At 70.9% G+C, this 83,219-nt stretch carries 65 protein-coding genes and 3 pseudogenes; 39 read left to right on the top strand and 29 right to left on the bottom strand.

Translation table 11 applies throughout. The features are described 5' to 3' along the window. The 4 genes from treS to ACGFY9_RS18365 all read left to right on the top strand — a co-directional run. Positions 1 to 1,372: maltose alpha-D-glucosyltransferase (treS, locus tag ACGFY9_RS18380; RefSeq protein ID WP_393755245.1), on the top strand; the 1,372-nt coding region annotated here is incomplete at its 5' end. A 28-nt stretch (positions 1,373 to 1,400) separates the two neighbouring features. Then, a complete protein-coding gene (locus ACGFY9_RS18375) occupies positions 1,401 to 2,768 on the top strand; it encodes a maltokinase (RefSeq protein WP_393755244.1) in 1,368 nt (455 codons plus the stop codon). A 5-nt stretch (positions 2,769 to 2,773) separates the two neighbouring features. Further along, positions 2,774 to 5,341 (top strand): 1,4-alpha-glucan branching enzyme, encoded by a 2,568-nt coding sequence (glgB, locus tag ACGFY9_RS18370; protein ID WP_393755242.1) that lies wholly within the window; start codon positions 2,774 to 2,776, stop codon positions 5,339 to 5,341. Positions 5,342 to 5,353: 12 nt separating this feature from the next. Continuing rightward, entirely contained in the window at positions 5,354 to 7,027 is a 1,674-nt protein-coding gene (locus ACGFY9_RS18365) for an ATP-binding cassette domain-containing protein (protein WP_393755240.1), read from the top strand. 25 nt (positions 7,028 to 7,052) lie between these two features. Here ACGFY9_RS18365 and ACGFY9_RS18360 read toward each other — a convergent pair whose 3' ends face one another. Further along, a complete protein-coding gene (locus ACGFY9_RS18360) occupies positions 7,053 to 8,444 on the bottom strand; it encodes an aminotransferase class V-fold PLP-dependent enzyme (RefSeq protein ID WP_393755239.1) in 1,392 nt (463 codons plus the stop codon). Between the two features lie 167 nt (positions 8,445 to 8,611). On the opposite strand from ACGFY9_RS18360, the gene ACGFY9_RS18355 reads away from it, so the two are divergent. Then, positions 8,612 to 10,516: an AMP-dependent synthetase/ligase gene (locus tag ACGFY9_RS18355; protein ID WP_393755238.1), complete on the top strand. Its 1,905-nt coding sequence runs from the start codon at positions 8,612 to 8,614 to the stop codon at positions 10,514 to 10,516. A 15-nt stretch (positions 10,517 to 10,531) separates the two neighbouring features. Here ACGFY9_RS18355 and ACGFY9_RS18350 read toward each other — a convergent pair whose 3' ends face one another. Next, positions 10,532 to 11,356: a methyltransferase domain-containing protein gene (locus ACGFY9_RS18350; protein ID WP_393755236.1), complete on the bottom strand. Its 825-nt coding sequence runs from the start codon at positions 11,354 to 11,356 to the stop codon at positions 10,532 to 10,534. 249 nt (positions 11,357 to 11,605) lie between these two features. Between ACGFY9_RS18350 and ACGFY9_RS18345 the strand changes: the two genes are divergently transcribed. The 4 genes from ACGFY9_RS18345 (at position 11,606) to ACGFY9_RS18330 (ending at position 16,192) form a co-directional block, all read left to right on the top strand. Then, positions 11,606 to 12,982 carry an NAD(P)/FAD-dependent oxidoreductase gene (locus ACGFY9_RS18345; protein WP_393755235.1) on the top strand — a complete coding sequence of 459 codons (1,377 nt, stop codon included), beginning with the start codon at positions 11,606 to 11,608 and terminating at the stop codon, positions 12,980 to 12,982. 47 nt (positions 12,983 to 13,029) lie between these two features. Continuing rightward, positions 13,030 to 15,285 (top strand): FUSC family protein, encoded by a 2,256-nt coding sequence (locus ACGFY9_RS18340; protein WP_393755233.1) that lies wholly within the window; start codon positions 13,030 to 13,032, stop codon positions 15,283 to 15,285. Between the two features lie 28 nt (positions 15,286 to 15,313). Next, positions 15,314 to 15,493 carry a hypothetical protein gene (locus tag ACGFY9_RS18335; protein ID WP_393755232.1) on the top strand — a complete coding sequence of 60 codons (180 nt, stop codon included), beginning with the start codon at positions 15,314 to 15,316 and terminating at the stop codon, positions 15,491 to 15,493. A gap of 249 nt (positions 15,494 to 15,742) precedes the next feature. After that, positions 15,743 to 16,192: a cyclic nucleotide-binding domain-containing protein gene (locus tag ACGFY9_RS18330; RefSeq protein ID WP_366492431.1), complete on the top strand. Its 450-nt coding sequence runs from the start codon at positions 15,743 to 15,745 to the stop codon at positions 16,190 to 16,192. Between the two features lie 2 nt (positions 16,193 to 16,194). On the opposite strand, the gene ACGFY9_RS18325 is transcribed toward ACGFY9_RS18330, so the two are convergent. Then, positions 16,195 to 17,505 carry an MFS transporter gene (locus ACGFY9_RS18325; RefSeq protein WP_393755230.1) on the bottom strand — a complete coding sequence of 437 codons (1,311 nt, stop codon included), beginning with the start codon at positions 17,503 to 17,505 and terminating at the stop codon, positions 16,195 to 16,197. Positions 17,506 to 17,585: 80 nt separating this feature from the next. Continuing rightward, positions 17,586 to 18,197, bottom strand: coding sequence for a LysE/ArgO family amino acid transporter (locus ACGFY9_RS18320; RefSeq protein ID WP_393755228.1), 612 nt, complete (start codon positions 18,195 to 18,197; stop codon positions 17,586 to 17,588). A gap of 69 nt (positions 18,198 to 18,266) precedes the next feature. On the opposite strand from ACGFY9_RS18320, the gene ACGFY9_RS18315 reads away from it, so the two are divergent. Beyond that, positions 18,267 to 19,169, top strand: a complete 903-nt coding sequence (locus ACGFY9_RS18315; protein WP_393755289.1) for a LysR family transcriptional regulator ArgP — start codon at positions 18,267 to 18,269, stop codon at positions 19,167 to 19,169. Positions 19,170 to 19,405: 236 nt separating this feature from the next. Here the strand turns inward: ACGFY9_RS18315 and ACGFY9_RS18310 are convergent, their stop codons facing one another. Then, entirely contained in the window at positions 19,406 to 20,113 is a 708-nt protein-coding gene (locus ACGFY9_RS18310) for a TetR/AcrR family transcriptional regulator (RefSeq protein WP_393755226.1), read from the bottom strand. A gap of 126 nt (positions 20,114 to 20,239) precedes the next feature. On the opposite strand from ACGFY9_RS18310, the gene ACGFY9_RS18305 reads away from it, so the two are divergent. After that, on the top strand, positions 20,240 to 21,460 hold the full coding sequence (locus ACGFY9_RS18305; RefSeq protein WP_393755225.1) for a saccharopine dehydrogenase family protein: 1,221 nt from the start codon (positions 20,240 to 20,242) through the stop codon (positions 21,458 to 21,460). A gap of 41 nt (positions 21,461 to 21,501) precedes the next feature. On the opposite strand, the gene ACGFY9_RS18300 is transcribed toward ACGFY9_RS18305, so the two are convergent. The 9 genes and pseudogenes from ACGFY9_RS18300 to ACGFY9_RS18260 all read right to left on the bottom strand — a co-directional run bounded on the left by ACGFY9_RS18300 (position 21,502) and on the right by ACGFY9_RS18260 (position 30,341). Continuing rightward, positions 21,502 to 23,328: an ATP-binding protein gene (locus ACGFY9_RS18300; protein WP_393755223.1), complete on the bottom strand. Its 1,827-nt coding sequence runs from the start codon at positions 23,326 to 23,328 to the stop codon at positions 21,502 to 21,504. Next, positions 23,325 to 24,023, bottom strand: a complete 699-nt coding sequence (locus tag ACGFY9_RS18295; protein WP_393755221.1) for a response regulator — start codon at positions 24,021 to 24,023, stop codon at positions 23,325 to 23,327. The genes ACGFY9_RS18300 and ACGFY9_RS18295 overlap by 4 nt, the downstream gene beginning before the upstream one ends. Before the next feature lie 18 nt (positions 24,024 to 24,041). Next, a complete protein-coding gene (locus ACGFY9_RS18290) occupies positions 24,042 to 24,794 on the bottom strand; it encodes a L,D-transpeptidase family protein (protein WP_393755219.1) in 753 nt (250 codons plus the stop codon). A gap of 41 nt (positions 24,795 to 24,835) precedes the next feature. After that, complete coding sequence (locus ACGFY9_RS18285; protein ID WP_393755217.1) at positions 24,836 to 26,260, bottom strand: M1 family metallopeptidase; 1,425 nt, start codon at positions 26,258 to 26,260, stop codon at positions 24,836 to 24,838. A 486-nt stretch (positions 26,261 to 26,746) separates the two neighbouring features. Next, on the bottom strand, positions 26,747 to 27,811 hold the full coding sequence (locus tag ACGFY9_RS18280) for an enoyl-CoA hydratase/isomerase family protein (RefSeq protein WP_393755215.1): 1,065 nt from the start codon (positions 27,809 to 27,811) through the stop codon (positions 26,747 to 26,749). Continuing rightward, positions 27,808 to 28,173 (bottom strand): annotated as a pseudogene (locus ACGFY9_RS18275) (acyl-CoA dehydrogenase family protein); the annotation flags it as partial. The pseudogene ACGFY9_RS18275 and the gene ACGFY9_RS18280, both read right to left, overlap by 4 nt. Before the next feature lie 118 nt (positions 28,174 to 28,291). Beyond that, positions 28,292 to 29,494 (bottom strand): annotated as a pseudogene (locus tag ACGFY9_RS18270) (oleate hydratase); the annotation flags it as partial. Between the two features lie 13 nt (positions 29,495 to 29,507). Continuing rightward, positions 29,508 to 29,747: pseudogene (locus tag ACGFY9_RS18265) on the bottom strand (SDR family NAD(P)-dependent oxidoreductase); the annotation flags it as partial. Positions 29,748 to 29,876: 129 nt separating this feature from the next. Continuing rightward, a complete protein-coding gene (locus ACGFY9_RS18260) occupies positions 29,877 to 30,341 on the bottom strand; it encodes a PaaI family thioesterase (RefSeq protein WP_393755213.1) in 465 nt (154 codons plus the stop codon). A gap of 241 nt (positions 30,342 to 30,582) precedes the next feature. Between ACGFY9_RS18260 and ACGFY9_RS18255 the strand changes: the two genes are divergently transcribed. Next, on the top strand, positions 30,583 to 30,924 hold the full coding sequence (locus tag ACGFY9_RS18255; RefSeq protein WP_393755287.1) for a DUF3592 domain-containing protein: 342 nt from the start codon (positions 30,583 to 30,585) through the stop codon (positions 30,922 to 30,924). Positions 30,925 to 31,137: 213 nt separating this feature from the next. Here ACGFY9_RS18255 and ACGFY9_RS18250 read toward each other — a convergent pair whose 3' ends face one another. Next, the gene (locus tag ACGFY9_RS18250) at positions 31,138 to 32,256 is read right to left on the bottom strand and encodes an FAD-dependent oxidoreductase (protein WP_393755211.1); all 1,119 of its coding nucleotides are present in this window, start codon (positions 32,254 to 32,256) and stop codon (positions 31,138 to 31,140) included. A gap of 53 nt (positions 32,257 to 32,309) precedes the next feature. Between ACGFY9_RS18250 and ACGFY9_RS18245 the strand changes: the two genes are divergently transcribed. Beyond that, positions 32,310 to 33,002, top strand: coding sequence for a TetR/AcrR family transcriptional regulator (locus tag ACGFY9_RS18245; protein ID WP_393755209.1), 693 nt, complete (start codon positions 32,310 to 32,312; stop codon positions 33,000 to 33,002). Between the two features lie 89 nt (positions 33,003 to 33,091). Beyond that, positions 33,092 to 33,526: a VOC family protein gene (locus ACGFY9_RS18240; protein ID WP_393755207.1), complete on the top strand. Its 435-nt coding sequence runs from the start codon at positions 33,092 to 33,094 to the stop codon at positions 33,524 to 33,526. Between the two features lie 28 nt (positions 33,527 to 33,554). Here the strand turns inward: ACGFY9_RS18240 and ACGFY9_RS18235 are convergent, their stop codons facing one another. Then, positions 33,555 to 37,811 (bottom strand): CHAT domain-containing protein, encoded by a 4,257-nt coding sequence (locus ACGFY9_RS18235; RefSeq protein WP_393755205.1) that lies wholly within the window; start codon positions 37,809 to 37,811, stop codon positions 33,555 to 33,557. A gap of 43 nt (positions 37,812 to 37,854) precedes the next feature. On the opposite strand from ACGFY9_RS18235, the gene ACGFY9_RS18230 reads away from it, so the two are divergent. The 4 genes from ACGFY9_RS18230 (at position 37,855) to ACGFY9_RS18215 (ending at position 41,040) form a co-directional block, all read left to right on the top strand. Then, the gene (locus ACGFY9_RS18230; protein ID WP_393755204.1) at positions 37,855 to 38,199 is read left to right on the top strand and encodes a hypothetical protein; all 345 of its coding nucleotides are present in this window, start codon (positions 37,855 to 37,857) and stop codon (positions 38,197 to 38,199) included. Between the two features lie 5 nt (positions 38,200 to 38,204). Then, positions 38,205 to 39,116: a hypothetical protein gene (locus tag ACGFY9_RS18225; protein ID WP_393755203.1), complete on the top strand. Its 912-nt coding sequence runs from the start codon at positions 38,205 to 38,207 to the stop codon at positions 39,114 to 39,116. Positions 39,117 to 39,485: 369 nt separating this feature from the next. After that, complete coding sequence (locus tag ACGFY9_RS18220; protein ID WP_393755202.1) at positions 39,486 to 40,439, top strand: serine protein kinase RIO; 954 nt, start codon at positions 39,486 to 39,488, stop codon at positions 40,437 to 40,439. 250 nt (positions 40,440 to 40,689) lie between these two features. Further along, the gene (locus ACGFY9_RS18215) at positions 40,690 to 41,040 is read left to right on the top strand and encodes a DUF488 domain-containing protein (protein ID WP_393755201.1); all 351 of its coding nucleotides are present in this window, start codon (positions 40,690 to 40,692) and stop codon (positions 41,038 to 41,040) included. A 31-nt stretch (positions 41,041 to 41,071) separates the two neighbouring features. On the opposite strand, the gene ACGFY9_RS18210 is transcribed toward ACGFY9_RS18215, so the two are convergent. Beyond that, the gene (locus ACGFY9_RS18210; protein ID WP_393755285.1) at positions 41,072 to 42,745 is read right to left on the bottom strand and encodes an FAD-binding dehydrogenase; all 1,674 of its coding nucleotides are present in this window, start codon (positions 42,743 to 42,745) and stop codon (positions 41,072 to 41,074) included. 46 nt (positions 42,746 to 42,791) lie between these two features. Next, a complete protein-coding gene (locus ACGFY9_RS18205; protein ID WP_393755200.1) occupies positions 42,792 to 43,418 on the bottom strand; it encodes a TetR/AcrR family transcriptional regulator in 627 nt (208 codons plus the stop codon). A 146-nt stretch (positions 43,419 to 43,564) separates the two neighbouring features. On the opposite strand from ACGFY9_RS18205, the gene ACGFY9_RS18200 reads away from it, so the two are divergent. The 3 genes from ACGFY9_RS18200 (at position 43,565) to ACGFY9_RS18190 (ending at position 46,332) form a co-directional block, all read left to right on the top strand. After that, positions 43,565 to 44,194 (top strand): alpha-ketoglutarate-dependent dioxygenase AlkB, encoded by a 630-nt coding sequence (locus ACGFY9_RS18200; protein WP_393755198.1) that lies wholly within the window; start codon positions 43,565 to 43,567, stop codon positions 44,192 to 44,194. 143 nt (positions 44,195 to 44,337) lie between these two features. Beyond that, positions 44,338 to 45,087 (top strand): MBL fold metallo-hydrolase, encoded by a 750-nt coding sequence (locus ACGFY9_RS18195; RefSeq protein WP_393755197.1) that lies wholly within the window; start codon positions 44,338 to 44,340, stop codon positions 45,085 to 45,087. Between the two features lie 9 nt (positions 45,088 to 45,096). Next, positions 45,097 to 46,332 (top strand): DUF4032 domain-containing protein, encoded by a 1,236-nt coding sequence (locus ACGFY9_RS18190; RefSeq protein WP_393755196.1) that lies wholly within the window; start codon positions 45,097 to 45,099, stop codon positions 46,330 to 46,332. A 6-nt stretch (positions 46,333 to 46,338) separates the two neighbouring features. Here ACGFY9_RS18190 and ACGFY9_RS18185 read toward each other — a convergent pair whose 3' ends face one another. Then, entirely contained in the window at positions 46,339 to 47,370 is a 1,032-nt protein-coding gene (locus ACGFY9_RS18185; protein ID WP_393755194.1) for a LacI family DNA-binding transcriptional regulator, read from the bottom strand. Positions 47,371 to 47,542: 172 nt separating this feature from the next. Here ACGFY9_RS18185 and ACGFY9_RS18180 point away from each other — a divergent pair, with 172 nt between their 5' ends. Next, a complete protein-coding gene (locus tag ACGFY9_RS18180) occupies positions 47,543 to 48,340 on the top strand; it encodes a TIM barrel protein (RefSeq protein WP_393755193.1) in 798 nt (265 codons plus the stop codon). Between the two features lie 3 nt (positions 48,341 to 48,343). On the opposite strand, the gene ACGFY9_RS18175 is transcribed toward ACGFY9_RS18180, so the two are convergent. Then, positions 48,344 to 49,225, bottom strand: coding sequence for a universal stress protein (locus tag ACGFY9_RS18175; RefSeq protein WP_393755192.1), 882 nt, complete (start codon positions 49,223 to 49,225; stop codon positions 48,344 to 48,346). 61 nt (positions 49,226 to 49,286) lie between these two features. Between ACGFY9_RS18175 and ACGFY9_RS18170 the strand changes: the two genes are divergently transcribed. The 5 genes from ACGFY9_RS18170 (at position 49,287) to ACGFY9_RS18150 (ending at position 56,280) form a co-directional block, all read left to right on the top strand. Then, entirely contained in the window at positions 49,287 to 49,640 is a 354-nt protein-coding gene (locus ACGFY9_RS18170) for a VOC family protein (RefSeq protein ID WP_393755191.1), read from the top strand. A 120-nt stretch (positions 49,641 to 49,760) separates the two neighbouring features. Continuing rightward, positions 49,761 to 51,437, top strand: coding sequence for an FAD-dependent oxidoreductase (locus ACGFY9_RS18165; RefSeq protein WP_393755189.1), 1,677 nt, complete (start codon positions 49,761 to 49,763; stop codon positions 51,435 to 51,437). Then, positions 51,434 to 52,891, top strand: a complete 1,458-nt coding sequence (locus ACGFY9_RS18160; protein ID WP_393755188.1) for an ATP-binding protein — start codon at positions 51,434 to 51,436, stop codon at positions 52,889 to 52,891. Before ACGFY9_RS18165 ends, ACGFY9_RS18160 begins: the two co-directional genes overlap by 4 nt. Next, positions 52,888 to 53,238 (top strand): UBP-type zinc finger domain-containing protein, encoded by a 351-nt coding sequence (locus ACGFY9_RS18155; protein ID WP_393755187.1) that lies wholly within the window; start codon positions 52,888 to 52,890, stop codon positions 53,236 to 53,238. The genes ACGFY9_RS18160 and ACGFY9_RS18155 overlap by 4 nt, the downstream gene beginning before the upstream one ends. A 78-nt stretch (positions 53,239 to 53,316) precedes the next feature. Next, positions 53,317 to 56,280, top strand: coding sequence for an AAA family ATPase (locus ACGFY9_RS18150; RefSeq protein ID WP_393755186.1), 2,964 nt, complete (start codon positions 53,317 to 53,319; stop codon positions 56,278 to 56,280). A 3-nt stretch (positions 56,281 to 56,283) separates the two neighbouring features. On the opposite strand, the gene ACGFY9_RS18145 is transcribed toward ACGFY9_RS18150, so the two are convergent. The 4 genes from ACGFY9_RS18145 to ACGFY9_RS18130 are packed head-to-tail and all read right to left on the bottom strand — an operon-like array spanning position 56,284 to position 62,928. Then, the gene (locus ACGFY9_RS18145) at positions 56,284 to 57,510 is read right to left on the bottom strand and encodes an SGNH/GDSL hydrolase family protein (protein WP_393755184.1); all 1,227 of its coding nucleotides are present in this window, start codon (positions 57,508 to 57,510) and stop codon (positions 56,284 to 56,286) included. Continuing rightward, positions 57,507 to 59,882: a glycoside hydrolase N-terminal domain-containing protein gene (locus ACGFY9_RS18140; protein ID WP_393755183.1), complete on the bottom strand. Its 2,376-nt coding sequence runs from the start codon at positions 59,880 to 59,882 to the stop codon at positions 57,507 to 57,509. The genes ACGFY9_RS18145 and ACGFY9_RS18140 overlap by 4 nt, the downstream gene beginning before the upstream one ends. A 20-nt stretch (positions 59,883 to 59,902) precedes the next feature. Then, the gene (locus ACGFY9_RS18135) at positions 59,903 to 61,699 is read right to left on the bottom strand and encodes an alpha-galactosidase D (RefSeq protein ID WP_393755182.1); all 1,797 of its coding nucleotides are present in this window, start codon (positions 61,697 to 61,699) and stop codon (positions 59,903 to 59,905) included. A gap of 56 nt (positions 61,700 to 61,755) precedes the next feature. After that, on the bottom strand, positions 61,756 to 62,928 hold the full coding sequence (locus ACGFY9_RS18130) for an ROK family protein (RefSeq protein WP_393755180.1): 1,173 nt from the start codon (positions 62,926 to 62,928) through the stop codon (positions 61,756 to 61,758). A 135-nt stretch (positions 62,929 to 63,063) separates the two neighbouring features. Here ACGFY9_RS18130 and ACGFY9_RS18125 point away from each other — a divergent pair, with 135 nt between their 5' ends. Beyond that, entirely contained in the window at positions 63,064 to 63,807 is a 744-nt protein-coding gene (locus ACGFY9_RS18125) for a hypothetical protein (RefSeq protein WP_393755179.1), read from the top strand. A gap of 48 nt (positions 63,808 to 63,855) precedes the next feature. Here the strand turns inward: ACGFY9_RS18125 and ACGFY9_RS18120 are convergent, their stop codons facing one another. Continuing rightward, positions 63,856 to 65,658 carry a M4 family metallopeptidase gene (locus ACGFY9_RS18120; protein WP_393755178.1) on the bottom strand — a complete coding sequence of 601 codons (1,803 nt, stop codon included), beginning with the start codon at positions 65,656 to 65,658 and terminating at the stop codon, positions 63,856 to 63,858. Between the two features lie 305 nt (positions 65,659 to 65,963). On the opposite strand from ACGFY9_RS18120, the gene ACGFY9_RS18115 reads away from it, so the two are divergent. From ACGFY9_RS18115 to ACGFY9_RS18075, 9 genes are all read left to right on the top strand, one after another. Then, entirely contained in the window at positions 65,964 to 67,247 is a 1,284-nt protein-coding gene (locus ACGFY9_RS18115) for a serine hydrolase domain-containing protein (RefSeq protein WP_393755176.1), read from the top strand. A gap of 201 nt (positions 67,248 to 67,448) precedes the next feature. Continuing rightward, positions 67,449 to 68,804 carry a CAP domain-containing protein gene (locus ACGFY9_RS18110; protein ID WP_393755174.1) on the top strand — a complete coding sequence of 452 codons (1,356 nt, stop codon included), beginning with the start codon at positions 67,449 to 67,451 and terminating at the stop codon, positions 68,802 to 68,804. Positions 68,805 to 68,870: 66 nt separating this feature from the next. Then, a complete protein-coding gene (locus tag ACGFY9_RS18105) occupies positions 68,871 to 69,548 on the top strand; it encodes an AIM24 family protein (protein WP_329352489.1) in 678 nt (225 codons plus the stop codon). Positions 69,549 to 69,750: 202 nt separating this feature from the next. After that, on the top strand, positions 69,751 to 70,797 hold the full coding sequence (locus tag ACGFY9_RS18100) for a tetratricopeptide repeat protein (protein WP_393755283.1): 1,047 nt from the start codon (positions 69,751 to 69,753) through the stop codon (positions 70,795 to 70,797). Further along, positions 70,794 to 71,822, top strand: coding sequence for a polyprenyl synthetase family protein (locus ACGFY9_RS18095; protein ID WP_393755172.1), 1,029 nt, complete (start codon positions 70,794 to 70,796; stop codon positions 71,820 to 71,822). Before ACGFY9_RS18100 ends, ACGFY9_RS18095 begins: the two co-directional genes overlap by 4 nt. Before the next feature lie 82 nt (positions 71,823 to 71,904). After that, positions 71,905 to 72,864 (top strand): threonine/serine dehydratase, encoded by a 960-nt coding sequence (locus ACGFY9_RS18090; protein WP_393755171.1) that lies wholly within the window; start codon positions 71,905 to 71,907, stop codon positions 72,862 to 72,864. A gap of 351 nt (positions 72,865 to 73,215) precedes the next feature. Beyond that, positions 73,216 to 74,868 carry a protein kinase gene (locus ACGFY9_RS18085; RefSeq protein ID WP_393755169.1) on the top strand — a complete coding sequence of 551 codons (1,653 nt, stop codon included), beginning with the start codon at positions 73,216 to 73,218 and terminating at the stop codon, positions 74,866 to 74,868. A gap of 115 nt (positions 74,869 to 74,983) precedes the next feature. Continuing rightward, a complete protein-coding gene (locus ACGFY9_RS18080; RefSeq protein WP_393755281.1) occupies positions 74,984 to 76,006 on the top strand; it encodes a hypothetical protein in 1,023 nt (340 codons plus the stop codon). A gap of 111 nt (positions 76,007 to 76,117) precedes the next feature. Beyond that, on the top strand, positions 76,118 to 76,765 hold the full coding sequence (locus ACGFY9_RS18075) for a DUF2238 domain-containing protein (protein ID WP_393755279.1): 648 nt from the start codon (positions 76,118 to 76,120) through the stop codon (positions 76,763 to 76,765). Here the strand turns inward: ACGFY9_RS18075 and ACGFY9_RS18070 are convergent. Together ACGFY9_RS18070 and ACGFY9_RS18065 are read right to left on the bottom strand one after the other, a co-directional pair. Continuing rightward, positions 76,698 to 77,183, bottom strand: a complete 486-nt coding sequence (locus tag ACGFY9_RS18070) for a DUF6328 family protein (RefSeq protein WP_393755167.1) — start codon at positions 77,181 to 77,183, stop codon at positions 76,698 to 76,700. The genes ACGFY9_RS18075 and ACGFY9_RS18070 overlap by 68 nt on opposite strands. A gap of 45 nt (positions 77,184 to 77,228) precedes the next feature. Next, entirely contained in the window at positions 77,229 to 78,212 is a 984-nt protein-coding gene (locus tag ACGFY9_RS18065; protein WP_393755165.1) for an aldo/keto reductase, read from the bottom strand. 136 nt (positions 78,213 to 78,348) lie between these two features. On the opposite strand from ACGFY9_RS18065, the gene ACGFY9_RS18060 reads away from it, so the two are divergent. Both ACGFY9_RS18060 and ACGFY9_RS18055 read left to right on the top strand, forming a co-directional pair. Then, entirely contained in the window at positions 78,349 to 80,082 is a 1,734-nt protein-coding gene (locus ACGFY9_RS18060) for a cholesterol oxidase substrate-binding domain-containing protein (protein WP_393755164.1), read from the top strand. Between the two features lie 42 nt (positions 80,083 to 80,124). Further along, positions 80,125 to 81,063, top strand: coding sequence for a squalene/phytoene synthase family protein (locus ACGFY9_RS18055; RefSeq protein WP_393755162.1), 939 nt, complete (start codon positions 80,125 to 80,127; stop codon positions 81,061 to 81,063). 1 nt (position 81,064) lies between these two features. On the opposite strand, the gene ACGFY9_RS18050 is transcribed toward ACGFY9_RS18055, so the two are convergent. Next, positions 81,065 to 81,655: a TetR family transcriptional regulator gene (locus ACGFY9_RS18050; protein ID WP_393755161.1), complete on the bottom strand. Its 591-nt coding sequence runs from the start codon at positions 81,653 to 81,655 to the stop codon at positions 81,065 to 81,067. Beyond that, positions 81,652 to 83,145: an MFS transporter gene (locus tag ACGFY9_RS18045; protein ID WP_393755159.1), complete on the bottom strand. Its 1,494-nt coding sequence runs from the start codon at positions 83,143 to 83,145 to the stop codon at positions 81,652 to 81,654. The genes ACGFY9_RS18050 and ACGFY9_RS18045 overlap by 4 nt, the downstream gene beginning before the upstream one ends. Positions 83,146 to 83,219 lie beyond the last annotated feature (74 nt).

Raw genomic sequence — 83,219 nt, 5'->3', positions numbered from 1 at the left:
CTTCGTCATGAACCACACCAGCGACCAGCACCCGTGGTTCCAGGAGTCGAGGAAAGACCCCGACGGGCCGTACGGCGACTACTACATGTGGGCCGGCGACGACAAGCAGTACCCCGACGCCCGCATCATCTTCGTCGACACCGAAGCCTCCAACTGGACCTTCGACCCCGTCCGCAAGCAGTACTTCTGGCACCGCTTCTTCTCCCACCAGCCGGACCTCAACTACGAGAACCCGGCCGTCCAGGAAGAGATCCTGGCCGCCCTCCGCTTCTGGCTCGACCTCGGCATCGACGGCTTCCGCCTCGATGCCGTCCCCTATCTCTATGCGGCCGAGGGCACCAACTGCGAGAACCTGCCCGCCAGTCACGACTTCCTGAAGCGCGTCCGCCGCGAGATCGACGCGATGTACCCGGACACCGTGCTGCTGGCGGAGGCCAACCAGTGGCCCGAGGACGTCGTCGACTACTTCGGCGACTTCCAGAGCGGCGGCGACGAATGCCACATGGCCTTTCATTTCCCGGTCATGCCACGGATCTTCATGGCCGTACGCCGTGAGTCCCGCTACCCCGTGTCCGAAATCCTTGCCAAGACCCCGGCGATTCCCTCGGGTTGTCAGTGGGGCATCTTCCTGCGCAACCACGACGAGCTGACCCTGGAGATGGTCACCGACGAGGAACGCGACTACATGTGGGCGGAGTACGCCAAGGACCCCCGCATGCGCGCCAACATCGGCATCCGCAGGCGCCTCGCGACCTTGCTGGACAACGACCGCAACCAGATCGAGCTGTTCACCGCCCTGCTCCTGTCCCTCCCCGGCTCGCCGATCCTCTACTACGGCGACGAGATCGGCATGGGCGACAACATCTGGCTCGGCGACCGCGACGCCGTCCGCACCCCCATGCAGTGGACCCCCGACCGGAACGCGGGCTTCTCCTCCTGCGACCCCGGCCGCCTCTTCCTGCCGGCAATCATGGACCCGGTCTACGGCTATCAAGTCACCAATGTCGAGGCGTCGATGTCGTCGCCCTCCTCGCTGCTGCACTGGACGCGCCGCATGATCGAGATCCGCAAGCAGAACCCGGCGTTCGGCCTCGGCTCGTACACGGAGCTGCAGTCGTCGAACCCGGCGGTGATCGCGTTCCTGCGCGAGTACGAGGACGATCTCGTCCTGTGTGTGCACAACTTCTCGCGGTTCGCGCAGCCCACCATGCTCGATCTGCGGGAGTTCGACGGCCGGCACCCCGTGGAGCTGATCGGCGGGGTGCGGTTCCCGGCCATCGGTGAACTGCCGTATCTGCTGACGCTCGCGGGGCACGGCTTCTACTGGTTCCGGCTCCCGCGAACCGCTTCCCGTATCGGCCGACGACTTTGAGGATGTGCCGGCGAAAGGACGCGTCACCATGCCGAAGACCGCACCGCTTCGACTGAGCAGCCCCGGCGTCGACAGGCCTCCGGCCACGCTCGCCGGGCTGCTGCGCGAATGGCTGCCCGGGCAGCGCTGGTTCGCCGGCAAGGACCGGCCGGTGGCCGACCTCGACGTGCTGTCCACGACCGAACTCTTCCCTGGCTGCCTTCACTTGCTGGTCCACGCCTCTCATACGCCTGTGCCCTCGCCGGGTGGCACTCCCCCTCCCGGCGACTGCTACCAACTCCTGCTCGGGGTCCGGGAACACGTCTCCCCGCGCCTCGCCCGGGCGTACATCGGGTGTGTTCAGGAAGGCCCCTTGGCGGGTCTCGCGGTCTACGACGCGCTGCAGGATCCGCGGTCGGCGGAGCTGTTGCTGGAGCGGTTGCGGCATCCGGGGACGACGGGTCCCCTGCATTTCGAGGCGGACCGGTCGGTGTCCGTGCCCGCCGGTCTCACGCCTCGGCTGCTGGGTGCCGAGCAGTCCAACTCCTCGCTGGTGTACGGCGATCGGTTCATCCTGAAGGTGTTCCGGCGTATCCAGCCCGGCGTCAATCCGGACCTGGAGCTGCCGGGGGCGCTGGCCGCGCAGGGCTGCAAGCGGGTCCCGGCGCCGGTGGCGTGGTTCCGGACGGCGGAGCCGCGGGCCGCGACGCTCGGTGTGCTCCAGCCGTTCCTGCCGGACGCCTCCGACGGCTGGGCGCTCGCCCTGCGCGCGCTCGCCGCCGGTGACGAATTCACCACCGAGGCCCACGAGTTGGGGCAGGCCACCGCGGATGTCCATCTCGCGCTGGCCGCGGCCTTTCCGTCCGGTGGCCATCCCCTCGCCGAGAACGACCGTACGGCGGCGGCGATGACCGAGCGCCTGGAGGCGGCCGCGCACTCCGTGCCCGCGCTGCGGCCGTTCGTGCCGGGGCTGCGGACCGCGTTCGGCGCGCTCGTCGGCCGTGACGCCGGGCCGGCCGCCCAGCGCATCCACGGCGATCTGCATCTCGGGCAGGTGCTGCGGGCCGGCCGCGACTGGTTCGTCATCGACTTCGAGGGCGAGCCGTCCAAGCCGCTGGCGGAACGGCGCAGCGCGCAGTCCCCGGTGCGGGACATCGCCGGCATGCTGCGCTCCTTCGACTACGCGGCCCGGCAACGCCGGCCCTGGCGCCCGGAGTGGGCGCGCCGCTGCCGGGAGGCCTACTGCGCGGGCTACGCGGCCCGGGCCGGCTGGGACCCCCGCACCAAGCACGCCCTGCTGCGCGCGTACGAGACGGACCGCGCCGTGTATGAAGTGCTGTACGAGGCCAGACACCGTCCGGACTGGCTTCCCGTACCCATGGCGGCGATCGAGCGTCTCGCCGTCCGAGGAGGCTGAACTCCGTGGCCCTGCACGACACTTCACCTCAGGAGGCGGGCGGTCCGCCCACGACCGGCGGCCCGGAGACGGGCGAACCGACCGGGCCTGCCGCACCGGACACCTGCGGCCCGGCCTTGCCCGGGCTGCCGGAGACCACCGGCCGGACCGTGACCGAAGCGCCGGAGACGAACAGCTCACCCACAACCGCCCGCCCTGAAACAGGTGAACCGAGCGGGCCCACCGCACCGGACGCCTCCAGCCCGGCCGTACCCGGCCCACCGGAGACCACCGGCCGGACCGTGACCGAAGCGCCGGAGAGGAACGGCTCACCCACGACGGCCGGGCGAGCGCACGAGGGTCCGTCCGGCACCGTCTCCCGGCCCGCAGTCGCCTCGCCCTCGCCCCTTCCTCCGGCTCCCCTGGGCGCGGGCGGTCCCCCGGCATCCGCTCCCCTGGACCCGGCCGACCGCGACCGCCTCCTCCACGGCGCCCACCACGACCCGCACGCGCTGCTCGGCGCGCATCCGGTGCCGGGCGGGATCGTCTTCCGGGCGCTGCGTCCGTACGCCCGTGCCGTGAGCGTCCTGATCGACGGCAAGCGCAGCCCGCTCACCTCGGAGGGCGGCGGCCTCTTCTCCACCGTGCTCCGGCTCGACGAACTCCCGGCGTACACACTGCTGGTGTCGTACGTGGAGGGCGACGAACACGAGGTCCACGACCCGTACGGCTTCCTGCCCGCCCTCGGTGAACTCGACCTGCACCTCATCAAGGAGGGGCGGCACGAGGAGTTGTGGAAGGCGCTCGGCGCGGAGCCGATGTCCCACGGCGGGGTGACCGGTACCCGCTTCACCGTGTGGGCGCCGAACGCCCAAGGGGTGCGCGTCGCCGGGGAGTTCAGCTCCTGGGACGGTACGGCCTTCCCGATGCGGTCGCTCGGTTCGTCGGGTGTGTGGGAGCTGTTCCTGCCGGGTGTGGGCGAGGACGCCCGCTACAAGTTCGAGATCACCTCCCGGAACGGCGACCGCTTCCTCAAGGCCGACCCCATGGCCCGCCGTACGGAGGTGCCGCCCGCCACGGCGTCCATCGTGACGGCCTCGCACTACGAGTGGGGCGACGAGGACTGGCTCGCCCGCCGGACGGAAACGCCGCTCCACAAGGCGCCCTTCTCCGTCTACGAAGTCCATCTCGCCTCCTGGCGCCAGGGCTTGACGTACCGTCAGCTCGCCGCCGAACTCCCCGCCTACGTGAACGAACTCGGCTTCACCCACGTCGAGTTCATGCCGGTGGCCGAGCACCCCTTCGGCGGTTCCTGGGGCTACCAGGTCACCGGCTTCTACGCCCCGACCTCCCGCATGGGCACCCCGGACGACTTCAAGTTCCTGGTCGACGCGTTCCACCAGGCCGGTATCGGCGTGATCATGGACTGGGTCCCGGCACATTTCCCCAAGGACGACTGGGCGCTGGCCCGGTTCGACGGGGAGCCGCTGTACGAACCCGGGGACGCGCGGCGGGCCGAGCATCCGGACTGGGGGACGTACGAGTTCGACCTCGGACGGACCGAGGTGCGCAACTTCCTGGTGGCGAACGCCGTCTACTGGTGCCAGGAGTTCCACATCGACGGCCTGCGCGTGGACGCGGTCGCCTCGATGCTCTACCTCGACTACTCACGCGACTCGGGCCAGTGGACCCCGAACGTCCATGGCGGGCGCGAGGACCTGGACGCGATGGCTTTCCTGCAGGAGATGAACGCGACCGTGTACCGCAGGGTGCCCGGTGTCGTGACGATCGCCGAGGAGTCGACCGCCTGGGACGGGGTGACGCGGCCGACCGACACCGGCGGTCTTGGCTTCGGGTTCAAGTGGAACATGGGCTGGATGCACGACTCGCTCGACTACATGTCGCACGAGCCCGTCCACCGCAAGTTCCACCACAACGAGATGACGTTCTCGATGGTGTACGCGTACAGCGAGAACTACGTCCTGCCGATCTCCCACGACGAAGTAGTCCACGGGAAGCAGTCGTTGGTGTCGAAGATGCCCGGCGACTGGTGGCAGCAACGCGCCAACCACCGTGCGTATCTGGGATTCATGTGGGCCCATCCCGGCAAGCAACTCCTCTTCATGGGCCAGGAGTTCGCCCAGGGCGCGGAGTGGTCCGAATCCCACGGCCCCGACTGGTGGCTCCTCGATCCGGCCTACGACGCCGCCCCCGATCACCGGGGCGTCCAGGACCTCGTCCGGGACCTCAACGCGGCCTACCGCGCGACTCCCGCTCTCTGGCAGCGCGACACCGACCCCGGCGGCTTCCGCTGGGTGATGGGCGACGCGGCCGAGGACAACGTCTTCGCGTTCCTGAGGTTCGACGCGGAGGGCTCCCCGCTCCTCTCCGTCAGCAACTTCTCCCCGGTCGTGCGCCATGACTACCGTCTCGGTGTCCCCGACGAGGTCCCGGCCTGGCGGGTGACCCTCAACACCGACTCCGCGCGCTACGGCGGCAGCGATGTCAGGAACCCCGACCCGGTCAAACCGGAGGACGGCCATATCCTGCTCACGATCCCGCCCCTCGCGACGGTGTGGCTGACACCGGGGTGACATCCTGCTCCCATGCCGACGCCGATCCACTCCCAAACCACCCGTGTAACCGGCCTGCACCTGGAGTTGCGGGACGTCACGCAGCAAGTGCGGGGCGCCGGGCGGGTGTTGGACGACGTGACGTTCGAGGTAGCGGCCGGACGCCTCCTGGTCATCGCGGGCAGCAGCGGCGCGGGCAAGACCGTACTGCTGCAGACCCTCGCGGGGCTCCGGGCCCCGACCTCGGGGGACGTCCTGCACGACGGTGCCCAACCGGGCCCGCCCGGGCCGGAGTTCGGGTTCGTGCCGCAGGAGGACGTGATCCACCATGAGCTGCCGTTGCGGCGCACGCTGGAGTACGCGGGACGGCTGCGGATGCCCGGCGAGACGGTGTCGGCGCGGGTGACGGAGGTACTCGACGTCCTCGGCCTTGCCCAGCGCGCCGACACACCGGTGCGGGCGTTGAGCGGCGGGGAGCGCAAACGGGCTTGTATCGCCGCCGAGTTGCTGACCCGGCCCCGGGTGCTGTTCCTCGACGAGCCCACGTCCGGGCTCGATCCGGTCACGGGCGCCGCGCTGTTGGCGACCGTGCGCGGTCTGGCCGAGTCCGGGACCACCGTCGTCCTCACCACCCACGTGCTGGCCGATCTGCCGCGCTGCGATCAGGTCGTGTTCCTGTCGCCGGGCGGGGCGGTCGCGTTCGTGGGGGCTCCGGACGCGCTGCTCGGAGCGTTCGGTGCGGAGACGGCGGAGGACGTGTACGCGGCGGTGGCGGACGGGAAGCGCGCCGAGCGGCCTGTCCCGGCCCAGCGCACGGAGCGCGTCCCGGCACCTGCCGCGCACCGTCCGCCGCGCGTCGGCGCCGTGCGTCAGTGGGCGCTGCTGACACGTCGTACGACGGCGTTGTTGGTGCACAACCGGCTGTCGGTCGCCGTGTTCGTGGGGTCGCCGGTGATGATCGTGGCGATGTTCGCGGTCCTGTTCCGGGCGGGTGCGTTCGATCCGGCGGCGCCCGATCCGGGGTCCACGGCGATGATCATGTTCTGGATCGCGTTCGGGGCGTTCTTCTTCGGGCTGACGTACGGACTGCTGCAGATCTGCACGGAGTTGGCGGTGCTGCGCCGTGAGTGGCTGGCCGGGGTGCGCATCGGACCGTACGTCGCCTCGAAGTTGACCACCGTGCTGCCGGTACTGGCCGGGGCGGACGCGCTGTTGCTGGCGGTGCTGCGGACGCTGGACCGGTTGCCTGCGGCGGGCTGGGACACGTACGCCTCGCTGTTCCTCACCAGTGTGCTGGCCTCGGCCGCCGCGCTCGCCCTCGGGCTGCTCACCTCGGCGGCGGTCACGGACCCGGGCCAGGCGACCCTGATGCTGCCGCTGCTCTGCTTCCCCCAGGTGCTGTTCTCGGGGGCGTTCGTGCCGGTGCCGCGGATGGCGTCGGCCGGGCAGGCGATCAGCTGGGCGATGACCAACCGCTGGGCGTTCGAGGCACTGGGCGGTGCGATCGGCCTGGAGAGCCTGTGGCGCGACGGCAACTCCCCTGCGGGACCACCGCTGTTGCGCTCGTACGGCGACTCGTTCGCACATCCGGCCGGGCGCGGCTGGCTGATCCTGGCGGGGTTCGCCGTGCTGTTCCTGGCGGCGACTTGGGCGGTGCTGGTGCGCAAGTGCCGTCAGGGGGTGGCTGCGGCGCGCTCCGGGCGGTGAAGCGCTCCGCTCCAGGACCAGCCGCTCAACAGCCCGCCCGGTCCGCGAGACCCGCCACCGTCGGCACTCGGTCCCGGTACGTGTTCGCGACGAACTCCAGAAACGTTTCCACGTCCCTGGGCTGCGAGGAGACGCCCACCGAGACCCTGACCGCACCGGCGGACGGCAGCCCCAGAACGTTCAGGTAGTCCTCCAGGGAGCCCATTGGTCTACGGGCCGCCGAGCGCAGGCTGCGTAGCGGCAGGGCGAACGCGGCTTCCCCGGCGCCCGGGTTGCAGAAGCAGCCGTAGCGGAGGGAGATGCGGTGGTCGGCGCTGTCCTGGGAGACGACGCGTTCGTCGATCACCCGGCCGTCGGCGTCGAGGAGGTTGAGGGCGACGGTGCCGTCGCGGGCGGGGCCGGTGTCGGTGGGGCCGTAGACGCGTGTCATCGGGGAGCCGTCGCTGTGACGTAACTCGGCGACGCCTGCGAGGAGTTGGCCGGTCAGGCGGGTCACGTGGTCGTGGACGCGGTCCATGCCGATGGTGTCGATCCACTCCAGGCCGGCCGTGATGTCGGGTATGGAGAGGAAGTTGACGGTTCCGTCCTCGAAGGCAGCTTCGCCGTCGGCGAGGACGTGCCACTGTGCCTGGGCGCTCGCGGCGTAGATGGTGCCGCCGGAGAACCAGGGGCGGCGCAGCCGGGCGAGGGCCTCGCGGCGGACGACGAGGCTGCCTATGCCGGTGGGGTAGCCGAACACCTTGTACCAGCTGACCACGGTGAAGTCCGGGTGGTGGCGGGACAGGTCGAGGGGGTTGGTCGGCACGAACGCGGCGGCGTCCAACAGGACGTCGTAGCCGTGCTCCTGGGCCGCCGCGATCCAGTCCAGGGAGTGCCGTACGCCGGTGAAGTTGCTCTGTGCCGGATAGGCGAGGAGTCCGCGTCCGCGGCGGCGTCTGCGGGCCGTCAGCGCGGTGTTCAGTCGTTCCTCGTCGATCGCCAACTCCTGGCCGTGGACCGGGACGTACTCCGTCTTCGCGCCGCCCGCTCGCGCGTACTCCCGCAGTCCGTTCACGGAGTTGTGGTTGTCGAGGAGCATCACGAGCCGGCCGCCTGGTGCGAACGGGTACGACTCGCCGATCAGGCGCAGCGCGGCCGTCGCGTTCGCGGTGAACACGACTGTGTATTCGGCCGGGTCCGCGCGGAAGTGCCGGAGCACTGCGGCGCGGGCCCGGGCGAGCAGGTCGCCCGAGGCGCGGGAGGCGGGGCTCTCCGAGTGGGGGTTGCCGAAGACGCTTCCGGTGATGCGCTCCGCGCTGGCCCGGACCAGGGAGGTCGGGGCGAGTCCGGCGCCCGTGTAGTCGAGATAGGTGTGTCCTTCGGCGTCCAGGTAACCGAAGTCGTGTGCCCTCAACTCGCCGAGATCCACCGCGTTCATGCCCTCGTACCCCCCGCTTTGTCAGGTCGGTCCCACTCAACCATCAAACTCGGCAAGGGCACTTCACGGTTCCCCTCACCAAACGCTCACAGCTGGGCTACATTCGAGCACCGTCGATAACAGTAATGATCGGCAGAGTCACGCCCCGTACAACCCAGGAGCAGCGCATGCGCGACTTCGCCGTCGCTCCACCCCCCACCTCCACCTTCAACGGCGGCCTCGCCGACAGTATCTTCGAGACCGCGGTCCTGAACCCCACCCTCCCCCTGATCGCACGCAAGCCGGACCCCTCTTCCACGGTGTGGGAGGAGGTGACGGCCGTAGAGCTGCGGGACGAAGTCGTCGATCTGGCCAAGGGGCTGATCGCCTCCGGGATATCGCCGGGCAGCCGGGTCGCGATCATGGCCCGTACCCGTTACGAGTGGACCGTGCTCAGCCACGCCCTGTGGGCGGTCGGCGCCGAGGTCGTGCCGGTGCATCCGACGTCCTCGCGCGAGCAGGTCGAGTGGATCCTGCGGGACGCCAACTGCGTGGCCGTGGTCGTGGAGGACGAGCAGGGCATCATGACCGTCGGCACGGTGTGCGCCGCGCTGCCGCTGCTGCGGCACGTCTGGCAGCTGGACTCCGGGGCGCTGGCCCAACTCGTGGAGCGGGGCACGTACATCCCGCAGACCACGGTGGACTCGCTCCGCCGGATCGTGATGCCGGACTCGACCGCGGTCATCGCCTACACGTCGGGCACCTCTGGCCGTCCCATGGGCTGCGCGCTGAGCCACCGCAGTCTGGCCAGCCCCTGCGACACGCTGCTCGCGGGCTGGTCGCACACGGCGGCCCCGCCGGGGGAACAGCCTGCCGTGCTGGCCTTCCTGCCTTTTTCGCACGTGTACGGGCTGATGATCCAGGGGCTGTGCATGCGCGGCGGCTGGCTGATGGCGCACGAGCCGGAGATGACCGAGGCGGCGCTGGTGTCGGCGCTGCGCACCTTCCGGCCCACGTACCTGTACGCGGTGCCGTCGATCTTCGAGAAGATCTACAAGAACTTTCTCCGTACGGCCCAACAGATCGGCCGGGGCGCCCTGTTCGAGCGGGCCGCCGCCACCGCGCGGGACTTCGCGGCGGCCGAGGAGAGACAGAGACTCGGCCGGGGTTCGGGCCCCAGCTTCGACCTGCGGCTCCAACACGCCCTGTTCGAGCGGACCGTGTACCGCAAACTGCGCGCCGGGCTGGGCGGCCGGGTGGTCCGCGCGACGTCGGGCGGCTCTCCCCTGAACCGTGAACTGTCCTTGTTCTACTCGGGTATCGGCATCCTCGTGCACGACGGCTACGGCCTCACGGAGACCGCCGGCGGGATCACGATGCAGCCGCTGGGCCGGGAGAAGATCGGCACCGTGGGGCAGGCGCTGCCGGGCACGGAGATCCGGGTCGCGGAGGACGGGGAGATCCTCGTGCACGGCCCTTCGGTGTTCCAGGGCTACATCAACGACGAGCGGGCGACCCGGGCCGCGATGCACGCGGGCTGGCTGGCCACCGGGGACATCGGGCGGCTGGACACCGAGGGGTATCTGACGATCACCGGCCGCAAGAAGGACATCATCATCACCAGCAGCGGCAAGAGCGTCGCGCCGGCCGCGCTGGAGAACCGGCTGCGGATGCACCCGCTGATCCATCAGGCCGTGGTCGTGGGCGACGACCGTCCCTGTGTGGGGGCGCTGCTGACCCTGGACCCGGAGTTCGTGGCGCACTGGCGGGCCGGTCTCGCGCTGCAGAGCGACGCGCGGGGCCGGGAGGCGCGGGAGGAGAACGCGCTGCGGGAGGAGATCACCCGGGCCGTGGCTGCCGCCAACAGCCCTGTGGGGCGCGCCGAGTCGATCCGGGTGTTCCGGGTGCTCCCGAACCCGTTCGACGTCGCGGGCGGGCTGCTGACGCCGTCGATGAAGCTGCGCAGGGACGCGATCGTGCGGCACTACGCGTTCGAGATCGACGCGATGTACCAGGCACGCGCGCGTGCCCCGCAGCAGTCGGCGGACGAACAGCTCGCGGGCTGGGACGACGCGGACAACGTGTTCCGCTAGGTCACCGGGCGGAGGTCACTCCGGGCGGTGGGCGACGACCGCGAACATCGTCACGGACATGTGCAGCGCGCCCCGCTCGGCGGCCTCGGAGAGGTCCGCGTAGGCGCGGTCGCGCTGGGCCTCGGTCAGTGCGCCGCGGCGGACCGCGGACTCGCCGAGCATGCGGATCAACGGCCAGGCCACCGAGCGGTGGTCCTGGAGCAGCGCCTGTGAGCCGCGGTCGTCGACGACGAGTCCGGCGGCGCTGAGCTGGCCGACGAGCCGGCGTCCCGAGTAGGGGTTGGCCGCGCTGGTGAGGGCGCCGGAGGTGAACGCGGCCGTGACCTCGGGGTCGCCCGGGTGCAGGATCGTGGTCGCCCAGTCGGTGTCGAGCAGGGCCACCCGCCCTCCGGGGCGCAGGACGCGGGCGATCTCGGCGACGGCCTTGTCGGGTTCCGCGAGGTGCTGAAGCACCCGTTCGCACCAGACGACGTCGACGGACGCGTCGGGCACGGGCAGGGACAGCGCGTCGCCGTCCGTGAAGCGGGCCGGGTTCCCGGCCGACGCGGCGCGTTCCTCGGCGACCGCGCGCAGTCCGGGGTTGGGTTCGACGCCGAGCGCCGACCCGTTCGGGCCGACGGCCGCGGCCAGTTCACGGGTGGTCGAGCCGGTGCCGGCCCCGATGTCGAGGGCGCGTTCCCCGCTGCCCGGGGCGAGGGCCTCGTGGGCCCACGCGCGCAGTCGTCGTACGCCTGGATTGGCTTCCTGGATGTCGAGCGCGGCCACCAGCCGCGTCACGTTGCCGGCGTCGATGTTCTGGGTGCGGAAGCCTGACCCCGGCTCGGGCTGAGTGTGCGACATGGCGTGCACTCTACGGTCCGCGGCGATCGCCACGGGATCGGTCAAAGGTCATTCAGGTACGCCATTTGTTCACACGTCCGCGGCGTACGGAGGGCGTCGGCGGGGCATGCTGGTGCTCCACGCGTTCGTCTGCCTGCCGCGCTCAGCTGGCGGAACGGCTCCCGGCACGGTGGGATCGATTGTGGTGCGAGGCAGCGATCCGGGGCAGGCGTACGGCGTCGAGGCAGACCGCCCGGAGCCGCAGAAGGGATGAACACCGTGACACGACCGAGGATCCTGGTGGTTGGCGCAGGCTTCGCAGGAGTGGAGTGCGTTCGCCGCCTGGAGAGGAAACTGACCCCGGAGGAAGCCGACGTCACACTGGTGACGCCGTTCTCCTACCAGCTCTATCTGCCCCTGCTGCCCCAGGTCGCCTCGGGCGTCCTGACCCCGCAGTCGATCGCCGTCTCGCTGCGCCGCAGCAGCAAGTACCGCACGCGGATCATCCCGGGCGGCGCGATCGGTGTGGACATCAAGGCCAAGGTCTGTGTGATCCGCACGATCAACGACGAGCTCGTGAACGAGCCCTACGACTACATCGTGCTCTCCCCCGGCAGCATCACCCGCACCTTCGACATCCCCGGGCTGACCGATCACGCCTTCGGGATGAAGACCCTCGCGGAGGCCGCCTACATCCGCGACCACGTCATCACCCAGCTGGACCTCGCGGACGCGAGCGACGACCCGGCGGAGAAGGCGTCGCGGCTCCAGTTCGTGGTCGTGGGCGGCGGTTACGCCGGCACCGAGACGGCCGCCTGTCTGCAGAGGCTGACGCACGCCGCGGTCAAGCGCTACCCGCGGATCGACCCGGGCCTGATCAAGTGGCACCTCATCGACATCGCGCCGAAGCTGATGCCCGAGCTGGGCGACAAGCTCGGCAAGAGCGCGCAGGAGATCCTGACCCGGCGCGGTATCGAAATCTCCCTGGGCGTCTCGATCGCGAAGGCGGGCCCGGAGGAGGTCACCTTCACCGACGGCCGGGTGGTGCCGACCCGCACGCTGATCTGGACGGCCGGTGTGGTCGCCAGCCCGCTGATCGCCACGCTGGGCGCGGAGACGGTGCGGGGGCGCCTCGCGGTCACCTCCGACATGAACCTCCCGGGTCACGACGGGGTGTTCGCGCTCGGTGACGCCGGCGCGGTGCCGGACGAGGCCAAGGGCGGGGACGGAGCGATCTGCCCGCCGACCGCGCAGCACGCGATGCGGCAGGGCAAGGTGGTCGCCGACAACGTGATCGCGACCCTGCGCAACCAGCCCCTGAAGCCGTACGTCCACAAGGACCTCGGGCTCGTCGTGGACCTCGGCGGCAAGGACGCCGTGTCCAAGCCGCTGGGCATCGAACTGCGCGGATTCCCCGCCCAGGTCGTGGCCCGCGGCTACCACTGGTCGGCGCTGCGCACGAACGTCGCCAAGGTCCGGGTCGCGACGAACTGGACGCTGAACGCGCTGGCCGGCGACGACTTCGTGCGGACCGGCTTCCAGGCCCGCAAACCGGCCACGCTCAAGGACTTCGAGTACACCGACTCGTATCTGTCGCCGGAGCAGGTACGGGACCGTGTCGAAGGGACCGGCACCCAGGAGCCGTAGCATCGGTGGTAGGGATCTTGGTGTGAACCTGGGGAGAGTACGGCGGCGTGAGGGCAGTGGGACGGGCGGCGTGGGCACGGGTGCGGTATCGCGTCGCGGCGTCCGATCCCGGACTGCTGCGGCTGACGGCCGGGCTGCGGACGGTGGCCTCGATCGCCCTCACGCTGACCGTGCTCTCCTTGCTGCACGCCTCGGTGCCGCATCTGGTGGCCGGCGCGATGGCGGCGATGGTCTCCACGTTCGCCATCCGCGAGAAGCAGCGCGGCCGGCAGGCGGTGACGCTCGCGCTGGGGCTGCCGGTCGCGCTGGCCTCGGTGTCGCTGAGCGCGCTGCTGAACTCGCGGGTGGTCGCCGGTGACGTCTTCTTCGTCCTGCTGATCTTCGGCGCCGTCTACAGCCGCCGGTTCGGCGACCGCGGCACGGCGCTCGGTCTGATCGGCTTCCAGATCTACTTCCTGTCCCTGTTCGTCGGCGCGACCGTCTCCGCGCTGCCGCGGCTGTACGGCGTGATCGGCGTCGCCTTCGCGTGCAGCGCGCTGGTGCGGTTCGCGCTGGTGCCGGAGACACCCACCGGGACGCTCGACCGGCTGCGGCGGGCGTTCCGGGCCCGGTTCGCCCAACTCGTCACCGCGCAGCTCGCGTTGCTCGACGCCGGTCCCGACGACATGGAGAAGGCCCTCGACGACGTACGGGAGGGCACCGCCCGTCTGCACGAGACGGCGCTGCTGATCCAGGGCCGGCTGGAGGACGGCACCTCCGACGAGACGGTGGCACGGCTCGTGCAGCGCCGTATCGCCGACGCCGAGGTCGCCGCCGAACGGCTCGGGCTCCTGCTGCTGACCGCCCGCAGCGCCGAGCGCGGCCACACGCTGACCCTGCATCTGCCGGGCGCACCGGTCCCCCTGGCCGATCAACTGCCGGTGCGGGACGAGGCGACCGACACGCTGCGCCGCGATCTGGAGGCACTGCGCCTGCTCGTCCTGCGGCCGGCGGGCACGGACTCGGGTACCGGGCTGGCGCAGGTGCGCAACCGGCTGCTCGGTTATCGCGAGGAGGAGAACCTGCCGCCCGCCCCGGACGCCGTCCAGGACGTGTTCCGGGGCATCGGCGAGGCGGGACGTGCGGTGCTGGGGCTGCGGATCGCCGTGGACGGGCCGCAGGACGAGTCGGAGGACACGCCCGCGACGACCCGCTCGCGCGAGGAGCTGGACGCGGAGGACGTCGCCATCGCGGGCAGCGAGGAGAGCGAGGCCGAGGACGCGGAGCGCACCGGGCTGCGGCGGCCGACCACGCGGGCGGCCGTGCAGGTGGCGGTGGGGTCGTCGCTGGCCATCATCGGCGGCGAGTTCCTGTCCAGCCAGCGCTGGTACTGGGCGGTGCTGACCTGCTGGATCGTCTTCATCAACACCTCGTCCACCGGCGAGATCCTCGTCAAGGGCTACCGGCGGCTGCTGGGCACGGTCCTGGGTGTCGTCGCCGGTATCGGTCTCGCGGGCCTGGTCGGCCATCACACGTGGACGGCGTTCGTGCTGGTGCTGCTGTTCATCTTCGCGATGTTCTACACGGCACCGCTGTCGTACACCCTGATGTCCTTCTTCGTCACCGCGATGCTGGGCCTGCTCTACACGCTGCTGCACACCTACAGCGCGTCGGTGCTGCTGCTGCGGATCGAGGAGACGGCGCTCGGCGCGGCCTGCGGGGTGGTCGCGGCGGCGCTGGTGCTGCCGGTGCACACGGACCGCCGTACGAACGAACTGCTCGGCACCGTGCTGGCGCGGCTCGCGGACGTCACCGAGGCCGCCGTCGACCAGCTCAGCGGCGGGGCCGCGGCCGAACTACTCGACGAGGCGCGGGACTTGGACCAGGCGCTGGCCGATCTGAGCGCGTCCACGCAGCCGTTGACGCACCCGATCACGCCGTTGCGGGCGCGGCGGGACACCGCGAGATATGTCGTCGCGCTCCTTGAGACCTGCGCCTATCACGCGCGGTATCTGGCGGCGACCGCCGAGCTGCTGCCCACGCATCCGTCGATAGCTGCCGATCCACGGCTGCGTGAGGCGGGTCGCCGGATCGTGCACAACATCGGGGTGATCGGCGCGCACGTCGCCGACGGGGACGACGACGGTGTCGGTGAGATCGAGACCGGGCCGAGCATCGCGTCCCTGCTGCGGCCCGGGACGCCGGGGACCCCGCGCTACGGCCGGGTCACCGACCGCGTGCTGCGGCATCTGCAGCGCCTCGACGAGGCCGTGACCGGCCTGGCCCGGCCGCTCGACGTACCGATCGCGGCGCCGGTGAAGTGAATGCCGCGCGCCTGGGTAGGCGACGGGCATGACTGATGTCGTGGACTCGGACGAACTGTTGCGGCGCATCCAGCGGGCCCGGGCCTTCGCCGCCCGGGAGGTGCAGACGTGGTCGCGACAGGGCGACGCCGTGAGGGAAGTGGCCTACGAGGCGGTTCTGCGGGTGCTGGACGAGATCGTGGCCCCCGGTCGGCAGGCCGCGAAGTGAAACCGGTCACGCGACCGGTTGAACTGGGTACGAAATGCCCTTCGATGGTTTACTGTTCATTCATACGTGGATACGGGGTCGACCGTACCGTCCCCCGCGCCACCGCTTACGGCCCTGGCTGGTCTCCCCCGTCCAGCCAGGGCTTTTTCATGCCCCGATTCCGTCCCCCGAGGTGCCCGGGACGTCGGCAGAGGCTGAAATGGGCGTAGGGAGAATTCCGGATCCGCTGCCGGCGAGGAGCCCTGTGCCATGACCAAAGCGATAAAACTGCTGACCGCCCTGCCCCAGGCCCAGCGCGAACGGCTGATGGAGGTCGCGCGGGAGGTCTCGTTCGCCGAGGACTCCAGGATCTTCGAGGCGGGCGGCACGGCCGACCGCTTCTGGGTAGTCCGCTCCGGCGCCGTCTCGCTCGACCAGCAGGTCACCCCGCAGCAGCGGGTCACCGTGGCCACGCTCGGCGCGGGCGACCTGCTCGGGTGGTCGTGGCTGTTCCCGCCGTACCAGTGGGACTTCGGCGCGGAGGCGTTCAGTGCCGTGCGGGCCTACGAGTTCGACGCGTCGGCCGTGCTCGCCCTGTGCGTGGAGGATCCGCTGCTCGGGCTGTCCCTGGTCCGGATCGTCGCGGAGATCCTCGCGCACCGGCTGGCGATGACCCGCAGCAAGCTGATGGAGCACTACGCGCTCCACCGGCCGGTCTGAGGTCAGACGCGGTAGCGGCGCAGCGCCGGGACCGCGGCGGCCAGGGCCAGCATGATGACGATGACCAGGATGCCGCCGCCCGCGACCGCCGTACGCGGGCCGAGGGCCGAACCGGCCGTGCCGTGCAGGACGTCGGCGAGGCGCGGGCCGCCGGCCACCACGACGGTGAAGACGCCCTGCATACGGCCGCGCATCTCGTCGGTGGCGGCGGACAGCAGGATCGCCCCGCGGAACACCATGGAGACCATGTCGGCGACCCCGGCGGCGGCGAGGAACACCACGCCGATCCACAGGTTGCCGCTGAGCCCGAAGCCGGTGATGGCCGCGCCCCAGGCGACGACCGCACCGATCACCATCCAGCCGTGCCGCCGTGCCCGCGAGAACGTGCCGGAGAACAGTCCGCCGACCACCGCCCCGATGGGGATCGCGGCGAACAGCATGCCGAGGGCGAGTCCCTCGCCGTAGGGGGCGTAGGTCTGGGCGGCGAGTTGCGGGAACAGGGCGCGGGGCATGCCGAAGACCATCGCGATGATGTCGGCGAGGAAGGACAGCAGCAGCACCTTGTGCAGCGAGATGTAGCGGAAACCGGCGGCCACCTCGCGCCAGCCCGCGCGGCGCGGTGTCGCGGACTCCAGCGGCGGCAGCGAGGGCAGCTTGACGACCGCCCAGAGCGTGACGCACAGGGCCAGCGCGTCGATGAGATACAGCTCGGGCAGGCCGATGACCGGGATGAGGACGCCCGCGAGGAGCGGTCCGACGACCTGCCCTGTCTGCATGACGGTCGAGCCGAGGGCGTTGGCGGCGGGCAGCTGCTCGGCGGAGACCAGGCGGGCGATGGAGGCGTTGCGGGCGGGTGCGTTGAGGCCCCAGAAGGCCTGCTGCATGGCGAGCAGCACCATCAGCGCGGTCACCGAGTTGAGCCCGGTGGCCGCCTGGACCCAGAACAGCACCGAGGTCACGGCTATGCCGCTGTTGGTGATCAGCAGCAGTTTGCGGCGGTCCATGCTGTCGGCGAGCGATCCGCCCCACAGCGCGAACACGATGAGCGGCACCAGTCCGGCCATGCTGGCGGCGCCGACCCAGGCGGAGGAGCCGGTGATGTCGTAGATCTGCTTGGGTACGGCGACGGCCGTGAGCTGGCTGCCGACGGCCGTGACGATGGTCGAGGACCACAGGCGGCGGTAGGCGGGGATCTGCAGCGGGCGGGTGTCCATCGCCCAGCGGCGCCAGCCGCGCCGGGGGCCCGTCGCCGGTTCCCGGTCCTTCTGCGACTCGGGTTCCGTGCCGCTGTCGGTGCTCTCGCTCGTGTCCACTGGCTTCCTGGTTGCTCGCTACATCTAATCGACCAGGGTTTACTATCGCAGCACCTGCTGTGGCTGCCGAATCCGCCATCTCACGCTCCGGCCACCAGCGTTGCGCCGAGACCGATCATCGTCGCGGCGACCAGGCCGTCCAGCACCCGCCAGGCCGAGGGCTTGGCGAGGAAGCGGCTGAGCAGGCGGGCGCCGAAGCCGAGCGCGGTGAACCAGCACAGGCTGGCGCAGACGGCACCGAGTCCGAAGGTCCAGCGCAGCGGGCCGCGGGCGGCGGCGATGGAGCCGAGCAGGAACACGGTGTCCAGGTAGACGTGCGGGTTGAGCCAGGTCATCGCCAGGCAGGTGAGGACGGCCCGGCGGCGCGAGCCGGTCGACTCGCCCTCGGCCCGCAGGGCGGCGGGGCGGAAGACCCGGCGGGCGGCGAGGACGCCGTAGCAGAGCAGGAAGGCGCCGCCGATGAGCCCGACGGCCTTGAGCGCGCCCGGCCAGGCGACCACGACCGCGCCGACGCCGCCGACGCCCAGCGCGATGAGGAGCGCGTCCGAGAGGGCGCAGATGCCGACGACGGCGAGGACGGCGTCGCGGCGGATGCCCTGGCGGAGGACGAAGGCGTTCTGGGCGCCGATGGCGACGATGAGCGAGAGGCCGGTGCCGAATCCGGCGGCCGCGGCGGAGAGAGCGTTGGTCACGCCCTCGACGCTAGGGACACCGGGAGCTGGAGTACAGCTAAAGATTCTTACGTAACATTAGCGCTCGTGATGGTGACGGAGCTTCCCCTGGACCAGGTACGCACGCTGCTCGCGGTGGTGGACGAGGGCACGTTCGACGCGGCGGCCTCGGCGCTGCATGTGACGCCCTCCGCGGTCAGCCAGCGTGTGAAGGCCCTGGAGCAGCGCACCGGCCGGGTTCTCCTGCTGCGCACCAAGCCGGTGCGGACGACCGAGTCCGGCGAGGTGGTCGTACGGTTCGCCCGCCAACTGGCCCGCCTGGAACGGGACGCGCGCGCCGAGCTGGGCATGAGCGGGGCCGGTGAGGCGACCCGGGTGACAATCGCCGTGAACGCAGACTCGCTCGCCACCTGGTTCCTGGGCGCGCTTACCCGCGTCCCGCGCGAACTCCAGGTCTGCTTCGAACTCCGCCGCGAGGACGAGGCCCATACGGCGGCTCTCCTCCGCGAGGGGCTGGTGATGGCGGCGGTGACCTCGTCGCCGGACGTCGTGCCGGGGTGCTCGGTGCGGGCGTTGGGGCGGATGCGCTATCTGCCGGTGGCGAGCCCGGAGTTCAAGGAGACACATCTGGACGGCGGCCCGCTGCGGGACGCGCTGGCCGAGGCACCGGTGGTGACCTTCGACCGGCTCGACGACTTCCAGGACGCCTTCGTACGGCGGTTGCGGCGCGGGCAGGGCGGTGCGAGTGCGGTACGGCATCTCGTGCCGACCTCGGAGGGGTTCGTCGAGGCCGTCGCCGCGGGGCTGGGGTGGGGCATGGTGCCGGAGATGCAGGCGGCTCCGCTGTTGAGTGCCGGGCGACTGGTGAACTTCGCGCCGTCACGGTCGGTCGACGTACCGCTGTACTGGCAGCAGTGGAAGTTGGACTCGCCTGCGTTGGCGGCGGTGGCGGGGGTGGTCGTGGGGGCGGCGGCGGAGGCGTTGCGGGGCTGAGCGCGCCATCGGTCGTGTAGATGTGCGGCTCCGTTGCGGGGGAGCTGTGTGTCGTTTTTCCGCTGCGGCACCGTTGTGGCTGGTCGCGCAGTTCCCCGCGCCCCTTAAGGGCGCTGCCGCATCGGGGTTGACCTTGCGCGGGTTGATCAGGGGACGCGTGGTCCGGTGCGGCGCCGTCGTGGCTGGTCGCGCAGTTCCTCGCGCCCCTATAGGGCGCTGGACTTTGCGCGGGCTGCTCAGGCGCGCGTGGACTTCAGTTGGGCGGCGGCGCTGTCCAGGAGCATCTCCAACGCCGTCGGGTACGCGCTGTCGGCCATGCGGGACGCCAGGAGCGGGGCCGCCTCGGCGATGCGGGGGTGGGTGGTGCGGGGTAGACGGGCATACGTCGAGCGCCACATGCCCTCGTCGGCGCGGAGCGAATCGCTCGGCAGGGCCAGGGACGCGGCGTCGAGGGCGGCGAAGGCCAGGGTCTGGTCGATGAACGCGTGGTAGATGCGCACGGTGTCCGGGAGCGGGAACCCGGCCGTGCGCAGGACGTCCAACACGGCCTCGTCCGCGGCCAGTTCATTGGGCCGGCCGGTGACCCGGCTCGCGGTGAGCTGGGCGGCCTGCGGGTGGGCGACGTACGCGGCGTGGATGCGCAGGCCGATCGCGCGCAGGTCGGCCCGCCACTCCCCCGTCGGCTCCCAGCCGCGCAGCGCCTGCCCGACGAGGGCGTCACCGATGGCCAGGGTGAGCTCGTCCATGCCGCGGAAGTAGCGGTAGAGCGTGCTCGGGTCGGCGTCCAGGGCCAGGCCCAGGCGGCGGGCGGTCAGGCCCGCGCTGCCGTGTTCGCGCAGCATGCGCAGGGCCGTGTCGACGATCAACTGCTCGGAGAGGACCGTGCCGCTCTTGGTGGGACGGCGCCGTCGCCGCTTCTCCTCGGACACCACCGGTTTCGGCATCACGGCCTCCCTGCGCGTGGATGTGCGTCCTTATGCCAACGCCATTGACCTTATCCGCGCGACCGGCGTTGTATCTCCGACAGGGCCCGCTCACGTCCTTAGTTCGGCAGTGAAGGAGTTCTTGTCATGCGTGTACTGCTCGTGGGAGCCGGTGGTGTGGGGACCGCGGTCACCCGGATCGCGGCCCGGCGTCCGTTCTTCGACGCCATGGTGGTCGCCGACTACGACCTGTCCCGCGCGGAGGCCGCGGTCGCCGCGCTCGGGGCGGACGGCGCCCGGTTCCGCGCCGAGCGGCTGGACGCGAGCGACGAGGTGGCGGTCGTGGCGGCGCTGCGTGCGCACGGGTGCGACGTGCTGCTGAACGCGACCGACCCGCGCTTCGTCCTGCCCCTGTTCCGTGCGGCGCGTGCCGCCGGGGCCGACTACCTCGACATGGCCATGTCGTTGTCCCGGCCTCATCCGGAGCGGCCGTACGAGGAGTGCGGGGTCAAGCTCGGGGACGCGCAGTTCGCGGAGGCGGGCGACTGGGAGAAGGCGGGTGCGCTGGCGCTCGTCGGGATGGGTGTGGAGCCCGGGCTCTCGGACGTGTTCGCGCGGTACGCCGCCGATGAACTCTTCGACGACATCGAGGAGATCGGCATCCGCGACGGGGCGAATCTCACCGTCGACGGCTACGACTTCGCGCCCTCCTTCAGCATTTGGACGACGATCGAGGAGTGTCTGAACCCCCCGGTCGTGTACGAGGCCGAGCGCGGCTGGTTCACCACCGAACCGTTCAGCGAGCCCGAGGTGTTCGACTTCCCCGAGGGCATCGGCCCCGTGGAGTGCGTGAACGTGGAGCACGAGGAGGTACTGCTCGTGCCGCGGTGGGTCGACGCGCGCCGCGTCACCTTCAAGTACGGGCTCGGCAATGAGTTCATCGAGACCCTGAAGACCCTGCACCTGCTGGGACTTGGCCGCACCGAGCCGGTCACGGTGCCGAGCGCCTCGGGACCAACTGCCGTGTCGCCGCGTGATGTTGTGGCCGCCTGTCTGCCCGACCCGGCGACACTGGGCGACCGTATGCACGGCAAGACCTGCGCGGGCACGTGGGTGCGCGGCACGAAGGACGGGGCGCCGCGCGAGGTGTACCTCTATCACGTGGTCGACAACCAGTGGTCGATGGCGGAGTACGGCTCTCAGGCCGTGGTCTGGCAGACCGCCATCAACCCGGTGATCGCGCTGGAGTTGCTGGCGACGGGGGCGTGGAGCGGCTCGGGTGTGCTGGGGCCGGAGGCGTTTCCGGCCGGGCCGTTCCTGGATCTGCTGACGGAGTACGGCTCGCCGTGGGGGCTGCGGGAGCAGTGACCGGCGTCAACTCACTGGACAGCCGGCGAATTGAGTGGGCGTCACTCTCCCTCCGGCGCACCGGAGTTGGGCAGGCGCAGCGTGAACACGGAACCCGCGCCGGGTTCGCTCGTCGCCTCGACCGTGCCGTCGTGGGCGGCGACCAGGTCGCGGACGATGGACAGGCCCAGGCCGCTGCCTCCGGTGCGGCGGCTGCGGGACTGGTCGGCGCGCCAGAAGCGTTCGAAGACGTGCGGAAGGTTCTCGGGCGCGATACCGATGCCGGTGTCGGCGACGGTCAGGACGATGTCGTCGCCGTCGCGCCACGCGGTCACGGTGACGGTGCCGTCGGCCGGTGTGTGACGCAGCGCGTTGGACACGAGGTTGCCGAGGACCTGGCGCATACGGACCGGATCCGCCTCCAGCCAGAGGGAGTTGTCCGTCTTGCCGGTGAGGGCGACCCCGGCCGTGTCGGCGGAGACGCGGTAGGCGGCGACGACCTGGTCGACGAGGTCCTCGACGCGCACGGGTTCGCGGTGCAGGCGCAGAGTGCCGGCGTCGGCGGCGGCGAGGTCCTGGAGGTCGTCGATGACCCGCTGGAGGACCATCGCCTCCTCGTGCAGGGAGCCGAGCAGGGCCGGGTCGGGTTCGACGAAGCCGTCGCGGGTGACCTCCAGCCAGCCGCGGATGTTGGTGAGCGGGCTGCGGAGTTCATGGGCGATGTCGCTGACCATGGCCTTGCGCTGGGCCTCCATGCGTTCGCGGCGTTCGGTGAGGTCGTTGAAGGCCTCGGCCAGGATGCCGGTCTCGTCCCGGGTCTTCACCGGCACCCGGACGTGCAGCTCCGGCGGCTGCTGAGCCGCCTCGGTCAGTGCGCGCAGGGGGCGGACGAGCCGGGTCGCGACCACGGCCGTGACGAGGACGGTGAGGGCGAGTACCCCGGCGGCCGCGCCGACGACCTTGGCCTTGTTCGCCGGGGAGACGGCGAAGCGGGGTGCGGTGGTGTCCCCGCCGCCCAGGAAGAGTTCGGCCACCGGCGCCACGTAGGGGTCGAGTTGGGCGCGGCGGGCGCTGTCGGTGCAGGCCTCCGCCTTGCGGATGTCGGCGGCGTCGCCCAGCTTGTTGTAGGCGCCCGTGACGTAGCGGGAGCCGAGGTTCTTGTCGAAGACGTCGACGCCGAAGTACGGGGCCTTGAAGCTCACGCCTTCCCGCGACAGGCAGGGCTGGGAGCTCACGATCAGGCTCTTCAACGCCTTGCTCTCGGTGGCGGTCGGGGTGTTGAGCTTCCCGTCGGCGCACTGGTCGGGCACGTAGCCGTTGGCGTCGTTGCCGTCCGCGTCGGTGAGGACGGGACGGCCGCTCGGCGTCATCGTGATGGTCGTGTCGATGCCGTTCTGTTTGAAGCACGCCTGGCGGTCCTTGGCCAGCTTCGCCAGCCGGACCCGCTCCTTCGCGGTCACCCGGTACGGTCCGACGACCCGGGGGTCGAGACCGCTGAGCTGTGCGCCGGGTTCCGTGTACGTGTCGGTGTGCAGGGGGTCGACGCTCGCGGCGGCGCGCGGCGGGAGCGAGGTGCCGTGCGGTGCCGAGTCGGCGATGAGGGTGCGGTCGGTGGTCGTGAGGGCGATGCGGCGGCCCATCTTCTTCGACAGTGCGCGGACGGTGGGCGCGACGCCCTTCCACTCGGGGTGGGTCGCGGCGTATCCGCTGAGCTGCGCGAGGATGCGCATGTCGTCCGCGAGGTCCTGGCCCTGTTCCTCCCTGATGGCCCGGGTGGTGGTCGTCACCGCGAGCCAGGCCGTCGCCCCGACCGAGCAGACGGCGATCAGCACGGTGGCGACGAGCAGCCGGACCAACAGCCGCTTGCGCAGCGGTATCCGGGGCCTCACGCGCGACCGCCGCGCAGCTTGTAGCCGACGCCGAACACGGTCAGCAGCCGGACCGGCCGTCGCGGGTCGGGCTCGATCTTCTTGCGCAGGTTCATGATGTGGACGTCGACGGCCCGTTCCGTGGACGCCCGGTCGAGGCCCCGGGTGTACTGGAGCAACTGCCGCCGGGAGAAGACCCGTTCGGGTTCGGCGGTCATGGCGAGGAGGATCTCGAACTCGGCCGGCGTGCAGTCGACGGGCGCCCCGTCGCAGCGCACCTCGTGTCGTACCGCGTCGACGGACAGCCCCGCCGCCCGTACGACGGTGTCCTCCTGGCGCTCCTCGGTGGCGCGGCCGCTGCGGCGCAGGACCGTGCGGATGCGGGCCATCAGCTCGCGCGGGCTGTAGGGCTTGGTCATGTAGTCGTCGGCGCCGAGTTCGAGGCCGAGCAGGACGTCGTCCTCGGTGGAGCGGGCGGTGAGCATCAGGACGGGGATGTCGTCCTCGCCGCGCAGCACCCGGCACACGCCGAAGCCGTCGATCACCGGCAGCATGAGGTCGAGCACCACGAGGTCGGGTCTGAGTTTCCGGGCCGCCTCGATGGCGGCGGCCCCGTCGTGGACCACGGTCGCGGTGTGGCCTTCCGTCAGCAGGGAGCGTCGTATCAGCTCGGCCTGCATCTCGTCGTCCTCGGCGACCAGCACATGTGCGCACACCTGGCGGATCCTAAGCGGTCAGCGGTCGAGGGCGGCGGCGTCGCCCATGACGACGACGGGGTGCCGGGCCGGGTCCAGGGTGCGCAGGAGTTCCTTCATGTGGTCCTCGGCGATGCTGACACAGCCGTGGGTGGGGCCGCCGTGGTCGACGTGGATCCAGATGCCGCCGCCGCGCGAGGCGCCGAGGGGGCGGGTCCAGTCGAGGGGTGAAGTGCCGGGCTGCCGGTTGTAGTTGATGGCGATCACGTAGTCGAAGGACCCTGCGAGCGGTTCGCCCTCGAAGCCGGTGCCGGGCGAGACGAAGCCCGTCCCCTGGTCGTACGACAGCTTGGTGCCGGGGTCCTTGAGCAGTCCGCCCGCGTCGGTGAGCGAATAGACACCGATCGGCGAGCGCAGGTCACCGGCCATGTGGTGGTTTGACCAGCCCTTGAGCGCGTTGTGCGCGGCCCAGCTGACGGTCTGCTCCCAGCCGTCGTCGGTGCGCTCGTACAGGGCGAGAGTGGAGAGGGGGGAGTTCGCGCCCCGCCCGGTCACCAGGACGACCTGTTCGGTCGTCGCCGGTATTCGCGCCAGCATCTTGGGCCCCACGCCCGGGAGTTGCCGGGCTGCCGCCTCGGCGGATATCTCCGACGAGGGCGAGGGTGAGATCGAAGACGAGGAGGCGGGAGTGGGGGCGGACGTGTGGTCCGTCGCCGCCAGCGCACCCCCGCCGCATCCCGTGAGGAGAACGGATGCGGCGACGAGTGCGACCGAGGGAATACGAGTGATCATGAGTCGACGATGACCGACACATGTGAGGAACTCGTCAGCTCCTACGGCTGGGTCGGCTTGCCTTTCGTGTAGAGCCAAGTCTGGAAGAGGGCATCGAGTCGTGTGCCCGATTTCTGCTCCGCCAGGCTGACGAACTGCGCGGTGGTTCCGTGGCCGTAGCGGTGTGCGCCCGCCCAGGCCCGCAGGATCGCGAAGAAGGTCTTGTCGCCGACGGCCAGGCGCAGTTCGTGCAGCGCCATGGCCCCGCGGTCGTACACCGGCGTGCCGAAGATGTTCGCGCCGCTGCCCGGGTCGCCGGGCGGGAACGCCCACAGGCCGTCGGTCGCCTTGCGGGCGTACAGCGCGTCGAAGGTCTGCTGGGCGGTCTTGCCGCCGTGCTGCTCGCTGTAGAGCCACTCCGTGTAGGTCGCGAAGCCCTCGTTGAGCCAGATGTCCTTCCATGCGGTCAGCGACACGGAGTCCCCGAACCACTGGTGGGCGTTCTCGTGCACGAGGGTGCTGAGGTCCGGCGCCGAGTCGTAGATCGGCCGCCCCTGCGTCTCCAGCGCGTACCCGACGTCCGGCGCGTGGTCGACGATCGACCCGGCCGAGCGGAACGGGTACGGCCCGAACAGCTTGCTCTCCCACGCCAGGACGGAGGGCAGTTTCTTCAACACGGGCGCCGCGGCGGCGACTTCACGCGGGTCGACGGCGTTGTACACCTTGACGCCGTCGCGGGTGGTGTACTGCTCGACCTTGAACTTCCCGACCGTCGCGGTGGCGAGGTAGGCGGCCATCGGCTCCGGCGCGTGCCAGCGGAACGTGGTCTTCCCGTGGGCGGTCCTCTGCCCGAGGAGCACACCGTTGGCGACCGCGGTGCGCCCCTGCGGGACCGTGATCGTGAAGTCGTACGACGACTTGTCCTTGGGGTGGCTGTTCGCCGGGAACCAGGTCATCGCGCCCTGCGGCTCGCCGGCCACGAAGGCGCCGTCGTCGGTGGCGATCCAGCCGTCGGCCGAGCCGTCGGGGTCGGTGACCTGCTGGGGGACGCCGTTGTACGTGACGGTGACCTGGAACCGCTGCCCCTTGCGGACGGCCCGGCGCGGGGTGACGACGAGTTCCTGTCCGTCGCGGCGGAAGTCCGCCTTGGCGCGGTCGACGGTGAGATCGGTGACCTTGAGGCCCTTGAAGTCGAGGTCGAAGCGGGTGAGCTTCTCGGTGGCGCGGGCGGTGAGGACCACCTTGCCGTCGAGATGGCGACTCGTCGGGTCGTAACGGAGCGTCAGGTCGTAGTGGGCGACGTGGTAGCCGCCGTTGCCGGAGAGCGGGAAGTACGGGTCTCCCGCGCCGGCCGAACCGATCGTCGCGGCGCCCGCGGGTGCGGCGGCCGCGAGCAGGGCGGTGAGGGCGACGGGGACGGTGGCCACGACTGCGCTGCGGCGGAGGACAGCGGCGCGTCTTGTGGACTGCTGCCGGGGTTGCGTCACATGCGCTCCTACGGGTGAGGGGGGTTGATCATCCGCCTCAGAGACTAGGCCGCCGACTCCCTGTGGATCCCTCTAGTTGAAGCAAACTTGTCGAGCACTTGTTCAGCGGCTGGTGACTGGGCGCGAGGAGCGGCGGTTCCGGAGCGGGGGTGGCGGCGGCCCGGTCGATGGCGCGCAACTCGTCGAGGCTGTCGGCGAGGGTGCGGCCCGCCGGCGCATGGAGGACGGCCGCCTCGGTCTCGTCGGTGAGCCGGAGGAAGTACTCGGCGGAGTGGTTGGTGGCCTGGCACTCCCGGGGTCCCTCCGGCCGGGGGGCCCACAGCGGCTTGGAGTCCCCGCCCCTCCCCGCCGCCCAGGGTGAGGAGCTCGTACGGCACGAACGGCGTCAAGGGAACCGGGTGTTCCCCGCTCCGGTCTCCATCTCCAGGGCGGGGCCGCCCATGTGCCCCGGTCCGATGAACGCTACGGTCGTGCTCACCCCGACGACTACTGGGTGATGTCCGGTACGGCGAGGCCGAGTTCGCGCTCGCCGAGGGGTGCGAAGAAGCGCTCTACGTCCACGTCGGTGACCTCGGCGAGCGTGGGCGGTGACCAGTGCGGGGTGCGGTCCTTGTCGATGACCTGGGCGCGGATGCCCTCCACCAGGTCGGGGGTGGTGAGGGCAGCGCAGGAGACGCGGTACTCCTGGTCCAACACGGCCTCCAGCGCGCCGAGTCGGCGGGCCCGACGGAGTGCGACGAGGGTGACTTTCAGTGCGGTGGGCGACTTGGCGAGCAGGGTTTCGGCGGCCTGCTTCGCCGCGCTGTCGCCGTGGCCGAGGAGGCGCTCGACGATCTCCTCGACGGTGCCGGCCGCGTAGCAGGCGTCGATCCAGGTCCGCGCCTCCGCCAGTTCACCGGGGGGCGCTTCGCGCGCATACCGGGCCAGGACCTCCCGTACCGGCATGTGGGCGAGGTCGTCCAGGAGTTGGGGCAGGAACTCGGAGGGGATGTAGTGGTCGGCGAGGTCGCAGTGCAGGGCGTCGGACGCGCCCACCGAGGCTCCGGTCAGCGCCAGGTGGGTGCCGAGTTCGCCGGGCACGAGGGCGAGGAGATACGTGCCGCCTACGTCCGGTACGAAGCCGATGCCGGTCTCGGGCATGGCGACGCGCGAGCGTTCGGTGACGATGCGGAAGCCGCCATGCGCGGAGACGCCGACGCCGCCGCCCATGACGATGCCGTCCATGACGGCGACGTACGGCTTCGGGTAGCGGGCGATACGGGCGTTGAGCCGGTACTCGTCACGCCAGAAGGCCGCCGACGCCGAACCGTCCCCGTCCCGCGCGTCGTTGTGGATGGCGCGGATGTCGCCGCCCGCACACAGGCCCCGTTCCCCCGCGCCCGTGAGGACGACGGTTTCCACGGAAGGGTCGTGTTCCCAAGCCGTCAGGGCTGCGTCGATACGGCGGACCATCTGGTGGGTGAGGGCGTTGAGTGCCTTGGGGCGGTTGAGGGTGAGGTACGCGGCGCGCCCCTCGACACGTACGAGTACGGAGTCGTCGGCGCCGCTCATCCGAACGCCTCCGTCAGGCCGCGGGCCACGATGACGTACATGATCTCGTTGGTTCCTTCCAGGATCTGGTGGACCCGCTGGTCGCGGACGATCTTCTCGATACCGTATGCGCTCAGGCGGCCGTAACCGCCGTGGACCTGGAGGGCGCGCTCGGCGGTGAGGTCGGTGGCGATGCCGGCGAGGCGGAAGCGCAGCGCCCGGGCGTCCACCAGCCGTCGCCCGAACGCCGACCGGTCGGCGAGGTGGACGACGCCGCGACCGGAGACTGTGCGGGCGCCGCCGAGCCGACAGGCGGCGATGCCGAGACGTCCGCCGTCCAGGGCGACTTGGTGGGTCGGCTGGGCGTTCCATACCGTCTTCCGTCTTTTGCCTGACTGGAGCTGGAGCCAGTACTGATGCAGGTGCTTGCTCAAACCCCGGCATCTCAGGGCCAGTTGGCGTGCGGATGCCAGGGGCGTTCCCGTCCGCTCGTTCGGCAGGTCAGCGGCGGTGCATCGTCTGCAGGGCCTCGACCAGTACCTTCGGGTCGTGCCCGCCCTTGTAGACCGGCGGTGGTTGCCGGTCCAGGCCCAGGAGTTGGGCTACGGCGGTCCAGGCGGTGCGTACCGAGTACTCGACGGTGAAGACGACGTCGTCGGGGACCTCGGCGTACTGGCCGATGAAAGCCAGGTTGGTGGAACCCTCCGGGACGACCTGCGGCCGGTCTCCCGAACTGCGCACCAGGAACTGACTGGTGATGTACGGCATCAGCGCCGGGACGACGATCGAGTGGTCGAGGATCTGCGGGCCCTCCTCGAAGCGGAGGTGGTGCAGGACCTCGTCCAGGATCTCCCGGCCCGTGCACTCGCGCATCGGCTTGCGGACGAAGTCGCCCTCCCTGTCCGGGAAGAGACCGTAGCCCCACCACACGAAGGTGTCCTCGGGCTGCTCTCGGAAGTGCGGCTGATGGTTGAGGACGATGGTCAGCAGCCAGTTGGAGTCCTTGAACGTGATCAGCCCGCCCTTGCCGGCCTCGCTGCCGCTGAACTCCTCCATCAGCTCGAAGAAGGTCGGATCCTTCGTCGTGACCGTGAAGGACGCCCAAGTGGAGTCCGTGATCGAGGCGTTGAAGACCGACGGGTCCCCCAGCAGGCCCGGCCGGCCCGGCCGTTTCGCCGCGAGCGTCTCCCACAGCCGCCACGATCCCGCGTCACCGGAGGTGTCCAGCACGGGCGTGGAGTCGGCCGTCATCGAGCCGTTGGTGACCAACACGAGGTCATCGGGGCCGAGTTCCGTCTCCTCGCTACGGCCCTCCCGCGTCCAGGTGAGCGCCTCGACGGTGAGCGCGTCCCCCTCGGCCAGCCGCAAGTCGGTTACCCGGGTGCCGAGTTGGACGGTCACCCCTTGCTCGGTCAGCCACTTCGACAGGGGGCGGACGATGGAGTCGTACTGGTTGAAGCGGGTCCGGTAGATCCCCGACATGGAGTCGAAGGTCTTGAAGAGGTGCACGGAACGGTTGAGGTAGCGGCGGAACTCGATCGCGCTGTGCCACGGTTCGAAGGCGAACGTGGTGCACCACATCCGCCAGAAGTTCGTGCGGAAGAAGCCCTCGCTGAAGCAGCCGGTGATGCGCTTGCCGTCCAGCAGCCGCTCCGGGGTGCCCACGCACTTCACCAGCTCCAGCCGGTCGCGCTCGGAGAACCCCCATGGAGCGCGTGTCGATGGCGGGGTCCGCCTGCCGGGGCAGGGAGGCCACGGCGCTAGAAATGTTGACGATGCGGGGTGATGGCGAGCGCCGTAGGAGCGGCAGCATCGCGTTGGTCACAAGAATGACGCCGAGGACGTTGATCTCCACGACCGTGCGGACCAGGTCGAGGTCGAGCGTGGTCGGGTCCTGGATCCAGCCCGGCCCCATTTCCCCTGAGATGCCCGCGTTGTTGACCAGGACGTCCAGGCGACGAGGGGCGGAACACACCTGATGGTGCGACAACCAGGAACCGGTGATCAGGAACCACGAGCCGGCCCCGGCCGAGGTGTGTGCGCCGCGGCCCCTCCGGACCCCACGCGCTGTCGCTGCCCCCTCGCATCACCCCGTACGCCGACGCCTGACGCTCCAGTCGAAGCTCCCCCGGCACACCGTCGTCCCCGTCGCGTCGGTGATCTCGGCCCGGGTCGAGAATCGAGCCCGGTCGCTCTCGCCCGACAGCAACGGAAGCAGCGCGGCGCGCGCCTCATCGTCGAGCCGGCACACGGTCAGCAACCGCCCTCGTGCCGGAGCGAGGAACTCCAGGGAGGCGGCCGCTCCGAGGGGCACGACCCCGTCGAAGTCCCCGGGGTCACGGCTCGCGGCGATCATCGCGCCCAGGCCGGCCGCGTCGAGCAGGGCGATGAGTCCGCTGGAGTGAAGTGAACCGATCACGTTCGTCAGTTCCCGGGGAACCTCCGAGGCGATCTCGGCCACGCCGTCTACGGCTCGCAGCACCTCAACTCCCGCGGTGCGATGGGCCGGAACGGGCTCCAGCAGCGTGCGGGCCAGCGCCGTCATGTCCATCGCCGCAGCCTCGCACACGCCCTCGCCGGCAAAGGGAATTCCCTGTGAACTGTTCGACAGGGTCCGTAGACGGGCGGCCGAGGACCACGATCAGCGGACGAACTAGGCACCGACGCCACGTAGTTACGATCGTGTCGAGATCCTGTCCGGCGACATGACGATCGCGGGGGGAGACGAAGCATGCCGCAAGGAGCCGTCATCGCGATGGCCGGATTCACCGGCGTGAGCGGGCGCGGTCGCGCTGCTGACGGGCCTCGTCGGTCCACGGAGGATCCGGCGGCTGCGCCGTACGGGCGTGGACGTGTGGGCAATGGTCAAGCGCACCGGCCCAGTTGGTGATGCCGACCGCCCACGGCCGCTACTCCAGTTCACGACCGAGGACGGCCTGGTCATGGAGGTCGGTTCGCCCGTGCCCGCGCCCAAGCGTCGCCCTCTGGCCGAAGGCAGCCACGTGCTCGTCCGGTACGACCCCGACGATCCTCGCGAGTTGGTGTGGTCCGGACACGAACGGGCGTCCTGGGAGTACGCGTTCTGCGTGCTGACCAGTACCGGATGCGGGTCGCTCGGGCTGAACACGGCCTAGAGGGTGTAGATCGGGCCGGTCCCGATGTCACCGAAGATCACCCCGAGGTCCCGATCACCACCGCGAGCCGCACCGTGTCCCGCACGCTCGCAGGCCGAGCTCCGGCGGCCCCGCCACGGACCCTTCGTCCGCAGGCGCCCGCCACTTCGCCCTGAACCGTGTCGCGTCACGGACAAGGAGGTGATGGGTGCCGGTTGCTTCCGCGCTGGGCGGTCAGGACGGCTGGACCTGGTCGAAGAGAGCGAGGGCTTCGGCGGGGTCCGGGCTCACGAGGCGTTCCAGACCGGCCGTCGTGATCTTCGCCCACTTGCCGGCCCGCGCCCACATCCGCACCTCGAAGGCCCGGACCGCCTCGTCCAGATCTTCAGGGCCGGTGGCGATGCACTCGGCGAGTTCGGCGCCGTCCAGCATCGCGAGATTCGCGCCCGCCCCCAAGGGGGGCATCAGATGGGCGGCGTCGCCCAGCAGCGTCACCCCGGGAACGTGGGTCCAGGTGTGGGACACGGGCAGGACGTAGAGGGGACGGTGGACGAACGCGGTGCCGTGACGGAGGAGGCCGAGGACGGGGTCGGCCCAGCCGTCGAACAGAGCCAGCAGGCTCGATCGCACGGCCTCGACGTCGGCCGGGTCCAGGTCAGTGTGCCAGTCCAGCGGCGCACGGAATTTGGTGTACACCTTCACGTGGCCACCGCTGTTGCGCTGGGCGACGAGGCTTCGGTTCACGCCGTACACGGCCACGGAACCGTCGCCGATCAACCGGGCGAGGTCGGGGTGACGGCTGTCGACGTCGTCGAGGGAGGTTTCGACCGAGGTGACGCCGGTGTAGTGCGGCGTCACCGACGAGACGGCCGGGCGGACCCGGGACCACGCGCCATCCGCGCCGACCACGAGGTCGAACGCCTCCTGCCGCCCGTCGGCGAAATGGGCCCGTACGCCGTCCCGGGCCCCCGGCACCACGTCCGTCACGCCCTTCCCCCACTGGATGTCGAGAGGGCCGAGCAGCAGGTCACGGAGTTGTCCGCGGTCGATCTCGGGATTGGCCCGGTCATCCAGGCCGGGTCGCCAGTCCCGCAGGACGGTCCCGTCCGGGTCCAGGATGCGCATGGCCTGCCCCTCGGGACGGGACAGTTCCTGGAACTCCGCCAGCAGTCCCGCCTTGTCCAGCGCGAGCTGGCCCAGCCCTTCGTGCAGGTCCAATGTGCCGCCCAGAGGGCGGGCGTCGGGGCCGGGATCCCGTTCGAGGATGACGGCAGGATGACCATGCCGGTGCAGAACGCGGGCGAAGGCAAGACCGGCGGGGCCGCTCCCGACCACAGCGATGCGATGTCTCATGTCGATACACCGTATTGCTTCGATACGGCGCATGGCAACAGTACGATGTGAGCATGACTGTGTGGGACAGGCCGGAGCCGCCGACTCGCCCCGTGCCGCTGGACCGGGAGCGGATCGTCGCCGCCGCCGTCGCGCTGGCCGACGAGGGCGGGCTGGAAGCGGTGTCGTTGCGCAAGGTCGCCGCCCGCCTGGAAGCCGGCCCGATGCGGCTGTACGGCTACATCGCCACCAAGGAGGAGCTGTTCGACCTCATGGTGGACGAGGTCCAGGCCGAGATCCTCCCCGAGGAACAGCCCGGTGACTGGCGGGAGGCGCTGCGCACCCTCGCCCACCGCACCAGGCAGGCCGCTCTCCGTCACGAATGGCTGGCCGACCTGCTCGGCGGCCGCCCGGCCCTGGGCCCGAACGGCCTCGCCGTGACCGAGGCCACGCTGGCCGCCCTCGACGGCCTCGCCGACATCGACACCGTCATGCGTGCCGTCGAGACCGTCAGCGCCTACTTCACCGGCGCGATCAGGCGCGAGGTCGCGAACCTGCGGGCCGAGCGCGCCACGGGCCTGTCCAAGCGCGACTGGCAGCGCGCCCACGGCCCGCATGTGACAAGGATGTTGGCCACGGGCCGCTTCCCGGCGCTGGCCAAGGCGGTGCACGACGGCACGGACGTGGACGCCGAGACATCTTTCACGACCGGCCTGGACTGGGTCCTCGACGCCGTGTCCGCCAGACTCACCCGGCCACCGGCGTGACGCCCCGCGTCAGATGCGGGCCGTGTCCTCCGGGCCCTCTTCACCGGCATGGGGAAACCCTCACGAGACCCGATCAGACCAGGAGAGTCATGACAAGCAGGTTCACCGAGTTGGTCGTCGACTGCCGTGATCCGGAGAGGCTCGCGGCCTTCTGGTGCGCGGTCCTGGACTTCGAGGTGATCGACCGGGCCGAGGGCAGGGTCGAGATCGGCTCCTGGGAGCCGACCGCCGAGGAGGTCCGGGCCCGTCAGATGCCGCCCACCCTGCAGTTCATCCAGGTTCCCGAGGACAAGACCGTCAAGAACCGGCTCCACCTCGACGTCAGCCCGATCGACGGCAGCACGGAGGACGAGGTGAGCAGGTTGCTCGGCCTCGGGGCAACCACGACGGATGTGGGCCAGGGCGCGGATCGGAGCTGGGTGGTCATGGCCGATCCCGAGGGCAACGAGTTCGATGTGGTGCGGAGCCTGGCGCCACGGGAGAACCAGGACGCGATCACCGGCACGGTGGTGAACACCTCGTAGCCGCCGCCGAGTTCAGGCCCGGTCCGGGCTACGGCCCGCTGTGGATCAGGGACGCCCACAGGTGTGGTCGGCCGGAGTGTTCGGTGCGCAGTTGCCGGATGACGCGGTGGAGCACGATCGCCGCGTCGTCGGCGGACGGCGTGTCCGGCATCAGTCGGTAGAAGTGGTCGGCCGCGGCGGCCGCGACGTGGTCGTCCAGTGGCCAGAGACTCGCTACGACGTGCCGGAAGCCGGCCAGCTGGAAGGCGGAGGCGAGGTGGATGGACTCGTCCGCGTGCCGACGGCCGACGTGACCGGTGGAGCACGCGGACAGGTAGGCCAGTTCGGCCTCGTGGAGGTCGAGGCGGCCGATCTCCGCGATGGACAGCACACCGTCGTGGAGGTGGAGCCCACCCTCGGACGGCGCGTCGGGGTCGGTGCCCGCGTGGCACGCGAAGTGGGCCCAACTCGCCCTGGGGAGCGCGCCGGTCACACTGCCGGCGGTGGCCTGCTCGTTGGTGAGGAGCGGCATGTCGGGGTGGGCGGCGTGCAGGTTCGCCGCCTCGGCGGCGGTGGCCGGCAGGTCCGGCAGCCTCGGGGTCCGGTCGAGGGCGACCGTGAGCCGGCGCTGAATCGTCGCGGAGGGTCGTCCTTGTGCACGGCCCAGGGTGCGCATGGTGGGCGTGTACGACGAGATCACCCGGTCGAGCGCCCCGGCACCACCGGGGTGTCCGGCCGCGTGCAGCGGCAGCAGAGCGAGTGGCCCGGTCGGCATCCACCACACCCGGGGCAGTTCTCCGTCGGCCGGGCGGAGCCGGTCCTCGATCGCGTCGAGGACCGGCCCGACCGTCGTGTCCCACAGCCGGCCGAGCAGCTCCGTCAGCACCCGCTGGCAGCGCAGCTCGCCGGTGAACGAGCCGGCGTTGTGCGTCACTTCCGTCAGCTCGGCGGCCCACGCCTCGACGTCGGACAGGCGCAGTTCGGGCAGCGGCACCGGCAGCAGAGGCCCGTCGGCGGTGACGACGACAGCGTCGCACCGCTGCCGGCCGGCGTTGAGCAGCACGACCGCCTCACCGGCGCCGGTCGGCCGCAGCCGGGTCCATCGCTGCGGGAGCAGGAACCGGTCCAGTCCCGGCAGTCGGCGGATCTCCGCCAGTACGGCGTCGTGCTCGGCCCACAGGCGTTTACGCCGGTCGATGTGGTCGACGTCCTGACCATCGGGCGTGGCCATGGCCGGGAGATCCGGCGCGTTGAGGGCGTCGCGGACCCGGCTCAGCCGGCCGGCAAGTACCGGGTGCTCGGCTTCGAGGTCGCCGAGGGGTGTCCGCAGCGCCAGCCGGGACGTCAGCAGGATCGACCGGCCCAGCTCGGCGGCCTGGACCGCGCCGCCCGGATCGTCGAGGGCACAGTGCACGGCGATCGTCTCGCCGACCAGTCCGTGGTTCGCACCGAGGCGGTACTCGTGGTCCGCCGACGAGGCCTCCCGTGCCGCGACCAACGGCAGCAGCTCCACTGCCGTGTCGAACAGCAGCCGGGCGGTGTGCGGTTCGTCCAGTACGTAGGCGAGCCGGCCGACCACCCAGCAGGCGCGGAGTCGTTCGAGCGGGGGCGATGTCGTGGCCGCGAGCGCCTCTTCCGCAAGCCGGATGATCCGCGGCCGGTCGACGGTGCTGCCGGCGTCCCACCTCCGCGTGTGGCAGATCGCGAGGAGGTAGATGCGTGAGGCCCGCCGGGGATGGTCGACGGGGGTGGCCGCGACGGTCCGTTCCGCGGCGTCGACGGCGCGGTCCAGGTCGTTCGGGTCACCGGTCCGCTGGAACCGCAGCCGGTGGGAGTTGCCGAGGTTGAACAGATGCTGCGCGCGAAGCGGGTCGCCCATGGGGACGGCGTCGGCCGCCTCCCGCGCCAGGTCGACCGCGCGGTCCAGGTCGGCCGGATCGCCCGAGCGCTCGTACCGTGTCTGATAGGACCGCCCGAGGTTGTACAGGCGCAGCAGTCGGTCGGGGTGGTCGGCGGGGGTGGCCGCGAGCGCCAGGAGCGTGCGGTCGATGGCGCTGTCGAGATCGGCGCCACCGGCGGTCCGGCCGGACCGCGACTGGTAGGCGGCTCCGAGGTTGGACAGGTGCCTCGCCCTGTGCGGGTGGTCCTCGGGCGTGGCGGCCACGGCCTCCTCGTGATGCGCGATGGCACGGTCCAGGTCAGGAAGGCTGCCGCTGTGCTCGAACCGTTGTTGGAGAGCGTTACCGAGGTTGTTCAGGCGCATCGCACGGTCCGGGTGGTCGTCCGGCGTGGCGGCCACCGCGCGTCTCGCGGCTTCGATGGCCGCGTCCAGGTCGGACGTGTCTCCGGTGCGGGTGAGCCGGGACCAGTGGGCGACGCTGAGGTTGGACAGGTGCATCGCCAGGTTCGGGTGGTCGTCGGGCGTGGCGGCCACGGCCTCTTGGTGATGCGCGATGGCACGGTCCAGATCGGCCACGTCCCCCAGCCGGTCGAACCGCCCTCGCAGGCTCGATGCCAGGTTGGACAGGGCCCTCGCGCGGAGGGGGTGATCGGCCGGTGTGGCAGCGACGGCGCGTTCCAGACTCTCTACGGCCCGTTGCGCGTCGGCGCGGTCCCCTTTCCGGTCGGACCGCGCGTCGTACGCGGTGCCCAGGTTCGACAGACGGTGGGCGAGATCCGGATGGCCCTGGGGCGTGGCGGCCACGGCCTGTTCGTAGTGGCCGATGGACCGGTCCAGATCGGCCATGTCCCCCAGCCGGTCGAACCGCGCCCCGTACACGATGCCGAGGTTGGACAGGATCGTCGTGAACTCTCGGTGCCCCCGGGGCGCCGCAGCGGCGGCACGATCGAGGTGGCCGATCGCCCGGTCCAGGTCGGCGACCTCCCCCAGCCGTTCGAACCGCGCGTGGTACGCCATGCCGAAGTTGGACACGTAGGTGGCGCCGTCGAGGGAATTGTCCGGAGCGGCCGCCACCGCTCGTTCGTAGTGTCCGATCGCCCGCTCCAGGTCGGCCAGGTTCCCCGTCCGCTCGAAGCGGTCGGTGTAGGCGGCGGCGAGGTTGGACAGGGCGATCGCTCGGTGCGGGTTGCCGGTGTCGGCGGCGGCCTGTTCCCCGAAGCCGATGGCCCGCTCCAGGTCCGCCGACCGGCCCGCCCGTCCGAACCGTGCCCAGTAGGAGGTGGCGAGGTTGGTCAGGGTCGTCGTCCGGTAAGGGGAGTCAGCGGGAGTGACAGCCATCGCCTGCTCACCGATGTCGATGGAACGGTCCAGATCCGAGACGTGCCCGGTTCCCTCGAACCGCCGCAGGCAGCCCATGGCGAGATTGGTCAGAACCGTCGGCCGGTGAGGGGAGTCGGCGGGAGTGACAGCCATCGCCTGCTCACCGTTGCCGATGGAACGGTCCAGGTCCGAGACGTGCCTGGTCTGCTCGAACCGCAGCAAGTAGGCATTGCCGAGGTTGGTCAAGGTTGTCGCCCGGTGGGGGGAATCGGTGGAGACGACGGCCATCAGCTGCTCACCGCTGCTGATGGAACGGTCCAGATCCGAGGTGTTCCCGGTCCGAACGAACCGCAGCAGGTAGCCCGTGGCGAGATTGGTCAGGGCTGTCGACCGGTGCGGATACCCGGCGGAGGCGACAACGATCACCTGCTCGCCTCTGTAGATGGAACGGTCCAGATCCGAGAGCTGCCCGGTCCGCTCGAAGCGCAGCAAGTAGCTCGAAGCGAGATCGGACAAGGCTGTCGTCCGGTGCGGCGAATCGGCGGAGGCGACAGCCATCACCCGCTCACCGATGTCGATGGAACGGTCCAGATCCGGGAGGTGACCTGTTCGCTGGAACCGCAGCAGGTAGCACGTGCCGAGGGTGGCCAGGTGGAACGCGAGGTTCGGGTTGGCGCCGGGCACGCCGACGGTCCGTTCCCCGAACTCGACGGCCCCGTCCAGGTCCTCGGGCTGCCCGGCCCGCTGGAACCGCAGGAGATGGGTGGCGCTCAGATTGCCCAGGATCAGCGCGGAGTTGGGGTCGCCGTGGTGGAGGGCGGCCACGGCCTCGTGCCCGATGCCGATCGACCGGTCGGCTTCGTACTCCTGTCCCGTCAGCGCGTACAGCGCCCGATGGCACTCGGCGAGGTTGTACAGGCGGGTGGCGAGACGCGGATGGTGATGCGGTGTCAGGGCGAGGACGCGCTGGAACAACGAGACACAGGAACCCAGTTGTGCCGTGTCACCGGTCCTGGTGGCCCGGTCCAACAGGTCGACCGCCTGCTGGTTCAGCAGCTCCGGATCGGGCTGGTGGTAGGAGGACATCACCCATGAGACTATCGGCCGACTGGCGGAAGGAGGAGCCCTGGTGGACGCCGAACGATCGGCACTGACCACGCTGTGCCAGGAGTTCGAGGCGCTGATCGGCGAGACAGGGCTCCACTCCGCGGAACGTCAGGATCTCCTTGAACGGATCGTGGCCGAGGCACGGGCCCGGCGTCCGGTGCTCGCCCTGCTGGGCCAGTTGCTGAACACCGACCGTGAGACCACGCTGCGCACGCTCTCGACGGGGCTGCCGGGGGCCGGGCCGGGCATCGCCCGTCAGGAGGCCTTCCGCTGCCCGGACGGCGCCTGCGACCGGACGGCGGTACCTCTCCCGGCGGGTGCGATCCCGCGCTGCGCCGTCATGGGCCGGCCGCTGGAACGGGGGTAGCCCAAGTGGGCGGTTTCTTCCAGCAGTTGGCCAAGACGCTCGCCGACCGGTGGATCAGCCTGCTCGTGCTGCCCGGTGCGTTCTTCCTCGGCGCAGTGTGGCTGTCCGTCAACCTCGGCCAATCCGACGCGTGGAACGTCGCGTTGTCGACCCGACGGGTCGAGAACACCGCCGACACGGTCAGGGACCTGCCGAGCGGGGCGCAGGCACTCCTCGTCGTGGCCGTACTGGCGGCCGCCTCCGGTGTCGGCTTCGTCGTGCAGGCGCTGGCCGGTGTCACCCGGCGCGTCTGGCTGGGGCAGTGGCCCCGCCCGTTCGCCGCGACCGCGACGGCGCGGACGGCACGCCGACGTGCGCGGTGGCACCAACTCGTGGAGGAACGCCGGGCGTTCGAGGCCGCGAGCCCGGGCACACGCACCCCCGAGCAGCAGCACCGGATCGACACCGCGGCCGACCGCGTCACCCGGCTGGCGATGGCCGAACCGGGCAGGCCGACCTGGATGGGCGACCGGATCCACGCCGTGGAGTCGATCGCGTACCACCGCTACGGACTCGACCTGACCTACGGCTGGTCCCGGCTCTGGCTGGTGCTCCCCGATCCCGCACGCACCGAACTCACCGCCGCGCACTCGGCGTTCGCGGCCGCGGTCGCCACCGGAACCTGGGCCCTGCCCTACCTTCTGCTCACCGTGGTGTGGTGGCCCGCCGTACTGATCGCCGCGGGCATCGGCCTGACCGGATGGGCCCGCGCCCGTTCCGCCGTAGCCGATTTCACCACCCTGACCGAGGCCACCCTCGACCTGCACGGCCGCACGCTGGCGGTCGCGCTGGGAGTCGGCGACCCCTCGGAGGGAATCGGCCCGCTCACGATCGGCGAGGGCGAGCGCATCACCGACCTCGTGCGGAAGGGCCGCTAGCAGAACTCCGTTGCTGTCCGGGCGGGTTGACGTCGGGATGGGGCGGCGCGAGTCGGCCGGGCGATGACCTCACGGCTGCGGGACGGCGACGAACACCTGGGTCCGGCCCTCGCCGACCCGGCCTTCGTCGACGCCACCAGAGCCGGAACGAGCCCGGTACGGAGGATCGCGCCGGAAACCCACGACACCGCAGAGGCCGCTCGACGCGGGCCGACGTAATTCAGTTGCCGCTCCCCATGCCCGCCCCTCACCATGGGCGGGCCACCGGGATCTGCCCGGTGCTCCACGAGAGGAGGCGCGACGTGACCACGACTGTCCTCGGCCTGCCCGCCGACCGCCTTCCTCTCACCTCATGGAGCACCTCCAGCGATGTCTCACGACAATCTCCCGCAACACCCCCAGCACTCTCAACACCCGGTATTTCCTGACGACTTCGTCACCGATCCCCACCGCTACGTTCCGCCGCCGGGCGACGCGGTACAGGGCGACATCGACGACCGGTTCGTCTTCGACTTCCGTACCTACGACGACCTCGCCGACGGCCAGCGCTGGTCGACCTGGCTCAGCGTCGAACCCCTCAGCCGAGGCCCCGAGCCGCTCCCGGACTGGGTAGTGACCTCGCAGGGCGCGATCGACACCGAGCTCGGCGTCCTCAAGACCGGCAAGGAGGCCGACGTCCACCTCGTCGAGCGCGCCGACCCGCTCGACCCGGCCGCCGGGGTGGTCATGGCGGCCAAGCGGTACCGCTCCCCCGAGCACCGCACCTTCCACCGCGCCGCGTCCTACACCGAGGGCCGCTCGATGAAGCGCTCACGCGACGAGCGGGCCGTCAAACGGAAGAGCACCTTCGGCCGCCAGGTCGCGGCCGGCGAGTGGGCGGTGTCCGAATGGGCCGCGCTGGTACGGCTCTGGAACCTTGGGCTGCCCGTTCCCTATCCGGTCCAGATCGACGGCACCGAGATCCTGATGGAGTGGATCACCGTCGTCGACGAGGAGGGCACCGTCCAGACAGCGCCCCGGCTCGCCCAGACCCGCCCCTCACCCGAACTGCTGGCGGCGTACTTCGAGCAACTCACCGACGCGCTCGCGACGATGGTGCAGAACGGCCTCGTGCACGGCGACCTCTCGGCGTACAACATCCTGGCGGCGGGCGAGCGGCTGGTCATCATCGACCTGCCGCAGATCGTCGACCTGGTCGGCAACCTCAACGGCATGACGTTCCTCCAGCGCGACTGCGCCAACATCTGCGGCTGGTTCCGCTCACGCGGCCTCGACGCCGACGAACACGCCCTGTTCGCGGAACTGATGGCACACGCCTTCTGAAACCGGGCGGCCCGTGCCGCATCGGACAACGGGCAACGTCCGCCATGTCGACGACGGCGCACAAACGCCGGTCGTCGGCATAGCGGTTCCGCCGGACGATACTGCGGCGGACGCGCCTCCAGGTCAGGTCCGCCGAGGAGGCATACACAGCCACCCCTCCGCCGACTCAAGTTCCGCCGCGTCGCCCCCACCCCCACTCCCCGCCCGGACGTAGGCTCACCGCACCACCGCCACCCGAGGGAGCCCGCCCGTGACCGTCCGCGTGCGTCGTGTCTACGATCCGCCCGAGCCGGAGGACGGCGTGCGCGTCATGGTCGACCGGCTGTGGCCGCGTGGCCTGTCCAAGGACGCGGCCCGGGTCGACGAGTGGCCCAAGGAGATCACCCCGTCGACCGAACTGCGCCGCTGGTATCACGCGGGCGAGGGTGACTTCGACGAGTTCAGCAGCCGTTACGAGGCCGAGCTCGCCGAGCCCGAGGCGGCTCAACTCCTGCACACCTTGCGGAACTTGGTCCGTATGGGGCCGGTGACGTTGGTGACGGCGGTCAGGTCGCCGGAGCGGAGTCACGCCTCGGTGCTGGCCCGCCTCCTGGAGGGGTGAGGAGACGGGCCGTAGGGCCGGAGAAGTACTGCTAGGCCGTCTGTTTCGCCGCCGCGCGGCCTGCCGCCCGGCCCGAGAAGAGGCAGCCGCCGAGGAACGTGCCTTCGAGGGCGTTGTAGCCGTGTACACCGCCGCCGCCGAAGCCGGCGACCTCGCCCGCCGCGTACAGTCCGCCGATCGGCTTGCCGTCGGCGGCCAGCGCCCGTGAGTCCAGGTCGGTTTGGATACCGCCGAGGGTCTTACGGGTCAGGACGTGCAACTTGACGCCGATCAGGGGGCCGGCCGCCGGGTCCAGGATGCGGTGCGGGGTGGCCACGCGGCCCAGGCGGTCGCCGATGTAGCGGCGGGCGTTGCGGATGCCCTGGACCTGGGAGTCCTTGCTGTAGGGGTTGGCCATCTGGAGGTCGCGGGCCTCGATCTGGCGGCGCACCACGGCCGCGTCCAGGAGGGGTTTGTCGGTCAACTGGTTCATCTTCTCGACCAGTTGCTCCAGATTGCCGGCGGTCACGAAGTCCGCGCCCTTGCGCAGGAAGGCGTCCACCGGGCCCGGGGCGCCCTTGCCGAGGAGCCGGTCGCGCAGGACCGCCTTCTTGTCCTTGGCGGTGATGTCGGGGTTCTGCTCGGAGCCCGACAGCGCGAACTCCTTCTCGATGATCTTCTGGGTGAGGATGAACCAGGAGTGGTCGTGTTCCGCCAAGTCCTCTGTCGTGCGCAGGTACTTGAGGGTGTTGAGCGTGTCGTAGCCCGGCAGGCACGGGTCGGGCAGGCGGCGGCCGAGGGCGTCGAACCACAGGGACGACGGGCCGGGCAGGATGCGGATGCCGTGGCCGGGCCAGACCGGGTCCCAGTTCTGCAGGCCCTCGGTGTAGTGCCACATGCGGTCGCGGTTGACGAGTCGTACGCCCGCCTCGGCGCTGATGTCGAGCATCCGGCCGTCGACGTAGGCCGGGACGCCGGTGACCATCTCGGCGGGCGGGGTGCCGAGGCGCTCGGGCCAGTACTGGCGGACGATGTCGTGGTTGGCGCCGATGCCGCCGGTGGTGACGACCACGGCCTGCGCGGTGAGTTCGAACGCGCCGATCGCCTCGCGGCTGGAGGAGACGCCCCGGGCCGCGTTGTCCTCGGCGAGGACCGTGCCGCGGACGCCGCGCGCCTCGCCCTCCTCCACCACCAACTCGTCGACCTGGTGGCGGTAGTAGAAGGTGAGCAGTCCGTCGCGGGCGGCCTGCCTGGCGTGGTTCACGAAGGGTTCGACGACTCCGGTGCCGGTGCCCCAGGTGACGTGGAAGCGCGGGACGGAGTTGCCGTGGCCGTGGGCGCGCAGGTCGCCGCGTTCCGCCCAGCCGACCGTGGGCAGCAGCTTGATGCCGTGTCCGTCGAGCCAGGTCCGCTTCTCGCCGGCCGCGAACTCGACGTAGGCGCGCGCCCAGCGCACCGCCCACGCGTCCTCGTCGTCGACGCGGTCGAAGCCGGCGCTGCCCTGCCAGTCGTTCCAGGCCAGGTCGAAGGAGTCCTTGATGCCGAGGCGGCGCTGTTCCGGTGAGTCGACGAGGAACAGTCCGCCGAAGGACCAGAACGCCTGCCCGCCGAGGTTGTTGGAGTTCTCCTGGTCGACGAGTGCGACCCGGCGTCCCCGGCTGGTCAGTTCGTGCGCCGCGACCAGACCGGCCAGCCCGGCTCCGACGACGATGACGTCCGCATCCATGGCGACGTTGCCCTTCTCAAGTGGGTTGTCATTCACAAGTGGGTTGTCATTCAGGGGTGTTGCTGCCGTCGGTCAGCAGCGCGGTGAGCAGCTGCTTGAGCCAGGAACGCGCTCGCTCGGCGTCCCTGTCGAGCAGCAGTTGGGTGGTGACGCCGTCGTACGCGGCGATCACCGCGTGGGCGGCACCCTCGATGTCGCCCAGTACGGCGGGCAGTCGGGTATGTCCGCGGGCTCGGGTGAGCCGGTCGGCGATCGCGCCGCGCAGCCGTGCCCGGTGGTCGAGGAGTGTCTGGGCGACGGCCGGGTCCCGGGCCGCGTGCACCAGGAAGTCGGTCTTCACCAGCAGCCAGTCCAGGTCGAGGAGCAGCACGTCGGTGACCCGGTCCACCGCGGCGGGCACATCGAGGTCGGGCCCGTCGAGCGCGAACGCGCCGGCCACCTGGTCGGCGATCAGCTCGGCCCGGTCCCGGTAGAGCGCGAAGAACAGCTCGTCCAGGCTGCCGAAGTTCGAGTAGAACGCGCCCCGGCTGTAACCGGCGGCCTCGCAGACCTCCTCGATGGAGACCCGCCCGAACCCCTTCGCCGCGAACACGGCGAACGCGGCGTCCAGCAGATTGGCGCGCGTGCGTACCCGGCGCCTGGTCACACGCTTGGCCGTCGCCTCCGCCACCATGTCCGGACCTCCACGTCCTTCGTTCGATACGTGAATGTATCCGATGCACCGATGTATCCAAAAGGGTGGGACCTCAGGGAACCGGGCCCCGAAGAGAGCCCCCACCGAATGGGAACAGATATTCGAATAAGGAGTACGCTGGTCCCATGACCGCGCACCACCTCCAGGGCTCTCTCTTCGACCAGACCGACCAGCTCCGCCTCGGCCCCCTCGACGGGACACGCCGTACGGCACTGGGGCTCGGCGCCTGGATCGACGTGCTGCCCGGGTGGCTCGCCGGCGCCGACGCCCTGTTCGAGGAGCTGGCCGCCGAGGTGCCGTGGCGCGCCGAGCGGCGTCAGATGTACGACCAGGTCGTCGCCGTACCGCGACTGCTCGCCTACTACGGCGCGGACGACACGCTCCCCCACCCGGTGCTGGCCGAGGCCCGCGACGCGCTCTCGGCGTATTACGTACGGGAGTTGGGCGAGCCCTTCACCACGTCCGGGCTCTGCTACTACCGCGACGGCCGGGACAGTGTCGCCTGGCACGGTGACCGGATCGGGCGGGGTGCCCGCGAGGACACGATGGTGGCGATCCTCTCCGTGGGCGCGCCCCGCGACCTGATGCTGCGCCCCGTGCGCGGCGGCGAGTCGGTGCGGCGCCCGCTCGGGCACGGCGATCTGATCGTGATGGGCGGCTCCTGTCAGCGGACCTGGGAGCACTGCGTCCCCAAGACCACTCGCGCCGCGGGACCGCGCATCAGCGTGCAGTTCCGCCCGCACGGCGTGCACTGAGGCGGAGAGGCGGCCGCTTCGGATGCGCGCGGGGGCCGCCCCCGGCGGACGGCGCCGGAGGCGGCTTCCCCCGCCCGTGCCCGCCCGGCGGGCGTCTGGTTGGCTGTCCTCCGTCGAGCACCATCACGTACGAGGGGACGGTCATGCGGGCAGAGGTACGCCAAGTCGCCGACGGCACCTATCTGGTGCACGGCAGCAACACCAACTGGGTGATCCTCACGGACGGTGACGCGGCCACGCTGGTGGACACCGGATACCCCGGCGACCGCGAGCTCGTGCTCGACTCCCTTGCCCAGGTGGGCAGTTCACCCAAGGCGGTCCGGGCGGTGCTGATCACGCACGCCCACAACGACCACCTCGGCTCGGCGGCGTACCTGCGCGACACCCACGGCACGCCGGTCCTGCTCCACGAGGCCGAAGTGCCGCACGCCCGCAGGGAGTTCCTCCAGCAGGTGAGTGTGGGGACGGTCCTGAAGAACGCCTGGCGTCCGGGAGTGCTTCCCTGGGTGCTGCACGCGATGCGCGTCGGCGGCACCGAGCAGCATCCGGTCGCCGCGGCCGAGGCGTTCCCCGGCGCGGGCGGCCCGCTCGACCTGCCCGGCCGGCCCGTCCCCGTGCACACCCCCGGCCACACGAGCGGGCACTGCGTGTTCCATCTCCCGGAGCGCGGGATCGTGATCTCCGGGGACGCCCTGGTGAGCGGCCACGCGACCTCCCGGATCAAGGGGCCGCAGCTGCTGCCCGACATGTTCCACCACGAGCGCGACCGTGCCGTGGCCTCGCTGGACCTCCTCGAAGCGCTGGACGCGGAGACCCTGCTGCCCGGCCACGGCCCCCTGCACACCGGTCCGGTCCGTGAGGCGGCGCAGCGCGCACGCGAACACGCGATCTAAGGTCACCCCATGGCACTGCAGATCAACGCGACCAACCCGGAGCATCCGGTCCTCCTGCTGGAGCTGCCCTGGGATGTCCCCCTGGAGGAGTGGCCCGACGAGTACCTGGTGCCGCTGCCGCGCGGCATCTCGCGCCACGTCGTGCGCTACGCCCGTGCCGGCAGCGAGGTCATAGCCGTCAAGGAGCTCGCCGAACGGCCCGCGCTGCGCGAGTACGAGCTGCTGCGCGACCTGGACCGGCTCGGCATCCCCGCGGTGGACCCGCTCGCCGTGGTCACCGGGCGCGCCGACGCCGCCGGCGAGCCGCTGGAACCGGTGCTGATCACCCGGCACCTGGGCGGCTCGATGCCGTACCGCTCGATGTTCGAGACGACGCTGCGCCCGGCCACCATGCACCGGCTGATGGACGCCCTCGCGGTGCTGCTGGTGCGGCTGCATCTGGCCGGTTTCGCGTGGGGCGACTGCTCGCTGTCGAACACGCTGTTCCGGCGGGACGCGGGCGCGTACGCGGCGTATCTGGTGGACGCGGAGACCGGCGATCTGCACCCGCAGCTGAGCAACGGGCAACGCGAGTACGACCTCGACCTCGCCCGCGTGAACATCAGCGGGGAGCTGCTCGACCTGGAGGCGTCCGGGGCGCTGCATCCGTCCGTCGACCCGATCGAGTTCGGCATGGAGATCTGCGCCCGCTATCAGGGTCTGTGGGAGGAGCTGACCCGCGTCTCGGTGTACCCGGCGGGCAAGTACCACTTCATCGAACGCCGGATCCGGCGCCTGAACGAACTCGGCTTCGACGTCGCCGAGATGCAGATCGAGCACTCCTCCAACGGCGACACGGTGACCTTTGTGCCGAAGGTCGTCGACGCGGGCCACCACCAGCGGCAACTGCTGCGCCTGACCGGCCTGGACGCCGAGGAGAACCAGGCGCGGCGGCTGCTCAACGATCTGGAGTCCTGGATGGCCACCCAGGACGACTACGCCCCGGGCGACCCGCTCGCCGCCCGGCCCGAGGTGCTCGCGCACCGGTGGGTGCGGGACGTGTTCCGACCGACTGTGCGCGCCGTACCGCTGGAGCTGCGCGGCTCGATGGACCCGGCCGAGATCTATCACGAGCTGCTGGAACACCGCTGGTACCTGTCCGAGCACGCCCAGCACGACATCGGCCTGGACACGGCGGTCGACGACTATCTCAAGAACATCCTGCCGAAGGTCCGCGAGACGCTGGAGCCGACGACACCGGAGTGATCCGGGTCAGTCCGTGGCGGGCGGGGCCGTGGTGCCGCGGACGACGAGGCGCGGCGCGACCACGCTCTCGCCGTCCGGTACGGCCTCGCCGTCCAGGCGGGCGATCGCGCGGCCGACCGCGAGTTCCGCGAGTCGCGGAATGTCCTGGGCGACGGTCGTGAGGTCGATGTGGGCGAGCCGGGACAGGCTGGTGTCGTCGAAGCCGACCACGGAGATCTCGCCGGGGACGGACACCCCGGCCCGCAGGAAGGTGTCGAGGACGCCCGTGGCGCAGCGGTCGTTGAAGGCGAGGACCGCGCTGGGCCGGGGGTCTGCCGCCAGCAGGGTGCGGGCGGCCCGCGCGCCGTCGTCCTCGGTGAGCCCGCCGGGCAGGACGCGGACGTGGTCGTCGAGGCCGTGGCGGTGCATCGCGGTGCGGTAGCCGCGGCGGCGGTCGGCGGCGCCGGGCGCGCGGCCGCCGTCGATGTGGGCGATGGCGCGGTGGCCGAGCGCCACCAAGTGGTCCACGGCCTGGCGGGCGCCCTCGTCGTCGGCGGTGCGGACGACGTCCACGGCCGGTGGGACGGGCCTCAGTCTTCGGGCCACCGAGACGACCGGGACCTGGGTCGCGAGGTGCGCGAGGCGGGCGGCCGGGACCTCGGGGCCGAGCAGGACGAGCGCCTCGCACCGGTCGGCGAGCAGCGCCTCCACGGCCTGCCGCTCACCGCGCGACGGGGCGACCGCGCTCAGGGCGACCTGGTAGCCGGCGGGTTCGGCGGCGGCGTAGATGCCCTCCACCAGGTCGGTGTGGAAGGGGTGGCGCAGTCCGAACTGCACGCCGAGGAGGCGTGAGCGGTTGCTGCGGAGCACTCTGGCCCGGGTGTCGGGCCGGTAGCCGATCTCCTCGGCGGCCTTGAGCACCCGCTCGCGGGTGGTGGCGCTCGCGCCGTAGGCCCCGCGCATCACGATGGAGACCAGCGCGACGGACACGCCCGCCCGGGCCGCGACATGCGCCAGGGTGGGCCGCCTTCCGTCGGGGACCGCGGGGGTGGTCGGCACGGTGGTCCTTCCGGTAGAGATGTCGTTCCGTCAGGGGATGGTAGCCGTCGCAAAGGGCCTGCTCCGACGCTACTGCAACGTTCTAGAAACATGCCCGGCGAGACCTTGACACGGGAATCCAGTAATGGCGTACTACTGCCGTCTAGAACGTTCTAGAAGAGGGCGAGCAGTCATGTACACGTTGGCGGTCTGTGCCGAGATGGTCTTCCGGGACCTGCCGATCCACGAGCGGGCGCGGCGCATCCACGAGGCCGGTTTCCAGGTCGAGATCTGGGACTGGACCCGGCACGACCTGGACGCGCTGACGCGGACCCCGGCCGAGTTCTCGTCGATGACGGGCTACATCCGGGGCAGCCTCACCGACGAGGCGGGCGCCGCCGAACTCCTGCGCACCGCCGAGGAGTCGGTGAAGGCCGCCGATCAACTGGGCTGCCCCCGGCTGAACTTGCACGGCACGGGCCTCGACTCCGAGGGCCTGCCGGTGATTCCGGTGACCGGTGAGCCCACGGGCGCGATGTGGATCGCCGCCCACCGCACCCTGACCCGCCTCGCCGAACTGGGCGAGAGCAACGGGGTCACGTTCACGCTGGAGAACCTCAACGCCGCGGTCGACCACCCGGGCGTACCGTTCGCGACGGCCGCCGACACGCTGGCCCTGGTCAAGGCGGTGGACCGGCCGGGCCTGCGCATGAACCTGGACCTCTACCACGCGCAGATCGGCGAGGGGAACCTCATCGAACTCGTCCGCAGGGCCCACGAGTTGGACCTGATCGGCGAGATCCAGGTGGCGGACGTCCCCGGCCGCCAGGAGCCCGGCACCGGCGAGATCAACTACCCGGCGATCGCCCGCGCCCTCGCCGACACCGGCTACGACGGCACGGTCGCGATGGAGGCCTGGGCCTCGGACGGCGACAGCGAACGCGCCCTGGACCGCTTCCGCACCGCGTTCACCCCGGCCGGGGGCGCCTGACCCTCAGGAAGCCGCCGGCGACGGCACCACGGCCACCGGGCACTCCGCGTGGTGCAGCACCCCGTGCGCGACCGAGCCGATCCGCGCGCCCACCGCCGTACGGTGGGCGCGCCGCCCGACGACCATCAACTGGGCGCGCCCCGCGACGGAGAGCAGCACCTGCCCCGCGCTGCCGATCTCCACGTGCTCGACCACGGGCACGTCGGGGAAGCGTTTCCGCCACGGTTCCAGCGCCTCGGCGAGGCCCTTCTTCTCGTACGGTTCCAGGCCTCCGGCGTCGTCGAGAAGCTTCATGGAGGCGGGGCTGTAGGCGAACACCGGCGGCAGGGTCCACGCCCGTACGGCACGGACCGTCGCTCCCCGCGCCGCCGCCGTCTCGAAGGCGAAGCCCAGCGCGGCGGCGCTGTCCTCGGGGTTCCCGTGCTGGCCGACGACGATCTCGCGCCCCGCCGCCTCCCCGGCGGCCTCGTCCCCGGCGCGGACGAGCACGACGGGCCGTGGGGAATCGGCGATGACCTGCTGGCCGACGGACCCGAGCAGGAAACCGACGACGGGGCCGTGGCCGCGTGAGCCGAGGACCAGGAGTTCGGCGTCGGCAGCGGCGGCGGTCAGCGTGCCGACGGGGTCGCCCTCCAGGACGTCGGTGGTGATGTCGAGGCCGGGGTGGCGTTCGGCGACCGTCCGGGCGGCCTCGGCGGCCGCGTCCCGCACCCAGCGGTCCTGGGTGTCCCGATTCCCCGCGTCGAGTGCCTGGTGCTCCTCGTACCGCCAGACATGCACGACACGCAGCGCCAGCCCCCGCCGTACGGCCTCCCGGCCCGCCCAGGCGAGCGCGGCGAGGCTCTCCGCCGATCCGTCGACCCCTGCGGTGATCGGTCGTGTCATGCGGTGGCCTCCCGGTGGTGCGGTCACGTGTGTCGGGCCCAGTCTTCACTACGGTGCCCGCATGACCTTGGAGTGGGAGCAGGTAGTGGTGGACTCGGCCGACCCCGTCGCGCTGGGACGCTGGTGGGCGGAGGCACTCGGGTGGGTGGTGGTGGGCGAGGCGCCGGACGAGTTCGAGATCCGGCCGGAGCCGGAACGGCTGCCGGGGCTGCTGTTCGTGCCGGTGCCCGAGGGGAAGACGGTCAAGAACCGGCTGCACCTGGACTTCCGGCCCGACGACCAGGAGGCCGAGGTGATCCGGCTGCTGGCCCTGGGCGCGCGGACCGCGGACGTCGGGCAGGGTGAGCAGTCGTGGGTGGTGCTGGTGGACCCGGAGGGGAACGAGTTCTGCGTGTTGCGCTCCCGGCGCTCCTGAGGCCCCCGTCTCGGGTGTAGCGGAGCGCGGCGCGGCGATCGACCATACGATGGTGGGGAGCCGGCGCGGTGACAACGGCGCCGCCGTGCCGTGAAGCCGACCACTCGGGGTGGGAGACGTATGGCACAGGCCGCCGAAGCCGCGCGGACCGTCATCATGACCGTGGACGACGATCCGGGAGTGTCCCGTGCCGTCGCCCGTGACCTGCGGCGGCGCTACGGCGAGTCGTACCGGATCGTGCGCGCGGAGTCCGGCGAGTCCGCGCTGGACGCCTTGCGTGAGCTGAAGCTGCGCGGGGATCTCGTGGCCGTGATCCTGGCCGACTACCGCATGCCGCAGATGAACGGCATCGAGTTCCTGGAGCAGGCCCTCGATGTCTATCCCGGCGCGCGCCGGGTGCTGCTGACCGCGTACGCGGACACGGACGCGGCGATCGACGCGATCAACGTCGTCGACCTCGACCACTATCTGCTGAAGCCGTGGGACCCGCCGGAGGAGAAGCTCTATCCGGTCCTGGACGACCTCCTGGAGGCCTGGCGGAACAGCGACTACCGGCCCGTGCCCGCCACGAAGGTGGTCGGGCACCGCTGGTCGGCGCGCTCCTCGGACGTGCGGGAGTTCCTGGCCCGCAACCAGGTGCCCTACCGCTGGTACTCGGCCGACACCCCGGAGGGACTGCGGCTGCTGTCGGCCGCCGGGCAGGACGGGCAGCGGCTGCCGCTCGTCATCACCGCCGAGGGAAAGGTGCTGGTCGAGCCGGAGGCGACCGAACTGGCCGCCGAGGTCGGACTCGCGACCACTCCCACGGCCGACTTCTACGACCTCGTCGTCATCGGCGGCGGCCCGGCCGGGCTCGGTGCGGCCGTGTACGGGGCTTCGGAAGGGCTGCGGACCGTTCTCGTCGAGCGGTCGGCGACCGGTGGGCAGGCCGGGCAGAGTTCGCGTATCGAGAACTACCTCGGGTTCCCGGACGGGGTGTCCGGGGCTCAACTCACCGACAGGGCACGGCGGCAGGCCGGAAAGTTCGGCGCCGAGATCCTGACCGCCCGCGAGGTCACGGGACTTGAGGTCAGCGGCTCCGCACGCGTCGTACGGTTCGCGGACGGCTCGGCGGTCGCCGCGCACAGCGTGATCCTGGCGACCGGTGTGTCGTACCGGCAGCTGGAGGCGCCCGGCACGCCCGACCTGACGGGCTGCGGGGTCTACTACGGCTCGGCGCTGACCGAGGCGGCCTCCTGCCAGGGGCACGACGTGTACATCGTCGGCGGCGCCAACTCGGCGGGCCAGGCGGCGATGTACCTGTCCCGGGGCGCCAAGTCGGTGACGCTGCTGGTGCGCGGGGGCTCGCTGGCCGCGTCGATGTCGTACTACCTGATCCAGCAGATCAACGAGGCCGAGAACATCTCCGTGCGCACCGGGACCGTGGTCGACGCCGCGCACGGCAGCGACCATCTGGAGCAGCTCACGCTGCGCGACACCGAGAGCGGAAACACCGAACTCGTCGACGCGCAGTGGATGTTCGTGTTCATCGGCGCGGCCCCGCTGACCGACTGGCTCGACGGGTCGGTGCTGCGGGACGAGCGCGGGTTCATCCTGTCCGGGCCGGACCTCACCGTGGACGGAAAGCCGCCCGCGAGCTGGGAGTTGGACCGGGCGCCGTACCACCTGGAGACCAACATTCCCGGCGTGTTCGTGGCGGGCGACGCGCGCGCCGAGTCCGCGAAACGCGTCGCGTCCGCCGTCGGAGAGGGAGCCATGGCCGTGATGCTCGTCCACCGCTACCTGGAGCAGTCATGAGCGGGCAGGTGCTGCCGTGCAGCCCGCAGGAGATCGGCACGCTGTTCCTGTTCGAGAAGCTGACGCCGGAGCAGCTCGGCCGACTGTGCTGCGACGGGCAGGTGGAGCAGTTCGAGGCCGGGCCCGTCTACACCGAGGGCGACCCCGCGACCTGCTTCTACGTCATGATCGAGGGCACCGTCGTGCTGTCGCGGCGGGTCGGCGGCGACGACGTGGAGGTCGCCCGGACCTCGCAACGCGGCGTGTACACGGGCGCGATGCAGGCCTACATCGGGGACCGGGTGCAGCAGGTGTACCTGAACTCGATGCGGGTGACGGAGCCGACGCGGTTCTTCGTCCTGCCCGCCGAGACGTTCGCGGCCATCATGAGCGAGTGGTTCCCGATGGCGGTCCATCTGCTGGAGGGGCTCTTCTTCGGCCAGAAGAGCAGTCAGTTGGCGATCAGCCAGCGTGAACGGCTGCTGGCGCTGGGCTCGTTGTCCGCCGGGCTCACGCACGAGCTCAACAGCCCCGCCGCCGCTGCCGTCCGGGCCACCTCGACGCTGCGCGAGCGGGTGGCGAAGATGCGGCACAAACTGCGGGTCATCTCCTCCGGCCCGTACTCGCGCGAGGACCTCGCGAACCTCATCGACATCCAGGAGCGCACGGCCGAACGGGTCGCCAAGGCACCGACGTTGAGCCCCCTGGAGGCCTCGGACCGCGAGGACGCGCTCACGGACTGGCTCGACGACCACGGCATCATGCAGGCCTGGCAGATCGCCCCGACGTTCGTACAGGCCGGTCTCGACATCGACTGGCTCGACCAGGTCGCGGCGGCCGTGGACGAGGACGTCCTGCAGGCGGCCGTCGGCTGGCTCAGCTACACGGTCGAGACCGAGCTGCTGATGACGGAGATCGAGGACTCCACGACCCGGATCTCGAATCTGGTCGGCGCCGCGAAGCAGTACTCGCAGCTGGACCGCGCGCCCTACCAGGTCGCCGATGTGCACGAACTCCTCGACAGCACCCTCCTGATGCTCGGCGCGAAGCTCGGCGACCGGATCAAGGTGGTCAAGGACTACGACCGCACGCTCCCGAAGATCCCGGCCTACCCGGCCGAGCTCAACCAGGTGTGGACCAACCTGATCGACAACGCGGTCTCCGCCATCAACAGCACAGGCGGGGAAGGCACGTTGACGGTGCGGACGGGTCTGGTGCGCGATCAGCTGATGGTGGAGTTCCGTGACACGGGGCCCGGTGTGCCGCAGGAGATCCGCAGCCGTATCTTCGATCCGTTCTTCACCACCAAGCCGGTGGGCGAGGGCACGGGGCTCGGTCTGGACATCTCCTGGCGGATCGTCGTCAACAAGCACCACGGCACCCTCCAGGTGGAGTCGGTGCCGGGCGACACCCGCTTCCAGGTCCTGCTCCCCCTCACCGCCGTCGACGACGAGACGCCCGAGGAGTCCGCATGAGCGACATCACCGGAATCGACCCCACCGTCCCGCCGAGCGGTGCCGGTTGCGTGGAGTGCGACGCGGCCGACGGCTGGTGGTTCCATCTCCGGCGGTGCGCGCAGTGCGGCCACATCGGCTGTTGCGACGACTCCCCCGCCAAGCACGCCACGGCCCACTACCAGTCCACGGGACACCCGTTCATCCAGAGCTACGAACCCGGCGAGGACTGGTTCTGGAACTTCACCACCTCCGAGCTCTACGACTCCGGTCCCGAGCTCACCGCCCCGGTGAGCCACCCGAAGGACCAGCCGGTGCCGGGTCCCGCGGGACGCGTTCCGGCGAACTGGGCCGAGACCCTGCGCTGAACCCCGGCCTGCCGGGCGGGGACCGTCTCCCGCCCGGTGGCCAGGTGCGATGTCAGTGACGCGTGCCAGGATGGGGGCGTGACGTCATCCGTGGCAGCAGCGCCGCTCATCGGCCGGGACGAGGAACTCGCCCGCCTCGCCGGTGTGCTGGAGCGCGCCCGCGCGGGTACGGCGGGGGCCGTACTGATCGCCGGGGACGCGGGCGTCGGCAAGACCCGGGTCCTGGACGAGATCGCCGGGCGGGCCACGGCCGCCGGGATGACGGTCCTCACCGGGCACTGCGTCGACCTCGGTGACGTCGGCCTGCCGTATCTCCCCTTCACCGAGATCCTCGGTGTCCTCGCCGACGACGAGCGGTTCGCGGGCGCGCTGGCCGCGCATCCTGCGGTCGACCGGTTGCTGGGCGCCGGTTCGGACGCGGCCCGGGACGCGGGAGGCCGGCTGCGGCTCTTCGAGGGCATCGCCGGGCTGCTCGCCGACCTCTCCGACATCGCTCCCCTGCTCCTGGTCCTGGAGGACCTGCACTGGGCGGACCAGTCCTCCCGCGACCTGCTCCGCTTCCTGCTCAGCCGCGGCATCCTCCAGCGCCCGGCGGGCGGCACGCCCACGCACCGCCTCGCGGTGTTCGCGTCGTACCGGGCGGACGACCTCCACCGCCGCCATCCCCTACGGCCCCTGCTGGCCGAGCTTGTGCGGCTGCCCGCCGTGGAGCGCCTGGAGCTGCGGCCCATGGGGGACGCGGAGGTCGCCCGGCTGGTGCGCGCGCTGCGCACGGGTCCGGTGCCGGACGGCACGGTCCGCCGGATCGTCGAGCGCGCCGAGGGAAACGCCTTCTACGCCGAGGAGTTGCTCGCGGCGAGCGACATGGAGGCGGGCGGGGTGCCGAGCGGTCTGGCCGACGTCCTGCTGATCCGTTTCGAGCAACTCTCCGACACCACCCAGCAGGTGCTGCGCACCGCCGCCGTCGCCGGACGCCGCGTCGAGTACGACCTCCTGCGTGACGCGGTCCAACTCCCCGAGGACGAGCTGGAGTCGGCGCTGCGCGAGGCCGTCGAGCGACAGCTCCTGGTCCCCGGGCACGCCGACACGTACTCCTTCCGGCACGCCCTCGCCCGCGAGGCCGTGTACGCCGACCTGCTCCCCGGCGAGCGCTCCCGGCAACACGGCGCGTTCGCCCGCCTCCTCGCCTCACGCGGTCACCCGGCCGAGAGCGCGGCGGAGCGTGCCCATCACTACCGCGAGAGCCACGACCTGGCCGAGGCATTGTCTGCCTCCCTGGAGGCCGCGGACCACGCCCAGCGCGTCGGCGCGCCCGCCGAGGAGCTGCGGCATCTCGAAACCGTCCTCGATCTGTGGTCGTCGGTGGACCCCGCGGCCCGGCCCTCGGGCGAGGGCATCGGCAGTGTGACCCTCACCCTGCGCGCGTCGGCGGCGGCCGCCCACGCCGGGGACGCGCACCGCGCGGTCTCCCTCACCCGGTCCGCGCTCGCCGGGATCGGCCAGGACACGGACTCCGAGCTGGCCGCCCGGGTCCGCTACACGCTGGCCGGCAATCTGATGGGCGTCGACAGCCTCACGGCCGCGTTCGCGTACAGCAGCGAGGCGTTGGCGATGATCCCCGCCGAACCGCCCTCCCGGACCTGGGTGTGGGCGGCGGCCACCCATGTGCTGGCGGCGCGTCAGGTCGGCGACGACGAGACCGCCCTGCGGGTTGCCCGCCAGGCCCTGCCCATCGCCGAGGAACTCCAACTGGTCGATGCCCGGGCCGACTTGCTGATCTCGCTGGCCACGCTCGAAAAGGGCGGCCGGCGCACCAGGGAGGGCCGGGAGCGGCTCGCGCAGGCACGCGAACTGGCCCGGCAGGCCGGGCACGCGCCCGTGGAGATGCGCGCCCTGTTCCATCTCGCCATCGGCAGTTTCGAGTCCGGGGACCTCGAGGAGTCGCTGCCCTGGCTCGCCGAGGGGCTGGACCGCGCGCGTCGCGCCGGGCTGCTCTCGTCGCCGTATCCGCTGGAGATGCGCTATCTCCAGCTCCTGGTGCTGTACACGCTGGGCCGCTGGGACGAGTGCGTGAAGGTGGCCGCGAGTGACGCGGAAGTGCTGCCGCACGCGGGCGGCTTCACCATGGGACCCGCGCTGTATGTGGCGCTGGCGCGCGGTGACTTGGGGGCCGTGGAGCGGGCCCGGGCCCTGTTGGACGGGCCGTTCGACTGGATGGCCGCGATGGTGGCGGCCATCGTGCTCATCGATGCCGCCGCCGTCCAGGGCGACCCGGAGACGGGCGTCGAGCAACTGCGTACCGCGGTCGCCGCCCTCACCGACGACTCCGGCCGGCGTCCCGACCTCACGGTCCGGCTCGCCGCCCTCGCCCTGGCCGCGGTCGCCGACCGGGCCACCGCGCTACGGCTGACGGGCGACGAGGCGGGAGTGCGCCGCTGGACGGACTCCGCGACGGAACTCGTCGAGCTGGCACGGTCCGTGGCCGCCGCGGGTGGCGACGCCCGGCCCCAGGGGCCGGAAGGACAGGCGTGGCTGGCCCGTGCCGAGGCCGAGTGGATACGGGCGGCCACCGGACCGGACGCGGCGGCCTGGGAGAAAGTGGTGGCCGCGTTCGACTATGGCGATGTCTACGAGCGGGCGCGCTGCCAATTCCGGTTCGCCGAGGCCCTGTTGGCGGCCGACCGCCGTGACGAGGCGGCCGCCCAGGCCCGCGCGGCACGCGAGACGGCCGCCCGGCTCGGTGCCGCACCCCTGCTCGCGAAGGTGGACACGCTGATCCGCCGAGGTCGCCTCGGCGGCCCGGCGCCGGACGCCGGGGACCGCCCCTCGCCGCTGACGGCCCGCGAGCGGGACGTGCTGCGGCTGCTCGCGCTGGGCCGCAGCAACCGTCAGATCGGCGAGGAGCTGTTCATCACCGGCAAGACGGCGAGCGTCCACGTCTCCAACATCCTCGCGAAGCTGGGCGCCGCGAGCCGTACGGAGGCGGTGGCGATCGCCTATCGCCAGGGGTTGATCACCCCGGAGGCGACGGCGTCCGGCTGAGGTTCACTTCGCGCAGTCGAGGCTCTTGAGGTCGACGGCGTCGGCCATGGCCGCCATCCCCTTGTCGTTGGGGTGCAGATGGTCCCCGCCGTCGAAGAAGGGGAGGATCCTCTCGTGGTCGTAGGGGCTGCGGAGGATGTGGTCGAAGTCGGTGACGGCGTCCAACTCCCCGCTGCTCCTGATGAATTGGTTGACCTCCTGGCGTACCGCCTCGCTCGCCGGGTCCCATTCGGACCAGCCCTTGAACGGGGCGACGGTGGCGCCGACGACACACTTCCCGGCCGCGTGCGCCCGCTCGATGATCTCGCGGTAGCCCGCGATCAGGTCCTGGGCGGTGACGCCGGAGTGGGCCTTGATGTCGTTGACGCCCTCGAAGAGGAACACGGTGCGGACGCCGGGCTGGGACAGCACGTCACGCTGCAGCCGGTTCAGGGCGCTCTGTCCGGCGCCGTCGGCGAGGACCTTGTTGCCGGATATCCCTTCGTTGGCCACGCCCTTGACGGCCGTGTCGGCGCGCTGGAGTCGCCGGGCCAGGTAGTCGGGCCAGCGCCGGTTGAGGTCCGACGTGGATGCCCAGCCGTCCGTGATGGAGTCGCCGAGCGTGACCACGGCACCGATGCCCGCGCTCGGCCGTACGGAGACGGCGTCGAGGTAGTACCAGGAGCCGGTGGTGTCCGTCCACGCTGCGGCGCCTTCCTCGCCGGTGTGGTCGCCCTGGGTGGCGTACGACGTCTGCATCGCCATGCCGTGGCCGGTCGCCGGGCCCGCCGCGTCCGGGGTGTGGATGCTGACCACGAGGTTGGTCGCGGCGGGCAGCCTGCCGGACAGCGGGTCGCTGTAGACGACCTCGCCCGCGGGGATCGTGACCGACTTCGCGCCGTCGAAGGTGAGCCGCCGGTTGGAGCCGGGGACGAGCGCGGCGCCCGTCCGCTGCACACCGGCGTAGACGTCGTCGAAGGTCAGAGGCCGGTCGCCGAAGGCGTTGGAGAGCCGGATCCGCAGATCGGTGCCGGCCACGCTGGTGTGGACGATCAGCCGGTAGCTGCGGTCGGCGACTCCGTCGCCCAGGTGGTCGGCGCTCGCTCCCCAGGTGATGACGGATGTCGGGTTCTTCAATGCCTTCACCTGTGCCGGTGCCTGGGGTTGTGCGTGTGCGGGTCCGGCCTGGAAGGCGGCGGCGAGCAGGAGCAGTGCGGCCGTGCGGCGCAGTCGTGCCCGTCCGGCGCTCACCGGGCGAAGTCCCTCAGCGTGACGGATCCCCCCGGCTTGACGGTCACGGTGCGGGTCTTTCCGCCGTGGGCGACGGTCGTGGTGCGACCGCCGACGCTGCGGAGCTTCACCTCGGTGGGCTTGCCGTTCTTCCAGCGCAGGTCGACGACGAAGCCGCCGCGGGCGCCCGCCCCGGTGATCGAGCCGGACTCGGCCCAGGCGTCCGGGAGGGCCGGCAGCAGCTCCAGATAACCCGGGCGGGAGTACAGGAGCATCTCGGTCACGGCCGCCGGGGTACCGAAGTTGGCCTCGATCTGGAAGATGCCGCGGCCCTGTTCCACCTCGTAGATGTCGAAGAGGTTGAAGGCGGTGCCGTTGGTGCCGTTCTCGGACGGGCGGAGGTTGTTGACGATCAACTGGTAGGCGTTGTCGGCGTTCTTGAGGCGGGCCCAGCACAGGCTGCGCCAGGCATTGGCCCAGCCGAAGCTGTTCATGCCGCGCGCGGTGAGCAGGGCGGTGGCGCCGTCGACGATGTCCTTCGGGGTGGAGCCGTCGGGGCGGATGCGGTCGCCGGGGAACAGGTTGATCAGCGGGGACAGGTGGCGGTGGGTGGTCTCGCCGAGGTTGTCGGGCGACATCCATTCCTCCAGCCAGCCGGACTTCGGGCTGACCTCGGGCAGGTACAGACGCCTGCGCAGGCCCGCGATGGTGTTCGCGAACCCGCTGTCCCGCTTCAACTCCGCAGAAGCCGCCGCGTAGTTGCCGAAGAGGGTCCACACCACTTCCTGGGCGTAGGTGTTGCCCCTGCCGTCCTGCGGACCCTGCTCGGGCGACCAGTCGTGGTCCGCGACCAGTATCTCCTTGCCGTTGTCCAGGGTGGTGGTGACCAGCCGCGTCTCCCAGAACTCGCAGGCGCCCTTGAGGAGGGGGTAGATCTTCTCCAGGTGGGTGCGGGAGTGCGTGAACTCGTAGTGCTCCCAGAGGCTGTTGCTCAGCCAGGCGTTGCCCGCCGGGTGCCACCACCAGCCGAGTCCGCCGTAGGGGTTGGTGGAGAAGGCGACGGTCCAGCCGGCGACCTTTCCGCTGGTGTTGCGGAAACGGTTGCGGGAGTCCTGGAACAGCCTGCCGGTCAGCTCGGTCCAGTCCTTCACCTGGGTGACGCAGTAGTCGGTGAACGCGTCGAAGCACGAGGACAGGCCCACCCGGTCGGCCATCCAGTAGTTCATCTGGATGTTGATGTCGGTGTGGTAATCGCCCATCCAGTCCGGGTCGTTGCCGTCCAGCCACACCCCCTGGAGGCCCATGGGCAGGCTGCCGCGCGATGAGCCGACCATGAGGTAGCGGCCGAACTGCACATAGGCGGCTTCGAGTTCGGGGTCGGGCTCGCCGCTCGTGGCGCGCAGCTGGATCCGCTCCCAGGTGTCGAGGGCGCGCTGGTCGGCCGTCGACTCTCCGAGCGAGAGACCGAACGTCCCGAAGGCCGCGCGGTGGTCGGCGACATGGGTGCGCAGCAGGGTGTCGGCCGAGTGCTCGGCGGCGGCGCGGACCTTGGTGCGGGCGAGCTTCTGCGGGTCGGCCTTGGGGTCGCGGTAGCCGTGGGCGGGGTCCGGCGCGTAGTTGGTGCCGCCGCTGACCACGACGGTCAGGTCCTTGCAGCCGGCGAAGGTGATGTTCGCGCCGCTGACCGTGACCCGGCCGCCGCTGCCGTAGGCGGTGACGGCGGCCCCGTACTTCAGGCCGTTGGCGAACGTGGCGCCGAAGGAGGTCGCGGCGGCCTCGCCGTGCGTCCCCTCCAGCGTGATCGTGCCGGTGTAGCGTCCGCCGCCGTTCTGGCTGAAGTGGAGGACGATCGCATCGTCGGGGCGGCTGGAGAAGATCTCCCGTTGGTACGTCACCCCCGAGCGGACGTAGGAGGCTCCCACCACGCCCCGGTCGAGGTCGAGGGTGCGGCGGTAGCCGGAGACGGCTCCCAGGTCGTGGTCGGGAATGTCGACCGTGAGCTTGGCGAGCAGGGTCAGGGACCCGAAGTCGCCGCGGCCGTACGGGAATTGACCGTCGGAGTCGAGCGTGTCGTTCAGGCCGCCGGCCCACATCGTGGCGTCGGTGACGAGGAGAACCTCGTGGCCCGGGTCGTTGCTCGCGAGGGCGCCGAGGCGGCCGTTGCCGACGGGCAGGCCCTGTTCGATCATCGAGGTGTCGCCGGCGGGGGCCTGCCACCACAGCGTGTTGAGTGAAGCGCTGCTGCCGTAGGCCGAGTTGTCGTCGGCCGAGGCGTCGGGGCGCTGCGGTGCGGCCGAGGCGGTGAAGGTCGGGAGGGCGGCCAGGGCGCCGGTCGCGGTGGCGAGGGCGAGCAGGTCGCGTCTGGGCAGCAGGGGGGATGGTTCGGGGTTCATTGCGGCTCCTGGTGGCTCGGTCAGGCCGAGGTGGGGACGTCGATGCGGTCGATGTCCGGCGCGTAGCCCGAACCGCTGTCGAAGGTGATCGTGTTGGCGCCCGCCTTCAGGCTCACCGGCACGCTGACCGTCCCGACGGTCCCCCAGTCACCGGTGGACGGGAACTTGTGGCTGGTGGCGGCGTTGCCGTTCGAGGAGACGCTCGCCGAGCGGGAGTCGCCGCTGACGTAGGCGATCTTCACCTGGTAGGTGCCGGCCTTCGCGGCGACGACGTTGTTGATGGTGAGCTTGCCGCCGACGTAGAGGTTGCCGACCTTCTTGCCGCCGGAGCAGGCCGAGCAGTCGGCGACGGAGGCGTTGCCGGAGAGGGTGTTGGTGGTGGCCTCGGCCTCGTAGGCGGTCGTGGTGACGGCGCTGCCGTGCGGGGTGACGGTGAAGAGACGGGAGCCGTGGGCGGGCAGGGCCTCGGTCACCTTGTTGGTGAAGGTACCGAGGTCCTCGTGGTTCCAGAGGTCACGGACGGCGGCCTTGCCGGTGAAGCCGAGGGTCGTCCAGTTCGCGGAGACGGCGGCGGGTGCGTCGGCGAGGTTGAACAGGGCGACCGTGTAGGTGCCGTTGGGGTTCTTCGCGGCCCACACCTGCTGGGCGTCGGACGGGGTGACCGGGCGCGCGGGCGGTGCGTCGCTCTGGTCGACGCCGATGACCTCGCGGTTGGTGAGCAGCGAGAGGCCGTAGTCGTCGAGACGGGTGAGGTCGTCACCGGTGAAGAGCGGGGACTTGGCCACGGCCCAGAGGGTCGCGTAACTCTGCCGCTCCGCCTTCGTCAGGCCGTCCATCGCGCCGCTGCCGACGTCGAGGGAGTCGAGGTCGTTCCAGCCGCCGGGGCCTGCCTGACCGGTCCAGGCCGGGGCGTCGTCCCAGCGGTCGTCGACCGAGTTCTCCCAGCTGACAAGGGTGTTGCAGTAGCACTCGACGTCGGTGTCGATGCGCCAGCCGTTGGAGTACTTCTTCCAGTCGGCGGCGTGCCCGTAGTCCAGGGACCAGGACAGTTCCAGGTGGATCGGGCGTCCGACGGCGGTGATGGCCTTGTTCCAGGCGGCCACGTCGGCAACGTTGTCGTACTGGTCGCCGCTCTTTCCGGACCCCGGGCCGACACCGTCGAGCTTGAGGAAGTCGTAGCCCCAGTCGGCGATCAACTGGGCCTGCGAGTCGATGTACTTCTGGGTGCAGGGCCGGGAGAAGTCGAGCTTGTACGAGCTGTCCCAGCCGTTGGTGGTGCGCAGGTCGCTGTAGACGATGTCGGCTGTGGTGCAGCCGTCGGCGTTCCAGATCGGCGTCTTGCCGCTGTTGTACGCCTCCTTCTCCAGGCCCGCCGGCAGGTAGATGCCGGCCTTGAGGCCCTTGGAGTGGATGCGGTCGGCGACGGCCTTCATGCCGCTGGGGAAACGTTTCGGGTCGGCTTTCTGGCGGCCGTACTGGTCGTACTCGGGCGTCCAGTCGTTGGCGCGCCACCAACCGGCGTCGATATTGACGTAGTTGTAGCCGTACTTCTTCAACTTGGAGGCCAGCGCGTCGGTCTGCTTGGTGACGTTCGCCTCGGTGAGGTAGCTGTAGTCGCCGTCCGGGTTGAGGCCAGGGTACTTGGACGACTGCATGCTCCAACTCGACCAGCCCATATAGGGCTTGGCCGCGACAGCCGTGGCGGTGTCCGCCGTGGGGGTGGCCGCCTGCGCGGCGGGGAGGTAGGTGGCGAAGCCTGCGCTGAGGGCCAGGACCACCATGGCTCTCAGGGCGCGGACGGGCGTGAGGGAGTACATCGTCGGGCTCCTCGTGCGGGTAGGAGTGTGGCGGGGGTCAAGTAGGGGCGTGCGGGCTAGTCGGCGGCTCGGATGAAGGACTGGATGGCGGTGGCGGCGGCCCCGCGCGCCCATTCGTCGAAGGGCAGGGGACGGGTGTGTACGTCGCACCGGGCGGCGGAGCCGAACGCGGCGGCGGCGAAGGAGTCACGGATCTGCTCGGCGAACAGGTCGTAGGCGGCCAGGCCCTCGCCGGAGATGATCACGCGTTCGGGGCCGAACAGGTTGACCACGGTCGCGATGCCCCGGCCGATCGCCTCACCGGCCCGCGCGTACACCTCGCGCGCTCCGGCGTCGCCCCGGTGGGCGAGGGCCAACGCCTCGGCGGTGTCGGCGACCTGGACGCCGGTGACCTCGCGGATGCGCGCGACGATCGCGGCGTCCCCGGCGATCGCCTCGACGCAGCCGCGGTTGCCGCAGTGGCACAGCGGCCCGGCGGGATCGACGACCACGTGCCCGATCTCCCCGGCCACCCCGTGGGCGCCGGCGACGACCTGGCCGTGCACGACGAGTCCGCAGCCGATGCCCGCGCCGACGGTCACCACGGCGAAGTCCGTGAGGCCGGCGCCAGCGCCGAACCACTGCTCGGCGACGGTCAGCGCGCGCACGTCGTTGTCGACGGTGACCGGCAACCCCGTTGTCATGGCGGCCAGTTCGGCCAGGCGTACGTCACGCCACTCCAGGAACGGGGAGTAACGGACGACCCCTTCGCCGCGGTCCACGTCACCGGAGACCGCGAGGCCGAGGCCGAGCACGCGGATGCCCAAGTCGTCCGCCTCGGTGCGGAGTTCCTGGGCCAGGTCCGCGATCGACGACAGCACCGCCTTGGGGTCGTGGTCGGTCAGGGGCACATGGCGGGCGACGCGGATGCGGCAGCACAGGTCGGCGAGGACGCCGATGATCTCGTCGCCGGTCACCTTGACCCCGATGAACAACGCCCGTCCGCCGTCGACCCGTACGAGGTTCGCGGGGCGCCCGAGTGCCGGGGGCGCGTCCTGGTCGGCGCCCTCCGCCAGGTAGCCAGCCTCCATCAGCGGCCGGACCGCCTTGGTCACGGCGGCCGCCGACAGCCCCGCCCGGCGGGCCACCTCAAGACGGGTGAGGGGGCCGTGGGACAGGACGGTCGTGAAGACCTGTGAGACGGCCGGCGTGTGTGCCGGGAACGACTCGGTACGGGGGATCGAGCGCATGGCGGGAACCTAGATCCCTTCTTTTCCGTCGTCAATAAAAGAAGCAGGATTTGTCGAAGCCGAGTTGTGAGTCGCCTGAGCGGAACTGATGCCTGCCGGGGCCTCGTTGTCAGTGCCGGGCGGCACAATCGCCGTATGACGACGATCGACTGGTCCGAGCTGACCCACGCCTACGGCAGCGCCGAGAACATCCCGGGCCTGTTCGCGCGCCTCGGCGGCGCCGAGGACGAGGCCGTGTGGCAGGAGCTGTGGGGCTCGCTGTGCCACCAGGGCTCGGTGTACGACGCGAGCTGGGCGGCGCTGCCCGTGCTCACCGACATCGCGCTCGGCCGGGCGCCGGGCGGGGCGATACAGGCGGTCACCATGGCCGGGCTGATCACCACGGACCCGGACGAGGAGTGCCGGGCGCGGTATGCGCGCGAGATAGCCCAACTGCTCGATGCGGCACGGGTGTTGCGCGCCGACCCGGGGCAGGACGCGCACACCTTCGTCTATCTGCAGATGGCCGTGCTCGCCTTCGAGGACGACGGCGGGGTGTGGGCCAAGGCGCTGGAGGGGGTGAACAGCGAGGAGTACGACCTGGAGTGCCCCGAGTGCGAGGAGGGCCTGTTCGTCGCGTTCGGTTCGTACGGCGTCTTCACCTCGGCCGGCGACTATGTGACCGGTGCCGACAAGGAGGCCGCGGAGGGGCGCACGGAGCTCGTACCGGCCACACCCGACGGGCTCGACGGCATCGGTGCGCGGCTGCACGGCGAGGCGGTCGCGTTCGGGCAGACGGAGGTCGCGACGGCGTTGACGTACGTGTTCGGGAAGGCCAGTTGCCCTTCCTGCGAGGCCGTGTTCACGGTGTCCGAGGAGGTCGAGAAGCAGTGGATCTGAGGCCGGGTGTCCGGGTGCCCCGCTCGTGGCAGGGCACCCGGACGGTCATCAGTGCCTGGCGGCAGGGGTGTTGGCGACCGTGACGTTCACGGCGGCCCAGGCCTGGTCGACGGTCTTGTACGCCGTGCTGTTCGCGCCGTAGAGGTCCGCCGCGGCCTTCAGGGTCGCGGTGCGCGCGTCGTGGAAGTCGGTGGTGGACACCATGTAGCGGGTCAGCGCGCGGTAGAAGATCGCCGTGGCCTTGGTGCGTCCGATGCCGGTGACCGTCGCCCCGTCGTAGGTGGGCGAGTCGTAGGCGAAGCCTCCGATCGTCTTGCTGCCGCTGCCCTCCGCGAGGAGGTAGTAGGCGTGCGAGGAGACCCCGGAGCCGGCGTGCACCTCGGCGTCGTACGTCTGCGGCGACCAGTAGTCGATCGTGCCCTCCAGCTTGTCCAGGGAGGGGTGGTCGAGGCGGCGCAGGAACTTCTGGGCGAGGCCGAGCTTCTCGCCGATCAGGTAGTTCGGCGGGTTCTTGGCGTTGTTGGCGCTGAACTCGACGTTGGAGCCGAAGATGTCCGCGAGGGACTCGTTCAGCGAGCCCGCCTCGCCGTACTGGTTGCCGTCCGCGTCGACGCGGGTGGGCTCCAGCTTGGCGGTGGCGTCCACGACGCCGTGGGTGAGTTCGTGGCCGGTGACGTCGAGGACGACGAGGGGCTTCTTGAACATGTCCCCGTCGCCGTCGCCGTAGAGCATGCAGCCGCAGGTCGAGTCCCAGAAGGCGTTGGCCACCTTGTTGCCGAAGTGGACCATGCCGCGGGCGGCCTTGCCGTTGTTCGCTATGCCCTTGCGGCCGAAGGTCTTCTTGTAGAAGTCCAGGGTCTTGGTGATGCCGTACTGGGCGTCGACGGCGGCGCTGTCGCGGTGCGATACGGCACCGTTGCCCCACTTGTCGGTGGTGCTGGTGAACTTCTTGCCCTGAGCGAAGTTCTCCAGATCCTGGCCCTTGGCGTCGCGGGTCTCGGTGCCCCAGCGCGTCGGGTCCTTGAGGAGGTAACTGGTGCGCGCCGTGCGGGTGGTGGTGAGCGGCACCTTGCCGACGAAGAGGGAGGTGCCGGTGCCCGAGGCTGTGACCGGGTAGTGGACCGCGCGGCTCGCGGCGGCTGCCGCGAGGGACCTGGGCTTTACGGCGGTGCCGGTGGCGGGGTCCAGGGTCTCGCCGCGCTCGCGCAGGGTGTCGAGGAGCTTGGGCGAGAGGAACTCGTCGCTGTCGGGGGTGTTGCTGCGGACCTTGCCAGTGACGGCGTCGAGGACGACGGTCCGGGTGCCGGTGGCCTCGGCGGTGCTGCTGTCGCTGACGGGTATCCGGTAGGCGAGGGCGGCTCCCCCGTCCCGGGCATCCACGACGAGTTCGGCGGTGCCCGCGTCACCCTTGGCGACGGCCGCGGCCTTCGCCTCGGCCTGACCGGCTGTCAGCTCTGCCCGCGTGATCGCGGGCTTGATGCTCTGCCCGGCCGCCCGGGTGACTCCGGTGTAGGCCAGACCGTGGGAGAGATGGACGACGAGGTCGCCGCCGAGGACCGGCATGCCCTGGTGCGAGCGTATGAACCGCACATGGCGTGCGCCCTCGGGGTCGATCATCACGTCCTGGGCCCGGAGTTCGTCGCCCCGCGTGACACCGGTCGCCGACGCGTGCGCGAACGCTGCGGCCCGCGCGGCCGTGACGACCGACGCGGCGCTGGTGCCGGTGTCGGTCGAGGCCGTCGCACGGTCCGTCCCCGTGGCCGGTCCCGCAAAGGCCGTGCCGGCCAGCCCCGTGGCGGCCGTCGTCACCGCGACGGCGACCGCCAGGCTGCGTATGTGGGGTCCACGCATGGATGAGGGCTCCTCCGTAGGAAGACGGCCGGGATCACCAACCGCCTTGAGACTGGGCGCGGTTGAACGCGTCCACAGGGCTGGTCGGGCCCCGGACCGAAACCCTCACGCATCGACCATGTACATGTAAAGCCGAAATGAACGGTTTTCGAGGCTTTCATGGCAATACTTGGCAAATCCGCATCGCTCAGTGATCAGTGAATGACCAACTGTGCGCCAGCTGTGGAGATGTGACGGGACGCGAGAAGGTTGCCTCGCGCCACTGTGATCGATCTCGCATACCGAGAAAAAGGGGAGAGAACCGGATGGACTCAAGAACGGTGCGCAGGGCCACGGCGTCGGCGGCGGCGCTGCTGACGCTCACGGCGGTACCGGCGCATGCCGCGATCCACGAGTCGGACACCACGAGAACCAGCAGCACAGCACCGCTTCCGGCCCCCGACGCGGCGGGACTTCCCGCCCCGGACATGGCCGGCCTCCGTGCCGTACTGCGCACGCTGACGGCACAGGGCGCGCCCGGGGCGATCGCCCGCATCGACGACCACGGCACCGTCCACACGGCCGCCGCGGGCATCGACGACCGCACGACACGCCGGGCCATCGGCAACGCCGACCGCTTCCGCATCGGCAGCGTCACCAAGTCGTTCTCGGCCGTCGTCCTGCTCCAACTGGCCGACGCCCACAAGCTGAACCTGGACGCCTCGGTCGACCGCTACCTCCCGGGCCTGCTGCCCGACAAGCGGATCACCGTGCGCCACGTCCTGAGCCACCGCAGCGGCCTGTACGACTACACGAACTCCATGTTCGCCAGCTCGGTCTCCGGCTTCGAGGCCGTACGCAACAAGGTCTTCACCTATCGCCAGCTGGTGCAGTTGTCCCTCAAGCACGCGCGCACCAACGCGCCGGGCGCCGCCTACTCGTACTCGAACACCAACTTCGTCGTCGCCGGGATGCTCATCGAGAAGCTGACGGGGCACTCCGTGGGCACCGAGTACCGCGACCGCATCATCAAGCCGCTCAAGCTGCGCGACACCTTCTACGTCCACCCGGCCACGAAGATCCCGGGCCGGTACGCCCACGGCTATCTCACCCCGGACCGCGCGGGCGCACAGCTCGTCGACGCCACGAACCAGACGGTCTCCTGGGCGCAGAGCGCCGGCGCGGTCATCTCCACCACCCACGACCTGAACACCTTCTTCTCCGCACTGCTCGGCGGCAGACTCACCTCCGCCGCCCAGCTCGCGCAGATGGAGCGGTGGACCCCGGTCAACAGCACGACCCGCTACGGCCTCGGGCTGCGACGCCGCGATCTGTCCTGCGGTGTCTCGGTGTACGGCCACACCGGCGCGGTCCAGGGTTTCTACACCTACTCCTTCACCTCGAAGGACGGCCGCCGCAGCCTCACCGCACTGGCCAACACGTCCAACAACGGCACGGTCCTGAACACGATGGCGGGGACGTTGGAGTCGGCGTTCTGCGGCAAGCGGACGAAGGCGATCCAGAGCTCACCGCTCACGGGCCGAGGCTCCTACGTCACCGAGCGGAACGTGGCCTACGAGGACATCGCGCCGGGGGTCGCACGGGACTGAGGATCCGGTGCGCGGGTCGGGGTCAGGGTCGGGGTAAGGCAGCGTCGCCCTCCGGCCCTCCCGGCCGCCCTCACTCCGGCCCCACAGCGTCCTGCGGGAACCCTCGTGCCCTGGCAGGACGTTGAGTGGAGGACGAAGTCCCCCACCGGGGAAGTCCCCTGGGGAAGTCCCCCACCGGGCACGAACAGCGAGGGCGGTGCCATGAACGAGCTGGTGCCGGGCGGCAATCTGCCCCTTCCGGGCGGCACCCTGACCCTGCGGGTCCCCGGTCCCTTCGACGTGTCGGCACTGATCACCGACGAGAGCGGCAAGGTCGGCGGCGACGCGGACTTCGTGTTCTACAACCAGCCGACGGCACCAGGAGCACGGCTGCAGGACGACACCCTGACCATCGACCCCGCCCGCCTGCGCACCGGCGCCGCGCGGGTCACCCTCGTCATCAGTCCCGCCGATCCCGGCACCCCCTTGGGCCGCCTGCCCGCACCGACCCTCCATGTGACCAGCACCGGCGGCCAACCCCTCACCCGCTTCACCCCGCCACGCCCCCAGCGGGAAACCGTCCTGCTCCTGGCCGAGCTGTACCGACGTGGCACCGGCTGGAAGCTGCGCGCACTGGGGCAGGGCTACGCCGATGGACTCGCCGGAATCGCGCGGGACTTCGGCGTGGACATCGTCGAGGACGCGACTCCTGCTCCTGCCGTTGTGCGATCGGCGTCCATACCCGCACCGCGGTCGACACCCTCAACCGGCCCTCACTTCAACTCGGCCTCCCCGGCAACCGACCCCACCGGCTTCCTCACCCTGGCCAACTCGGCCCGCGCCAAGGCCGGTTCACCGCCCGTCGCCCTCGATCACCGGCTCACCTCCGCGGCACAAGCGCACGCCTCCGACATGGCCGCCGCCGGACATCTCAGCACCGAGAGCCGCGACGGCACCTCCGTGTACCAGCGCGTCACCCAAGCCGGTTACACCTACCTCACCGTCGGCGAGCATCTGGTCTCCGGCCCGCGCACCCCCGCCGATTTCGTCGACTACTGCCTGCGTACCGAAAAGGCCCTCCGGACGCTGCTGGAACGGGACTTCACGCACGCGGGCTTCGCCCAGGCCGTCGACCCCCGCTCCGGTGACGTCTACTGGACGGCGTTGTGGGCAACGCCGCTCACCGCCGGCAACCTGGCCCGTACGGCGGCGGAGGTCGTGGCGTCGACCAACGCGGAGCGCGCCAGGGCCGGGCTGCGCGCACTCGCCGTGGACCCACTGCTCGCCGCCGCCGCGCAGGCGCACAGCACCGACATGGTGGCGCGTGCCTTCTACTCGCACACCTCCCCCGACGGCTCGCAGCCCTGGGACCGGGCCGCCGCCGCGGGTTCGCGCAGGCGCACGATCGGCGAGAACATCGCCTGCGGTCAGCGGTCGGCCGCCGAGGTCGTGGAGGGGTGGATGAACAGCCCCGGCCATCGCGCCAACATCCTCAAGCCGGACTTCACCCACATAGGCATCGGCTTCGCGGGCGGTGGACAGACGGGGACGTACTGGACGCAGCTCTTCGGCGCCTGACCTCGCGGGACGGTCGTCCCGTCCGCGATCTTGTCGGAATGAGATCTTCCGGGACAGGATGCCCGCATGAAGGGTGATCTGTTTTCCAGTGAGCACATGGTGCAGCCGGCCACCGCGCCGGGCATGACCGTCGAGAATGCCAAGTGCATCAGGTATGCGGTCAACGGCGAGATGCTCGCCCGCCAGGGGGCGATGATCGCATACCGAGGCAACCTCCAGTTCGAGCGCAAGGGCCAGGGCGTGGGCGGCATGCTCAAGCGCGCTGTCACCGGTGAGGGGCTGCCGTTGATGGCGGTGCGCGGGCAGGGTGAGGCGTGGTTCGCGCACGAGGCGCAGAACTGTTTCGTGGTCGAGATCGACCCCGGTGACGAGTTCACCGTCAACGGCCGCAACGTGCTGTGTTTCGACGCCTCGTTGTCGTACGCGATCAAGACGGTGAAGGGCTCCGGCATCGCGGGCGGGGGTCTCTTCAACAGTGTCTTCACCGGGCAGGGCAAGCTGGGCCTGGTCTGCGAGGGCAACCCGCTGGTCATACCGGTCTCACCGCAGTACCCGGTGTTCGTCGACACGGACGCGGTGGTCGGCTGGTCGGCCCACCTCCAGACCTCGCTGCACCGTTCGCAGTCCATCGGTTCGATGCTGCGCGGCGGTTCCGGCGAGGCCGTCCAACTCATGCTCCAGGGTGAGGGGTTCGTCGTCGTACGGCCCAGCGAGGAGACTCCGCAGAAGGCACAGCAGCACTGAGGGGTGCGGCGAGTGATCTACGCCTCGGAGGCAACCTCGCCGTCCGCATCGACGTCTTGATCCGCAACACCGGATGACGCCCTGGCCCCCACGGCCAGGGCTGATTTTCAGCACTCTATACACGGCATGTATACACACGACGTATACGCACTATGTATACACACAGTGTCTACATGCGGTGTGTATGGACCGAAAGGCATCGATGTACGGCAAGGCATTCGCACCGGAGTACCAGGGCGCCCTCACCACCCTGTCCGTGAACTCCTCACTGGTCGACGTACTGGCCGCCGGCACCGAGCAGTTGGCGGCGGCCGAGCGCTCGGGACAGCGCGGCGAGGCGGCCCGCTCGGGGCTCGCGGTCGCCGAAGCACACCGGCGGCTCGGGCAGGTACGGGAGGCGGAGCAGGCGTGGAAGGCCAGTTACCGCGCCGCCCGCGAGGCCGGAGACACGGCCGCGATGGCCTGGGCGCTGTGGAGCGGCGGCACCCTGGCCCGGCAGCGCGGCGCGTTCCCGCTGGCCTGGCGGCTGTTGGGGCTCGCGGCCGAACTCGGCGAGCGCGGCGGAGACATCGTCGTACGGGGCTACTCACTGGCGGGCCTCGCCGAGACCGGCCGGATCCAGGGCGACTACGAGGCCGTCGCCCGACTGCACGAACAACTCCTGGCCGAGGCCCGTAAACGGGGCGAGGCCCGGCACACGGTGTGGGCGCTGGAGGGGATCGCGCAGATCCATCGCAACAGGGGTTCCTACGACACGGCGTTCGCGATGTTCGAGGAGGCGGCCGAGATCGCGGCGGGCGCCGACGACAAGCGCGGGCACGCCTGGGCGCTGCGCGGACTCGCCGACATCGTGTCCGTGCGCGACCAGGACACCGAGCGGGCGCTCCGCCTGCTGTCCGAGGCGGAGGAGAGCTGCCGTGCCATGAAGCTCTCCAGCGCGCTCGCCTACAACCACAAGATGCGCGCCAACGTCCTCTACCGCGCCGGGCGTTACCCCGAAGCCCGGGACCTCTACGAGCAGGCGCTCGCCGAGTTCCGCGCGATGAGCGAGCCGCGCGGCGAGGCCCTCTCCCGGCTGGGCCTGGCCAAGTCCCTGGCCCGCCTGGGCCGCGACCGCGCCGAGACGGCGGACGAACTCGCCGAACTGGCACGGACGTTGGAACGGATAGGCCTGCGGCACGCGCGGCAGATGGTGGCCCGCGCCCAGGACGAACTGGGCGTCGGCGGCACGGCGGAGGTCGTACGGTGACGGCGCACTCCTCGACCGTGGCGACCCCCTCCGTCCCCCACGTCCTGGCCCGGTCCCGGGAGTTGGTGCGGCCCGCCCTCGCGGAGGCGGTCGGACGACTGCATCCGTGGATGGGTGAGATGGCCGCCTACTCGTTCGGCTGGTGCGAGGTGGGCGGCGCTCCCGTCGCCGCGCCGGGCGGCAAGGGCGTACGCCAGGCCCTCGCCGTACTCGGGGCGGAGGCGGCCGGTGCGCCCGGACGGGCCGGGATCGCCGCGGCCGTCGCGGTGGAACTGGTGCACACCTTCTCGCTGTTGCACGACGACATCATGGACGGCGACCCGACCCGGCGCCGCCGCCCCACGGTCTGGAAGGCCTACGGCACGGGACCGGCTGTCCTCGCGGGCGACGCCCTGTTCGCGCTGGCCGTCGAGACGCTCGCCGCGGCTCCCGGCGGAGCGGGCGGACTGCGTCTGCTGTCCACGGCGCTCGGCGATCTGGTGCACGGACAGGCGGACGACCTGCTGTTCGCGGCGCGTCCCTGGACCGGGCCGGAGCGGGTCCGTCCGGACGAGTACCGGGCGATGGCCGAGGGCAAGACGGGTGCGCTGCTGGGCTGCGCGGTCGCGCTCGGTGCCGTACTCGGCGGGGCGCCCCCGACGACCGTCGCCGCGCTCGACCGGGCCGGACGGCATCTGGGCATCGCCTTCCAACTGGTCGACGACGTCCTGGGGATCTGGGGCGACCCGGCCGTGACCGGCAAGCCCGCGCACGGTGATCTGCGGGAGCGCAAGAAGACCTTTCCGGTGCTGGCCGCGCTCTCCTCCCCCGGTGCCCGGCGCCTCGCCGCGCTCCTCGACTCGGGCGCCGAACACGCCGTGGCGGCAGCGTTGATCGAGGAGGCCGGCGGCCGTACGGCGGCGCTGGCGGAGGCCCGTCGGCACTTCGCCGCGGTGGAGACGGCCCTCGCGGGAGTTCCCCTGGCGGCGGGGCCCTCCGACGACCTGCGGTCCCTGCTGGAGTTCCTGGTGCGTCGCGATCTCTGAAACGTGTTGACCTGCGCGTCCTTTCCGCGTCAGGGTCGAACCGGCACGGGTCACCTGTCCCCGTGCCGGAAGGATGACTGCCTTGATCGGCATCTCGGAGATCGAAGCCGCCGCCGAGCGGATCGCCGCACACGTCGTACGCACCCCGACCGTGGAGAGCTTCGGGCTCTCCGAGCTGCTCGGCGTCCCGGTCACGACGAAGCTGGAGCTGTTGCAGCGCACGGGTTCCTTCAAGGCGCGCGGGGCGACGGCGAAGCTGCTGTCGCTGGGCGAGGGCGAGCTGGCCGCCGGAGTGGTGGCGGTCAGCGGCGGCAATCACGGGATCGCGCTCGCGGTCATGGCGGCGGCGCTCGACGTGAAGGCGACGGTGGTCATGCCGCGTTCGGCGCCGGCGCGGTCCGTCGCGCTGGTGGAGGCGGCGGGCGCGTCGCTGCGACTGACCGACGACATGCCGAGCGCGTTCGAGCTGGTGAACCGGTTGCGGGACGAGGGACTGACCCTGGTCCACCCGTTCGACGACCCGGTGGTGATCGCCGGACAGGGCACGGTCGGGCTGGAGTTCGCGCAGGACGCGGGTGAACTCACCGACGTCCTGGTCAGCATCGGCGGCGGTGGCCTGATCGCCGGCGTCGCCGCCGCCCTGCACGCCCGGCGGCCCGGGATCCGGGTCTGGGGTGTGGAGACCGAGGGCGCCGAGGCCATGTCCGCCGCGCTCGCGGCGGGCGGCCCGGTGTCGGTCACGCCCTCGTCGATCGTGACCACGCTCAGCGCTCCGGCCGTGTCGCAGCTGACGTACGACCATGTGTCGGCCCTCGTCACCGAGGTGCTGACCGTCCCCGACCGGGACGCCGTGCAAGGGTGTCTCGACCTCGCCGAGCATGCCAAGGTGTGGACCGAGCCCGCCGCGGGCTGCCTGCTGCCCGCCGCCCGGCAGGTGCTGGAGCGGGTCGGCGAGGGCGCCAGGCTCGGCCTCGTGGTCTGCGGGGGCAACGCGACGGTCGGGGAGATCGCGGCCTGGTCGGAAGGCTTCGGGTTGCGCTGACTTCCCGTCAACTCACTTCGCGCACGGGATCGTTGACGGACTCGTGGACAGATCCGTTGACTACGTTGTCGACAAACACCCGTGTATTCGTGGCCTTCACGCCCGCGTTTACCGCCGGTTACCTCCAGGTCGGGCAGCGATATTCCGCCGTTGAAGCCCCCGGGGCGAATTCACCCGCCCCGGGACACGAGCGCCGACCTGGGACCTCCCCGCGACTCGGTTTTCCCGCACACCTGCTCGCCGCCGTTGAATAAAAGGCAAGAAACACCGGGGAATTGGGCTTCCATTGAACGCAGCCCATCACACCCACCGTACTTCTGGGAAAGGTGAGAGCCCGGGGTTCAGCGAGGGATGGCCATGGTCGAGACACACGTCTCCGCACACGAGTTGGTCGCCGGCAGATACCGGCCCATGGAGGTCGCGCACCGCGAGACCAACCGCGTCTCCTGGTACGGCGAGGACATGATCGCCGAACAGCCCTGCCTCCTCACGGAGGTGACCCTCCCCTTCGCCCCCGATGCGGAGGGCGCCGGACGGATCACCGCCGGCATCCGGCGCACCACCGACGTCATGGTGCTGCTCTGTCCCACCCGGGTCGCCCCGGTCGTCGACGCCGTCGAGGAGGCCGGCACGCTGTGGACCGTCACCGACTGGATCGACGGCACACCGCTCGGCCAACTCCTCGCCCAGCAGGGCACGTTCCACTATGTACGGGCCGCCCGCATCGGACTCGAACTGCTCGACATCCTGGAGGCGGCGCACAGCGAGGGCATCACCCACGGCGAACTCAGCCCGGGCCAGGTGTTCGTGCGGGATCGGGGCGGGGTCGTCCTCACCGGCTTCGGTCTCGCGGGCGCCACTCTCGCCCCGCGGATCACCGCACCGTCGTACGCCTCGCCGGAACAGGCACGGGACGAACGCATCGGTCCCGCCGCCGACTTGTGGGCGCTGGGCGCGATCCTCTACACGCTGGTCGAGGGACACCCGCCGTTCCGCGACCGGGGCCGTCCCGAGGCGACCATGAAGGGGGTGGACCGGCTCCCGATGCGCGGCCCGTCGCGCGCCGGCCCGCTGGCACAGGTCGTGCAGGGGCTGCTGCGCAAGAACTCCCGGGAGCGGCTGACCCGTCCGGTGGTCCGCGAGATCCTCACCCGCATCCTCAACGACGACCCGTACGCCGACCGCGAGCCGATTCCGCTGCCCCGGCTGCGGCGGGCCTACGACGCCGTGCGCGGGGCGGGAACCACCTGGAGCGGCCGGGGCATGGCCGCCGGGACCGCCCTCGCCGTCGGGACCGTCACGGTCGCGGTCCTGGCCGCCACCCACCAACTGCCCGGCACCCAGACCTCGGCGACGACCGAGCCCTCCCCCCTGCCCTCCGCGTCCGCCTCGGTCAGCACACCCAGCGAGAACGTCGACGGTCACGCCTACTCCCCGTCCGCCACACCGTCGCCCACGTCCCCCACCTCTCCGTCCGCTTCCGTGTCCGCCTCGCCCTCCGTCACCGCGTCCCCCTCTCCCTCCCCCACCACCTCCGCGCTGCCGGCCGGCTTCCGCGTGTTCAAGGCGTCGCAGGGCTTCTCCGTCGCGCTGCCGAAGGGCTGGAAGGTGGTGGAGACCCAACAGGTGTCCGGCGCCTACCGCGTCACCTTCGGCGCGACGGGCGACCCGCGCACGCTGGCCGTGACATACAGCACACAGGCGGGTCCGGACCCGGTCGCCATCTGGCGTGACGACGTCCTGCCGGGGCTGAAGCAGACCGAGGGCTTCCAGCAGATCGGCGACATCCAGGCCACCACCTACCAGGGCGACAAGGCCGCCGACCTGGAGTGGTTCTCCGGCACCGGCGACGACCGGGTGCGCACGCTCGGGCGCGGTTTCCTCATCGGCGGCGGGCGCAGTTTCTCGCTACGGTGGACGACGCCCGCCGACGAATGGAACGACGCGGCCAACCGCCAGGCATTGCAGACCTTCTTCAAGACCTTCCGGCGCGCATCGAGCTGACGGCACGGACGGCGACGCGAGGGCCGGGCACTCAAACCAACGGCAATGGGTGGATATAGGCTGCCTGTTCGCACCGTGCCTCATCACAAGCCCAGGAGAGTCCGCCTTGACCGTAGTGATCGACCAGGCCGAGACGTCTTTCACCGCCCTCGACGACGCCGGCCTCGTCGCCCGGGACGCGCACGAGTTCGGAGCCTACGCCCGCACCGGCGGCTGGGCGTTCGGCCTCAAGATGGCGCGCAGCGTCCGGCCCGGCGGGCAGAGCGCGGACGAGACGCCGAAGGTGTCCGCGAAGGAGTTCGCCGAACTCGCCGACTGCTCCCCCGAGCGGGTCATGCGTTACTACAAGGCCTGGGACCGGGCCGCGGACGACGGTCTCGTCCCGCACTTCGAGGAGCTGGCCCCCGGCCAGGAGGTCGAACTCCCGGACGCCGACGTGTGGTTGAACTACTACGTCTCCCGTTCCAGCGCCACCTCCGAGCGCGGCACCGCCATCACCGAGGCCGCCGAGGCCGAGGGCATCCGCCCCACCAAGGCGCTGGAGGTCGCGGAGAACCCGACCGCGCTGCGCGCCGCGATCCTCGCCGACCCGTCCACCGCGCGGGCCGCCCGCCAGGCCCTGCTGGACCGCGTCCGCGAGGACCCGGAACTCCAGTCCGAGCTGGCCCGGGACGTCGTACGCACGGACGACCTGAAGAAGGCCGTCGCGACGGAGAGCCGTTCGGCGGACCGGATCGGATACGTCCGCCAGATCGCCGAATCGGGCCAGATCAAGACCCCCGCAGGACAGACAGTCGACGCACCCCTCGACGTCCGCCAGGAGGCGGAGCGGCACCTGTCACTGCTCGACGAGCTGGAGGAGGGCGAGGACACCGGCGAGTGGGCCACCGAGGCCTACGACACCATGAAGAACCTGGTCGTCGAGACGGTGGAGGCCGACCCGGAACTCCGCGTCCAGGAGAAGCGGACGAGGTTCTACAGCAGCCTCCAGAAGGCCACGAAGGCGTTCGAGGAGCTGACCTTCGACGACGCCCAGGACTTCTACGAGGACGACATGGTCCAGCGTCTGGAGGAGCTCCAGCAGGCCATCGACAGTTGCCTCAACGCGCTGCGCAAGACCACCACTCCGGCTGAGTAGCCGTACTCATGCAGCGGCTTCGGCCTTCGGACACGATGGGGCTCCCCACGACAAGGGAGCCCCATCGTGTCCGTTCCTGCTTCCGCACCGCGGCGCCGTCTGCCCGCCGCCATGGTCGCGCTGGTGGTCGTCGGCATGGCCCTCTCCGCCTGGCATCCGCACGACCGCACGACCTGGTTCCTGGAGACCGTGTGGGTCTTCGTCGGACTCCCGGTGATCGTCCTGACCTGGCGCCGCTTCCCCCTCACCGGCCTGCTGTGCTGCCTGCTCGCCTTGCACGCGCTGGTCCTCGCCGTGGGCGGCCACTACACGTACGCGGAGGTACCGGCGGGCGACTGGGTCCGTGACACCTTCGGGCTCAGCCGTAATCCCTACGACCGTCTCGGCCACCTCATGCAGGGCTTCGTACCGGCGGTCCTGGTACGGGAGTTGCTCACCCGCACCTCGCCGCTGCGCGGCAGCCGCTGGCTGGCGCCGCTCACCGTGTGCGCGTGCCTCGCCTTCAGCGCCCTCTTCGAGCTGTTCGAGTGGGCGGCGGCCGTGATCGGCGGACACAGCGCGGACGCCTTCCTGGCCACGCAGGGTGATGTGTGGGACACGCAGTGGGACATGTTCTGCGCGCTGATCGGGGCCACGGTCTCGGTGCTGGTGCTGAGCCGGGTGCACGACCGGCAGATGGCGCGGCTCGGGGTCACCGGCTCGTATGCCGGTGCCGCGCCCACAGCGGCACTACGTACCAGCACACCACGTACCACATGACCACCCCCGCGACGAGCCAGGGCACATACCCGTCGTGGGTGGCGACCCGGAGGATCAGCAGCAGTGCGGCGGTCATCGTGGCGAGCAGCAGGAGGAGGCCGACGAAGGTCAGCCGGGACGCCCAGCGCACCGCCTGGGGTTTCACCTTTCGGCCAGAGACCAGGCGGTGCAGGGAGACCGGGCCGATCAGGGCGCCGGTGGCGGTGGCGCCGAGGACGACGGTCACGATGTAGAGAACCTGGTTCGAGTGCTCCAGCTGAGCGTACTTCGGAGTGAAGACGACGGTCAGCAGGAAACCGAACAGGATCTGTACGCCCGTCTGCGCGACCCGGACCTCCTGGATGAGCTCGCCCCACATCCGGTCCGCTCTCTCGTCCTCGGTCTCGTCGCGTCCCGTCCGCCGCTCTTCCTCGGTCATGCGGTCCGGGTAACCGGACCGCCGACCGTTCAAACGGACCGCGATCTACCAGCGGCCCTCGACCTGGTCCTTGATCCGGCGGTCGTAGAGGTCCCGGATCGCGGTGAGCGTGTCCTGGGACAGCGCGGGCAGCTTGGCGGCGGCCGCGTTGGCGCGGGCCTGTTCGGGTGAGCGGGCGCCGGGGATCACCGAGGTGACACCGGGCTGGTCGATGATCCAGCGCAGGGCCAGCTGGGCCGGGGTGTACCCCTCCGGGGCGAGCGCGGAGAACTCGGCGGCGGCCTCGACGCCCGTCGTGTAGTCGACGCCGGAGAAGGTCTCGCCCTGGTCGAAGGCCTCGCCGTGGAGGTTGTAGGTGCGGTGGTCGTTCTCCGGGAACACCGTGTCCTTGGTGTACTTGCCGGACAGCAGGCCCGACGCGAGCGGCACGCGCGCGATGATGCCGACGCCCGCCTCCTGGGCGGCCGGGAGCACCTGGAGCAGGGGCTTCATACGGAACGCGTTGAGGATGATCTGCACGCTGGTCACGTTCGGCCGGGCGATCGCGGTGAGGGCTTCCTCGCAGGTCTCGACGCTGACGCCGTACCGTGCGATGCGCTCCTCCGCGACCAGGGTGTCGAGGGCGTCGAACACCTCGTCCGAGGAGTAGACCTGCGTGGGCGGGCAGTGCAGCTGCACGAGGTCGATGCGGTCGACGCCGAGGTTGCGGCGCGAACGGTCGTTCCACGCGCGGAAGTTGTCGAGGACGTAGTTCTCCGGGATCTGGTCGACGCGGCGGCCCATCTTCGTCGCGACCAGCACATGGAGATCGGGCCGGCCGCTCAGAAACGTGGCGATGGTCTGCTCGCTGCGCCCGTCGCCGTACACGTCGGCCGTGTCGAAGAAGGTCACCCCCGACTCCGCCGCCGCCTCCAGCACGGCGAGGGCTTCCTTGTCGTCGACGTCTCCCCAGTCGGCGCCCAGCTGCCAGGTGCCGAGACCGACGACGGACAGCTGCTGATTCGACCTGCCGATTACACGTTCGTCCATGCCGTCAGTCTGTCATCCGCCACTGACATGCGCGGATCGGGCTCCGCCGGGCCGCGACCTGTGAATGTTTCACTCACACGAGTGAATCGGTTCGACAGGATGCCTACTCGTGTCAACCGGCACCTAGCGTGTGCGCGTGACCGATCATGTGGCGAACAACCTCCAGTCGGGGAACGGCAGTTCCGCTCCCTGGACCCGTCGGGGCTTCCTCCTCTCCGCGGCCGCTCTGGCCGCCGTACCCGTCCTTCTGACGGCCGACCCGGCTGTCGCGGCGGCCGAACTGCCCGACTTCCCGGCCGAGGTCGACCTCTACCGCTCGGCGTACCGGAACTGGGTCGGCGAGATCACCGCCGACGGACTGTGGGCGTGCGCTCCGACCGATCCCGGCCAGGTGGTGTCGGTCGTCAACTGGGCCTGGCAGCACGGCTGGCGGGTCCGCGCCCGCGGCTCCTCGCACGGCTGGTCACCGCTCACGATCGAGTCCGGTACGACGTCCGACGCGCCGGTGCTGCTGGTCGACACGGCCCCGCACCTCACGGGCCTGGCCCTGGACTCCGCCTCGGCCGTGCGGGCCGGTACGGGTGTCACCTTGGAGGCGCTGCTCACATTCCTGGAGGGGCACGGCCTCGGTGTCACCGCCTCGCCCGCGCCCGGCGACCTGACGCTCGGCGGCGCCCTGGCCATCGACGCGCACGGCACGGCCGTACCGGCGAACGGCGAGAAGCAGACGGCCGGGCACACGTTCGGGTCGCTCAGCAATCTGGTGCTGTCGCTGACGGCGGTGGTGTGGGACACGGACACCGGCGCGTACGTCCTGCGGACCTACACCCGCGACGAGGCGGACTGCGCCGCGCTGCTCACGCATCTGGGGCGGTCGCTGGTCACCGAGGTCGTACTGCGGGTCGGGACCAACGCCAACCTGCGCTGCGTCAGCCGTACGGACATTCCGGCCACCGAGTTGTTCGCGGCGCCCGGGTCCGGTGGGCGGACCTTCGCGAGCTTCCTGGACGCGTCGGGGCGGGCCGAGGCGATCTGGTTCGCGTTCACCGAGTTCCCCTGGCTGAAGGTGTGGAGTGTCGAGCCGACCCGGCCATTGACCTCGCGGCACGTCTCGTCGCCGTACAACTATCCGTTCTCCGACAACGTGCCGACGCTGGTGGCGGATCTGGTCGGGAGGATCCTGTCCGACAGCGCCTGGTATCTGGCGCCGGTGCTCGGCAACGCCCAACTCGACGTGGCCGCGCTGGGGTTGACGACGACGCTGTCGGCGGACATCTGGGGGCCGTCGAAGAACACGCTGCTCTACATCAAGCCGACGACGTTGCGTGAGACCGCCAACGGCTACGCGGTGCTGACCACCCGGACCCAAGTGCAGCGTGTGGTCCATGAGTTCACCGACTTCTACCAGGAGTGGCTCACCGCGTACGCGGCGCTCGGCCGCTTCCCCGTCAACGGCACCGTCGAGATCCGCGTGACCGGCCTCGACCACCCCGGCGACACCGAACTGGCGGGCGCCCGCACCCCGTTGCTGTCCGCACTGCGGCCGAGCACCGAGCACCCCGAGTGGGACACGGCCATCTGGCTGGACGTCCTGACACTCCCTGGCACGCCGTACGCGGAGGAGTTCCTGCGGGAGTTGGAGCAGTTCCTGCTTCGCTCGTACGACGGTACGGACGCCCTGACCCGGGTTGAGTGGTCGAAGGGCTGGGCCTACACCGAGCAGGCCGCGTGGAGCGACGCGGAGGTGCTGGGCACGGCGATCCCGGGCTCGTTCGGGGAGACGGTGTGGGGGCAGGCGGCCGGGACCTTCGACCGGCTGGACCCGCACGGAGTGTTCGGGAACGCCTTCCTGGACCGGCTGTTCGAGTAGGACTGACTAGGCTGTCTCCGGGTCCATGAGCTGGGGAGAGTTGTGAGCAGTTGGTCCACCGCACTGACGAAGGCGGGCATCACCGATCCGCGGCTGCGGCGTGCCTACGACGCCCAACGCCGGCTCGTCCGCAGGTTCGCGCCGCACGAGTACACCGCGGTGCGGCTGCTGTTGCCGGCGGAGCTGCATCCGCCGGCGGTCGCCGCGGTGGCCTACATGCACGCGACCGACGAACTGATCGACACCGGCGACGTGGACGTCCGTACGGCGACCCTCGCATCCTGGGACGCCGAGACCACTACGGCCCTTGAGCGCCGTGAACTGCCCGCCAACCACACCCTGTTGGCGCTCCGGGACACCACGGGCCGTCACCCGTACCTGGCCACCCGGGTGCGGGCCTTCCTCGACGGCGCCACGGTCGAGGCGAGTTGGACGGGCTTCGCGACGGAGGCCGACTTCCAGGCGTACGTGGACAGTTACGCGCTGCCCGCCCTGATGCTCACCGCGTCGCTGCTCGCGCCCGACCCCGACGCCGGACCCGGCGATCCGTACGTCCAGGGATGCCGGGCCCTGATCGAGGGCCTGCAGCGCGCCGACTTCCTGGCCGATCTCGCGGAGGACGCCGAGGACGGCCGTATCGGCATCCCGGAGGACGAACTGGTCCGGCACGGGCTGAAGTTCGAGGATCTGCGGAGCAGGTCCGAGGCGTGTGAGCCCGCGTTGGGGCGACTGGTCCTGGAGCAGGCCGATCTCGCCGAGGCCACGCTCACGGAGGGCCGTAAGCTTCCCGCACTCGTCGCGCCCGGGTACCGGCCGTTTCTCGACGCCCTGATCGCCGTCCAGGAACTGCGGCTCCGCGCGGTGCGCCGCGAGGGCGGCAGGCTCCTGCGGCGCGGGGCGAGCCCGGCTGCTCCCGCCTCCTTGCGTGTCCTGGTCCGGCAGTACTGTCGCGCACGGGCGGAGCGACGCCGGGCGCGCTAGCTCAGAACGGCGTCAACTGGGCCTGCACGGTGGGCCCGTAGCGGTCCACGACGGTGTCGATCGCGGTCGCGCGCAGTTGAGTGCCGCGGGCGATGCCGTACATCACGCCGAGGCCGAGGATGGTCGCGACGGCGAGTTCGGCGCGCAGGGCGGCGTCGGGGCCGGAGAGGCGCCCGGCGAGGCGGTCGACCACCTGGGCGCGGAAGTTGACGCGCAGGATGTCGCCGTGGTCGCCCTGGAGAGGTGCGAACGCGATGCGCAGCAGCGGGTCGGCGCCGCGCTCGCGCTGGCTGACGAGGACGTGCCGGACCATGTGGCGGCCGAGGTCGCCGAGCGGGGCGTCGAGGAGGTCGTCCGCGTCGGTCTCGAAGGACATGACGCGGGCGAAGAGGGCGTCCTTGTTGCCGAAGTACTTGAGAATCAACGGGGCGCTGACACCGGCGCGTTCGGCGACGGCCTTGAGGGTGATGTCGGCGTGCGCGTTGCGCGCGAGGAGGTAACGGGCGGCCCGGAGGATGGCCGCCTTGGTCGCCTCGGCGTCCCGGCGTGCGGGCGGGGACGCGGTCGGTGGAGTGGTGCTCACGGCACTCATGCTCCCTCCAAGGCCTCGTCCCGCGCGCCCTCGGAACTCTCGCGGGCGAGCCTCGTGTCGTCGGGAGCGGGGTCGCCCGGGATGGTCAGGGCCGCCGCGCTCGCCACCAGGGCGATCACGCCCGCGATGCCGAACGCCATCAGGTATCCGTGCAGCGTGGGCAGCGGGAGCCCGCCGACCGGGCTGGTGTGGTGCACGAGTACTGCGGCCACGACGGCGCTGGAGACGGCCTGGCCGATGGTCCGCATCAGGACGTTGACGCCGTTGGCGGACGCGGTCTGGCCGGCCGGGACGGCGCGCAGGATGAGGGTGGGCAACGCCGAGTAGGCGAAGGTGGTGCCCGTGGCCACGACCGTCGCGCCGAGGATGATCGTCCACAGGTCACGGCTGTCGGCGATGCGGACCACATAGCCGAGCGCGATGATCGCGGCGCCGAGGGCGAGCGTGATGCGCGGGCCGCGGGCCGCCGAGATGCGGGCCGAGACGGGTGAGAGCAGCAGCATGGTGATGCCGCCGGGCAGCAGGCACAGGCCGGTCTGGACGATGGACAGCCCGAGCCCGTACCCGGTCGCCTTGGGCGCCTGCACCAGCTGGGCGGTGACGAGGGAGTTGGCGTAGAACGCGAAGCCGGTCAGCAGGGCCGCCACATGGGACAGGCCCACCCTTGGCCTTGACACCAACCGCAGGTCGACCAGCGGCTGTTCCACCCGGAGCTGCTGCCACCACCACAGGCCGAACACGACGACCGTGGCGAGGAACAGCGCCAGGATCTGCGGACTGCCCCACCCCCACTGACCGCCCTGCGACACCCCGAGCAGCAGACACACCAGTCCTACGGCGAGTCCCAGCGTGCCGAGCACGTCGAAGCGGCCCGGTTCGCGGACGGGCGACTCGCGCACCGCCCACCAGATCCCCCACACACCGAGCGCGCCGAGTGCGCTGGTCGCCCAGAACATGACGTGCCAGTTGGCGTACTGCACGATCAGCGCCGCGAGCGGCAGTCCGAGCGCGGCGCCGATACCGACCGTGGAACTCATCAGGGCCACCGCGCTGCCCCGGCGCTCCGGGGGCAGTTCGTCGCGCAGGATGCTGATCGACAGGGGGACCACGGCGGCCGCGGCGCCTTGCAGGGCGCGGGCGAAGATCAGGACGCGGATGTCGGAGGACAGGGCGCACATGACCGAGCCGACGGTCATCAGGCCCAGCGCGCTCGTCAGGACCCGCCGCTTGCCGTACATGTCGCCGGCCCTGCCGAGCACGGGGGTGAGGACGGCGCCGGACAGCAGGGTCGCGGTGACCATCCAGGAGACGGCGCCCGCGGAGGAGTGGGTCAGCCGGGGCAGGGACGGCAAAAGCGGGACGACCACGGTCTGCATGACCGCCATGAGGATCCCGCCGAACGCCAGCACCGGAACGGTGAGCCGGTCCCGGAAGGGAGTCCGCCCGGCGAGGCCGCCGGACGGGTCGGGTATCGGGACGGGCTGGCCCATGGGCACTCCAGCTGGCATGAAAAAAAGAAGGTGAATGACCATTCACCCTAACTGGTGAATAGTCATTCACCCAA

Source organism: Streptomyces sp. NPDC048504, assembly GCF_043200035.1.
GTDB lineage: Bacteria > Actinomycetota > Actinomycetes > Streptomycetales > Streptomycetaceae > Streptomyces.
The sequence above is the reverse complement of the archived record's forward strand: the minus strand, read 5'-3'. Positions and strand labels throughout refer to the sequence as shown.

Bases quoted from the DNA above. Each gene is read 5' to 3' on its own strand.
- ACGFY9_RS18375 (WP_393755244.1), top strand. From the start codon at position 1,401: ATGCCGAAGACCGCACCGCTTCGACTGAGCAGCCCCGGCGTCGACAGG.
- ACGFY9_RS18365 (WP_393755240.1), top strand. From the start codon at position 5,354: ATGCCGACGCCGATCCACTCCCAAACCACCCGTGTAACCGGCCTGCAC.
- ACGFY9_RS18360 (WP_393755239.1), bottom strand. From the start codon at position 8,444: ATGAACGCGGTGGATCTCGGCGAGTTGAGGGCACACGACTTCGGTTAC.
- ACGFY9_RS18355 (WP_393755238.1), top strand. From the start codon at position 8,612: ATGCGCGACTTCGCCGTCGCTCCACCCCCCACCTCCACCTTCAACGGC.
- ACGFY9_RS18350 (WP_393755236.1), bottom strand. From the start codon at position 11,356: ATGTCGCACACTCAGCCCGAGCCGGGGTCAGGCTTCCGCACCCAGAAC.
- ACGFY9_RS18345 (WP_393755235.1), top strand. From the start codon at position 11,606: ATGAACACCGTGACACGACCGAGGATCCTGGTGGTTGGCGCAGGCTTC.
- ACGFY9_RS18335 (WP_393755232.1), top strand. From the start codon at position 15,314: ATGACTGATGTCGTGGACTCGGACGAACTGTTGCGGCGCATCCAGCGG.
- ACGFY9_RS18330 (WP_366492431.1), top strand. From the start codon at position 15,743: ATGACCAAAGCGATAAAACTGCTGACCGCCCTGCCCCAGGCCCAGCGC.
- ACGFY9_RS18315 (WP_393755289.1), top strand. From the start codon at position 18,267: ATGGTGACGGAGCTTCCCCTGGACCAGGTACGCACGCTGCTCGCGGTG.
- ACGFY9_RS18310 (WP_393755226.1), bottom strand. From the start codon at position 20,113: ATGCCGAAACCGGTGGTGTCCGAGGAGAAGCGGCGACGGCGCCGTCCC.
- ACGFY9_RS18305 (WP_393755225.1), top strand. From the start codon at position 20,240: ATGCGTGTACTGCTCGTGGGAGCCGGTGGTGTGGGGACCGCGGTCACC.
- ACGFY9_RS18290 (WP_393755219.1), bottom strand. From the start codon at position 24,794: ATGATCACTCGTATTCCCTCGGTCGCACTCGTCGCCGCATCCGTTCTC.
- ACGFY9_RS18280 (WP_393755215.1), bottom strand. From the start codon at position 27,811: ATGAGCGGCGCCGACGACTCCGTACTCGTACGTGTCGAGGGGCGCGCC.
- ACGFY9_RS18260 (WP_393755213.1), bottom strand. From the start codon at position 30,341: ATGGACATGACGGCGCTGGCCCGCACGCTGCTGGAGCCCGTTCCGGCC.
- ACGFY9_RS18250 (WP_393755211.1), bottom strand. From the start codon at position 32,256: ATGAGACATCGCATCGCTGTGGTCGGGAGCGGCCCCGCCGGTCTTGCC.
- ACGFY9_RS18245 (WP_393755209.1), top strand. From the start codon at position 32,310: ATGACTGTGTGGGACAGGCCGGAGCCGCCGACTCGCCCCGTGCCGCTG.
- ACGFY9_RS18240 (WP_393755207.1), top strand. From the start codon at position 33,092: ATGACAAGCAGGTTCACCGAGTTGGTCGTCGACTGCCGTGATCCGGAG.
- ACGFY9_RS18235 (WP_393755205.1), bottom strand. From the start codon at position 37,811: ATGTCCTCCTACCACCAGCCCGATCCGGAGCTGCTGAACCAGCAGGCG.
- ACGFY9_RS18220 (WP_393755202.1), top strand. From the start codon at position 39,486: ATGTCTCACGACAATCTCCCGCAACACCCCCAGCACTCTCAACACCCG.
- ACGFY9_RS18210 (WP_393755285.1), bottom strand. From the start codon at position 42,745: ATGGATGCGGACGTCATCGTCGTCGGAGCCGGGCTGGCCGGTCTGGTC.
- ACGFY9_RS18205 (WP_393755200.1), bottom strand. From the start codon at position 43,418: ATGGTGGCGGAGGCGACGGCCAAGCGTGTGACCAGGCGCCGGGTACGC.
- ACGFY9_RS18200 (WP_393755198.1), top strand. From the start codon at position 43,565: ATGACCGCGCACCACCTCCAGGGCTCTCTCTTCGACCAGACCGACCAG.
- ACGFY9_RS18195 (WP_393755197.1), top strand. From the start codon at position 44,338: ATGCGGGCAGAGGTACGCCAAGTCGCCGACGGCACCTATCTGGTGCAC.
- ACGFY9_RS18190 (WP_393755196.1), top strand. From the start codon at position 45,097: ATGGCACTGCAGATCAACGCGACCAACCCGGAGCATCCGGTCCTCCTG.
- ACGFY9_RS18180 (WP_393755193.1), top strand. From the start codon at position 47,543: ATGTACACGTTGGCGGTCTGTGCCGAGATGGTCTTCCGGGACCTGCCG.
- ACGFY9_RS18175 (WP_393755192.1), bottom strand. From the start codon at position 49,225: ATGACACGACCGATCACCGCAGGGGTCGACGGATCGGCGGAGAGCCTC.
- ACGFY9_RS18170 (WP_393755191.1), top strand. From the start codon at position 49,287: ATGACCTTGGAGTGGGAGCAGGTAGTGGTGGACTCGGCCGACCCCGTC.
- ACGFY9_RS18165 (WP_393755189.1), top strand. From the start codon at position 49,761: ATGGCACAGGCCGCCGAAGCCGCGCGGACCGTCATCATGACCGTGGAC.
- ACGFY9_RS18160 (WP_393755188.1), top strand. From the start codon at position 51,434: ATGAGCGGGCAGGTGCTGCCGTGCAGCCCGCAGGAGATCGGCACGCTG.
- ACGFY9_RS18155 (WP_393755187.1), top strand. From the start codon at position 52,888: ATGAGCGACATCACCGGAATCGACCCCACCGTCCCGCCGAGCGGTGCC.
- ACGFY9_RS18140 (WP_393755183.1), bottom strand. From the start codon at position 59,882: ATGAACCCCGAACCATCCCCCCTGCTGCCCAGACGCGACCTGCTCGCC.
- ACGFY9_RS18135 (WP_393755182.1), bottom strand. From the start codon at position 61,699: ATGTACTCCCTCACGCCCGTCCGCGCCCTGAGAGCCATGGTGGTCCTG.
- ACGFY9_RS18130 (WP_393755180.1), bottom strand. From the start codon at position 62,928: ATGCGCTCGATCCCCCGTACCGAGTCGTTCCCGGCACACACGCCGGCC.
- ACGFY9_RS18125 (WP_393755179.1), top strand. From the start codon at position 63,064: ATGACGACGATCGACTGGTCCGAGCTGACCCACGCCTACGGCAGCGCC.
- ACGFY9_RS18120 (WP_393755178.1), bottom strand. From the start codon at position 65,658: ATGCGTGGACCCCACATACGCAGCCTGGCGGTCGCCGTCGCGGTGACG.
- ACGFY9_RS18115 (WP_393755176.1), top strand. From the start codon at position 65,964: ATGGACTCAAGAACGGTGCGCAGGGCCACGGCGTCGGCGGCGGCGCTG.
- ACGFY9_RS18110 (WP_393755174.1), top strand. From the start codon at position 67,449: ATGAACGAGCTGGTGCCGGGCGGCAATCTGCCCCTTCCGGGCGGCACC.
- ACGFY9_RS18105 (WP_329352489.1), top strand. From the start codon at position 68,871: ATGAAGGGTGATCTGTTTTCCAGTGAGCACATGGTGCAGCCGGCCACC.
- ACGFY9_RS18100 (WP_393755283.1), top strand. From the start codon at position 69,751: ATGTACGGCAAGGCATTCGCACCGGAGTACCAGGGCGCCCTCACCACC.
- ACGFY9_RS18085 (WP_393755169.1), top strand. From the start codon at position 73,216: ATGGCCATGGTCGAGACACACGTCTCCGCACACGAGTTGGTCGCCGGC.
- ACGFY9_RS18075 (WP_393755279.1), top strand. From the start codon at position 76,118: ATGGTCGCGCTGGTGGTCGTCGGCATGGCCCTCTCCGCCTGGCATCCG.
- ACGFY9_RS18070 (WP_393755167.1), bottom strand. From the start codon at position 77,183: ATGACCGAGGAAGAGCGGCGGACGGGACGCGACGAGACCGAGGACGAG.
- ACGFY9_RS18065 (WP_393755165.1), bottom strand. From the start codon at position 78,212: ATGGACGAACGTGTAATCGGCAGGTCGAATCAGCAGCTGTCCGTCGTC.
- ACGFY9_RS18050 (WP_393755161.1), bottom strand. From the start codon at position 81,655: ATGAGTGCCGTGAGCACCACTCCACCGACCGCGTCCCCGCCCGCACGC.
- ACGFY9_RS18045 (WP_393755159.1), bottom strand. From the start codon at position 83,145: ATGGGCCAGCCCGTCCCGATACCCGACCCGTCCGGCGGCCTCGCCGGG.